The sequence below is a fragment of the Streptococcus sp. AS14 genome (assembly GCF_000286495.1).
In the GTDB taxonomy this organism is placed as follows: Bacteria; Bacillota; Bacilli; order Lactobacillales; family Streptococcaceae; genus Streptococcus; species Streptococcus sanguinis_P.
In genome coordinates, this window is record NZ_ALKI01000017.1 from 1 (window position 1) to 114,963 (window position 114,963).

A 114,963-nucleotide genomic window follows, 5' to 3' on the forward strand; every position below is an offset into this window, starting at 1 on the left:
GGAGGATTACCCAAGTCCGGCTGAAGGGAACGGTCTTGAAAACCGTCAGGCGTGTAAAAGCGTGCGTGGGTTCGAATCCCACATCCTCCTTAGGGACGAATAGTATTGACGCGGGATGGAGCAGCTAGGTAGCTCGTCGGGCTCATAACCCGAAGGTCGTAGGTTCAAATCCTGCTCCCGCAATAGTTGGCTCGGTAGCTCAGTTGGTAGAGCAATGGATTGAAGCTCCATGTGTCGGCGGTTCGATTCCGTCTCGCGCCATACATCATCGTATTGGAAATGCGGGTGTAGTTTAGTGGTAAAACTACAGCCTTCCAAGCTGTTGTCGCGAGTTCGATTCTCGTCACCCGCTTTGAACGAAAGTTCATACCAAGTTTTCGAACTTGGGCGCGTAGCTCAGGTGGTTAGAGCGCACGCCTGATAAGCGTGAGGTCGGTGGTTCGAGTCCACTCGTGCCCATTAAATATTGGAGAATTACTCAAGAGGCTGAAGAGGACGGTTTGCTAAATCGTTAGGTCGGGTAACCGGCGCGGGGGTTCGAATCCCCCATTCTCCGTATAATGAGGAGTTTAGCGTTTGCTATCTCCTTTTCTTATACTTTCTCGTCCTGTTTAGTGAGGTTTTTCTGATGAATCGATTTAAAAAGTCTAAGTTTCTGCTTTCTTTTTTTGTATTAGTTGTTGCAATGACGATACTTATCTTATCTACCTCTTCTAGTTGGTTTGTATCAACTACTTCAAATATTATTTCATTGCTAGATAGACTTGTTGGTTCTCCTTTTGCTTTTGTAGCTGATAAAAAAGAAGAAATGTCAGATTTGATGTCTACTTATAGAGAGAATCAGCAGCTCAAGAAAAATCTTTATAAGGTTGAGGAAAAGGCTGGGAAGGCAGATTCCTTAGAAGATGAAAATGAGCAGTTGCGAAAACTTCTGGAATTTAAAGAGGCTGATAAAAATCAAATACAAATTGCCAGCGAAGTGATTGCCCGTACGCCAGCATCCTGGAAAAATGAGCTGACTATTGACAAGGGGACATCTGATAATGTGACAGATGCTATGCTAGTAGTCGCTAATGGTGGTCTGGTCGGAAGTGTTTCTGAAACCAGTAGTCAGTCTAGCTTGGTTTCTTTATTGACTAACGAGGAAAACTCAACTAAAATTTCTGTTAGAATTCAAACGAAGTCTGGTCCAGTTTATGGGATTATTACGGGTTATGATGCAAAAAACTCTGCTTATATCATCAGTCAGTTAAATAGTGCTGAAGATATAAAAGAGGGAGATGAGGTGGCAACCAGTGGCTTGGGTGCTTATAATGCAGAAAATATTCCTGTCGGTAAGGTGCTTTCTGTATCTGAGGCTAAGGATCAGTTAAACAAGATTGTTCTGGTTAAGCCGGCTGCTGATTTGTCGGATATCCGTGCTGTAATGTTGGTAGGGAACTGATATGAGAGATATTAAAGAACATCTTTTGACTCCTATTATTTTATTTTTTGTTTTATTGATCGACGGGCAGATTTCGACTTTTCTGGCTAATATTCTGCCTTTGCAATGGCACCTTGTCAGTCATTTTATCTTTATTTTCATGCTTTTTGTTTCCATCAACCTCTCTAGAAACTACAATATTCTCTTATTTTGCTGTTTGGGGTTGATTTATGATGTTTACTATTTTCATACCATCGGTATTGCTCTTATTCTTTTTCCTCTTTTAAGTCTCTTGGTTTGTCAGTCTAGTTCGACTATGCTTTTAAATAAATTTACTCGCTTTTTATCTGTTCTGATTCTTGTATTTTTATTTGAATTAACCAGCTTTGCTTTTGCAGTATTTTTGAATCTTTCTAGTCTGAATTTACAGGATTTTGTCCTTAGCAGTTTAGTACCGACTATCCTTCTCAATAGCTTGATATTCCTCATTTTTCAGCCTATTTTCGAAAAAATATATTTATGATAAACAAGAAATAAAAATGTAATAAAGGCGTAACATATGATACAGCATTTTCTGGTATACTAGTTAATGTCTTATAAGAAGGAGTGTATTATTTTTATGAAGAAAAAACTACTCACATCAATTTTATTGAGTACAGTTATCCTTTCACAAGGAGCTGCACTTGTGAGCGTTAAAGCGGAGACAACTGATGAAAAGATTGCTGCACAAGACAGCAAGATTAACAGTTTGACAGAGCAACAACAATCAGCTCAGGCACAAGTTAACGAGATTCAAGGACAAGTATCTGCTATTCAAAAGCAACAAGAAGAGCTTAAAGCAGAAAATGAAAAATTGTCTGCTGAATCTGCAAAACTTTCTGCAGAGATTGACGAGCTGTCTAAAAATATTGTTGCTCGTAATGAGTCACTTGCAAATCAAGCACGCAGTACTCAAACAAATGGAACTGCTACTAGCTACATCAATACAGTTGTAAATTCTAGCTCTATCACAGAAGCTATTTCTCGTGTAGCAGCTATGAGCGAAATTGTTTCAGCAAATAATAAAATGCTGGAACAACAAAAGAAAGATAAAGAAGTAATTGCTGAAAAGCAAGTTGCGAATAATGAAGCTATCAATACTGTAATTGCTAACCAAGAGAAGTTAGCTGATGATGAGCAAGCTTTGGCAACAAAACAAGCTGAACTGAAAGCAGCTCAGGCAAGTCTTGCAGCTGAAAAAGCGACTGCTGAAAACGAAAAGAATTCTCTTCTTGAAGAAAAAGCAGCAGCTGAAAAAGCAGCAGCAGAAGCAGCGGCTCGTGAAGCAGCTTATAAAGCAGAGCAAGAATCAAAACGCCAAGCAATTGAAGCTTCAGGAAATACTACCCTGCAAGCTCAGGTTCAAGCAGTTGTTAATTCAGCTCCAGCAGCTGAAGCAGCGGCTCCAGCAGCACCTGCAGTAACTCAATCTGTTGCCCGTGCGAATAGACCAGTTTATAGCTCATCTGCATCTTCTTATCCAGTAGGTCAATGTACTTGGGGTGCTAAGACATTAGCTCCTTGGGCTGGCGATTACTGGGGTAATGGTGGACAATGGTCTGCAAGTGCAGCAGCAGCAGGCTTCCGTGTTGGTTCACAGCCAGAAGTTGGAGCGATTGCATGTTGGACTGATGGTGGATACGGACACGTTGCAGTAGTAACAGCTGTTCAATCTACTACAAGCATCCAAGTATCAGAAGCAAACTACCTTGGACAACAATCAATCGGTAACTACCGTGGATGGTTTAACCCAACAACTGCACAAGGTACAGTTTCATATATTTATCCGAACTAATCAGTAAAAAGCGCCTCTGGCGTTTTTTATTTTTAATTGAAAAATCAACTGAAAAAAGTTACAATGGTAGTTGGGAAAAGTTGTAATTGGACAATGAAAGACGATTTAGAATCTGGAGGGAATCATGTCTTTTTCTGATTTAAAACTCTTTGCTCTTTCTTCTAATCAAGAATTAGCGCAGCGTGTTGCTCAAGAGATTGGATTGCCACTTGGAAAATCAACTGTCCGTCAGTTCTCTGATGGTGAGATTCAAGTGAATATTGAAGAATCTATTCGCGGGAAACACGTCTTTATTTTGCAGTCTACCAGCTCGCCAGTCAATGATAATTTGATGGAAATCTTGATTATGGTAGATGCTTTGAAACGAGCTAGTGCTGAATCCATCAACGTTGTCATGCCTTACTATGGCTATGCTCGGCAGGATCGCAAGGCTAGAGCTCGTGAGCCAATTACATCTAAATTAGTTGCTAATATGTTGGAAATTGCTGGTGTGGATCGGATGCTAACTATTGACTTGCACGCAGCGCAAATCCAGGGCTTCTTTGACATTCCAGTAGATCATTTGATGGGTGCACCTTTGATTGCTGATTACTTTGAGCGCCGTAATATGACAGGGGGCGACTATGTGGTAGTCAGTCCTGACCATGGTGGTGTGAGTCGGGCCCGTAAGTTAGCAGAGTTTCTGAAAACACCGATTGCCATTATTGATAAGCGACGCAGTGTGGACAAGATGAACAGCAGTGAAGTCATGAATATCATTGGTAAGGTGGAAGGAAAAACTTGTATCCTAATTGATGATATGATTGATACAGCGGGAACTATCTGCCATGCAGCTGATGCTCTCGCTGAAGCAGGGGCTGTAGAAGTCTATGCTAGCTGCACTCATCCAGTCTTGTCTGGTCCTGCTATGGATAATATTCAAAAATCGGCGATTAAAAAATTGGTTGTGCTGGATACGATTTATCTACCCCAAGAGCGCTTAATTGATAAGATTGAGCAGATTTCAATTGCGCATCTTTTAGGGGAAGCCATTGTCCGTATTCATGAAAAACGGCCACTGTCACCCTTGTTTGAAATAGGTAAAAAATAATCTGAGATATATGGCTGGGATGCTTGATTTCTGGCCTCTTTTTTATTCTATTCCTACTATCTTTTTTAAAAAAAGTCCAACATTCACTTTAAAAGAAAACTCAAATTACTTGATGTTTCAAATATAAATAAATGACCATTTAAATAGTTGGTAAATTGACAATTTGTCTCATCCCTTGGTATTATTTGGTTTTAAAAATTTTTATGTAGTAAAATTCTTGACTTTTTTTAGAGTTCGAACTATACTTATTAGTAGGTAATATTAGGTAACGGGGAGTTACAATTATTTTTGAAAAGTAACGAGGAGATGAGATAATGAAAAAGGTTTTGCTTTCAAGTGCTGTGGCCCTTTCACTTTTCGCGGCTGCTGCACCAGTATTTGCTGAGGGTACAGCCAGTCTTTGGGTTAATGACATTGATAATAATGAAGTTCCCCAAGGCAGTACGGACTCAGAATCTAATAAAGTTATGGATGAATTGCAGGCCTATAGAGATGCACAATCAGCTCTGGATCAGCAAGTTGCTGAAGCTAAGAAAGCTCCGGTTGGCAAAAGTGCTGTGATGGAGGATCAGGCTGGTAACAAAGTTCTTGTTATTGGTGAGGGAGAGTCGGCCAATGCTGATCAGCCTTCAGCGGCACCATCTACTACAGATCCATCTACACCGGCTTATTCGGCAGCACCTTACTCCACAGCCTCTTCATCAGTTCCGACTTTTCCAGCACCGTCTCAATCTTCGGCGGCGTCCTCTTCAGCAACAGGTAAAAAGAAGGCTAAAAAATCAGAAAATAAAGCAAAAAAAGCTCCGGAAGCAAAAGAAGAGAACAAGGAAAATGAGGAGAATTCTGAAGAAAAGTCACTTCCTAAGACAAGTGCAGTCAAATAATTTTGTCTTTAATTTGTGCTAACGCCTAAATATCACTGAGCCTTCGTTCGGTGATATTTTTTGTAAAAAATGAAAAATAAAGGATTTTTAGATTATGCAAGAAAAAGATAGGAGTCAAGCTTCGAATAAGAAACTGCTCCTTGTTGTTGGAATTTGCCTCCTACTGATTGTTCTGGTTATTTTTTCTGTTTTTTATTCTTTCCGTTCATCAGCATCAGGCAGCAAGCTTCGAGTTTCGCATCCTAGCAGGATTGAAACGTCAAGCTCATCTGCATCTTCAAGTCAGACAGAAAAGGAATATTTAGCAGAGCGTTTTGCTAAACTGAAAGCTGTGAATTCAGAAACGATAGGCTATGTCTATGCTCCTGGTACACAGTTGGATGAGCCAGTGGTGCAAACGAAAGATAATGCGACTTATCTGCTGAAGACTTTTGAAGGAAAGCAAGAGCCCTATATGGGAGCGGTCTTTATGGATAAGGACAATCATAGAGATTTCAGTGATCGTCTGACTTGGCTTTTCGGGCATGCTCGGGGCAGCAAGGCAGGAGATCATCGCATGTTTAATGATGTCAACTACTATGATCGTCAGGATTATTTTGACAAACATAGGTATGTCGTGATTGAGACTCCTGAGCGTAAGTATTATTATCAAGCTATGGGACTGGTCATCGTGCCGGAAGAGACAGCTTTTTATCGGACGGAGTTTAAGGATGACGAGGACTTTACGACTCAGCTTAGAAATATCTATGAGGCTGCTCGTACTAAGGATCCTAAGATACAGATTAAGGCGAGTGACCGGTATTTGGTTCTCTCAACCTGCCGTGAGGAAGATGATACGATTCGTTCTAACCTTTATTTGCGGCAGATTCCTGATTCAGAACTGCCAGATTTTCTGGCCAAGCATGGCAAGGAATTGACCTATACTCCGACTCGTTGATTGGCCAGTCACGTGAGATGTGGCTATATCCATTATTTGGCAGTAAAGAATTTTAAGGCAAGGAAAAAGGGACTGAGTGCAAGCTTAGTCCTTTTTCTGCATAAGAAATTATGTAATAGCTTTTGCTATGCTTCTGCATTTATAGTATAATAGTTCTATTGAGCGGCTGGAGGTATGTATGGATTTAAGTAAGAAATTTAATAAAAACTTAGAAAAAATAGAAATTTCGCTGATTCGTCAGTTCGACCAATCAATTTCTGCAATTCCGGGAGTTCTTCGGCTAACCTTAGGGGAGCCGGACTTTACAACACCGGATCATATCAAAGAAGCAGCAAAGGCAGCTATTGATGCTAATCAAAGTCACTACACTGGTATGAGCGGTCTCTTGGAGATGCGTCAGGCGGCCAGCAGCTTTGTGAAAGAAAAGTACAATCTGCACTATCGACCAGAAGATGAGGTCTTGGTCACGATTGGGGCAACAGAGGCCTTGTCGGCTACACTGACAGCCATTCTAGAAGAAGGAGACAAGGTCTTGCTGCCAGCTCCTGCTTATCCAGGCTATGAGCCCATTGTCAATTTAGTAGGGGCGGAGATTGTCGAGATTGACACAACGGCCAATAACTTTGTCCTCACTCCAGAGATGCTGGAAGCAGCTATTTTAGAGCAGGGTGAGCAGCTAAAAGCGGTCATTCTCAATTATCCAGCCAATCCGACCGGCGTGACTTATTCGCGGGAGCAGATCAAAGCTCTGGCGGATGTCCTAGGAAAATACCAAGTCTTTGTGGTCTGCGATGAGGTCTATTCTGAGCTGACCTATACAGAGCAGGGGCATGTCTCCATCGCGGAGTATCTGCCAGACCAAACTATCGTCATCAACGGCTTGTCTAAGTCTCATGCCATGACTGGCTGGCGGTTGGGCTTTATCTTTGCTCCAGCAGTTTTCACTGCTCAGCTGATTAAGAGCCATCAGTATCTCGTAACAGCAGCCAATACCATGGCTCAGTTTGCAGGCATTGAAGCGCTGACAGTTGGGAAAGATGATGCGGAGCCAATGAAGGCTGAGTATATTCAGCGTCGCGATTATATCATAGAGAAAATGGCTGAGCTAGGCTTTAAGATTATCAAACCAGATGGGGCTTTTTATATTTTTGCTAAGATACCAGACGGTTATAATCAAGATTCTTTCGCCTTTCTGCAGGATTTTGCAGAGAAGAAGGCCGTGGCCTTTATCCCGGGAGCAGCTTTTGGTCAATACGGGGAAGGCTATATCCGTCTGTCCTATGCGGCTAGTATGGAGACGATTCAAGAAGCTCTGAAACGCCTCAAGGACTACATGGAGGACTATGCTTAAATCTCTAACAAGTCAAGGTCTGGTTCTCTATAACCGCAATTTCCGTGAGGATGATAAGCTGGTCAAGATCTTTACGGAACAGGCTGGTAAGCGTATGTTTTTCGTCAAGCATGCTGGTAAATCCAAGCTAGCACCCGTCATTCAGCCCTTGACTGCGGCGAACTTGCTGATGAAAATCAATGATGATGGTCTTAGCTATATTGAGGATTATCAGGATGTGGTTACCTACCATCGCATCAATGAGGACTTATTCATCATGGCCTATGCCAGCTATGTTGCAGCCTTGGCAGATGCCAGTCTTCAGGACAATCAGCCGGATCCGGCGCTCTTTGCCTTTCTGCAGAAAACCCTGGAGCTGATGAATAATGGTCTGGACTATGAAGTGCTGACTAATATCTTTGAGATTCAGATTTTGTCACGTTTTGGAGTTTCGCTGAACTTCCATGATTGTGCTTTTTGTCATCGGACGGGTCTGCCTTTTGACTTCTCTTTCAAATATAGCGGAGTCCTTTGCCCTGATCATTACCATCAGGATGAACGGCGCTGTTATCTAAATCCTAATCTTCCTTTTCTGCTGGACCAATTTCAGGCGGTTCGCTTTAGCGAATTGGAGACCATTTCTTTGAAGCCAGATATAAAAAAGCAGCTACGGGATTTTATTGACCTGCTCTATGATGAATATGTCGGCATCCATCTCAAATCCAAAAAATTTATAGATTCTCTGGGGGACTGGGGAAGCATTTTAAAAGATAAGAACGAGGAATAAATCGAATGAAAAAAATAGCTGTTGATGCTATGGGAGGGGACAATGCCCCTCAGGCTTTGGTGGAAGGAGTCAATCGAGCGGTACAGGAGTTTTCGGATATTGAAATTCTCCTTTATGGCGATGAGGCGAAAATTAAGCCTTATCTGACTGCTGGTGAGCGGGTCCGCATCATCCACACGGAGGAAAAGATTGACTCGGACGACGAGCCGACAAAGGCCATTCGTCAGAAGAAAGAGGCTAGTATGGTTCTGGCAGCCAAGGCTGTGAAGGCAGGGGAAGCAGATGCTATGCTGTCTGCTGGAAATACTGGAGCGCTTTTAGCCGCCGGTTTCTTTATCGTAGGGCGTATCAAGAATATTGACCGACCTGGGCTCTTATCTACTATGCCAACGGTTGGCGGTCAGGGATTTGATATGCTGGATTTGGGAGCCAATGCTGAAAACACAGCCCATCATTTACACCAGTATGCGACTTTGGGTTCTTTCTATGCTGAAAATGTCCGAGGAATCAAGAAGCCGAGGGTGGGTCTCTTGAATAACGGAACGGAAAGCAGCAAGGGCGACCCTCTGCGTAAGGAAGCCTATGAGCTTTTGTCGGGGGATTCAACACTTAACTTTATCGGCAATGTAGAAGCGCGTGATTTGATGGATGATGTGGCGGATGTTGTCGTTGCAGATGGCTTTACTGGTAATGCTGTTCTGAAATCAATCGAAGGAACTGCTATCAGTATCATGGGTCAGCTGAAGAAGTCTATTTTAGGCGGTGGTTTCAAGGCTAAATTGGGAGCTTGGCTGCTCAAGGACAGCCTGCGAGGGCTCAAAAATAGTCTGGACTATTCTAGTGCAGGCGGTGCAGTTCTATTCGGTTTGAAAGCGCCTGTTGTCAAAACGCATGGCTCTAGCGATGCTAAGGCTGTTTATAGTACGATTCGTCAAATTCGGACCATGCTGGAAACAGATGTTGTTGGTAAATCGGTCATTGAATTTTCAGATGCAAAGGAGTAACCATGAGCGAAAAAGAAATTTATGCAAAAATTGTCGAAATCATTCAAGAACATGACAGCAGCAAGCTGCATATCACTCCAGAGTTGAATTTGAAAGAAGAACTGGGAGTGGACTCTGTTGATTTGATGGAATTTATCATCAATTTGGAAGAAGCTTTTGATATTGAGATTCCTGATGAGGATATGGATAACTTCAAAACAATTTCCGATGTGGTGGCTTATATCCATGAGAAACTGAAGAAGCAACATTAAAAATCAAAGATCGGTATCTTCCGGTCTTTTTTTGTATCTTGGAAAGGAAACGATTTCTTTAACTGGGTATATGGTATATAAAGTTTATACGGAATTTCTTGTAAAATATATTCAAAGATGATAAAATGAGGGTATAAAACCACGAAAGGCGAATATTAAAATGTCTAATAAGTTATTATATTCGGGAAAAGCTAAGGATATTTTCTCTACAGATGATGAGCAAGTCATTCTGGCACGCTACAAGGACCAAGCAACGGCTTTTAATGGAGTCAAGAAGGAGCAGATTGCTGGTAAAGGAGTGCTCAACAACCAGATTTCATCTTTTATTTTTGAGAAACTCAATGCAGCTGGTGTGGCGACGCATTTTATTGGGAAGGTTTCGGATACGGACCAGCTAAATAAAAAAGTAGAGATTATTCCTTTGGAAGTGGTGCTGCGCAACTACACAGCGGGTTCTTTTTCCAAACGTTTTGGAGTAGAAGAGGGTATCGCGCTTGAAACTCCAATTGTGGAATTTTATTACAAAAATGATGATTTGGACGATCCTTTCATCAATGACGAGCATGTGAAATTCTTGAAGATTGCTAGCGATCAAGAAATTGCCTTTTTGAAAGAGGAGACTCGTCGAATCAACAAGCTCTTGTCAGACTGGTTCCGCCAAATCGGACTGAAATTGATTGATTTCAAGTTAGAGTTCGGCTTTGACAAAGATGGCAAGATTATTCTGGCGGATGAATTTTCACCAGACAATTGCCGCCTCTGGGATGCGGAAGGCCATCACATGGACAAGGATGTTTTCCGACGTGGCCTTGGTGAACTGACAGATGTCTATCAGGTTGTTTGGGAAAAATTGCAGGCGATTAAGTAAGGACAGGGTGTGAAAAATCATGGACAAGCGTATTTTTGTAGAGAAGAAGAGCAACTTCGGTGTGAAGTCACAGAGCTTGGTGAGAGAGCTGACGCATAATCTTCAGTTGAAAACATTGTCAGATCTTCGGATGATTCAAGTTTATGATGTCTTTCATCTGGCAGAAGATTTGGTCGCTCGGGCTGAAAAGCATATTTTCTCTGAGCAGGTGACTGATAGATTGCTGACGGAGGAGGAAGTAGAGGATGCACTTGCAGAGACAACGTTTTTTGCCATCGAAGCGTTGCCGGGTCAGTTTGACCAGCGGGCAGCCAGCTCTCAGGAGGCTCTCTTTTTGCTCGGTGCTGGGACCGATGTTCTGGTGAGGACAGCTCAGCTTTATTTGGTCAATAAAGACATCTCAGACAGCGAGTTGGAAGCAATCAAGAAATACTTGCTGAATCCAGTTGATTCACGCTTTAAAGATATTGAGCAGCCGATCCAGCTGGAGCAATTCTCTGAGTCGGATAAGACCATTCCGGTTCTGGACTTCTTTAAGGACTATACGGAAGCGGACTTTAAAGCCTACAAGCAGGAGCATGGTCTGGCTATGGAAGTAGCAGATTTGCTCTTTATTCAGGACTATTTCAAGTCGATTGGCCGTTTCCCTACGGAGACCGAGCTCAAGGTTCTGGATACTTACTGGTCTGACCACTGTCGACATACGACCTTTGAGACGGAGTTGAAGAAGATTGATTTTTCTGCTTCTAAGTTTGAAAAGCAGCTGCAGTCTACTTATGATAAATACTTGGCTATGCGCGATGAGCTGGGACGTGGGGACAAACCGCAGACTCTCATGGATATGGCGACTATTTTTGGGCGCTATGAGCGAGCTAATGGCCGTCTGGATGACATGGAAGTGTCTGATGAGATTAATGCCTGTTCAGTAGAGATTGAAGTGGATGTGGATGGTGTCAAGGAGCCTTGGCTGCTGATGTTTAAAAATGAAACTCACAACCACCCAACAGAAATTGAGCCTTTTGGTGGGGCTGCGACTTGTATCGGCGGAGCCATTCGTGATCCGCTTTCTGGCCGTTCTTATGTTTATCAGGCTATGCGGATTTCTGGTGCGGGCGATATTACCCAGCCGATTGCTGAAACGCGGGCTGGCAAGCTCCCTCAGCAGGTCATTTCAAAAACTGCAGCGCATGGCTATTCTTCTTACGGGAATCAAATTGGTCTAGCAACGACCTATGTCCGTGAATATTTCCATCCAGGCTTTGTAGCTAAGCGGATGGAACTTGGGGCAGTTGTTGGAGCAGCTCCTAAGGAAAATGTTGTCCGTGAAAAACCAGTAGCAGGTGATGTGGTTATCTTGCTGGGAGGCAAGACGGGTCGTGATGGTGTCGGCGGTGCCACTGGCTCATCCAAGGTGCAGACAGCTGCGTCTGTGGAGACGGCTGGTGCGGAAGTCCAAAAAGGAAATGCTATTGAGGAGCGCAAGATTCAGCGCCTTTTCCGCGATGGCAATGTAACTCGCCTCATTAAGAAATCCAATGACTTTGGAGCTGGCGGTGTCTGCGTAGCTATTGGCGAATTGGCAGACGGGCTGGAAATTGACCTTGACAAGGTCCCGCTCAAATACCAAGGACTTAACGGTACAGAAATCGCGATTTCTGAATCACAGGAGCGGATGGCAGTGGTGGTCCGCCCAGAAGATGTGGAACAATTTATCGCTGCAGCAGCTAAGGAAAATCTACTGGCAGTCGTTGTGGCTAAAGTGACGGAAAAGCCAAATCTAGTCATGCACTGGAACGGGGAAACCATCGTCGATATTGAGCGGAGTTTTCTGGACACCAATGGTGTGCGTGTGGTTGTGGACGCCAAGGTTGTGGATGCCCAAGCAACATTGTCAGGGCAGGCTGTGACTTCTGAAGCGACTTTGGAGCAGGACCTCAAGAGCTTGCTCAGCGACCTCAATCATACCAGTCAAAAGGGTCTGCAGACAATCTTTGACAGCTCTGTTGGTCGCTCTACTGTCAATCATCCTATCGGCGGGCGCTACCAAATCACGCCGACTGAGGCTTCTGTGCAGAAACTGCCAGTGGAGCATGGCAAGACTGAGACGGTCTCTGTGATGGCGCAGGGTTATAATCCCTATGTAGCAGCTTGGTCACCTTATCATGGAGCAGCTTATGCAGTGATTGAAGCGACAGCTCGCTTGGTTGCTGCTGGTTCGGACTGGTCCAAGGCTCGCTTCTCTTATCAGGAATACTTTGAGCGGATGGACAAGCAGGCTGAGCGTTTTGGACAGCCGGTCTCTGCTCTGCTTGGTTCAATTGAAGCTCAGATTCAGCTCGGTTTGCCGTCTATTGGTGGCAAGGATTCCATGAGCGGAACCTTTGAAGAATTGACAGTACCGCCAACCTTAGTAGCTTTTGGAGTGACTACTTCAACTGCTGGGCGCATCCTGTCTCCAGAGTTTAAGGCGGCAGGAGAGTCTATCTACTATCTGCCAGGGCAGGTCCTGTCTCAGGATATTGACTTTGACTTAATCAAGAAAAACTTTGAAAATTTTGCAGGCATTCAGGCCAAGTATCAGATTACAGCCGCTGCTGCTGTCAAATACGGTGGTCTAGCCGAGAGTCTGGCCTTGATGAGCTTTGGTAATCGTATCGGTGTCCAAGTGGATGTTGCTGACTTGCCTTCCGTTTTGCAAGCGCAACTGGGCGGATTTGTCTTTACCAGTCCTGAGCAGGATATTCCAGGTGCAGTGAAGATTGGTCAGACCAAGCCAGACTTTACACTAATTGTCAATGGTGTCCAGCTTGAGGGAGCAGAGCTTTTGGCAAGCTTTGAAGGTCGACTAGAGCCTATCTACCCGACAGAATTTAAACAGGAAACAGTTATTGAGGAAGTGCCAGCTCTTGTCGCTGATACAGTTATCAAAGCCAAAGAGACAGTAGCGGAGCCGTTGGTTTATATCCCAGTCTTCCCTGGAACTAACTCAGAATATGATTCAGCCAAAGCCTTTGAAGCAGCAGGAGCCAAGGTCAATCTAGTTCCCTTTGTCACTTTGGATGAAGCAGCCATTGTCAAGTCCGTTGACACCATGGTTGACAACATTGACAAGTCAAATATCATCTTCTTTGCAGGTGGCTTCTCTGCTGCAGATGAGCCAGATGGCTCCGCTAAGTTTATCGTCAACATCCTTCTCAACGAGAAGGTTAAGAAAGCCATTGATACTTTCATTGCTCGCGGTGGTCTCATCATTGGTATCTGTAATGGATTCCAGGCTCTGGTAAAATCCGGTCTTCTTCCTTACGGAAACTTTGAAGAAGCAGGTGCCAGCAGTCCAACTCTCTTTTACAATGATGCCAACCAGCACGTGGCTAAGATGGTTGAAACCCGCATTGCCAATACCAACTCGCCTTGGCTAGCTGGTGTGCAAGTAGGAGATATCCATGCTATTCCGGTTTCACATGGTGAAGGGAAATTTGTCGTGACGGCTGAGGAATTTGCTGAGCTGCGTGACAATGGTCAGATTTGGAGTCAGTACGTAGACTTCGATGGTCAGCCAAGCATGGACAGCAAGTATAATCCAAACGGCTCTCTCTACGCTATCGAAGGAATTATGAGCAAGAACGGCCAAATCATCGGGAAGATGGGGCACTCAGAACGTTATGAAGACGGCCTTTTCCAAAATATTCCAGGTCAGAAAGACCAGAAATTGTTTGAAAGCGCCGTTCGTTATTTCCAAGCGAGTCACGAATAAAGCTGGCTTGCAAGAGCAAGCAATCAAAGAAGGAGTCTGCTTGGCCTGTTAGGCCAGGTTTTCTCCCTTTTACAAGACAAAAGAATTTAGGTAAAACAATGACATACGAAGTAAAGTCACTGAATGAAGAGTGCGGTATTTTTGGAATCTGGGGTCATCCACAGGCGGCTCAGGTCACCTATTTCGGGCTTCATAGCCTGCAGCACCGCGGTCAGGAAGGAGCAGGCATCCTGTCAAACGACCATGGAAAGCTCAAACGCCACCGCGATTTGGGATTGGTTGCAGAGGTCTTTAAAAACCCAGCAGATTTGGATAATCTGACAGGAGAAGCAGCCATCGGCCATGTCCGCTATGCAACGTCTGGTGGGGCCTCCATCAACAATGTCCAGCCTTTCTTCTTCAGTTTCTATGATATGCAGATGGGCTTGGCGCATAATGGTAATCTGACAAATGCCCATTCACTGAGACGGGAGTTGGAAAAGAAAGGTTCCATCTTTGCCAGTTCGTCTGATACGGAAATTCTCATGCACTTGATTCGCCATAGCGAGCAGGAAAATTTCTTAGACAAACTCAAGGAATCCTTGAGACGAGTTCAGGGCGGCTTTGCCTACCTCATCATGAGAGAGGACAAGCTCTACGCTGCGCTGGATCCTAACGGTTTTCGTCCTCTGTCCATCGGCCGTATGAAAAATGGGGCCTGGGTCGTTTCCAGTGAAACCTGTGCTTTTGAAGTGGTGGGTGCCGAATGGGTTCGTGACCTTGAGCCAGGGGAAATCGTGATTATCGATGATGAAGGCGTGACCTACGATAGCTATACGACAGATACCCAGTTGGCTATTTGCTCAATGGAATATGTCTATTTTGCTCGGCCGGACAGCGTCATTCACGGGGTCAATGTCCATGCAGCCCGCAAGCGGATGGGCCGCAGACTGGCTCAGGAATTCCAGCATGAGGCAGATATCGTTGTCGGCGTACCGAATTCCTCCTTGTCAGCGGCCTCTGGCTTTTCCGAAGAGTCTGGCCTGCCAAATGAAATGGGTCTGATTAAAAATCAATACATCCAACGGACCTTTATCCAACCGACGCAGGAGTTGCGAGAGCAAGGAGTTCGTATGAAATTATCTGCTGTTTCCAGCATTGTCAAGGGCAAGCGCGTGGTCATGGTGGATGACTCCATCGTACGAGGAACAACCAGCCGACGCATCGTCCAGCTCCTACGAGATGCAGGAGCTGCTGAAGTCCATGTGGCTATCGGCAGTCCAGAACTAAAATATCCATGTTTTTACGGCATTGATATTCAGAATCGACGCGAGCTCATCTCGGCCAATCATACGGTTGATGAGGTTTGTGAAATTATCGGAGCTGACAGCCTGACCTACCTGTCGCTGGAAGGATTGATTGAATCAGTTGGTATTGAGACGGACGCTCCGAATGGCGGACTTTGTGTGGCTTACTTTGACGGTCAGTATCCAACTCCGCTCTATGACTATGAAGAGCGCTATCTGGAAAGCCTGAAGGAAAAGACAAGTTTTTATTAAAACAAGGTCAGCGGTAGTTGTCGCAATCTTTTTCAAAAATAAGAGTAAGGAAGAAAATTATGACAAATAAAAATGCATACGCTCAATCCGGTGTGGATGTTGAAGCAGGTTATGAAGTTGTTGAGCGAATCAAAAAGCATGTGGCGCGTACAGAGCGGGCTGGCGTCATGGGGGCGCTGGGTGGCTTTGGCGGAATGTTCGACCTATCTCAGACTGGGGTCAAGGAGCCGGTGCTGATTTCTGGTACGGATGGCGTCGGAACCAAGCTCATGCTGGCCATTCAGTATGACAAGCACGATACCATTGGGCAGGACTGTGTGGCTATGTGTGTCAATGACATCATTGCTGCAGGGGCTGAGCCCCTTTACTTCCTGGACTATATTGCCACTGGGAAAAATGAACCAGCAAAGCTAGAGCAAGTTGTTGCTGGTGTGGCTGAAGGCTGCGTCCAGTCTGGAGCTGCCTTGATTGGCGGGGAAACCGCTGAAATGCCTGGGATGTACGGTGAAGATGATTATGATTTGGCTGGCTTTGCTGTCGGGGTTGCTGAGAAGTCAGAGATTATTGACGGTTCTAAAGTCGCTGAGGGTGATGTGCTACTGGGGCTGGCTTCCAGCGGTATTCACTCTAACGGTTATTCCCTTGTTCGCCGTGTTTTTGCGGACTATACGGGTGAGGAAGAACTGTCAGAATTGGAAGGTAAAAAACTCAAGGAAGTGTTGCTTGAGCCGACTCGTATCTATGTCAAGGCTTTGCTGCCGCTGATTAAGGAAAAGTTGGTTCATGGGATTGCCCATATTACTGGTGGCGGTTTTATCGAAAATGTGCCTCGCATGTTTGCCGATGACTTGGCTGCTGAGATTGAAGAAGACAAGATTCCAGTCTTGCCGATTTTTAAGGCCTTAGAAAAATATGGTCACATCAAGCACCAAGAAATGTTTGAAATCTTCAATATGGGACTGGGGATGATTTTGGCCGTAGCTCCTGAAAATGTGGATCGTGTCAAAGAACTTCTTGACGAGCCTGTTTATGAAGTTGGGCGGATTGTCAAAAAAGAAAGTGAAAGTGTCCTTATCAAATGAAAAAAATTGCCGTTTTTGCTTCGGGCAATGGATCAAATTTCCAAGTGATTGCTGAGCAGTTTCCTGTTGAATTTGTCTTTTCAGACCATCGAGATGCCTATGTGCTCGAGCGGGCGGATAAGCTAGGTGTCAAAAACTATGCCTTTGAGCTTAGAGAGTTTGACAGTAAGGCGGCTTACGAGCAAGCCATTGTAGACCTGCTAGAAGAGTACCAGATTGACTTAGTTTGCCTAGCAGGCTATATGAAAATCGTTGGGCCAACCTTGCTTGGCGCTTATGAAGGCCACATTATCAATATCCACCCAGCCTACTTGCCAGAATTTCCAGGAGCTCATGGGATTGAGGATGCTTGGAATGCTGGTGTTGCTGAGAGTGGTGTTACCATTCACTGGGTGGACTCCGGTGTGGATACTGGTAAGATTATCCAGCAAGTGCGCGTGGCGCGTTTAGCCGAAGACACGCTGAAAAGTTTTGAAGAACGCATCCATACCGCCGAGTATCAACTCTATCCACAAGTGCTGGAGAGTTTAGGGGTAGGGAGAAGGTAAGAAGTAAATCAAGTTTTGATTGTGCAATATTGCTAGGAGAAAAAATGATTGAGCTGAAATTAGTAGATGAGAGCAGCTTTCAGGCAGTGCTGGATTTGAAAATATCTGAAGCTGATAAACGAGCACGTTTCGTGGCTCCAAATGTGCGCTCTTTAGCTGACGCATGGCTCTACCGGAAAAATGAAGATGTGTTTCCGATGGCAATCTATTGGGATAAGCAAGTGGTTGGCTTTTTCCTACTGGAAATAGACAAGGATGAAGCGGAATACTTTATCTGGCGGATAATGATTGGTCAGCAGTACCAAGGAAGAGGCTATGGTCGAAAAGCCTTGGAAGTTCTGATCAAAAAGGCTCAGATGGATAGAGCTTGCAGTCATATTATCGCAGATTATGTGGTTGGAAATGAAAAAATGAAGCGCCTGCTGACTAGTCTGGGTTTTCAGGAAACAGGATTTATAGAAGAGAATAACGAAGTCGCTATGCGCTTGGATCTAAAGAAAGAGGAATAGAATGACGAAAAAAGCCCTAATCAGTGTCTCAGACAAGACAGGTATTGTAGAATTTGCGAAAGAGCTGAAAGCTCTGGGCTGGGATATCATCTCAACAGGTGGTACCAAAGTAGCCCTTGATAGTGCTGGAGTGGGCACCATTGCCATTGATGATGTGACTGGTTTTCCAGAGATGATGGATGGCCGTGTCAAGACCCTCCACCCAAATATTCACGGCGGCCTTTTGGCTCGTCGGGACTTGGATAGCCACCTGCAAGCGGCCAAGGACAATCAGATTGAACTCATTGACTTGGTCGTGGTGAACCTTTATCCTTTTAAAGAAACCATTCTCAAGCCAGGTGTGGAGTATGCGGACGCGGTGGAAAATATTGACATAGGCGGGCCCTCTATGCTGCGCTCTGCGGCTAAAAATCATGCCAGCGTGACGGTTGTTGTAGATCCGGCTGATTATGCTCTTGTTCTGGAAGAGTTGGCAGCAAATGGCCAAACGACCTATGAAACGCGTCAACGTTTGGCAGCCAAGGTTTTCCGTCACACAGCGGCTTACGATGCCTTGATTGCAGAGTATTTTACAGCTCAGGTGGGCGAAAGTAAGCCTGAAAAGCTGACCTTGACCTATGAACTCAAGCAGCCCATGCGCTACGGGGAAAATCCCCAGCAGGAAGCTGATTTCTATCAGACTGCTTTGCCACTGGACTATTCCATCGCTTCTGCTAAGCAGCTGAATGGGAAAGAGTTGTCCTTCAACAACATTCGCGATGCGGATGCGGCCATTCGGATTATTCGAGATTTCAAGGATCGACCAACTGTTGTGGCGCTAAAACACATGAATCCTTGTGGCATTGGTCAGGCGGATGATATCGAGACAGCTTGGGACTATGCCTATGAGTCTGATCCAGTTTCTATTTTTGGTGGGATTGTCGTTCTCAACCGTGAGGTGGACGCTGCGACAGCTGAGAAGATGCACGGTATTTTCCTGGAAATCATCATCGCACCGAGCTACACGGCAGAAGCGCTAGCAATTTTGACCAATAAAAAGAAAAATCTGCGGATTTTGGAGTTGGCTTTTGATGCGCAGGCAGCCTCTGGAGCAGAGAAGGAAGTGACCGGTGTCCTGGGTGGTCTCCTCGTGCAAAACCAAGATGTTATCGAGGAAAATCCAGCTGATTGGCAGGTCGTGACCAAGCGCCAGCCGAACGAGCAGGAGCGTGTGGCTTTGGAATTTGCCTGGAAGTCCGTCAAATATGTCAAATCCAACGGTATCATCATCACCAATGATTGTCAGGTGCTGGGAGTCGGTCCCGGTCAAACTAACCGCGTGGCTTCTGTCAAGATTGCTATTGAGCAAGCCAAAGATCGCCTTGACGGTGCCGCTCTGGCTTCTGACGCCTTCTTCCCTTTTGCGGACAATATTGAAGAAATCGCAGCCGCTGGTATCAAAGCTATCATCCAGCCTGGTGGATCCGTCCGTGATGAGGAATCTATTATCGCGGCTGACAAGCATGGCTTGACTATGATATTCACTGGCGTACGGCATTTTAGGCATTAAGAAATATAAAAAATCCTCGGTTCGTTATGAGCCGAGGATTTTTTAGTAGTCTTATACTCAATGAAAATCATGAACAAACTAAGCAGGAGCAGTCTGCTTAAAGTGGTTTTGAGGAGTGCGAAAGCGACTTATTTAGGGTAGATATAGGTCAGGCGGCCCCAGTAGGAAGCAGTTGGGTCAAACCAGCCACGGAAGTTGCTGATGTACTGCTTGCCGAGGTAGTTAGACTCTTGAATCTGGATGCGGGTATTGGATTCGACATGAGTCACGACACCGACGTGGCCGTAGCCGCCGTCATCCCAGCAGGCGATGGCGCCAACCTCAGGTGTACTGCCAGTACGGAATCCAGCTCTTCTGGCACTAGCCGCCCATTGACCGCCGTTGCCCCAGTAATTTCCTGCCCAAGGAGCTAGAGCCTTGGCTCCCCAAGTGCATTGGCCGACAGGATAAGTTGTCGCATTAGCAGCGGCATAGTTAGGCTGAATATTAGCTGATTGAACGATTGATTTCTCAACCTGATAGCTAGTTCCAGTCAGACCAGTCAGTTGTCCCGCTTTTCTACGATAGACATGGGTGTTAAATAGACCGCTCCCCTTGTGATTCTGAGTATCTACGGTGAATTTGTAGATTCCATTGCCAACCTTATTTGCAGTATACCATTTGATATCATCTTGCCCATTGACTTCTGACCAAGTTGGCAGAATAATATCGCCATCTCCGTAGGCGTCTGTCACTGTCACCTCATAGCGATTAGCCTCAGTTTTCTTGACTGCAACCTTGGCTTGGATTTGGTCAGTAGACATTGAGACAGAATCTGCTGCGTAACTACGCTCACTGCCGTCCTTATAGGTGACATACACATGGTTGTTATAGGTTCCAGACAAAGCCTGATGATTACGGATATCAAAGGTTGCGCTGAAGGTCCCGTCTCCGTTAGGAGTGGCTGTATACCATTTAAGATTGCTCTGATTGCTAGTGCTCCAAATTGGCACCCGAACAGATTGAATCGGTTTGGATAAGCTAGTTTCGGTAGTTTTCACGGTGTAGGTCCCTTGTTTGGGGTTGATATTTTCCACCGTAAAAAGAGGTTTCTGTTCCTCGTCCGAAGGTAATTTTCCGCTGTCAACTTGAACTGTCGTTCCTGCTATACCAGTTGATTCCGGTTGAACATAGCTTTGGCCGTAAAGGTGGATATTGTAAATCCCAGTGTCGTAGTTATGCTTTCTGAGTTCCACCAGAGCGCTGTAGCTACCATCCGGATTTTTGCTTGCTTCGTACCATTGTAAATCATCTTGTCCATTTTTCTCAGACCAAGTTGGAAGAACAATTCGATGCATGGTGTCAGGTACGTTTTTGACAGTAATGTCCATGATACCTGTTTGAGGGAAGCTGGTTTCGATTATCGGTTTGGGATTTTCAAGATGGAACGTAGTGCCAGATTGGAAAATCATTTTTCCGTTTACATTTTCATAAGTGTCAACGAAGTATCGTCCATAACCACGATGTTTGGATAGATTAAACTCAGTTAATTCTTCTCCTGCGTCATACCACTGAAGGTCGTCGCTGCCTTTTTCCTCTGACCAGACAGCATGGACAATCTTTGAGTGAGCTTGGTCTTTGTTGCGGGAAAAACTAATGCGCCCTGTACCTCCTGAAACGGATGCATTCGTTTTACTAGCTGGTTTATCTACATGAAAGGTAGTGGCATTTAGAGCTACTAAGCGCTCTCCTATCCGTATGTATGTATGAACATGAAACGTACCATATCCTGGATGGTTGCTTAAGTCAATGTCAGTGATGGGTGTTTGTGGTGTATCATACCATTTCAAATCATCTTGTCCGTTTTCTTCAGACCAAACAGCATGAGCAATAAGATAAGGTTCTTGAGCTTGGGAACGGGTATAACTAATAGAGGCTGTACGATCGTTCACAGTCACATCGACATTGCTGGCACGATCAGTAGGGTATAGAATTTTGACTTCAGATTCAGGCGTTTCGGTCGCATGAACTGTTGAGTGGCTCGCAAAGAGACCTAGGACAGCTCCGGATAATAAAAACAGTTTTTGATATTTCTTCATAAAACTCCTTTGTGAGAATGTTTTTGGATGGGCCCACCTGTATTATTCGGAAAACTTATTTGAAAATGATAGTAAATTTGACAAGCCCTGAATATCTTTTGTCTATAATGGGTACAATCCACTCAAAAAGGAAAAGGCTGAAGCCAACAATAATTATGGCGATTATGATTATATAGAAGAGATATTCTTTTTCTCATTAGAATGGAATGAAACGAACGATTGTGTTATAATTTAGATAAATAATTCGTAAAAATGGCAATGATTTTTACGTGATGTGTTAGTTTGGTGCGTAAGCGCCTGTGATATTGGATATTGAGGTATCTTGGCTATGAAGCTTTTAGTTGTTGGTTCAGGCGGTCGTGAGCATGCGATTGCCAAGAAGTTATTGGAATCTCAGGGTGTGGAGCAGGTGTTTGTCGCTCCTGGAAATGATGGCATGACCTTGGATGGGTTGGATTTAGTAAACATTGGAATTTCCGAACATTCCAAACTAATCGAATTTGTCAAGGAGAATGATATTGCTTGGTCTTTTATCGGTCCGGATGATGCCCTGGCAGCTGGAATTGTAGATGATTTTAACCAAGCTGGGCTCAAGGCTTTCGGTCCATCTCGTTTAGCAGCGGAGCTGGAGTGGTCCAAGGATTTTGCCAAGGAAATCATGGTCAAATACGGTGTTCCGACAGCAGCCTATGGCACATTTTCCGACTTTGAGGAAGCTAAAGCTTACATCGAAAAGCAGGGAGCACCTATCGTGGTCAAGGCGGACGGCCTAGCTCTGGGCAAGGGCGTAGTCGTCGCAGAGACAGTGGAGCAAGCGGTCGATGCCGCGCAGGAGATGCTCTTGGACAATAAGTTCGGCGACTCGGGTGCGCGTGTGGTTATCGAGGAGTTCCTGGATGGCGAGGAGTTCTCCCTCTTTGCCTTTGTCAATGGCGACAAGTTTTACATCATGCCAACGGCCCAGGATCATAAGCGGGCCTATGATGGCGACAAGGGACCCAATACAGGTGGTATGGGAGCTTATGCGCCAGTGCCTCACCTGCCACAAATCGTGGTGGAACAGTCGGTTGAGACCATTATCAAGCCAGTTCTCGAAGGCATGATAGCTGAGGGACGACCTTATCTGGGCGTGCTCTATGCTGGGCTGATTCTGACAGCAGATGGTCCTAAGGTCATTGAGTTCAACTCGCGCTTCGGTGACCCAGAGACCCAGATTATCCTGCCGCGCCTGACGTCTGACTTTGCGCAGAACATCACGGACATTTTGGACAAGAAGGAGCCGGCTATCACTTGGCTGGATGAGGGCGTGACCCTTGGCGTGGTTGTCGCTTCAGAGGGCTACCCGCTGGACTATGAGAAAGGCCTGCCTCTGCCGGACAAAACAGACGGCGACATCATCACCTACTATGCTGGGGCTAAGTTTGCGGAAAATAGCGGAGCACTGCTGTCGAATGGCGGCCGAGTTTACATGCTGGTCACCACAGCAGATACCGTATCAGCTGCGCAGGAAAAAATCTACGACCAACTAAAAAAACAAGACACTACAGGTCTCTTTTACCGAACGGATATCGGAAGCAAGGCGGTTAAATAAAACTCTTCGAAAATCTACGATTGACTGTGTTAAAGCTCCTTGAAGAACATTAGTTCGAACTTTATCGCTTTGCCCGGTCATTGTGAGAATTTCTTCAAGCATTTGCAATACTAGCGCTAGCTTAGGCGACGCAGTCGCCAAATATGATAATGGTCACCGTGGTGAAAAGACCAGAACAGTGTATGTTCTGGTTTAGGGAACATTTGGGACTTCGGGCTCAAATTTTAGGAATGAAACCGAAGGTTTGCTTCCGACGCACCACCTAAGACCATTATCAAAAAAGAAAAAGGATATTAACAATGAAACCAATTATTTCCATCATCATGGGCTCCAAATCCGACTGGGCAACCATGCAAAAAACCGCCGAAGTCTTAGACCGCTTTGGTGTAGCCTACGAAAAGAAAGTTGTCTCTGCCCACCGTACACCAGACCTCATGTTTAGACATGCCGAGGAAGCACGGAGTCGCGGTATCAAGGTCATTATTGCAGGTGCTGGAGGCGCAGCCCATTTACCAGGTATGGTCGCAGCAAAAACCACTCTGCCTGTCATTGGTGTACCAGTCAAATCACGCGCTCTCAGCGGTCTGGACTCCCTTTACTCTATCGTGCAGATGCCGGGTGGTGTGCCTGTGGCAACTATGGCTATTGGGGAAGCGGGAGCGACAAACGCTGCCCTGACTGCCCTTCGGATCTTGGCCATTGAAGATCAAGACCTAGCAGCAGCGCTAGCAGATTTTGCAGAAGAACAAGGAAAAATCGCAGAGGAGTCGTCAAATGAGCTCATCTAAAACAATCGGAATCATTGGTGGCGGTCAGCTGGGTCAGATGATGGCCATTTCTGCTATCTACATGGGGCACAAGGTCATCGCGCTCGATCCTGCGGCGGACTGTCCAGCCTCTCGCGTGGCTGAGGTTATCGTAGCGCCTTATAATGATGTGGATGCTCTGCGTCAGCTGGCTGAGCGATGCGATGTCCTGACCTATGAGTTTGAAAATGTTGATGCTGACGGTTTGGATGCTGTCATTAAGGATGGTCAGCTACCTCAAGGGACTGACCTGCTCCGCATTTCTCAAAATCGGATCTTTGAAAAGGACTTTCTCGCAAACAAGGCCCAAGTCACCGTGGCACCCTACAAGGCCGTGACTTCCAGCCAAGACTTGGCAGATATCGACCTATCGAAAAACTATGTCCTCAAGACTGCGACTGGTGGCTATGATGGCCATGGGCAAAAGGTTATTCGCTCGGAAGAAGATTTGGAAGAAGCCTATGCGCTAGCCGATTCAGCAGCCTGTGTCTTGGAAGAATTTGTCAACTTTGACCTTGAAATTTCCGTCATCGTGTCCGGAAATGGCAAGGATGTGACAGTTTTCCCAGTTCAGGAAAATATTCACCGCAACAATATCTTGTCTAAGACTATTGTCCCAGCCCGCATATCGGCTATTCTAGCTGAGAAAGCTAAATCTATGGCAATGCGAATCGCAGACCAGCTTAACTTGTCTGGAACCCTTTGTGTGGAAATGTTTGCGACGGCTGATGACATCATCGTCAATGAGATTGCCCCGCGCCCACACAACTCTGGGCACTACTCTATCGAAGCTTGCGACTTCTCGCAATTCAATACTCATATTCTCGGCGTTCTCGGAGCACCATTGCCAGCTATCCACCTGCATGCGCCTGCCGTCATGCTCAATGTACTCGGCCAGCATGTTGAGGCCGCTGAAAAATATGTCACAGAAAATCCAAGCGCCCACCTCCACCTGTATGGTAAAATAGAAGCGAAGCACAACCGCAAGATGGGACATGTGACCTTGTTTAGTGATGCGCCGGATAGCGTGGTTGAGTTTGGGGGGGATTGATTTTTGATACATTCTAAATTTAATTTTACTAAGTATGAGCGTGATATTTCAGAGAGTTTTGATGTCACTTATCCTTTTGTAGAGGAAGGTTTGCCGCTGCCTATATTTTATGGGGAATTGTATAATCGTGAGCAGGATATGGATTTTGATATGCAGAAGGAGTTTTATTTAGTTAAAACGAAAATCAAAAACAATGTTTTTATTTCAGAAGTCAACCAAAGTGATGGAAAAAATAAATTTGATTTTACAAATGAGAGTGAATTTTATAAATTAAGGCAATTAATAGCTCAATGCCAAAACAAACTTCGTCGATTTGTGAAGGATTCGACTAAGAGAATATGTTATATTGGAATCCCTAGCTCAGAATCAGAAATTCATAATTTACCTCAGTATATTGCAAAAAAATTAAACATAAATAATGAAGTTCTTTTGGTAAGAACAGATTCAAAACAAAAAACTCATGTAGAATCTACAGGTAAAAGACAGCATTTGTATCACGAGTTAACAGAAGGATTGGCCTTGGAGAATTGTGATTGGGGAACATATGATTATATAGTTCTGATGGATGATGTAACAACGAGTGGTAGTTCTTTTCGTATGGTGGATAAATTTCTAATCTCTCACGGAGTACCTAGAAATAAGATAGTCAACTATGCATTTTATAAATATCAAACCGTTGAAAAATGGGAAAAAATAAAATCGTTATATCAAGAAGCTTCAGTAAATTTTGAATCTAAATTTTCAATTGATGGGGTCATTTGGGATTTCGATGAGACTATTGTAAATTCTAGGGATAGAAAAGTAGAAGTTGAACAAAATCTGTTCAACGGTAAAGGATTCAATTATAATTTTTATAATAAAGAAGTTGTCTATGAAATGTATAAAGATTTAGAAGATATTTTTGATATCCTTGCAAATAAATCTATACCATATACGGTAGTTTCTAATCGCTATAGTTTGATGATTAAGTTATTTAAGCAGAAGCTTCTTCGAGAAAAAGTTTTTCCTTTTGAGCAGAAAAATGGAATTACTTTTTACTATAAAGAGGAGAATGAAAAAGGTTACAGAGACTACACACATTCTGACTGGCTAATTAAGCCGAGAGCAAAATCATTTTATGGCTATCATACTAAGCCTGCGTATCTTAGTGTAACTGATTCTATAAAACAGATTAAGCAATACTCATCAGGAAATAGAATTATTGGAATAGGAAATACTAAAAATGATATTATTGCATATAAAGCGGCTGGACTTGAAACAGTATTAGTTACATGGGGGATCCACTATAGATTTAATCGGGACTATGGTGCGGATCATGTGTTTCATGATCCAAGACAATTGTTGGATTTTCTGAAAAAGAATACTTCAGGAATGTACTCGTCAAAGGATTTTGACGATATTATTTCTTTAGTTGCAGAACCTCAAGTTAATTTCGATGACAACTAATTTTAAAAAAGCAGAAAAATATGATAGAGAATTATAGCTTAAGTACTAAAATTATTGCCCTTAGTAGACTTAAAGGGATGGGAAGAAAAAGAATTGCTGATTTTCTAGAAGATGTTTTTTCTAAAAAAGGAAATTATGACTTCACTTTTGAGGATATTTATGGTAGTAAGATAAGTCAGTTAAAAAATTTAATTGAAACTGATTTGACTAAGTCAAGTTGGAATTTTCAATGTAATAAAGCGAAAGAAATTATTGATAATAGTTTAGAAAAACAAATAGTCACGATTAATTTTAGTGATGTTGAGTATCCTAAAGAGCTAGCTGTTTTATCTAAGAAACCACTAGTATTATTTGTTAAAGGGAATATAAAATTACTCACAGATACAAAAAAAGTAGCAGTAATTGGCACTAGGGAACCAAGTGTTTTTGCCCAAAAGATGACTTCAAAGATTACTGAGCAGTTATCTAATTTAGATTACACAGTGGTCAGTGGACTAGCTGTAGGGTGTGACTCCTTGGCTCATGAAATGGCGAGTATTACAAATGGTAAAACTATAGCTATTTTAGCTCATGGCTTAGATGTTCCAATATATCCTAAAGTAAATCGTACACTAGCTGATGATATTTTACGTAATGGCGGGACTTTGGTATCTGAATATCCTATTGGAACAACATTAAGGCCTAGTTATTTGGTTGAACGTGATGAATGGCAAAGTGGTATGAGTTTAGGAACAATTACTATCGAATCGTCAAATAGTGGTGGAAGTAGATATGCAACCTATAAAGCATTAGAACAAGATAGAGCATTAGCCGTTCTTGATCATACTCTCTTTAAGAATGGCAAGGGGCAGCAAGTATATTTTTCAAATGATTCCGCTATTTCTTTAAATCAACAATTGTTAGCGGAAAAAAAAGCTTTTCCTCTTTACTCGTTAGATAGCATATTTGAATTTGATAAAAAAATGCAAGTAATAAAAGAAAAAGTAAATAAAAAATATAGTCAGATTGCAATCAATAATATTATTGCAAAAACCGATAAGCAAGGTAACACTATTCAGACATCTCTTTTTTAAGTTGAGCTTTTATAGATTTTTAACAGAATATTGATTTCTTTTTACATTTTACAAAGACTTTATAACTAGCAATATAGGATACTGAGTTTATCTAAATTTAACTGGAACTATTAATTACTAATACTATTAAAAACCAGAAGGGAATGGGAACGGGTTCCCTTAATTTGAACCCAAACATCTAATCTTTGATAGAATAAAATAAACAAAAAGAAAGGAACATGGACCGTCGTATTTGCTTAACTGAATACGGACTTGGTCAATTACTATGATTCAAATCATCGTCAATGCTTTTGTGGAAGAAGGAAAAGAAACTGCTGTTGTAGAAGTGCTCTTTGCCAGTGCTGACCATGAAAAAGTAAAAGCTAAATATCAGGAATTAAAGATTCAATATCCAAACAATTATCTGGCTATCTATGATTTGCCATTGGATACAGATCTAAGTAGCTTGCCGCACTACCCGTCGGTGGCTATAAGCAAGGAGGAGTTTAATTAGTCTATGAAAATTATCGGTCTGATTGGCGGTATGAGTTGGGAAAGTACCACCTCTTACTACCAAATCATTAACGAAACCATCAAAAAAGAGCTGGGTGGCTTGCATTCTGCTAAGATTCTACTTTATAGTGTTGACTTTGCAGAGGTTGAGCATTATCAAGCAGTCGGAGACTGGGAGAAAAGCGGTCAACTTTTGGCAGATATTGCTCAGCGCTTGGAGCAAGCTGGTGCGGATTTCATTGTTATTTGCACCAACACTATGCACAAGGTTGCTCCGCAGATACAAGAACAGATTACGATTCCAATCTTGCATATTGCACAAGCAACTGCGCAGGCCTTGTTGACTGACGGTATTCAAAAAGTCGGCCTCCTAGGAACCAAGTACACCATGACCCAAGATTTTTACAAGGAGAAATTAATAGAGTCTGGGTTAGAAGTGCTGATTCCAGACCAAGCTGGTATTACAGAGGTTAATCGAATTATTTATGACGAACTTTGCCTAGGGAACATCAAAGAAAGCTCAAAGCAGACTTATCTTGCCGTTATAGATGATTTGAAAAAAGCAGGCGCAGAAGCTGTTATCTTGGGTTGTACCGAGATTGGTCTCCTCGTCAAGCAATCCGACACTGACCTGCCTCTCTACGACACAACAGTGATCCATGCACAGAAAGCAGCGGAGTGGGCGGTAAATAAATGATTATAGAAGACAAGCACAACAGTAAGGTAGGGCATGTGACAGTGTTGAGTTTTGGGAAAGGGATTGATTTTTAAAATGATAGAAGAATTCGATGATGTATTTGAAGATGATATTACTACTCTAACATTTACTTATGCGGATGATGTAGTCATTCCAGAAATTCCGGATGCAGAAGGTATTCATATTGTAGAGATAACAAATAATCAGTTAGTTATAGAGCATACGCGCGATGATGATGAGGTCTATGATTATATAAAGAGTTTTGGATTAACAAGTCGCCCTATAAAACTTTCGATTGAATTTTGTGTTTACGAAGATTCTAAGGAAGAAGAAAATTTTTAGAATTTAATGGAGAAAAGAATTAAAACTTCAGTTAGCTGAGTATCAAGACAAACTTTCAGAATTAGAAGAAATTGAAGAAGATATAGATTATCGTGAAGGTCATGCTACGGCTGGATATGTTTATGTTATTTCTAATATTGGCTCTTTCGGAGAAAATGTTTATAAAATTGGTGTTACTCGCCGTTTGGAACCTATAGAGCGTATTAGGGAATTGAGCAGTGCATCGGTACCGTTCCAATTTGACATACATGCTTTGATTTTTAGTGAAGAGGCATTTGCTTTAGAAACAGAATTACATAACCAGCTTTCTCAATATAAAGTTAACAAAGTAAATGGTCGCAAAGAATATTTCAAAGTTCCTTTTGCAATCATTAAAGATATTTTAGATACTCACAAAGAGCTAACAGTAGAGCTGACAGAAAATGCAGAAGCATTTGAATATAGACAAACTAAAGCTATTGAAGAACAACGCTAGGATTGGAACTCAAGTTTCCTTAATGTTTATTCTAGCTAAGTGAAACCTCAAACGAAAGGAAAATAAAACATGATTGAAAGATATAGCCGCCCTGAAATGGCGAATATTTGGACTGAGGAAAATAAGTACAAGGCTTGGCTGGAGGTAGAGATTCTGGCTGATGAGGCTTGGGCTGAGTTGGGTGAGATTCCCAAGGAAGATGTGGCCTTGATTCGTGAAAAGGCTGGCTTTGACATCGACCGCATCTTGGAGATTGAGCAGGAGACGCGCCACGATGTGGTGGCTTTCACGCGGGCGGTTTCTGAGACACTGGGCGAAGAGCGCAAGTGGGTGCACTATGGCCTGACCTCGACTGATGTGGTAGATACTGCCTACGGTTACCTCTACAAGCAGGCCAATGACATCATCCGTGAGGATCTGCGTCGCTTCACGGACATCATTGCGGAGCGGGCGCGGGAGCACAAGTTCACCATCATGATGGGACGGACACACGGGGTGCATGCGGAGCCGACGACTTTCGGCCTTAAGCTCGCGACTTGGTACAGCGAAATGAAGCGCAACATTGAGCGTTTCGAGATTGCGGCTGCAGGTGTGGAAGCTGGGAAAATCTCTGGTGCGGTTGGGAACTTTGCCAACATTCCGCCATTTGTGGAAAGCTATGTCTGTGAGAAATTAGGCATCCGTCCGCAAGAGATTTCGACTCAAGTCCTGCCACGTGACCTCCACGCTGAATACTTCTCAGCTCTAGCCTTGATTGCGACGTCTATCGAGCGCATGGCAACTGAAATCCGTGGTCTGCAAAAGTCTGAGCAGCGCGAAGTGGAAGAGTTCTTTGCCAAGGGTCAAAAGGGCAGCTCTGCCATGCCGCACAAGCGCAATCCAATCGGCTCTGAAAATATGACCGGTCTGGCGCGTGTCATTCGGGGCCACATGGTGACAGCCTTTGAGAATGTCTCTCTCTGGCATGAGCGCGACATTTCCCACTCATCAGCTGAGCGGATTATCGCACCGGACACGACCATTCTCATCGACTACATGCTCAACCGCTTTGGTAATATCGTCAAGAACCTGACTGTCTTCCCTGAAAATATGAAGCGGAACATGAACTCGACCTTTGGTCTTATCTTTAGCCAGCGGGCCATGTTGACCCTGATTGAAAAAGGCATGACGCGAGAGCAAGCTTATGATCTGGTGCAGCCAAAGACTGCCCAGTCTTGGGACAATCAAGTGGACTTCAAGCCTCTGCTCGAAGCGGATCCAGAAGTCACTTCCCGCCTGACTCAGGAAGAGATTGATGAAATCTTCAACCCAGTTTACTACACCAAGCGCGTAGATGAAATCTTTGAGCGCATTGGATTGTGAGAGTAGATAATGAATGTAGATAATATATTAAACTGGTTGAGCAATGTGATAAAAACCATACCGGATGGTATAATTCAATCATTAATTTTAGGTATTTGTATATTAATTTTCAGGAAAATATTCGCTAAACTACCGAAGATAGGCCCAAGGTTTTCTGAATGGAGTAATAAACTATCAAACTTTTTTAATAAGAACTCACTAGAAATTTCAGAAAATACAATAATAATTCCAACGCCTAGATATAAACCAGGATTGGATTTTAAATTTATAAGAAAGAAACCTAAGCAAGATCAAACTAATAAAAATATGAGTGATGATGATTTTTGGGGAATTATTATTTTATCGTTAATTGGTATTGTTGGAATAGTTTCTATGTTTATAAAGTATAAAAATGAAATTTCACTAGTTTTAAAATGGTATGGTTTAGTTCCTCTAATTTCCTCAATAGTAATTTTATTCATTGTTGCGATTAGTGGCCGTATCCAAAAATCTACATTAGTTTATCTTTTTTATTCAATACCTATCTCTATGCTAACTATTTATTATGGAGTTAACCTATTAACAATCTCTGAAGGGATGTCAGCAGCTTTGACAAATAGCGAGTTTATTCAAAGTGCGTATAAAATAATTGGTTTATTAATTGCGATTGTCCAACAATTCCTGGCATATGCTATGATGTTTAGAAACTTGTTAATTCATTTTGCAAGAAAAATAAAAGTTCCTGAATTTATAAAAAGAGTTATACATAATACAGCATTTTTGGAATCGCAAATTGTTCTATTTACTATGATTATTTTATTTTCTTTGTTTTCATACTTGATGACTTCGGGTATACTAATCTCGTGGATCCAGGATTTTTCAAAATAATATAGCATACATATTATAAAGCTTTAAAAATCATCAATAAGCAAATTTGCTATGCCACAAAAGCGCGTAGATGAAATCTTCAAACGCGTAGGCTTAGATTAAATATAGAAATAGGCGCTTCTTACGAAGTGCCTATTTGCTTGTTCTTAAATTTGACTGGCCAGCTGCCCGATTTTCTTGAGCATTTCTTGGCGTTGTTGGTCTGTCTTGCGTTCTACTCCGTTGAGCTCTGTCAGTTTGACGGGAGAAATACCGCAAAGTTTCAGGACTTGATTTTTAAGCACCTTGCCGTAGTCTTGGACAAAAGGCAGGGCAAAGCCTGGTGTATTGTGGCTGACGATAATCCAGCCGGACTTGCCTTGCAGGTGACCTTGCATGCCGACTTTCTTATAAGAGTAGGCAAAGTCAGCCGCAAAGACGCGGTCGATAAAGCCTTTGAGAATGGCCGGCATACCGCTCCACCAGATCGGGAAAATGAAAATTAGATGGTCTGCCCAAGTGATTAAATCTCGGTATTTGGCCATTTCAGGGTCTTTGTGCAGGTCACGGCGTCTATGTTCTTGGTCAAAGCGCAAAATCGGGTCAAAATTTTCAGCATACAAGTCCAAGGTTTTCACCTCATGCTTCTTAGAAAGGTTGCTTTGAACTTCTTTGAGAATAGCAGCATTGAAGCCAGTTGGGCTTGGGTGGGTATAAATAATCAAGGTTTTCATGATCGTTCTCCTTTGATATAAATGTCAAGCATGTGCTCGATCGTGCTTTGGATGGCTTGAGGATCAAGGTCTTGTCCGATAGGACTGTTGGTCAGAACGGCCAGACCTGTGATAAAGCTCCAAAAGTGAAAAAGGCTTTCTGCTTCGCTATTGTTAAACTTTTCCTCCTTGCGAAGCTTTAAAACGAGCTCCTTAAATTTATCAAATCCAGGCAGGTCAGACTCCAAGAGTATGGTGTCCTGGGTCACTTTCATATATTTAAAAGGAAATTTGATAAAGAGAGCTTCGAAAAAATGAGGGTAGGTCTTAGCAAAAATAATGAAATTAAGACCAAGCTGGGTCAGCTGACCACGCGCAGAACCTGTCGCATCAATCTTTTCATTGATTTCCTGGTTGAGAAAGAGCGAAAGCCTGGCCAAAACCACCTTGAGGTAGCCTTCCTTGCTCTCAAAATGGCGGTATGGAGTGCCGTGAGTTACACCGCAGGCCTTGGCAACAGTCCTGAGCGAGAGCTGTTCAATTCCATGTTTTCCGATTTCTTCAATCCCTGTTTGAATGAGCTGTTCTTTCAGCTGGGCAGTATTGCGTTTCATTCATTTTCTCCTAAAGTATACACCGTCTACTTATCTATCTTTAGTATACACTGTCTACTTTTTCTTGTCAACTAATTTGATGCTTTCTTCTATTCTAGGATGTGGCAGAATTTGCTTTCAGTAAGATAAAATGTTAAAATAATATCAAAATGATAGCGCTTTCTTTTTAGGGCGAATTGCTCATCGTAAAGAAACGCTGAGAAACGGAGGACACCTATGAAGAAAATTATCAACGATCCAACAGCGGTTGTGGACGAGATGCTGGAAGGATTGGCCTATATTCACAGCGATTTGGTTTATCGGGTGGAGGGCTTTGATATCATTGCCCGCAAGAGTGAGAAGACTGGCAAGGTTGGCTTGATTTCTGGCGGTGGCAGTGGTCATGAGCCTTCCCACGCGGGCTTTGTTGGGGAGGGCATGCTGTCGGCCGCTATCTGCGGAGCGGTCTTTACTTCGCCAACACCTGATCAGGTCTTGCAGGCTATCAAGGAAGCAGATGAGGGTGCTGGGGTCTTCATGGTGATTAAGAATTATTCCGGTGACATTATGAACTTTGAAATGGCTCAGGAAATGGCTGAGATGGAAGGGATTGAGGTGGCTAGTGTCGTCGTAGATGACGATATCGCAGTGGAAGACAGCCTCTATACGCAAGGTCGTCGCGGAGTGGCTGGTACCATTCTTGTCCATAAGATTCTAGGGGATGCGGCGCGTGCAGGCAAATCTCTGACTGAAATCAAGGCTCTGGCTGACGAGCTGGTCAAACATATTCACACAGTTGGCTTGGCTCTGAGCGGGGCAACCGTACCTGAAGTCGGCAAGCCTGGTTTTGTTTTGGCTGATGATGAGATAGAGTTCGGTATTGGCATCCACGGTGAGCCCGGCTATCGCAAGGAAAAGATGCAACCGTCTAAGGACTTAGCTAAAGAATTAGTCGAAAAGCTCAGTCAGTCTGTTGAGCTCAAATCTGGCAAGAAGATTGGTATTCTCATCAATGGTATGGGTGCAACACCGCTCATGGAGCAGTATGTCTTTGCGGCCGATGTAGCAAATCTTCTGGCAGAAGCTGGAGTCGAAGTTGTCTATAAAAAGCTGGGCAATTACATGACCTCCATTGATATGGCTGGGATTTCTCTGACCTTTATCCAGCTAGACCAGCCAGACTGGCTGACAGCTCTCAACAGTCTTGTCACGACAGCCGCTTGGTAAGGAGGTGCTTATGGACGCAGCAAGAGCAAAAAAATGGATGCAGTTGTTCAACGAGAAGATCCAGGACCAGAAAGCCTATCTGTCTGATCTTGATACTCCTATCGGCGACGGCGATCATGGCGCCAATATGGCTAGGGGGATGGCAGCAGCAGTAGAGAGTCTAGCTGCTAAGGACTTTGCCAGTGCGGCTGAGGTTTTTCAGGCTGTTTCCATGCAGCTGATTAGCAAGGTCGGCGGTGCTTCAGGCCCTCTTTATGGCTCGGCCTTCATGGGCATGGGCAAAGCTGAGAAAGACGGCAAGGACTTGTCAGAAGTTATCCAAGCTGGGCTGGACATGATTCAGAAGCGGGGCAAGGCTGTGCCTGGTGAGAAGACCATGGTGGATGTCTGGTCGGAGCTTCCTGTTTCTTTGCAGTCTGGAGACTTGACGCGTGAAAAGATTGGTTCTCTAGTGGAAGCGACCAAAGATCTGAAAGCGACCAAGGGGCGGGCTTCCTATGTCGGTGAGCGCTCTATCGGCCATATTGATCCCGGTTCGGCTTCATCTGGTCTCCTCTTTGAGGCTCTTCTAGAAACGGAGGCAGGCTGATGGCAGATACTGGCATTCTTATCGTTTCCCATTCCAAAAACCTGGTCCAAGGCTTGTTTGAGCTCATTTTGCAGGTGGCGGCAGATGTGGCCATCAGCTATGTAGGCGGGTTGGACGACGGTAGCATCGGGACCAGCTTTGAAGGGATTCAGGCAGCTTTAGATGCCAATGACAAGGACACTATTTTGGCCTTTTTTGATCTGGGTTCGGCTCGGATGAATCTAGAAATGGTCGCAGACTTTTCTGACAAGGAAATCATTATCAATAATGTTCCTTTGGTAGAGGGCGCTTATACGGCTGCTGCCCTTCTTCAGGCTGGGGCAGATTTGCCTAATGTTTTGCTTCAGGTCCGTGAATTAGAAATAAAGAAATAGCAGGTTTTATAGAGACTTAATAAACGACTTCATTTGAAAAATAAAGAACATTTTATATCAAAAAGCTGGGATGTGAATCTCAGCTTTTTTGCTTTATCGCTGTACCAATTTTCAGGGGAAGAGCCTGTGTTTCTTATTTTTTCTTCTTTAAATTGATTAAAAATAGGACGAAATCATAAGTTTCGTTTACTTTTTGACAGAATTCACTTTTTAATGAACAAAAGTTTTTAGAATGGATTGCAAATTGGTATAGATAGACTTATAATAGATATAAGTACACAAGATGAAATAAAAAACGACAGCCGATTAGAAGCCATCGTTTTCAATCTTAGTGGTCCCGATTGCAGGAAATGAACTTAATCTTGAAGAAGTCACCGCGTTTGTAAGTTTCGCTGTACTCTAAGATTTGTCCAGTGCTTTCCAGCTGGGTAATCTTCACCTGATGAACAGTCGGGAAGTTGGTATCAACTTCCAGCACTTTCGCAACATCTTTTGGTGTTGGGAAGACAATTTCATTGGTCTCTTCAAAATGTTCATCATTCATGTGAATGTGGTAGTCAGTTTTGAAGCGGTTGTAAATGGAGCTGTAGTAGTCCATATCTGGATAGTTAGGATTGATGTATTGCTCAGGGATATAGGTTTGGTGATAGATATAGACTTTATCGCCAGTCCGTCTGATTCGGTCAATCTTATAGTAGAACTGCGTTGGTGCTAGTTCTAGCTTATCCAAGATTTTCAGGTCATTTCCGCGTTTAATGGAAAGAACAGTCACCTTATCTTTTTGGATAGGGAAGGTCTCAACGTCAGAAAATTCCACCAGCTTGTGCTTTCTTGCACGTGAAACGAAGGTCCCCTTGCCTTGTTGGCGGATGATGTAACCATCATTAGCCAGTTCATTCAAAGCGCGGACAACAGTAATGGAGCTGACATTAAACATCTGAATCAGCTCAGCCTCTGTGTAAAACTTATCGCCATTTTCAAATTTGCCAGAAATGATTTGCTGCTTGAGCTCATCTTTGATTTGTTGGTATTTTGGAATAGCCATTTTGTTCACCTCTCTTTTTTTACTTTTCTTACTTAAGATTTTAACATATTTTTAAAAAAAATGTTGACATTTATGCAAAAATTTATTATATTAATATTAATAAGAGATGAAAGCGGTTTTATAACTGGGGGAACATCAGATGGCAAGATTCAAAATTGGTCATTCCTTCTGTTTGGATGATCGGGAGTTTAAGATTTTATCGGGAGCCATTCACTATTTTCGGGTACAGCCTGAGGATTGGTATCATTCCCTTTATAATCTCAAAGCTCTGGGCTTTAATACAGTGGAGACCTATCTTCCCTGGAATATGCACGAACCTCAAAAAGGTGTCTTTAACTTCCAAGGGATTTTAGATATTGAGGCATTTTTACAGACGGCTCAGGATTTGGGACTTTATGCCATTATCCGCCCTTCGCCTTTTATCTGCGCGGAGTGGGAGTTCGGTGGTCTGCCGGCCTGGCTGCTCAATGAAAATATGCGCATCCGCTCATCAGACGAGGCCTTTCTGCGGGCTGTAGCCAGTTATTATGACGAGCTGCTGCCGCGACTGACTCCAAGGCTACTGGACAATGCGGGAAATATCCTCATGATGCAGGTGGAAAATGAGTACGGTTCTTATGGGGAAGACAAGGCCTACTTAAGAGCAATCAGACAGCTCATGGAAGAACGAGGTGTAACCTGTCCGCTCTTTACTTCAGACGGGCCTTGGCGGGCTACGCTTCGAGCTGGTACTCTGATTGATGACGATGTCTTTGTGACAGGAAATTTCGGCTCTAAGGCAGATTACAATTTTGCCCAGATGCAGGAATTCTTTGACGAGCATGGTAAAAAGTGGCCGCTCATGTGTATGGAGTTCTGGGACGGCTGGTTCAATCGCTGGAAAGAACCTATCATCAAGCGAGATCCAGACGAGTTGGCTCAAGCTGTCCACGAAGTGCTCCAGCAGGGCTCAATCAATCTCTATATGTTTCATGGCGGTACCAATTTTGGCTTTATGAACGGCTGTTCGGCCAGAGGAGTCATTGACCTGCCACAGGTAACATCCTATGACTACGATGCTCTACTCGATGAGCGTGGCAATCCGACGGACAAGTACTATGCAGTCCAGAGGATGCTGAAAAAGTATTATCCAGAGTATCCACAGATGGAGCCCTTAGTGAAAGAGTCTTTTGAACTCAGGAATATTCCGCTCAGTCAGAAGGTCAGTCTCTTTGAGACACTGCCTGACTTGGCAGAGCCTATCGAAAGTCTCTATCCGATGAAGATGGAAGAGCTGGGGCAAAATGTCGGCTACCTGCTCTATCGGACTTGGGCTAGTTGGGATGCTGATCAGGAAAGGATCCGTGTCATTGACGGGCGCGACCGTATGCAGCTCTATGTGGACGGTCAGCACATAGCAACCCAGTACCAGACAGAAATCGGTCAGGATATCATGGTGGACGGCCAGAAAAAGGCGGAGCACCAGCTTGACATTCTGATGGAAAATATGGGTCGGGTCAATTATGGGCACAAGCTACTGGCAGATACCCAGCAGAAGGGGATTCGTACGGGTGTCTGCAAGGATCTCCACTTCCTGCTTGACTGGCAGCATTATCCGCTTCCGCTGGACCATCCAGAAAAGATTGACTTTTCAAAAGGGTGGCAGGAAAAGCAACCAGCTTTCTACGCTTTTGACTTTAAAATGAAAGCGCTTAAAGATACTTATCTGGATCTGTCCGACTTTGGCAAGGGCGTCGTCTTTGTCAACGGTGTCAGCATTGGCCGTTTCTGGAATGTCGGACCGACCTTATCGCTCTATATCCCGCACAGCCTGCTCAGAGAGGGAGACAATCGCATCATTATCTTTGAGACAGAAGGGATCTACAGCGAAACCATTCACTTAGTTAACCAACCTACATTTAAAACAATAAAGGGGGAAAATCTATGACAATAGTAGGTGCACGTATCGATGGACGTTTGATCCATGGACAGGTAGCCAATCTTTGGACTACCAAGCTCAATATTTCACGCATTATGGTGATTGACGATGAGGTAGCTGAAAATGCTATCGAAAAGAGCGGACTCAAGCTCGCAACGCCAGCTGGTGTGAAACTTAGTGTCTTGCCAATTGCTAAGGCAGCAGAAAATATCTTGGCCGGCAAGTATGATTCACAGCGACTCTTGATTGTTGCTCGTAAGCCAGACCGTTTCCTGCGGTTGGTCGAAGCTGGTGTTCCGCTGGAAACGCTGAACGTTGGCAATATGTCTCAGTCAGACGAAACTCGCTCCATTACCCGATCTATCAACGTGGTAGATGCAGATGTTGAAGCCTTTCACAAGCTTCATGAAAAAGGAGTAAAACTGACAGCGCAAATGGTTCCCAACGATCCGGTTGAGGACTTCATGAAGTTATTAAAATAAGAAAAAATTTTAGGAGGACATTGTTATGATACAATGGTGGCAAATTTTACTACTCACTTTGTACTCAGCTTATCAAATCTGTGATGAGTTGACCATCGTTTCGTCAGCAGGATCCCCTGTATTTGCTGGGTTCATTACTGGCTTGATTATGGGGAAACCAGTGACCGGTTTGTTTATTGGTGGTAGCCTGCAATTGTTCGTTCTTGGTGTAGGGACATTTGGTGGAGCTTCTCGTATTGATGCGACATCAGGTGCCGTTCTTGCGACAGCCTTTTCCGTAGCACAAGGCATTAAGCCAGAGTTGGCTATCGCGACAATCGCAGTACCGGTAGCAACTTTGCTGACTTACTTCGATATCTTGGGCCGTATGACAACGACTTATTTCGCGCACCGTGTGGATGCAGCAATTGAGCGCTTCGACTATAAAGGTATTGAACGCAACTATCTCTTAGGTGCCCTTCCTTGGGCTCTGTCTCGTGCCCTCCCAGTCTTTCTGGCTCTGGCATTTGGTGGAACATTTGTTCAAGCGATAGTAGATGGTGTTGCTGGTGTGAAATGGTTGGCTGCAGGTTTGACGCTGGCTGGTCGTATGCTTCCAGGACTCGGGTTTGCTATCTTGCTTCGTTACCTTCCAGTTAAACGTAATCTTCATTACTTAGCTCTTGGTTTTGGCTTGACGGCTATGCTGACTGTGCTTTATTCAAACATTCAAACTTTGGGTGGGGCTGTATCTAGTATTGTTGGAACTCTTCCAAAAGATGCTGCAATCACATTTGCCAACAACTTCAAAAGCTTGTCTATGATTGGTGTAGCTATCTTTGGTATCTTCCTTGCAGTACAGCATTTCAAATACAGCCAAAGAACAGTAGTTGCTGCTCCAGCTGCTAGCACAAAATCAGAAAGCGAGGAAATTGAAGATGACGAACTCTAATTATAAATTAACAAAAGAAGATTTTAAACAAATCAATAAACGCAGCTTGTTCACTTTCCAATTAGGCTGGAACTACGAGCGGATGCAAGGTTCTGGTTACCTCTACATGCTCTTGCCTCAGTTGCGTAAAATGTATGGTGATGGCACTCCAGAATTGAAAGAAATGATGAAATTGCATACGCAATTCTTCAATACATCACCTTTCTTCCACACCATTATTGCAGGTTTTGACCTAGCTATGGAAGAAAAAGACGGTGTTAAATCAAAAGATGCGGTCAATGGTATCAAGACAGGTCTTATGGGACCATTTGCTCCTCTTGGAGACTCTATCTTTGGCTCTCTTGTGCCAGCCATCATGGGATCTATCGCTGCTACTATGGCTATTGCAGGCCAGCCTTGGGGAATTTTCCTTTGGATTGCTGTAGCAGTTGCTTATGACATTTTCCGTTGGAAACAGTTAGAATTTGCCTACAAAGAAGGGGTCAATCTCATCACCAATATGCAAAGTACTTTGACAGCTCTTGTTGAAGCGGCTTCTGTATTGGGTATCTTTATGGTGGGTGGTTTGATTGCTACTATGATCAACTTTGAAGTATCCTGGGTATGGAACATCGGTAAAAAAGCTATTGATTTCCAAGACATGATGAATCTGATTTTCCCACGTTTGATTCCAGCAGTCTTTACAGGCTTTATCTTCTGGCTCTTGGGCAAGAAAGGAATGAACTCTACTAAGGCTATCTTCATTATCATTATCATGGCAGTAAGCTTCTCCGCTATCGGCTATTTCCTGCTGGGACAAGTACCAGAGTAATGGAGTGATTTATGAGTAAGAAATTAGTTTTAGTCAGCCATGGTCGCTTTTGTGAAGAGCTGAAAACCACTACGGAAATGATTATGGGGCCTCAGGAAGACATCCATGCAGTAGCCCTGCTTCCGGAGGAAGGCCCAGAAGATTTCGCAGCTAAATTCTTAGAAACGGTCAAAGACTTTGAGGATTACTTGGTTTTTGCGGATCTCTTGGGGGGCACTCCTTGTAATGTAGTCAGCCGCTTCATTATGGAGGGACAGGATATTGAGCTTTATGCGGGGGTCAATCTGCCCATGGTCATTGAGTTTATTAATGCATCTTTGACAGGAGCAGAAGTTAGCTATCCATCCAAAGCAGCAGAGAATATTGTTAAGGTTAATGATGTTCTAGCTGGCCTAATGGATGATGAAGATGAATAAAAGCTTGAACAGCCACTTCTAGTTAGGTCAAGTCCTTGCGCTGTCAGCAGATGGGAGACTGCTGATAGATAAGGCCAAGCCACAGTGGTTGATTCAAGCATACTGGTCTAAGAGGAATTTGGGAGATGCCTCTTGGCCTAGGGAAATGGATGGTTCAGCATTGCAAAATGCAGTCGCTGTCTGGTTTGAAAAAGCTTGTTAAAAGCATATTTCAAGTCTAGCCATCGTTGCGGGGGTGGGACAGCGAGCCGAAAATCTTGGATTTTCTGGATTTCTGTCCCACTCCCCCTTTTTCAAATGATGGAAAGGAATGAGAAAGAGAATGTTAGATTATTCACAGGAAGAATTGCAGCGTCTGGGGGCTGACATCACAACGAGAGAAATCTATCAGCAGCCTGAGGTCTGGCAGGAAGCCTTTGAACATTACAAGGCTCAAGCCGCAGCCATCGCTGCTTTTCTGAAAAAAATCGAGGACAAACATGACTACATCAAGGTCATTTTTGCCGGAGCCGGCTCATCAGCCTATGTCGGAGATACTTTGACGCCTTATTTCAGGCAGATTTATGATGATCGCAAATGGAATTTCAACGCTATTGCGACAACAGATATCGTGGCCAATCCCTTAGTGCATCTGAAGAGAGAAGTACCGACAGTGCTGGTTTCCTTTGCCCGTAGCGGTAATTCTCCAGAAAGTGTAGCGACTGTGGACTTGGCTAAGCAGCTGGTGGATGACTTGTACCAGATTACCATTACCTGTGCTGCCCAAGGCAAGCTAGCCCAGCAGGCCCAAGGCGATGAAAAGAATCTTTTGCTCCTGCAGCCAGAAGCGTCTAATGATGCTGGCTTTGCCATGACTTCTAGCTTCAGCTCTATGATGCTGACAGCCCTTTTGGTCTTTGACCGGGCTGAACTAGACCAGAAGGAAGCTAAGGTTGCGGCTTTGATTCAGCTCAGTCAAGATGTTTTAGAACGCGTTGCAGATGTGCAGCAGCTGGTTGATTTGGATTTCAGTCGGGTCATTTATCTGGGAGCAGGGCCTTTCTTTGGTTTGGCGCATGAAGCACAGCTTAAGATTTTAGAGCTGACAGCCGGCCAAATTGCGACCATGTACGAAAGCCCAGTCGGTTTCCGGCATGGACCTAAGTCGCTGATTAACCAAGACACGGTCGTTCTGGTCTTTGGCTCAACAGATGCCTATACCCAGGCTTATGATTTGGACTTGGTGCGGGAAGTGGCTGGTGACGGGATTATCCGCAGACTGGTCTTGCTGACTGACCGAGAGGAGCAGTTGGAAGGAGTCGAGCAAGTAGTGCTAAGTACCCAAGAGCCTCTGGGAGATAGCTATCGCATCTTCCCTTACATCGTTTACGCTCAGCTCTTTGCTCTCCTGTCCTCGCTCAAGGTCAAGAACCGTCCAGATACACCGTCTCCGACAGGAACGGTCAATCGTGTAGTACAGGGAGTTATCATTCACCCTCTTGGGCAGTAAGAAAAGGAAAAGTTATGGAGAAATTACAAATCAGCCACAAAAAAGTGAGACATCTGAAAAAACTATCAGACGAGCAGGGGATTATCGGGGCTTTGGCTATTGACCAGCGTGGCTCGCTCAAGAAAATGCTGGCCAGCGGAGAAGATGCGTCATCTGGTGACCAAGCTCTGGTTCAGTTTAAAGAATTAATCTCTAGTCAGCTGACGCCCTATGCCAGCTCTATCCTGCTGGATCCGGAGTTCGGTCTGCCGGCAGCTGAGCTGCGGGATGCGTCCTGCGGGCTGATAGTAGCCTATGAAAAGACTGGCTATGATGTGTCAGCCGAGGGCCGCCTGCCGGACTTGCTGCCTAACTGGTCAGCTAGTCGCATCCGAGACATGGGCGCAGATGCCGTCAAGGTCTTGATTTACTATGATGTGGACGACAAACCAGAAATCAACGACATCAAGCAAGCCTGGGTTGAGCGCGTGGGCAGCGAATGCTTAGCTGAGGACATTCCTTATTTTCTGGAGATTCTGACCTATGATGCTAAGAGTGACAGTGTCTTGGACGCTAACTATGCCAAGCTTAAGCCACACAAGGTTAACGAAGCAGTCAAGCACTTTTCAGATTCCCGTTACCATGTAGATGTTTTAAAGGTTGAAGTGCCAGTCAATATGAACTTTATCGAGGGCTTCACCAAAGAAGGCGTTGAGCCAGTCTACAGCGTGACGGAAGCCCAAGCTTTCTTTAAAGAACAGTCAGATGCGACACACTTGCCTTTCATCTTCCTCAGCGCTGGTGTCAGTGCCGAACTTTTCCAAGAAACGCTGCGGCTAGCCCATGAAGCGGGCTCACAGTTTAACGGTGTTCTGTGCGGACGGGCTACCTGGAAGGATGCAGTCTCAGTCTTCGCCCAAGAGGGAGCTGCAGCAGCTCAAGAGTGGCTGGACGAGACAGGCCGTCAGAATATCGAGGATCTTAATCAAGTCTTGCGCCAAACAGCTGTGTCTTGGGTGGACAAGCTTGACCTGCCTTTTGAAGACAGGACTTGGCAAGTTCGTGATTTTTAATAGGATAGATAAAAGAGGTTTGGTATGAAATCTTACCGAGAATCCATTTTTGGAAAGCTGGGCGGTCAGGAGATTCTGGCTTATACTTTTGAAAACGATCGAGGCTATCGTCTGAAAGTCATGAACTATGGAGCGACCGTCGTCCAGTATGTTACCCCTGACAAAAATAATCACTTTGACAATATCGTCGTTGGTTTTGATCAGTTTGAGGATTATATTGGGAACAGTCCTAAGCATGGAGCCAGCATTGGTCCAGTTGCTGGACGTATTGCCGGAGCAACTTTTGAACTGAATGGTCAGACCTTTCAGCTAGAGGCGAATAATGGCCTAAACTGTAACCATAGTGGATCCAGCGGCTGGGATAGTGCGGTTTTTGAAGTGGAGGAAGTCAGCAATGATGGGCTTACCTTTTATACAGAGCGGAGTGACGGAACTGGTGGCTTTCCTGGCAATCTGAAAATCTGGGTTTCCTATACCCTGACAGAGAAGGACGAGCTGGAAATCTCCTATCAGGTCCAGACAGATCAGGATACCTTGGTCAATCCGACCAATCATAGCTATTTCAACCTGTCTGGTCGTTTCAATCAGTCCATTGATGACCATATCCTTCAGCTCAATACTGATGGTGTCTATCCTATCGCAGCTGACGGCCTTCCTGAAAAAAAGGCTGATGCAGAGCGTGACTTTGTTAAGAAACTGGCCAAGGGCGCTGCCCTTAAAGAAATTTTCGCTGCTCCTGACGAGCAAATCCAGCTGGTATCTGGCTTGGATCATCCTTTTGCGCTAAACCCAAGCCGAAACCAGGCAGGGACGCTCTATCATCCAGCATCGGGCCGCCGCCTGACTATTGAGACTCAGGCGCCCTGCCTAGTGATTTATTCAGCGAATTGCGTGGATGATTCGGTTCAATTTGACGAACAGCCTATGATTCAGCATAATGGCTTGGCTCTGGAAGCTCAAGCTTTGCCGGATGCCATTCACAGCAGCCAGCAGTCAGATGTCATTCTCAAGGCCGGTCAGATTTTCACCAGCAGGACAGTGTATTTTGCTGATGTACCAGCAACTTTATAAAGAAACAATCGCGAAAGAGCACAAAAAACGGCAGTACCTCCTTCTGCCGTTTTTCTTTATCCAGTTTTCAGCGACTATGTTTCCATAAGTAGCTAATTTTAAGCAAGAGAAAAGCCTCCACAATCAAAAGCAGAATCTTTTTTGCTAACTGAATTTTACTTTAAGTTTTTCTTAAGCTAAGGCTGCTATACTTATTTTTATCAAATGAAGCCCCCTAACTTTGTTTGATAATCCTAAACTTTTTCATAATAATCTCCCATAAAGGCCACCCAATTCGGTGGTCTTTTTTTGCTCAAATTTTAGAATAAGACAGGAAGTTTATCGGATTGTAACTCAAATGTTAAATTTTAAAGGATACGTTATACTAAGTTAAGGTTTCTTTAAGTTAGGGGCAGTATACTATGAGTATCAAATGAAGACCTCCTAACTTTATTTGATAGAAATCCTAAACTTTTTCATAATAATCTCCCATAAAGGCCACCCAATCCGGTGGTCTTTTTTTGTACTCAGACGTGGATTAGATTTGCTTCCTCTGCTTTATTTTCTGCTATAATAGTTCTATGAGTAGAATTTTAGATAATGAATTAATGGGTGATGAGGAATTGGTGGAGCGCACCTTGCGTCCCCAGTATTTACAAGAGTATATCGGTCAGGATAAGGTTAAGGACCAGCTGAAGATTTTTATTGAAGCGGCTAAGCTGAGGGATGAAGCGCTGGACCATACCCTGCTTTTTGGCCCTCCAGGTCTGGGGAAGACGACCATGGCTTTTGTCATTGCCAATGAACTAGGCGTTAATCTGAAGCAAACTTCAGGTCCGGTGATTGAGAAATCTGGTGATTTGGTTGCGATCTTAAATGACCTTGAGCCGGGCGATGTCCTCTTCATAGATGAGATTCACCGCTTGCCAATGGCGGTAGAGGAAGTGCTGTATAGCGCTATGGAAGACTTTTACATCGACATTATGATTGGCTCGGGTGAGACCAGTCGCAGCGTCCATCTGGATTTGCCGCCTTTTACTCTGATTGGGGCGACTACTCGGGCAGGCATGCTGTCCAATCCTCTGCGGGCTCGCTTTGGGATTACCGGTCACATGGAGTATTATGAAGCTGGCGACCTGACTGAAATCGTTGAGCGGACGGCAGAGATTTTTGAGATGGCTATTACCCACGAGGCTGCGAAGGAGCTGGCTCTGCGTAGCCGAGGCACGCCGCGGATTGCCAACCGTTTGCTCAAGCGGGTCCGGGACTACGCGCAGATTATGGGCAATGGCCTGATTGATGATAAGATAACCGACCAAGCTCTCTCTATGCTGGATGTGGATCAAGAGGGGCTGGACTATGTGGACCAGAAGATTTTGAAGACTATGATTGAGGTCTATGGTGGCGGTCCAGTAGGGCTTGGAACCCTCTCAGTCAATATTGCTGAGGAGCGTGAAACAGTGGAGGACATGTATGAGCCTTACCTGATTCAGAAAGGCTTTGTCATGCGAACTCGGACTGGGCGCGTGGCTACCCGTAAAGCTTATGAGCATTTAGGATATGAGTATATGAAGGAATGATGACAGAAAAGGAGATTTTAGACCAACTAGGTCAAGATCCAGACATCCTAGCGATTTTGGAAATCATTCGCAGTCTGAAGCTCAAGGATTCTTGGTTAGCGGCTGGATGTGTGAGGAATTTTATCTGGAATATGCTATCAGAGCGACCAGGTTTTGACTCAGAGACGGATGTAGATGTCATTTTCTTTGATCCGAGTTATGCTGAGGCAGAGACGGTAGATCTGGAAGTTAAGCTCAAGGCGGACTGGCCACAATATCGATGGGAGCTGAGAAATCAAGCCCATATGCACCGCCATAGTCCTGGAACAGCGCCTTATAAAAATGCTCGCGAAGCCATGAGTAAGTATCCTGAGCGCTGTACGGCTATTGGCCTGCGCTTACTGGAAAATGACAAACTGGAACTTTTTGCTCCCTATGGTTTGGAGGATATCTTAAACTTTCAGGTCAGACCGACTCCTCATTTTCTTGAAAACAAGGAGCGCCAGCGTGTCTATGCTGAGCGCTTGGCTAAGAAGAATTGGCAGAAACGCTGGCCGCAGTTGGAATATCACTATCCTGATAAATAGGTACAATCTAAGAGTAAAATGTTTAAGTTATTTTAAGGAAGTTTTAAGGAATGAATATTATACTATAACCAAGTTAAGAAATTAACTTAACTCCTAAAACTTTTTTCTTTTTAAAAAATAATCTCCCTACAAAAGCCACCAAACGGTGGTTTTTTGCTATTTTCAGGCATGAGAGGGGCAGGGCTTGCCAGTTTTCAACGAGAATCAGGAAACTGTAAACGATTCAGGGCTAGTTTTTGCCATTATTTTGTTATAATAGATAGCGAGGTATTCTATGAAGAAAATTGTATTTGTATGTTTGGGAAATATCTGCCGCAGTCCGATGGCAGAGTTTGTCATGAAGAGTTTAACAGACCAACTGAAAATCGAGAGCCGGGCAACCTCGAGCTGGGAGCACGGCAATCCCATTCATCGGGGAACACAGGCTATTTTTAAGAAATATGCTATTGCTTATGATAGGGACAAGACTTCTCAGCAGATTTCGCCAGCGGATTTTGCGGATTTTGACTACGTCATTGGTATGGATGAAAGCAATGTCCGAGATTTGAAGCGGATGGCGCCTGAGGATTTTCAGCATAAAATTTATCAGTTTGAAGAAGAAAGTGTGCCAGATCCTTGGTACACAGGAGATTTTGACCAAACCTATGATTTGGTCTTGGCTGGCTGCAAGAAGTGGCTAGAGCGTTTGGATGGATAGGAATATGGATAAAGTAAAAGAATTTTACGATAAATACAAGGTCTATCTGACCCGGCAGAATTTAGAACTCTTGGCTGTAACGGTCATTGTGCTGTCAGCTATTCTGGTCTTTACTTCGGGGATTCCTGGTAAGGGCGTTTTAACGCTGGATCAGGGGAAGATCAAGTATGACGGGACCTTGGTTCGCGGGAAGATGAACGGTCAGGGGACTATGACTTTTCAAAATGGGGATAGTTATACCGGTCAATTTCGCAATGGCATCTTTGACGGCAAAGGAACCTTTACCTCGCAAGCTGGTTGGAAATATGAAGGGGACTTCAGCAAGGGTCAGGCTGATGGACAAGGAAAGCTAACGACAGAAGGCAATGTCGTTTATGAAGGAACGTTTAAACAAGGGATTTATCAAAATGCGCATTAAATGGTTTTCGCTCGTCAGAATCACGGGGCTGCTTCTAGTTCTGCTTTATCATTACTTCCAGGGCGTTTTCCCTGGCGGTTTTATTGGCGTGGATATCTTCTTTACCTTTTCTGGCTTCTTGATTACCGCTCTGCTTATTGACGAGTTTGCCAAGAAGAAAGAAATCGATATCCAAGGCTTTTTCAAACGGCGTTTTTATCGGATTGTACCGCCTCTGGTCTTTATGATTTTGGTCGTTATGCCCTTTACTTTCTTAATCCGTAAGGATTTTGTGGCTGGAATTGGGACGCAGATTGCGGCTGCTTTGGGCTTTGTGACCAACTTTTATGAAATGCTCTCAGGCGGCAGTTATGAGAGTCAGTTTGTGCCGCACATCTTGATTCACACTTGGAGTCTGGCTTTAGAAGTGCACTATTATGTTCTGTGGGGCTTGGCTGCTTGGGGCTTGGGCAAGGTTACCAAGTCAACGGCCCGCTATCGCGGTATGATTGCGTTGGTTTCTGCAGGTCTCTTTTTGCTCAGCTTTGTATCAATGTTTGCTGGCGCTTTGACCACTAAGAATTATTCTGATATTTATTTTTCAAGTTTGACCCACGTCTTTCCTTTCTTTGCAGGAAGCATCTTAGCAACCTTGTCTGGTGTCGGCCATGTTAGCAATCGCTTTAAAATGCTGGAGCAAAAGCTGGCTCTCAAGCAAGTGCTAGGAATTATGGGGGGCAGCGCAGCTGTTTTGCTTTTGCTCAGCTTCCTACTCAAGTTTGACAATCTTTGGACCTACCTGGTAGGATTCTTGATTTCAACTATCTTGGCTTGTCTGATGATTTTGGCTGCTAGGATGTTGCATGACAAGCTCCCTGATGTGAAGGAGCCTAGCCTTATCAACTTTATCGCGGATACCAGCTATGGTGTTTATCTCTTCCACTGGCCATTCTATATAATCTTTACCCAGCTGATGAGTAACGGCTTGGCTGTTCTCTTGACTACGCTGTTATCTATTACTTTTGCAGCCTTGTCTTTCTATATCTTGGAGCCAACTCTTGCTGGTCGTCAGCCAGTTATCATGGGAACCAAGATGGACCTATCGTCTCTTACCAGACCAATCTTTTACAGTATGATTCCGCTGGCTTTGATCATGTTCTTTATCTCGGTGACAGCACCAAAGGTTGGAGCTTTTGAGGAAAGTTTGATTGTCAATGCTCTGAATCAAGCAGACACTAAGATGCAGACAACTCGCAGTCAGGTTGATCAGTCCAAGGCGACTGAGTACAATGTGGCGGACGGAATTACCATGATTGGTGACTCGGTTGCCCTGCGCTCAAGCGATCAATTGCAGCAGATCTTGCCAGGAATCGAGCTAGATACTGTCGTTAGCCGCAGTCTGAGCACAGGCTTAGAGGTCTACAAGACAGATATTGCTAATAGAGTGCTGAAGAAGCAGGTTGTCCTGGCTCTCGGGACCAATTCGTCTGGTTATTCGAATGAACTTTTGGATGAGTATGTTTCCAGCTTGCCTAAGGGGCATCAACTGATCCTCGTGACTCCTTATGACGGTCGCTCAGAGGGCGGTGTTTTAGCCCAGCAGCGGGAGTATGAGCTAGAATTAGCCAAAAAGTACGACTATGTCTTTGTGGCTGACTGGCATCAAACTGCTATCGAAAATCCGCAGATTTGGGAAGGGACAGACTATGTACACTTTGGCTCGAACTCAGAGTCCATCATTGAGGGGGGGACTCTCTATGCCAATACCATTAAGCAAGCCATAGATGAAGCAAATTCTGGCAATGTGAAACCATAAATAATCAGCTCGGTTCGTCCGAGCTTTTTATATTCGAATAAAGAAAGCGCTTTCACGCTTTATGTGAAAGTGAAAGTATGTGAAATCTTTAAAATGTAAAAAATTTTTTCACAATAACTAAAAGAATAGACTGTAAAATAAGCGAATTTGTTATGTATTTCACAAATTAATAGAGAAAAGTTTGTGAATGTTAAGTGAAAGTGTTTACAAAAATCATTAAATGGGTTATAATTGTATTGTGAAATAATTAACAAAGGTTAGTGTTCTTCGTCTAACCTAAGGCAAAACCATTGGAGGAATAGAATGGCTGAAAAGAAGAAAACGGTAGAACAAGAAGACAAGGCTTTGGCAGCGCAAAAGCATGTCGATGAATTGGTGCAAAAAGGTCTGGTTGCACTCGAGGAAATGAGAAAGCTGAATCAGGAACAGGTGGACTACATCGTAGCCAAGGCCTCTGTAGCAGCTTTGGATGCCCATGGTGAGTTGGCTCTGCATGCTTATGAAGAAACAGGCCGCGGAGTTTTTGAAGATAAGGCGACTAAAAACCTTTTCGCCTGTGAGCACGTTGTGAATAATATGCGCCATACGAAAACTGTCGGCGTTATTGAAGAAGATGATGTGACTGGATTGACCTTGATTGCAGAGCCAGTGGGTGTTGTCTGTGGAATTACTCCAACAACCAACCCGACTTCAACAGCGATTTTCAAATCTTTGATTTCCTTAAAAACACGTAATCCGATTATCTTTGCTTTCCACCCATCTGCTCAAGAATCATCTGCTCATGCAGCACAAATCGTGCGTGATGCAGCGATTGCAGCGGGTGCGCCTGAAAACTGTGTGCAATGGATTACACAACCATCAATGGAAGCAACTTCTGCGCTTATGAACCACGAAGGGATTGCGACTATCCTTGCGACAGGTGGTAATGCAATGGTGAAGGCAGCTTACTCATGTGGTAAGCCAGCTCTGGGGGTTGGTGCCGGAAACGTACCAGCTTATGTGGAAAAATCAGCGAATATCCGTCAAGCAGCGCACGATATCGTTATGTCTAAGTCCTTTGACAATGGTATGGTCTGTGCCTCTGAGCAAGCTGTTATCATTGACAAGGAAGTTTATGATGAATTTGTAGAAGAGTTCAAATCTTACCATACTTACTTTGTAAATAAGAAAGAAAAAGCTCTCTTGGAAGAATTCTGCTTCGGCGCTAAAGCAAACAGCAAAAACTGTGCTGGTGCTAAGCTCAATCCAGATATCGTTGGTAAGCCAGCTACTTGGATTGCAGAGCAAGCAGGCTTCAGCGTGCCAGAAGATACGAATATCTTGGCCGCAGAGTGTAAAGAAGTTGGTGAAAAAGAGCCATTGACACGTGAAAAACTGTCACCTGTCATCGCTGTTCTCAAGTCTGAATCCCGTGAAGACGGTGTTGAAAAAGCCCGTCAAATGGTAGAATTCCATGGTCTTGGTCACTCAGCTGCTATCCATACAGCGGACGAAGAGTTGACTAAGGAATTTGGTAAAGCTGTTCGTGCCATCCGTGTTATTTGCAACTCACCTTCTACTTTCGGCGGTATCGGGGATGTTTATAATGCCTTCCTGCCATCATTGACACTGGGCTGTGGATCTTATGGTCGCAACTCAGTTGGTGATAACGTTAGTGCTGTGAATCTCTTGAACATCAAAAAAGTAGGAAGACGTAGAAATAATATGCAATGGATGAAACTCCCTTCAAAAACTTACTTCGAGCGTGACTCTATCCAATACCTGCAAAAATGTCGTGATGTGGAACGTGTCATGATCGTTACAGACCATGCTATGGTAGAGCTTGGTTTCCTAGATCGTATCATCGAACAACTCGATCTTCGTCGTAATAAGGTTGTTTACCAAATCTTTGCAGACGTAGAACCAGATCCAGATATCACAACTGTTGAACGTGGTACAGAGATTATGCGTACCTTCAAACCTGATACAATCATCGCGCTGGGTGGTGGTTCGCCAATGGACGCAGCTAAAGTAATGTGGCTCTTCTATGAGCAACCAGAAGTGGACTTCCGTGACCTTGTTCAAAAATTCATGGATATCCGTAAACGTGCCTTCAAATTCCCATTGCTTGGTAAGAAGACTAAGTTTATTGCAATCCCTACAACATCTGGTACAGGTTCAGAAGTGACACCGTTTGCCGTTATCTCTGACAAGGCTAACAACCGTAAATACCCAATTGCTGACTACTCTCTGACTCCAACTGTAGCCATCGTAGACCCAGCTCTGGTACTGACTGTTCCAGGATTTGTCGCAGCAGACACTGGTATGGACGTGCTGACTCACGCAACAGAAGCTTATGTATCTCAGATGGCAAGCGACTTTACGGATGGTTTGGCTCTCCAAGCGATCAAACTAGTCTTTGAAAACCTGGAAAGCTCTGTTAAGAACGCAGACTTCCACTCTCGCGAAAAGATGCACAATGCCTCTACTATCGCTGGTATGGCCTTTGCCAATGCCTTCTTGGGAATTTCCCACTCTATGGCCCATAAGATTGGTGCTCAGTTCCACACAATCCACGGTCGTACCAATGCGATCTTGCTGCCATACGTAATCCGCTACAACGGTACACGTCCAGCTAAGACAGCGACATGGCCTAAGTACAACTACTACCGTGCGGATGAGAAATACCAAGACATCGCTCGCATACTCGGCTTGCCAGCATCTACTCCAGAAGAAGGTGTTGAATCATTTGCGAAAGCTGTTTATGAACTGGGAGAACGTGTCGGTATCGAAATGAACTTCAAGGCTCAAGGTATTGACGAAAAAGAATGGAAAGAACATTCACGCGAATTGGCCTTCCTTGCCTATGAAGACCAATGTTCTCCAGCCAACCCACGCCTTCCAATGGTTGACCACATGCAGGAAATCATCGAAGATGCTTACTATGGCTACAAGGAACGCCCAGGACGCCGCAAATAAGCGAGTAGCTTCCTTAATTAAAAATAAGACAGTCTGTCGGTCATCCCCTGCCCTTTGGTAGGGGATTTTTCTATGTGTCTTAGCGAGGCAAGACCGTCGGTCGAAGCCGAGCTTAGAGACATGGATGCTGAGGAGCGGAGCGACGTGAGCGCTAGGTTTCTTAACCGAAACGCATCCGTAGGACAAAGTTGAGTCATAGAGCAGTGGATGCAGTTTTGTCCGTTGGGACAAAAGCTGTACACCTTGAAGAAACACATAGCCAGGCAAGACCGTTGGTCGAAGCTGAGCTTAGAGACATTGATGCTGAGGAGTGGAGCGACGTGAGTGCTAGGTCTCTTAACGAAAGGAGCTTGCTGGGATAAAAAGACGTAAACCTTCTAACTACTTGTGGTTGAGTGAGCTTTTGTGCTAAGATAAGGGGACAATGGAAAAAAGGAGAGTAATGTGATTGTTTTATCTTTATGGGCTGGGCTGTTGAGTGGTCTTTGCTGGTTATTGGGGGATATTCTGCTGGTTGGCTTTGAGGTAGATAAGGAAAGTTATGCCTCCTTTACGGAGCAGAGTCGGATTGGCAATAAGAAGCTGGCTATGCTGATGCTGTCTGGCTCTGTCGGTCGGCTGCGTCTGGGCGCTCTGGTGGCTAACTTCTCAATCCCTCTTATGTTAGTCTCGCTTTATGCTCTCTTTGGTTTGACAAATAAGGGCTTGTGGGCCTATCTGTCAATAGCCTTGTTAGGAATTGGATTTGCCCTGTCGCCGGTGGCACATGTGGCCTTTTACTACGTTGGGATCATCAGCAAAAAGGCTTATAAACGAAGCGGCGGACAGGTCTGCTCAGACGAAGACAGTGGGCTTATCAATGAAGCAGTGCTCTTTCTAGATATAACCTGGCGGACAGCTATCGCCCTGACCGGTCTAGGCTGGCTCGTTTACTCACTGCTAATAGTTGCTGGTCAGACAATATTGCCTGCTTATCTGGGGCTGCTGACTCCTTTACCTCTAAGTCTGTTGACTATCTTACTGGTAGAAAAGCTGAGAATCGGACGTCCCTACCTTAACGGGGCTGGCTTAAACATAGGATTTAGTTTGTTCTATTTACTGCTTCTGCTTCATATAGTTTCTTAAGCGGTGGGTCCGTTAAATTTCAGAAAAAACAGAAAGTGTATATATTAACCTATTGAAAAATTCCTATTTCTGTGGTATGATGAAAGAGGTTTCAAGAATCGTTGGGAGGATAAGACATGAAAAACCCTACTTTACTTAAAGAAATGTTAGATTATCGCGGAAGAGATGAAATGCCCGACGATTTTGATACCTTTTGGAATAAACAAGTGGCGGAGGTTTGCTAATTGGCATTCTACTGATTTAAACTTCAAATTTGGGGTTTTAAATAAGCTAGTTGAGCTTAGTGTTTGTTAGCTTTGATTCCTTTAAGACTGGAAGTCTACAAAACTGCTTCCCCCTGGGACTAGGCATTTGCCTAGTTCTTTTTAGTTGTAGAAAAATGTTGGAACAGCCACGAAAAAAATAAATACTTTAGCTATATTCGTCTGTATAAGTTTCAAACTGAGATAAAAAGTAATACCTAAAAGGAAAGTACTTTCTAAAAGTAAAATCATATTGAAACTAATTGCAATAAATGTTAAGATAATAAATGTAAAGGCTTACAATAAATGAGTAAGGAGGATAGGAATCAAATGGAAGAGTTGAGACATAAGTTAATTGTGTCGTGTCAGGCTCTACCAAACGAACCATTACATAGCGACTTTATCATGGCTCGTATGGCAGTGGCGGCCAAAGAAGGAGGTGCTAGCGGAATTCGGGCTAACTCGGTTATAGACATCAAGGCTATTAAAGAAGCGGTGGATTTGCCAGTAATTGGGATTATCAAGAGAGATTATCCAGATGCCCAAGCTTTTATTACACCAACTATAGCGGAAGTGGATGAGCTGATGGAAGCCCATCCGGAGATTATCGCTTTAGATGCGACAAATTCCAGCAGACCTCAAGGAGAGAGTTTAAAAGCATTTTTCCAGAAAGTGAAAGAAAAATATCCTCAGCAGCTTTTGATGGCTGATTGTTCAACTCTTGACGAGATGCTGGAAGCTGATCGAATGGGATTTGATTTTATCGGAACAACCTTGGTGGGCTATACTAGTCAGAGCGAAGGAGATAAGATTGAAGCCAATGACTTTGAAATCATCCGAAAAGCTTTAGCTGAGATTCAGCACCCTCTGATTGCTGAGGGGAATATTGATAGTCCTGAAAAGGTGAAAAGAGTTCTAGAGCTGGGAGCCTTTAGTGTGGTAGTAGGATCTGCCATTACACGGCCGCAGCTGATTACAAGGAAGTTTGCAGACGCAACGAAAGAATAGAAAAGAGGAAGAATATGTCAAAATTAGAAAAATATGAAGGTGTCATTCCGGCTTTTTATGCTTGTTATGATGAAGCAGGAGAAGTAAGCCCAGAACGTGTTCGTGCTTTGACTCAGTACTTTATTGATAAGGGAGTTAAGGGTGTCTATGTTAATGGTTCTTCTGGTGAGTGTATTTACCTCAGTGTAGCAGACCGGAAATTAATTTTGGAAAATGTCATGGAAGTGGCTAAGGGCAAGCTGACAGTTATCGCTCATGTAGCCTGCAACAACACGAAGGACAGTGTGGAACTGGCTAAGCATGCTGAAAGTTTGGGTGTTGATGCCATCGCTGCTATTCCTCCTATTTACTTCCGTTTGCCCGACTATTCTATCGCTAAGTACTGGAACGATATGAGTGCAGCGGCTCCGAATACTGACTTTGTCATCTACAATATTCCGCAGCTGTCTGGAACGACCCTGACACCAGCACTCTATGCGGAAATGCGTAAAAATCCACGAGTTATTGGGGTTAAAAACTCTTCTATGCCGACTCAAGACATTCAAATCTTTGTTGCAGAAGGTGGGGAAGATCATATTGTCTTTAATGGTCCAGACGAACAGTTTATCAGCGGTCGAGTTATTGGTGCTAAGGCCGGAATTGGCGGAACCTATGCTGTGATGCCTGACCTATTCCTGAAGCTCAACCAACTCATCATTGACAAAGATCTGGGTCGTGCTAAAGAACTGCAACATGCGATTAATAGTGTGATTTACAAGATGGTCAGCGGTCGAGCAAATCTCTATGCTGTTATGAAAGAAATTCTTCGTCTCAATGAGGACTTGGATATTGGTTCTGTTCGAGCACCGTTAGAGCCTCTATCTGAGGGAGACTATGCAATTGCCAAAGAAGCGGCTGCTATGATTAAGCAAGTAAGAGAAGATTTCTTGTAAAATCAAGAGTGTGACGCCAGAGTTCAGGGCAGGCTTAGACTGCCCACCCCACGCTCTGGATATGAATAATATGGAGAAATTCTATGGGAAATGTTGGTTTTACCACAATCGATATGATTATTCTGATTGTGTATTTACTAGTTGTTCTGGTAGCAGGTTTGCTCTTCTCGAAAAAGGAGATGCAGGGTAAAGAGTTCTTCAAAGGTGATGGAACGGTACCTTGGTATGTAACATCTGTTTCCATTTTTGCTACATTGCTAAGTCCGATTTCCTTTATGACACTGGCGGGGAACTCTTATGCAGGGACTTGGCTGCTCTGGTTTGCCCAGCTGGGTATGATTTTTGCCATTCCAGTGGCTATCCGTTTCTTCTTGCCGATTTATGCACGTCTGGATATTGATACAGCCTATGACTACCTGCAAAAACGTTTTGGTTCTAAGGCCTTGCGAGCTTTGTCAGCTGTCTTCTTCATCATCTATCAAATCGGCCGCATGTCCATCATTATGTATCTACCTTCAGTGGCTCTGGCTACTCTGACCAAGATTGATGTCAATATCTTGATTATCGCGATGGGTGCGATTGCCATTGTTTACTCCTATACCGGTGGTGTCAAGTCAGTTCTGTGGACAGACTTTATCCAAGGTTCAGTACTCTTGATTGGTACAGTTATAGGGCTTTTCTTCCTGATTGCTAATCTCAAGGGTGGCTTTGGCGATATTGCTAGTGAGCTGGCCAGCGGTAAATTTATCTCAGGAAATGAAACTATTTTCAATCCTAACTTGCTGAAAGATTCTATTTTCCTGATTATCTTGGGATCTGGTATCAACACCCTGTCCTCTTATGTATCTTCGCAAGATATCGTTCAGCGCTTTACGACAACTCAGAATGTGAAGAAGCTCAATAAAATGATGTTTACGAATGGAGTTTTGTCAATCTTTATCGCCTCTGTCTTTTATCTGATTGGTACAGGTTTATACGTCTATTATCAAGTACAGCATCCAGGCAGTGAGGGCAGTTCTATTCCTCAAGACCAGATCTTCACTTACTTTATCGCCTATGGTCTTCCAGTTGGAGTGACCGGTGTTCTGATTGCGGCAATTTATGCAGCAGCTCAGTCTACTATTTCTACAGGTCTTAATTCTGTAGCGACTTCTTGGACTTTGGATATTCAAGATGTTGTATCTAGCAATCTGGACGACAAGAAACGGACTAAAATTGCTCAATATGTTTCTCTAGGTGTAGGAGTCTTCTCCACAGTAGTTTCAATCGTGATGGCTCATACAGGTATTACATCGGCTTATGTTTGGTTTAATGGCTTTATGGGCTTGGTGCTAGGTGTCTTGGGAGGAATCTTTATTCTGGGAATCTTCACCAAGCGTGCCAATCTCAAGGGAGCTTATGCGGCTATGATTGCTTCTAGTATTGTCCTGCTAGTCATCAAGTACGCTCTGCCAGCAGAAGCCGTTAGTATCTGGGCTTATTCCTTGATTTCAATTGTTGTTTCCTTGATTGTAGGCTATGTGGTTTCCGTCTTAACTGGCGGCAAGGCTGCACCAGAGAATACAACAGTTTACGATATTGCAAGCATTCATGCAGATAAATCCTGGGAGGTACGGCACTAATGGAATTAGTTCAATATAAAGGAGCAGCTGTTGAGAGAGACATTCAGCATCCTGCCTTAAAAAAAGTCTTAGAATTTTTACAGACACATGATGTCAGCCAAGATGAAAAGGGCAACCACCCTGTGTCTGATGATTTCTTTTACAATGTCATTGAAATGACGACTACGACCGACGATGAACGGGTCTGGGAAAGTCATAGGGAATTTTACGATGTGCATCTGATTTTTGAAGGAAAGGAGCGCATCCACTATAACTTTTTGTCCAATATGGAAGAAGGGGATTATGATGCGGAAGGAGACTGGCAGCAGATGTCCGGTCAAGCTTTGTTTGACCTGATATTCACTCCTGGCAGCCTGCTCTTGCTGGATTCTAATGACGCCCATAAGACTGGACTGATAGCTGAAGAAGCCGGCCCCATCCGTAAGGTTGTCTTTAAAGTAAAAATTGTATAAAAGGCTGCGGGCGGGATGAGAAAGACGGATTGTTCTTAACATGCTGCCCCAGCTTTTTTAGTCAGTTTTGAACTTTATTTTCTGCTGGAGAATTCTAGCAAGGAAGGGTTGGAATTACTTTTGAGAAAGTGGTAGAATAAAGAAAATAGTTGCAGGAGGAAAATGTCTGATGGTTTCTTTGGAAAAAAACATTTTGCCAGTGATTGAGTCTGTATATGGTAGTCTGACACACCTGGAAAAGAAGATTGCAGATTATTTTCTGTCTGCAGAGGCCCTGACAGCTGATCTATCGGCTCAGGCGGTGTCTCAGAAGCTCTATGTCTCTGTGCCTTCTCTGACTCGCTTCGCCAAAAAATGTGGCTTTTCAGGCTACCGGCAGTTTATCTTTGAATTTCAGGAATCCAGCTCAGAAAGTAAAAATGTCAGTAGGGATTTGACGAGAAATGTCTTGTCTGATTATGGCGAATTGCTCAATAAGACTTTTTCCTTGATTGACGAAGAACAGTTCCTGCGCGTGGGGGATATGCTCAACAATGCTGGGCGAGTCTATATCTACGGGCAGGGGAGTTCAGGCTTAGTGGCTCGGGAAATGGAGTTTCGCTTCATGCGGTTGGGAATGGTTTGTAAGGCCATCACGGATGACCATATGATTCGGGTGAATAGAGTCATGCTGGATTCGGACTGTCTGGTTATTGGCATTTCCATATCTGGCGAGACTAAAATTATCACGCAGGCTATTCAGAATGCCAAAAAAGTCGGAGCCAAGACTGTGCTGGTAACTTCCAATAACAGCGACGACTTGAGGCAGCAGTGTGATGAACTGGTCCTAGTAGCTGTCAAGAAGCACTTGGCACAGGGCAATAATATCTCTCCTCAGTTTCCGGTTTTAGTTGTGATGGACATTTTCTATGCCTATTATATGGATTTAGACCGAGATCATCGCAGCCAAATCTTTACAAATACACTTTCAGCTTTAGAAGAAAATCAAGAAGAGAAGGAGCATGAATCGTGAATATTGTTGGAATAGATATCGGTGGGACAACGATTAAAGCAGATCTCTATCAGTCTGATGGACATAGTCTAAATCAATTTCGGGAAGTTGCCACTGAGATCGACTTTGAAAAGAAAACGAATCAGATTTTAGAGCAGGTTTGCCAGTTAATAGCATTTTATAAGGAGAAGTTTGAGCTAGATGGAGTAGCGATTTCATCTGCTGGTGTAGTTGACAGCCAGGCTGGGAAAATCAGTTACGCCGGTTATACCATTCCAGGCTATATTGGAACGGATTTCCGTAGTCGGATTTTAAAAGAATTTGGTTTACCGATTGCGATTGAAAATGATGTTAATTGCGCTGCTCTAGGTGAGGCTTGGCTAGGCGCTGCCAAAGGTCATGCTTCTGCAGTTATGATTACTGTCGGTACAGGCATTGGCGGCGGCATTATCAATGATGGAAAGATTGTCAATGGATCCACTTATACTGCTGGTGAGGTAGGCTATCTGCCCATGGAAGATGGACAGGACTGGCAATCCCTGGCCTCAACAACTGCCTTGTTGGCATTATACAGCCAAAAGACAGGCGAGCAGGGCCATACTGGGCGTAGTTTTTTTGCGGCGGTAGACCAAGGAGATAAGCTGGCGCAGGAAACACTTGATATATTCTTGGGTCGCCTAGCTAAAGGTCTTTTAACCCTGTCCTATATTCTAAATCCAGAGGTGTTGATTGTCGGTGGCGGGATATTAGCTAGATCTGAGCTTATTCTGCCACGTCTTGAAAATTTGATGAAGCAGCAAGTAGTAGATCAGCGCTTTTTGCCTAGAGAGTTGGCGGCAGCAGCCCTAGGGAATGAAGCCGGACGATTAGGCGCTGTTCGACATTTTCTGAATCAGGAGAAAAACTCTGTTTGAAAAAGATGTTTTCAGAAAGAATATGTTATAATTTATGCAAGTACGAAGCTGTATTCCTGAAGATGACTGTACCAGATGCGGGACAGTCAGCCAGGAATGCAGATTTTAAAATCCGTTTTCAAAGGTTTTTGAAAACGAGGGGGTGAATAGATGGCCAATGAAACACTTGAAAAAATGCAGGAAATTGAAACTGCTGCAGAAGAAGTTTTGATGGGCTACAGGACGCAGGCTCAGGAGCTGCGACAGCAAGTAGATGAAAATCTCAGGCAACTGGGGCTGAAGTATGACGATGAAACGCAGAAACTGGCAGAGGAATTAACCGCGACTTCCCAGCAAAAGTTGGTGCTCCTGCAGCAAGACTTGGAGCAGACAACCCAGCAAAATGAGGACAAGGTTGCAGCTGCGCTGACAGACAAAAAAGCAGACTTGGCGCGAGTCATTGTAGAGAAGGTGGTAGAAGCCTATGGCCATTAGTCAAATGCGGCAGCTGTCTCTGCTTCTGCCCAAGGAACTGCTGGACCAGCTTCTCTTTTACCTACAGGGTTTAGAGTCGGTTCAGATTCATGACTTGCGGCAGGAAGAGGACTGGCAGGCAGCCTTTGAGCAGGCTTTAGTCGGCCAGCCAGATCGGCAGCTATCTCAGCAGGATTTGCTCAGTCGTCAGGAAAAACTGGAGAGGCTAATTGCAGAGCTGGAGCCTTTTATGCCGAAAAAGAAACTGCTGGAATCCTTAAAAGACGAGCCTTTGGAGCTGTCCTTTGCTGCTTTGGAGCAGGCAGGGAAGGCCCGAGATGAGGAGGCGCTGCTGGAAGGAATCAGTAAGCAGCTTAAGGTCTTGCAAGAAGCCAAAGCTCAGATAGAAGCTGACCGCTTGGAAGTGGCTGCGCTGGAGAAGTGGGAACCACTGGAACTAACACCGCAAGCAGCTGCGACTTTCAGTCATCTGGGAGCTTTGATTGGGACGATTCCCAATACAGACGACGATGCTCTGCGCCTGACTCTGGGAGCACATACTGACCTGAAGTTTCAGGAAGTCTTTACTGACGATACCGAGCATGGGGTGCTTATTTTTTATAAGACAGGCTCTCTGGAAGAAGTTCGCAAAATCTTGAAAGAGTATGGCTTTAAGCCTTTTGAGTATGACCATGAGGAACTACCTGCTGAGCGGATAGCCCAGCTTAAGGCCGATATTCGACAGCAGGAGGCTGTGGCAGATGCTATGACCAAGAGTCTGGCAGCTTCCAAGAATGAACTGGATCAGCTCAAGGTTCAGCTGGACTATCTCTGCAATCTCTCCTCCCGTCAAGAAAGTAAGAATCAGTTAGCCAGCACGCAAAATCTGGCAGCCTTGGAAGGCTGGATCGAAAGCAATCAAGTTCAAGCTCTTGAGGCTTGCTTGACAGAGCAGTTTGGTCAGAGCATTCTCATCCAGACCAGAGAGATTCGACAGGATGAGGAAGATAAGGTTCCGACCAAGCTTAAAAACAATGTCTTGGTGGAGCCCTTCGAGCTAGTGACGGAGATGTATTCCCTGCCTAAGTATGGTGATAAGGATCCAACCCCTGTCGTTTCGCTCTTTTACTTTGTATTCTTTGGCATGATGGTTGCCGACATTGGCTACGGCCTCTTGCTCTTTGTAGGCACCAGTCTGGCACTGCACTTCTTTCATGTCAAGCCGGGATTGGCTAAGAATCTGCGATTCTTCCGCCTACTGGGTGTGGCAGTCATCATCTGGGGACTGGTTTATGGCTCTTTCTTTGGCTTTGAACTGCCCTTCGCTCTGATTAGTACCAGCTCTGATGCCATGACGATTCTGGTTATTTCTGTCGTCTTTGGCTTTGTTACAGTGCTGGCGGGCCTCTTCCTCAGCGGTCTGAAAAATATGCGTCTCAAGGATTATGCAGAAGCTTATAATGCAGGCTTTGCTTGGGTACTGATTTTGCTGGGGCTGCTACTCTTGGCCCTGGGAAATTTCTTCCCATCCTTGGCCTTTGCTGCAACGATTGGTCAGTGGCTGGCCATCATCAATGCTCTGGGTATACTGGCAGTATCCATTGTCAGTGCTAAGAGCTTGGCAGGATTGGGCTCAGGTCTCTTTAATCTCTACAATGTCAGTGGTTATGTAGGGGACCTTGTCAGCTTTACGCGGCTGATGGCTCTGGGGCTTTCGGGAGCCAGCATTGGCTCGGCTTTTAACCTGATTGTCAGCCTCTTTCCACCTGTCGCTCGCTTTAGCATTGGCATTCTGCTCTTTATTGCCCTGCATTTGGTCAATATGTTTCTATCTTTTCTGTCCGGTTATGTACACGGAGCGCGTTTGATTTTCGTGGAATTCTTCGGGAAATTCTATGACGGAGGCGGTAAGCCTTTCACTCCGCTCAAGCCTAGTGAGAAATACGTTCAGCAAAGTAAGAAATAAAGATTAGACACTATGGTAATAGATGAGAAGCTCATCTTTAGAAAAACACTTTCTAAAACATCAAAACAAGTATCATTCATTTAACTAGCTGTTGGTTTTACGACAATTACAGCATTTTCATAGGAGTAAATCATGGAACATTTAGCATCATATTTTGGAACTTACGGCGGCGCCTTTTTTGCAGGTCTGGGAGTAGCTTTAGCGGTTTTTCTCAGCGGAATGGGCTCAGCTCTGGGTGTTGGAAGCACGGGTCAGGCAGCGGCAGCCCTCTTGAAAGAGCAACCAGAAAAATTCGCTCAAGCTCTGATTTTACAGCTTTTGCCAGGTACCCAAGGTCTCTACGGCTTTGTTATCGGGATTACCGTCTTCTTTAATATCAAGCCAGAATTGGCTCTGCAATCAGGCGTAGCTTATTTCCTGGCTGCTTTGCCAGTTGCCATTGTTGGTTACTTTTCAGCCAAGCATCAAGGACGAGTGGCGACCGCTGGTATTCAGATTTTGGCCAAGCGTCCGGAAGAGGTCATGAAAGGGGTTATCCTGGCGGCCATGGTTGAAACCTACGCCATCTTGGCCTTCGTTGTATCCTTCATCATGGTTCTGAATGTGAAGTAAGGAGGCTTTTATGTCTGACATATCAGATCTCAAAGCTTCTGTCTTGGAGCAGGCTCACGAGAAGGGGCGTTTGCTCTTAGCCGAGGCTACTGAGAAAATAGAGCAGGAAGCCAAGGAACGTGAGGCCCAGCTGGTTCGGCAAAAGCTTGGACAGCGGGAGCAGCAGCTCAAAGAAATCAGCCGTCGCAGTCAGCGCGATATTCAGCAGTTAGAAAATCAAAAGCGCCAGTCTACTCTGGTCATCAAGCAGCGGGTTCTCAGAGAGCTTTTTGAAGAGGCTTATGCTCAGATGGCAGCTTGGTCACAGATTGAGGAAGAGCATTTTCTGAAGAATGTCCTGGCTAAATACCAAGAGGAAGAGATGACACTGGTTTTCGGTGCTCTATCAGATGAGAAATTCAGCTCCAGTCAGTTAGAAGGGTTGAAAAAGGCCTTTCCGCGAGTGCATTTTTCAGACCAGTCCATAGCCGGTCAGGCAGGCTTTGTACTAAGCCAAGGACGAGTGGATGATAGTTATCTCTATCGTGACTTGCTGGATTCTGTCTGGCAGGAGGAAAGCTACCGTCTGGCTCAGGATATTTTCAAAGACCAGGCAGAATAGGAGGCGGACCATGAGTGAAACAAGCTTCTCTCAAGTCAATACAGCCATTAGTGTGCAGGAGGCTTCCTTTTTGACGCCCCAGCAATATGAACAGTTGCTGCAGGCTGACGATCCTGCCAGCCGTTCGGCTCTTCTGCAGGGAACGGTCTATGCCATGGATGCTGAAGCGATTAAGGATCTCAATGCCATTGAGCAAGTACTGATGAAGCATTTGTATTCCGTTTATAATTGGGCGCTTGAGATCAGTCCAAGTAAGGAGTTAGTGGAGATTTTCACGCTCCGCTATACCTACCACAATCTCAAGGTTTTTCTCAAGAGTCGGGCGACAGGTCAGTCCTTAAAGCATTTGCTGATGCCGGTGGGGACCTATTCGCTGGAGGTTTTAGAGCACCTAGTTATGGCCTTTTCGGCTGAGTATTGTCCAGATTTCATGCTGGACGAGGTGCTTGCGACCTGGCAGGAATACCAGGATTATCAGGATGTGCGCGTGCTGGAGATTGGCATGGACATGGCTTATTTCCAGCATCTTAAGCGTCTGACACAGGAGTTGGAAGATGAGAGCTTGCTGCAGCTGGTGAATCTGACTATTGATTTTTACAATGCCATCACCGTCAAGCGGGCTGTTGGCTTGGTAAAACCGCGCAGCTTTATGAGGCAGCTCTTGTCTGATGAGGGAAGTCTTTCTGCTACCAACTGGATTGCCATGGCAGAGCAGGGAGATTTCTTGACTTGGTTTAGCCAGATCAATCCCTGTGGTTACGATCTGGAACTGCGCTCCTATGAGGAGAAAATGCGGAACCAGACCTTGACGACAGTAGAGCTAGAATATCTAGCGGACCTCTTGCAGGCTAAGTTGCTTGCGGCTGGTCAGTTTGAGACAGATGGACCGCTCCCTCTGGCCCGCTATCTGTTGGGTAAGGAGCTGGAAGTCAAGAATCTGCGGCTGATTTTGACCGGAATGGACAATCAGTTGCCAGTAGAGCTTATCAGAGAAAGGATGCGACCGATTTATGGACAAGACTAGCTACAAGATTGCTGTCGTGGGAAATCGCGATACCATTCTCCCATTTAAGCTGATTGGTTTTCAGACCTTTCCGGTTAAGGAAGCTCAGGAGACGGTCAATACCCTGCGTCGGCTTGCCCGTGAAGATTTCGGCATTATCTATCTGACGGAGGATATGGCTGCTGATATTCCAGAAACCCTGGCTTACTATGACCAGCTGGAGATTCCTGCTCTTGTGCTCATTCCTACCCATAAGGGGAGCACGGGACTGGCTCTTTCGCGGATCCATGAAAATGTCGAGAAGGCTGTCGGACAGGATATATTGTGAGGTTTTTATGCGAATCAATGAACTAGGCCAACCCATTGGGGATGCTCTGCCGGATTTTCAGCCGGGGGGCTTGCCCAACCTGGAGCGAATCGAAGGCCAGTATGTTATTATTGAGCGTTTGTCCAAGGATAAGCATGGAGCAGATTTATATGAAGTGTATGGACCGGATTCTCCTGCGGATATGTGGACCTATCTCTTTCAAAATCCTGCCCAAAATCAGGAAGAATGGTCTCTGCTGCTAGATCAGATGCTGGCAGCAAAGGATCGTTTTCACTATGCGATTGTGGACAAGGAGAGCGGAAAGGCTCTCGGAACTTTTGCCTTGATGAGGATTGACCGGGGCAACCGCGTTATCGAAGTGGGAGCTGTGACCTATTCGCCCAAGCTGAAGCGCACTAGGCTGGCTACAGAAGCCCAGTATTTACTGGCACGCTATGTCTTTGAAGAGTTGGAGTATCGCCGCTATGAATGGAAATGCGATGCCCTCAATCAGCCGTCAAGGCGGGCAGCAGAGCGGCTTGGTTTCACCTATGAAGGCAGGTTTCGTCAGGCTCTTGTATATAAGGGGCGCAACCGAGATACTGACTGGCTGTCCATGATTGACAAGGATTGGCCGGCCGTCAAGAGTCGTCTAGAAAAATGGCTAAGCCCAGACAATTTCGACGAAAAGGGCTGGCAAATAAAAGCTTTATCTGATTTTTAAAATAAAAAGAAACAATCCTTGCCCTAGAGTTAGCTAAGAAAGATTTTAAACTCGCGGCAAGAATCAAAAAAATACTCTTTGAAAATGAAATTCAAACTAGGTCCGTATCTAACTTAGTTTGAGCTTTGATTTTTATGGAGAAACAAGAAAAATCTCCCAAGAATGGAGGAAGATTGTGAGTCAAGGAAAGATTATCAAAGTTTCTGGTCCTCTGGTGCTGGCATCAGGGATGCAGGAAGCGAATATTCAGGATATCTGCCGGGTTGGCGATTTGGGGCTGATCGGTGAAATTATCGAAATGCGGCGGGACCAAGCCTCTATTCAGGTTTATGAAGAAACTTCTGGCTTGGGTCCGGGAGAGCCGGTCATCACGACTGGAAGCCCTCTGTCCGTTGAGCTGGGACCAGGTCTGATTTCTCAGATGTTTGATGGGATTCAGCGGCCTTTGGAGCGTTTCCAGAACATCACGAAGAGTGACTTTCTCGTCCGTGGTGTCCAACTGCCAAATCTAGACCGGAAGACTAAGTGGGATTTTGTTCCAAGTCTGTCTGTCGGAGATACGGTTGAGGCTGGCGATATTCTGGGAACGGTGCAGGAGACCAATCTGGTGGAGCACCGCATCATGGTGCCGGTCGGTGTCAGTGGACGTTTGACCAATATCTCGGCTGGCAGTTTCACTGTTGAAGAAACTGTTTACGAGATTGAGCAAGCGGATGGGTCTGTCTTTAAAGGGGCTCTGATGCAAAAATGGCCGGTCCGTCGTGGGCGTCCTTTTGCTCAGAGGCTGATTCCGGTTGAGCCTTTGGTGACAGGTCAGCGGGTCATTGATACCTTCTTCCCAGTGACCAAGGGCGGAGCAGCAGCCGTACCAGGACCTTTCGGGGCTGGTAAGACTGTCGTTCAGCACCAGGTGGCTAAGTTTGCCAATGTTGACATCGTTATCTATGTCGGCTGCGGCGAGCGTGGCAATGAGATGACCGACGTACTCAATGAATTTCCAGAACTGATTGACCCATCAACTGGCCAGTCCATCATGCAGCGGACGGTGCTGATTGCCAACACATCCAATATGCCGGTAGCGGCTCGGGAAGCGTCGATTTACACAGGGATTACGATTGCAGAATACTTCCGTGACATGGGTTATTCCGTGGCCATCATGGCGGATTCTACTTCGCGTTGGGCAGAAGCCCTGCGGGAAATGTCTGGCCGTCTGGAAGAAATGCCAGGTGACGAAGGCTATCCAGCCTATCTTGGCAGCCGGATTGCGGAGTATTATGAGCGGGCTGGCCGGGTCAAGACGCTCGGTTCGACTGCGCGTGAAGGCTCTATTACTGCTATCGGAGCCGTATCACCTCCGGGTGGAGATATTTCTGAGCCGGTGACGCAAAATACCCTGCGGATTGTCAAGGTCTTCTGGGGCTTGGATGCTCAGCTTGCTCAACGCCGGCATTTCCCAGCTATCAACTGGCTAAGCTCCTATTCGCTCTACCTAGACGAAGTGGGGGCCTATATCGACCAGCATGAGAAGATTGCTTGGGCTGAGAAAGTCACCAAGGCCATGAATATCTTGCAAAAGGAAAGCGAACTGCAGGAAATCGTGCGTTTGGTGGGCTTGGATTCCTTGTCTGAGAAGGACAGGCTGACCATGAATGCGGCCAAGATGATCCGCGAGGACTATCTGCAGCAGAATGCCTTTGATGATGTGGACACCTATACTTCTTTCAAAAAGCAGGTGGCTTTATTGAGCAATATCCTGACCTTTGATGCGGAGGCCAATCGTGCCTTGGAGCTGGGGGCTTATTTCCGAGAAATCATGGAGGGAACGGTGGAGCTGCGTGACCGAATTGCCCGCAGTAAGTTTATCCACGAAGACCAGCTGGAAAAAATTCGGGCTCTCAGTCAGACTATTGAGGAAACCCTGCACCAGATTCTTGCCCAAGGAGGACTAGACAATGAGCGTCATTAAAGAATACCGCACCGTCAGTGAAGTTGTCGGCCCTCTGATGATTGTCGACCAAGTCGCTGGTGTGCATTTCAATGAATTGGTAGAAATCCAGCTGCATGACGGCAGCAAGCGTCAGGGCCAGGTTCTGGAAGTCCAAGAAGACAAGGCTATGGTCCAGCTTTTTGAGGGATCTAGCGGAATCAATCTGGAAAAAGCCAAGGTCCGCTTTACCGGCCGTCCGTTAGAGCTGCCAGTGTCAGAAGACATGGTGGGACGGATTTTCAATGGAATGGGTAAGCCGATTGACGGCGGCCCAGCTATCTTGCCAGAAAAATATCTGGATATTGACGGTCAAGCTATCAATCCAGTAGCTCGCGACTATCCGGATGAGTTTATTCAGACTGGAATTTCGGCCATCGACCACCTCAATACCTTGGTTCGGGGACAAAAACTGCCAGTATTTTCTGGCTCTGGTCTGCCCCACAAGGAATTGGCCGCTCAAATCGCCCGTCAGGCAACCGTGCTCAACTCTGATGAAAACTTTGCCGTGGTCTTTGCGGCCATGGGTATTACCTTTGAAGAAGCCGAGTTCTTCATGAATGACCTCCGGGAGACAGGAGCCATTGACCGCTCGGTGCTCTTTATCAATCTGGCTAATGATCCGGCTATCGAGCGGATTGCAACACCGCGGATTGCACTGACAGCAGCCGAGTACCTAGCTTATGAAAAGGACATGCACGTTCTCGTTATCATGACCGACATGACCAACTACTGTGAGGCCCTGCGGGAAGTTTCCGCAGCTCGTCGCGAGGTGCCGGGCCGCCGTGGGTATCCGGGTTACCTCTATACTAACCTGTCCACCCTTTATGAGCGGGCTGGACGTCTGGTAGGAAAGAAAGGCTCAGTGACGCAGATTCCGATCCTGTCCATGCCAGAGGATGACATTACCCATCCGATTCCAGACTTGACAGGTTATATTACAGAGGGGCAGATTATCCTTTCACGCGACCTTTACAACAGCGGCTATCGTCCGCCCATCAATGTCCTGCCATCTCTGTCTCGTCTCAAGGACAAGGGTTCAGGTGAGGGCAAGACCAGAGGAGACCATGCCGCAACTATGAACCAATTATTTGCTGCCTATGCGCAAGGCAAGCAGGCCAAGGAGTTGGCTGTCGTTCTGGGAGAATCCGCCCTGTCCGAAACGGACAAGCTCTATGTGCGCTTTACTGACCGCTTCGAGCAGGAATACATCAATCAAGGCTTCCAGACCAATCGAACCATTGTGGAAAGCTTGGATCTGGGCTGGGAACTCTTATCTATCTTACCAAGAACAGAGCTTAAGCGGATCAAGGACGATATGATTGACCAATACCTGCCGCAGACCAAGGAGGAAGAAAGATGACGCGACTCAATGTCAAGCCGACTCGGATGGAGCTGAATAACTTAAAAGCCCGTCTCAAAACGGCTGTCCGTGGGCATAAACTGCTCAAGGACAAGCGGGATGAGCTGATGCGGCGCTTCATTGAGTCTGTCCGTGAGAATAATCAGCTCCGCCAAAAGGTCGAATCCGCTCTGGTTGGCCACCTACAGGATTTTGTCATGGCCAAGGCGCTGGAGAGCGACCTCATGGTCGAGGAGATTTTTGCCGTCCCCACGCGGGAGGTCAATCTGCATGTGGAGACTGAGAATATCATGAGTGTGCGCGTGCCCAAGATGTACGCCCATATTGACAATCCGCATACTGATGACGAGGGAGACGTGGTTTATAGCTATGTGGCGTCTAATAGCCAGATGGATGAAACCATTGAAAGCATGAGCGATCTGCTTCCTGACCTGCTGCGACTGGCAGAGATTGAGAAAAGCTGCCAGCTCATGGCGGATGAAATCGAGAAAACCCGCCGCCGGGTCAACGGACTAGAGTATGCTACCATCCCTGACCTCAAAGAAACCATCTACTACATCGAAATGAAACTGGAAGAAGCCGAACGAGCCAGCCTCGTCCGAATGATGAAGGTGAAATAAGATACCAAGACCGTTAAGAGTTCACAGCAAAAATAGGAAAATAGACGAAGAGGCGTTAGCCTCTAGGAGATTTTATCTTTTTTGCCAAGAGCTTAGGTCGGGTTCAATTTAGCAGAATATAAAAAAATCAAAGAAAACTGATAAAAAATAGGAACTGGACTATGGATTCGATGAATCCGAGTTCAGTTCTTTTTTCACTCTCTTTATCACTCTATCTCTTGTATGGTATAATGGGACAAGATTAATGCTGTTAGCTTCAATAAATATACTGATGGCCGGCGGGACTATAAAATGGTAGAATGATGAGGGAAGCGATGAAGAATAAGAAAACGTTGGTGTGGGGCGCTGGGCTCCTCCTTGTGTTAGCTTTGGGCTTGTTTAGTTTTTTCTATTTCAATGGAAGCGCCCATAAAGATAAAAAAACTTATCGTACATTTGATGCAATAACCTCTCGTGATATTATTGTATTTGGAGAAAATAAGCAATTTGTGGCTATAACAAGAGGATGGTCTGCAGGGAAACGTTATACTATTAGCCAGGAGGGACGCATTCTTGATAAAGTAGATGGAGAATATATACCCTATCATCCTCAACGAAAAGAAGAGCACTGGAATGTGGTTATCTTTGACTTGGATCAGGAAGGATATCCGTCCCAAAAGGTGGACCTCTATCAGGCTGTTCGGTCATATAATCCATCTTATTTTCCAATCATGTCAAACCATCTTATCCATTATCAAGAAGTGGACTATCTTACTGTGACGATTCGTCCTAAAGGGGAAAAGGATTCGGACAAGGATAAGAAAGTGTTTCTGAATTTAGAGACGCATGAAATCAGTGACATCCCAGAAGACTATAAAAAGATTAATCCAAAACATCACTGGGCTGATCCTTCCAATCCCACTTTATCAAGTGATGTTAATGCGACAACGTTGCGTAACATTGCTCGAGAAAATGGCTACCTCCTGTTAGATCACTTGGAAAAGGATGGCTCTATAAAGGATGCCCCTAAAAAAGGCAGCAGGATTAATTTAACAAGCGAAAATCCTCAGGTTAAAAAGATCTTAGACAGAGGAGGCACAGTGTATGGTCGTCAGGGTGTCGTAACGTCAGAGGACTGGTTTAACCATATGCTTCATTGGCTGGCGCCAGAAGGAGAAGAGGTATTGACAGTTTATCTTGTTGAGAATAGATATAACAAGAATAGCCAGCCCTTAACAGACTATCCTATACAAAGCTATCAGGACTACCTCAACTGGAAAGATCAACAAGAGAAAAAGGAGTAACTTAGTCAAGTTCCAGAAATACAAAAGAAATATCAATATAGAACCTCTCTAAATGGGGTTCTTTTGCTTATTGCAAATATTTATATGTTACAAACAAATCTCCATATTACAGGGGGCAGACAGTTCTGTTAAATAGGTCGAAAAAGGCTTTTTTCTTAGAAAATTTATGGTAAGATGGATTTCGTATCATGAATGATTAGGAAGGTGCATTTTGCATATGAAAATGAATAAGAAATTACTTTTGGCTTCAACTGTTGCTTTGTCAGCATTGCCTTTGTTTACAACAAAAGCTGAGGAGCAGCCACAAAACTGGACTGCCAGAACAGTTGAGCAAATTAAAGCGGATATTACGAGCAATGAAAACCAACAAACATACACTGTTCAATATGGTGATACTTTAGGAAATATCGCTCAAGCGATGAATATTGACCTTGTTGAATTGGCTAAAATCAATCAAATTGCCAATGCGGACTTGATTTTCCCAGGTACTGTTTTGACCGTTACAACAAATGGACAAAATGAAATTGCCTCTGTAGAAATCCAAAGCTACCAAGCAAGAAATAACGCAGGATATGTAACAGAAAGTTATACAGCTGACGAGATTTTTGGTACTGAACAAGCCGCTCCAGCGGCACCGGCTCAAGCAGCAGAGACTCCAGCTCCGGCTGTTGAGAAAACTGTTGCGGCTCCAGCAGACCAAGCACCAGCACCTACTGAAGAAGCTCCTGCCCCAGTAGCAGAAGTTGCAAGTGAAACAGCGCCAGCTGCGGAAGAAAATGCAGCAGCTCCACAACCAGTAGTTGCTGCAAGTCCAGAAGCACCAGCTGAAGCAGCCCCAGCAGCAGCTGAATTAGGCCAAGACCAAGTCAGTCAAGCAACTGCTGCAGTTGAACCTACAACTTACAACGCTCCAGCTGTAACAGACGCTGCTAGCGTGACAACTAACAATCCTGCTAATGAAGGTCTTCAGCCACAGACTGCTGCTCTGAAAGAAGAAATAGCAGCTAAATATGGCATTACAGAATTTAGTCTCTACCGCCCAGGTGATAGTGGTGACCATGGTAAGGGCTTGGCAGCTGACTTTATCGTTGGTGAGAATACTGAATTAGGAAACCGGGTCGCAGCCGATGTTACTTCTAACATGACTGAAAGAGGAATCTCTTACGTTATCTGGCAGCAACAGTTCTATGCACCATTTGAAAGCATTTATGGACCAGCTAATACTTGGAACCAAATGCCAGACCGTGGTAGCGTAACTGAAAACCACTATGACCACGTTCACGTATCTATGAATGAATAAGATGAAAACAAGCCCAGAAATGGGCTTTTTCTGATATTCTCTGTGAAAAAGCGAGAATTTTCTGATAAATTTTGGTATAATAAAGCGAACTACAGATAAAGGATGAGTGAGAATGACCTTAGTTTATCAATCAACACGCGACGAAAAGAATAGAGTAACAGCTAGTCAGGCGATTCTGCAAGGATTGGCGACAGATGGTGGGCTCTTTACGCCCATTACCTATCCGCAGGTCGATTTGGACTTTGCCAAGCTCAAAGATGCTTCTTATCAGGAAGTAGCCAAGCTGGTTTTGTCTGCTTTCTTGGATGATTTTTCTGAAGCGGAGCTGGACCACTGTATCAACCATGCCTATGACAGCAAGTTTGATGATGCAGCCATTGCTCCCTTGGTCAAGCTGGATGGTCAGTACAATCTAGAGCTTTTCCACGGAGCGACCATTGCCTTCAAGGATATGGCTTTGTCTATCCTGCCTCACTTGATGACAACTGCAGCTAAAAAGCACGGTTTGGAAAACAAAATTGTCATTTTGACGGCGACTTCTGGCGACACAGGAAAGGCTGCTATGGCAGGCTTTGCGGATGTTCCAGGAACTGAAATCATCGTCTTTTATCCGAAAGATGGTGTCAGCAAGGTCCAAGAGATGCAAATGACGACACAGACAGGTGCCAATACGCATGTTGTTGCCATTGACGGCAACTTTGACGATGCCCAGACCAATGTTAAGCACATGTTCAATGACACAGACCTACGGGCTCGTCTTCTGGAGCATAAGCTGCAGTTTTCATCTGCTAATTCCATGAATATCGGCCGTTTGGTGCCTCAGATTGTCTACTATGTCTATGCCTATGCTCAGCTGGTGAAGACGGGAGAAATCACAGCAGGAGACAAGGTCAACTTTACCGTTCCGACAGGGAACTTTGGTAATATTTTGGCGGCCTACTATGCCAAGCAAATCGGTCTGCCAGTTGGCAAGCTGATCTGTGCATCTAATGAAAACAATGTCCTGACTGACTTCTTCAAGACCCACGTTTATGACAAGAAGCGGAGCTTCAAGGTGACGTCTAGTCCGTCCATGGATATTTTGGTCTCCTCTAACTTGGAGCGTTTGATTTTCCATCTGTCTGGTAACAGCTCTGAGAAAACAGCTGCCCTGATGGCGGCTCTGAATGAGCATGGACAGTATGAATTGACGGACTTTGATGCTGAGATTTTGGAACTATTTGCAGCTGAGTATGCGACAGAGCAAGAAACAGCAGCTGAAATCAAGCGGGTCTATCAAGCATCTGACTACATCGAAGACCCTCATACTGCCGTTGCGTCTGCTGTCTATCAAAAATATCTTGCAGAGACTGGCGATCAGCGCAAGACGGTTATCGCATCTACCGCTAGTCCATATAAATTCCCAGTCGTGGCTGTTGAGGCTGTGACTGGCCAAACAGGACTCAGTGACTTCGAGGCTTTGACTCAACTGCACGAACTTTCTGGCGTAGCCCTGCCACCAGCTGTGGACGGCTTAGAAACAGCCCCAGTATATCACACAACGACGGTCGCTGCAGACCAAATGCAGGCAGCAGTCGAGGATTACTTGGGATTGTAAAAAATAAAAACATCAGCTTATTCATTGGCTGATGTTTTATAATCTATTTCAACACAATCAATTGCTTGCCAGCTAGGCTGTAACTGTCAGCTAGTGGTGCGATAGGCTTTTGGGCATCAATGGCTGGATACTTGAGATGTAATCTTTGCTTGTTTTTGTTTTCATAGACAGCCTCTTGGTTGCCAAAGTTGATGACGATTGTCATACTTTCTTTGCTGTCTTGAATCTTGTACTCCAATAAACTGTCTGTCAGCCAATTGACCTGACAGGCTTGCTTGATGGCGGCGCTAGTCTTTAGATGCAGCAGCGGATGTGCTCTGCGAAAAGCAATCAGCTGTTTAACAAAAGCAATATCCTCTGTGTAATGCAGGGAGCGTAGCCAGTCTAGTTTATTGATTTCGTCAGGCATATTGTAGGTGTTGTCAATCAGATTTTTAGTCCGGAAAAATTCCTGACCGCTGTGGATAAAGGGAACACCTTGAGCCAGCAGGACGAGATGGAGAGCCAACCGCGAATTGGCCAGCCGATCCCGCAGGGTGATAGCAGGGTTGACGATGTCAAAGTAATCAAAAACCGTTGCATTGTCATGGCACTCGACATAATTAATAGCCTGCTGGGGCGCAGTGAAGTGGGTCTCGCCTTTTAGTCCGACATTGGCTGTCAGGACATTTTCAAGCTGACTGGCAGGAGTCTTGCTCTCGATTTGCCGACCTTGGGCGATGGTCTGCTTTAGGCTGTCTCGGAAATGGTCACTGAAAAATCCATAATCTGGCAGTTGGGCAGCATTGTACTGATGGGCCAATCGCTCACTTGCCAGTCCAGTATCCATCTGCCAGCCTTCACCATAGAGATAGATGTTAGGGTAGAGCGCCTTGAGTTCGTCAGCTATCTGCTGCATGGTTTGGATATCTAAAATCCCCATTAGATCAAAGCGGAAACCGTCAAAGCCATAGAGACTGACCCATTGCTTGACCGATTGCTTGATATAACGGCGGGCCATGGCCTTCTCACTGGCTACATCATTGCCGCAGAAAGTCCCGTTGGTCCGGTAGCCCATGTCATTGAGTCGGAAAAAATAGCCGGGCACAATTTTTTCAAAAGCATAGCTGTTGGCATCATAGACATGATTGTAGACCACGTCCATGATGACGCTGATATCAGCATTGTGGAAGGCAGTAATGGCCGCCTGCAGCTCTATGATACGGGCATAGGGGTCTCGTGGGTCGCTGGCAAAACTGCCGTCTGGGACATTGTACTGGACAGGATCGTAGCCCCAGTTGTAGACGAGTTCAGGATGCTTTTCATCAACGCTGCCAAAATCGTAGACAGGCAGAAGCTGCACGTGGCTGATACCTAGCTCTTTCAGATAGTCCAGACCGAACTTCTGGCCGTGGACGACTGGAGATTCGCTCAGCGAGGCAAACTTCCCAGGATAGGAGAAACCAGCTTCTTTCTGCATAGAGAAATCGCGGACGCTCATTTCATAAATGACGGCTTCTGTCGGATTCAGCTGTGTTTTTGCTCGTTTGATAGGCTTTTTAATCTTGTCTAGATCGATGACATAGCTGTTTCCCGAATTGACATCTGAGGATAGGGCGTAGGGATCATGGACTTCAATCCACTTGCCATTGATCTTATGGAGATAAGAATAGGAGGCTCCCTCTAAATCTCCTTCAATCCGAGTATGCCAGACTCCCCTATCCAGACGTTTGAGATGGTGAACCTGGTCTTTCAGATGCAGGAGGACTTTTTCGGAAATAGGAGCCCAGAGTTTGAAATCGGTGGCTTGGGGACTGTATTGAGCTCCTAAATCGTCGCCTGCATAGTCAAAAATCTCATCGAAAATAGGCTTTTTCACGATATGGCGGTACTGCAGGTCGGTATGGTTGCGGTCTTGGTCATAGACCTTGTAGGACTGCGTCAGGTCAATGGGCTCATTAGCCGACACGGTATAGATAATCCGCTCTTCCTGATTGTTGATATTTTTGATAGTTAAAGGGCTGGAGCTGTGCTTGTCTTCCAGTGTAAAGTGGATGGAATAGGCATCAAAGCTCTTTTCCAGTTCGATGGTGATGATGTTTTCGTCATCTAAATAGGCTTGAAAAATACGAAAGGCCATGTTTTTCCTCTTTCTTTGTCGGTTTCTCTTCGGGTAATTGCTTTTAGTTCAGGCTCTGCCCTGGGTTGGGACAAGGCCGCTCAGTGTATACTTGATAAATGAGCAAAAGCACTCGGATTAGTGAGTGCTGATGCTATGCGGAATCAGCTGGCGATAGCAGATTTGCTTGTCTTCTTTATTGTCCTTGATGATTTGGAAGAGGGTCCGGAAGGACTCTTTCCCAAGCTCGAGGGCATTGATATCAATATAGGCATCCACATCGATGCGCGGTTTGATAGAGTCAAAGGTGATAATGGGAATCTGGTAGTCCTGATCTTTGAGATAGTGCAGGGCTCCTTCTGCTACCAAGGTATCAGAGGTTACAATAGCTTCAATCTCATCCAGCGGTAACTCCTCCATAATCTTGTAACTGTTGTCTTCCAGAAGGAAACCGAAAGCAAATTTGATAATGCGATCATCCAAAGGCCGGTCTGCTTCATTCAGAGCTTGCTTGTAGCCTGTGTAACGATCTTGAGAAACGACCAACTCCTTATTCCCGGCCAGAAAGGCGATTTTTCGATAGCCCTTGTCTAAGAAATATCTGGTCGCGTCATAGCCAGCCTTGATATTGTCATTGTCCACCAGAGAGATGAAAGGTGAGACAGCTTTTCCTAGGATAAGGAAGGGGAAGTTGTTTCTGACTGCAAAGTCGACCAAAGGATCGTCCTGCTTAGAATAAAGAAAAATCAGTCCATCTACTCGTTTTCCTAAAATCATTTGCTTCAGATTTTCCAAGCGATGTTCTTCGTCTTGCCCCGTGCTGATCTGGATGGCATAGTCATAGTCAGAAGCAATCTGAGAAATCCCCCGTAATACAGTTGGGAAAAAAGGGTTTTGATAGAAGACATCTGAGTCGTCCGGCAGGACCAAGCCGATGACCTGGCTGGACTGGCTGACCAGACTTCTGGCATTGAGGTTGGGATGATAGTCCAGCTCTTTCATAGCGGCACGGACCCGTTTTTTGGTTTCTTCACTGATGGTTGATTTGTTTTGCACGACGCGGGTCACAGTAGAGGGCGACACGCCTGCTAGTTTTGCGACTTCTTTGATAGTAACTCGCATAAAAACCTCCTAAAGGCCTGCATTTGCTGAAAATCCTTTCTATAACATCAACTATTTTAAATCTAGTAGTAGAAGCACTTGCTTTCTATGAGTCATGCAAACCTATGCCCAAAATGGCTATTATAACCAGTGATATTGCCTAACTATTATGGTTGAAGAGACAAGTATAAAGCAGTTTCTCAGTAAACGCAAACGTTTTCTGTTTGTAAGAACATTTTAACACAAAAAGAGAACGCTTGCAAGAAGAGAAAAACGGCAAATAATTGGGGCTGTAAGAGAGTCCTAAAAGAGCATTATATCCTTTAACCAATAAATTGAAAAAAATCTCAAAAACCCCTTGCACTAAAAAAAAAAATAGGTTATAATCAAGTCGACGCAAACGTTTGCATTAAGTAAAAATGAAAAGGCGTAGAGGAAAAATAACGAGGTGACAAAATGAAAAAACGTCAAAGCGGTGTGCTCATGCACATTTCATCCCTTCCGGGCAAGTACGGTATCGGATCTTTTGGCCAAAGTGCTTATGATTTTGTAGACTTCTTGGTTCGCACCAAGCAGCGCTATTGGCAGATTTTGCCACTGGGAACGACCAGTTATGGTGATTCTCCTTATCAGTCTTTCTCTGCTTTTGCGGGGAATACCTACTTTATCGATTTTGATATTCTGATAGAAGAAGGTTTGCTGAACGAGGCAGATGTTAAGGGAGCTGATTTTGGAGATGATCCTAGAAAAGTGGATTATGCAAAGATTTTTGATGCTCGCCGTCCAATCATGGAAAAAGCAGTAGCTCGTTTCTTGAAAGCAGATGATCTGTCTGACTATGAGAGCTTTGTAGAGCAAAATGCAGCTTGGCTGGAAGTTTTCGCTGAGTACATGGCTATCAAGGAGCATTTTGATAATCTAGCTTGGACAGAGTGGCCGGATGAAGCGATCCGTCGCCGTGACGCTGCTAGTCTCGCTTCTTATCGTGAGAAGCTGGCTGACAAGCTGACCTACCATCGTGTAACTCAGTATCTCTTCTTTAAGCAGTGGTTAAGATTAAAAGCCTATGCTAATGAACATCACATCGAAATTGTCGGTGATATGCCAATCTATGTGGCAGCTGATAGTGCTGATGTGTGGGCACAGCCACACTTCTTTAAGACAGATGCTGTTGGCAAGCCGACCTGTGTGGCAGGCTGTCCGCCAGATGAATTTTCAGAAACTGGCCAGCTTTGGGGCAATCCTATCTATGACTGGGAAGCTATGGACAAAGATGGCTATGCCTGGTGGATTGAGCGTCTGCGTGAAAGCTTCAAGATTTACGACATTGTTCGTATCGACCACTTCCGCGGCTTTGAGTCTTACTGGGAAGTACCTGCTGGCTCAGAAACATCTGCTTCTGGTAAGTGGGTCAAAGGTCCTGACTACAAGCTCTTTGCAGCGGTTAAGGAAGCCTTGGGGGATTTGAATATCATCGCAGAAGACCTAGGCTTTATGACGGACGAAGTGATCGAGCTGCGCGAGCGCACTGGTTTCCCAGGAATGAAGATCTTGCAATTTGCCTTCAATCCTGATGATGAAAGCATCGACAGCCCGCATCTGGCACCAAACAACTCAGTTATGTATACCGGAACCCATGATAACAATACTGTTCTGGGCTGGTACAAGGATGAGATTGACGACGCTACTCGCCAGTACATGGCACAGTACACCAACCGTAAGGAGTACGAAACAGTACCTCATGCAATGCTGCGCACAATCTTTGCTTCAGTCAGCTTTATGGCCATTGCGACCATGCAAGACCTACTGGAATTAGACAGTGCAGCACGGATGAACTATCCATCCACAATTGGTGGCAACTGGACTTGGCGGATGACAGCTGAAGAGCTGAATCCAATCGTCGAAGGTGAGCTTTACAGCTTGACCAAGACTTACCGTCGTATGAATACCGATTTAATTAACAAATAAAGAACAGCTAATTAGACTTGAAGGGAGTAATCATGTCAAACTTACAAACTTATATCAAAAATACTTATTCAAAAAATCTTGCTGATTGCAGCAACGAAGAACTCTACCTGGCTCTTTTGAACTACACTAAATTAGCCAGCGCTCAAAAGCCAGTCAACACTGGTAAGAAAAAACTCTACTACATCTCAGCTGAATTCCTGATTGGTAAACTCTTGTCTAACAACTTGATCAACCTTGGACTTTACGATGATGTGAAGCAAGAACTGGCAGATGCTGGTAAAGACTTGATCGAGGTAGAAGAAGTTGAGTTGGAGCCGTCTCTGGGTAACGGAGGCTTGGGCCGTCTGGCTGCCTGCTTCTTGGACTCTATTGCGACCTTGGGTCTCAATGGTGATGGTGTAGGACTGAACTACCACTTTGGTCTCTTCCAACAGGTTTTGAAAAACAACGAACAGACAACTATTCCTAACTTCTGGCTGACTGAGCAAAACTGGTTGGTTCGCTCTAGCCGCAGCTACCAAGTGCCATTTGCTCACTTCACCCTGACATCTACTCTTTATGATATTGATGTGCCTGGTTACAAGACAGAAACTAAGAACCGTCTTCGTCTCTTTGATTTGGACTCAGTGGATGCAGATATCATCACAGACGGTATTGACTTCGATAAGACAGATATCGCTCGCAACTTGACCCTCTTCCTCTATCCAGACGATAGTGACAAGCAAGGGGAATTGCTCCGTATCTTCCAGCAGTACTTCATGGTTTCAAATGGTGCTCAGCTGATTATTGACGAAGCGATTGAAAAAGGCAGCAACCTGCATGATTTGGCAGACTACGCTGTCATCCAAATCAATGATACCCACCCATCTCTGGTTATCCCAGAAATGATTCGTCTCTTGACTGAGCGTGGTTTGGATCTGGATGAAGCAATTGCCATCGTACAGAAGATGACTGCTTATACGAACCACACGATTCTAGCTGAAGCTCTTGAAAAATGGCCTCTGGAATTCTTGAAAGAAGTAGTACCGCATCTGGTACCAATCATCAAAGAGCTTGACAAGCGCGTGAAAGCTAAATACGCAGATCCAGCAGTGCAAATCATTGATGAGGACGATCGTGTGCACATGGCTCACATGGATATCCACTACGGATACAGTGTCAATGGTGTTGCTGCTCTGCATACAGAAATCCTGAAAAACTCTGAGCTTAAAGCCTTCTACGATATCTACCCTGAAAAATTCAATAACAAGACCAACGGTATTACTTTCCGCCGCTGGCTCATGCATGCCAACCCACGCCTGTCTCATTATCTGGATGAGTTGCTGGGCCGCGACTGGCACCATGATGCAACTAAGCTCGAAGGCTTGTTGGAATTCACTGGCGCTGCAAATGTTAAAGAAAAATTGGAAGGCATTAAGGCTCACAACAAGCGTAAATTGGCTCGTCACTTGAAGGAAGCACAAGGTGTGGAAATCAATCCAAACTCTATCTTTGATATCCAAATCAAGCGTCTGCATGAGTACAAGCGCCAACAAATGAACGCTCTGTACGTTATCCACAAGTATCTGGACATCAAGGCTGGTAACATCCCTGCTCGTCCAATCACTGTCTTCTTCGGTGGTAAGGCTGCTCCTGCTTACACAATTGCTCAGGACATCATCCACCTCATCCTTTGCTTGTCAGAAGTGATTGCTAATGACCCTCAAGTGGCTCCGCATCTGCAAGTAGTTATGGTAGAAAACTACAACGTTACAGCGTCTAGCTTCTTGATTGCAGCTGGTGACATTTCTGAGCAGATTTCCCTGGCTTCTAAGGAAGCATCTGGTACTGGTAACATGAAGTTCATGCTTAACGGTGCTTTGACTCTTGGTACTATGGACGGAGCGAACGTTGAGATTGCAGAGCTGGTCGGCGAAGACAACATCTACATCTTCGGTGAAGATTCTGAGACTGTTATTGACCTCTACGCAAAATCTGCTTACAAGTCTAGTGAATACTATGCGCGCGAAGCTATCAAGCCATTGGTTGACTTTATCGTCAGCGATGAAGTATTGGCAGTCGGTAAAGCTGAACGCTTGGAACGTCTTTACAATGAGCTGATTAGCAAAGACTGGTTCATGACCTTGCTGGATCTGGAAGACTATATCCAAGTGAAAGAGCGCATGCTGGCAGACTACGAAGACCGCGATGCTTGGATGGACAAAGTCATCGTCAATATCGCCAAAGCTGGCTTCTTCTCATCTGACCGTACTATCGCTCAATACGAAGAAGAAGTATGGCACTTGAACAGCTAATATTCTTTGAATCATTAAAGCCGAGACAGCAGTGTTTCGGCTTTGATTTTTGAATAAAAGATTTAGCTATTGTGTGGGCCTCTGAAAAGGTGTAAGCTTCTTGGTCTTGTCAGCTTTTTCTTTTCGGTGTATAATAAGTGAAAATATTTCTTTACAGGAGGCGTTCATGAAAAAGAAACCAATTTATCTTTATGTTTTGCTGGTCTTGTCAGCAATCGGAACTTTACTGGGAGTATGGAGCCGTTTTTTCTCAAAGTTTTCTAAGGTAGATTATACACAAATCGGTTTCTCAAAAGAGTTGAGTGATCAGACAAATCAGTTTAATAAACTTTATTTTGAATTTCTTCGCAATGGAATGAATATGCTGATTTTTTTCGTTATGACGGCTCTGTTAATAGCATCTATCGTCTTTTTGGTTAGAAAAAATCTGCAGATGGCTAATATTAGCTATATCATTTATATACTAGTCAGTTTGTTATCTCAAGTTTACGTCTATATTTCATCGAAAGGAATTGTTGGCAAGGTATTTACAAGCCCTGAGAACATTGCAACGCATTCAAACAGTCTTCTTTTAGGAACAGTGCTGGGCTTTGTTATCAGTTTAATTTATCTTTCCATCGTCGTCTTTAAGCTAATCCAGCAGCAAAAAGAGGCTGAAAAAGCGGAACTAGCTGCAAACGAATAAAATTTGACAAATAACAGATAAGTGCTTACAATTTTAAGAAGCAATATCTGTTATTTTTTAGAATGGAGAATAAAATGACAAAGGTTTCCTTGGTTTATATCAGCCTGAGCGGCAATACAGAGAGTTTCGTCCGTCGGCTGACAGACTATTTGCTGGAGCAGCATCCAAGCCTAGAAGTAGAGAAGATTAATATCAAAGACCTGGTAAAGGAAGGGCAGCCCTTTTTTGAAATGGACAATCCTTTTATCGCTTTTCTGCCGACTTATCTGGAGGGTGGCAATGGTGTGGATAATGGCGATGTAGAAATTCTGACAACTGATGTGGGGGACTTTATCGCCTACGGTCAGAATGCCAGCAAGTGTCTGGGTGTCATTGGCAGCGGCAATCGTAACTTTAACAACCAATACTGTCTGACCGCCAAGCAATATTCAGAGCGCTTCGGATTTCCGGTTTTGGCCGATTTTGAAATGCGTGGCATGTTGGGAGACATTAAGAAAGTTGCGAGGATTATTGAGGAGCTCTATCATATTGAAAAAAACGAAAACCAGTGAGGTTTTCGTTTTTTGATGTTTCTAAATCAAGCTTACATCTTTTCTGGCGCTTCTACTCCCAGCAGACGCAAAGCTTCTTTGAGGACAACAGCTGTTGAGTAGCTGAGAGCCAGACGACTGTCGCGCTCAGGGCTTTCATCCAGAATCCGTGTGTGCGCATAGTATTTGTTAAAGGCTTGAGCTAAGCTGGTAGCGTATTTGGCAATCAGAGATGGCTCATAGTTATCAGCAGCACGCTTGACAACGCGACCGAAGTCTTGGAGCAGCTTGATAATTTCCCAGCTTTCTGGATCGTTTAGGCTGTACGTAGCCTCTGCATCTGGCTGGAAGTTCGCCTTGCGCAGGATAGACTGGATACGAGCATAGGCATACTGGATGTAAGGACCTGTTTCTCCCTCGAAAGAAACCATAGCTTCCAGATCAAAATCGTAACCATTGCGGCGGTCGGTTTTGAGGTCGTAGAACTTAACTGCTCCAACCCCAACTGCACGAGCAACAGCTTCCTTGTTTTCTAAATCTGGGTTTTTAGCTTCAATTTGGCTCTTAGCCCGGCTGATAGCTTCCAGCAGAGTTGGTTCGAGAAGGATGATGTTTCCTTTACGTGTAGACAGTTTTTGACGGTTTTTAGTCACCAGACCAAAGTCAACGTGAATCATGTCATCGCTCCAGTCAAAGCCCATCTTTTTCAAAACGGCCTTGAGCTGTCTGAAGTGGTTGGCCTGCTCTTGACCTACAACATAGACATTTTTGACAAAGTTGTATGTGCGAGCCCGGTAGATGGCTGTTGCAATATCACGTGTGATGTAGAGGGTAGCACCGTCTGATTTTTTAATCATAGCAGGCGGAAGGTTGAAGTCTTCCAGGTCTACAATGCTAGCTCCTTTTGACTCCTGTAAAAGCCCTTTTTCTTCGAGGATTTGAATCCCTTCGTCCATCTTGTCATTGTAGAAAGCTTCACCGTTTAGACTGTCAAATTCGACACCTAGGAGTTCGTAGATACGGTTGAACTCTGTCAGACTTTCATCGCGGAACCATTGCCAGAGCTCAGTTGCTTCTGGGTCGCCATCTTCCAGCTTCTTGAACCAAAGGCGGCCTTCTTCATCCAGAGATGGGTCGTTTTCAATCTCGGCATTGATACGCACGTAAAGTTTGAGGAGCTCGTCGATAGGGTTAGCTTCAACAGCTTCCTGGCTTCCCCACTTCTTATAAGCTACCATCAAGAGACCAAACTGTTTGCCCCAGTCTCCCAAGTGGTTGATTTTGATGGTGTTGTAGCCAATCTTGCGGAAGATGTTGGAAAGAGCATCACCGATAACAGTAGAGCGCAAGTGGCCGACTGAGAAAGGCTTGGCAATGTTTGGACTGGACAGGTCAATGGTGATATTCTGATTATTTCCTTCGTTCTGCTGGCCGTAGTCAGCTCCGTCTTTGATGACTTCTTTGATGACTTGACCAGAAATTTCAGCCTTGCTGAGGAAAAAGTTGACATAAGGACCAGTCGCAACGACTTTGTCAAAATGCGCTGTATCAATCTTTTCAGCGATATCAGCAGCGATGATTTGAGGAGCTTTGCGCTCAGTCTTTGCCAGAGAAAAGGCTGGGAAGGCGATATCGCCAAGTTCAGAGCTCTTTGGCTGCTCCAATAAATTTAAAATAGCGTCTTGATCAAGGCTGTCAATAACCTTGGCCAATTCGCCGGCAATCAACTGTTTGTTATCCATATTTGCTCCTTTGTGTCTTTTGTTATTATTTTATCACATTTTTCAAGGAATCTTCAATTTTTTTGGGAATAATTTTTGGGCTAATAGGAATTTTTCTGATATAATAAGAGGGATAAGAACCTGTATTTATAGATGAGTTTTCCATCTAAATGCTTCCTTCTCTGTTACTCTTCGTTAAAGTTTTTTGTTTATTCTCAGTATTCCTGCAAATCTTTGCCTAGATTGATGGAGAAGCAGTTTTTCATCGGATGGAGTATTCTTCATGAATGCAGCTTCTAAATATTCAATAATGAGGTAAAAATGAGAAAGAATGACCGTCATCAGTTAGTCAAAACGATGATTAAGGAGGAAAAGCTAGGAACGCAAAAGGAGATTCAGGATCGTCTGGAAGCGCAAGGGATTTATGTGACGCAGACTACCCTGTCGCGTGACCTCCGTGAAATCGGCCTGACCAAGGTTAAGAAGAAGGGGCTGACTTATTATGTTTTGGCGCATGAGACTGAAGAGATTGATTTTATAGAGTTTTTAGCCAAGCATGTGGAGAGTGTGGCCAGGGCAGAGTTTAGTCTGGTTCTTCGTACGGGCCTGGGAGAGGCAACAGTGCTGGCCAATGTCGTGGATAACTCGTTTGATAGCCGTATTCTGGGAACCGTTGCAGGTGCTAATACTCTTTTAGTAGTTTGCCGGGATCAGGCAGCGGCTCAGGAGATTGAGGAGCAAATACAGGAAGTGATGTAAGAATCACAGTTTTTTCAGGAAAAATGGAGAGGTTTGAGACGGAAGTCCTGACCTCGTTTGTTTTTAGAAAGGATAGAGATGGCAGTAGAAAAGTTATCGCCAGGCATGCAGCAGTATTTGGATATCAAAAAGGACTATCCAGATGCTTTCTTGCTCTTTCGGATGGGGGATTTCTATGAGTTGTTTTATGATGATGCGGTCAATGCCGCCCAGATTTTAGAGATTTCTCTCACTAGCCGAAATAAAAATGCAGAAAATCCCATTCCCATGGCTGGAGTTCCCTATCATTCGGCTCAGCAGTATATTGATGTTTTGGTCGAATCAGGCTATAAGGTAGCGATTGCGGAGCAGATGGAAGATCCCAAGGAAGCCAAGGGCGTTGTTAAGCGGGAGGTCGTTCAGGTTATCACGCCGGGGACGGTGGTGGACTCCAGTAAGCCGGACTCTGCTAATAACTTTCTGGTAGCTCTGGATTACTCAGAGGGCCTCTATGGTCTGGCTTATATGGACTTGGTGACCGGTGAGTTTCAGGTGACTAGTTTAGAGGACTTTGCCTTGGTCTGCGGGGAAATCCGCAATTTGAAGGCTAGGGAAGTGGTGCTGGGCTATGCCTTGCCAGAAGCTGAGGAGCAGGTCTTGGCTGGGCAGATGAACCTTTTGCTGTCCTATGTACAGACAGCCTTGGATGATGTTCAGCTGTTGGGCGAGGAGCTGTCTCCTATGGAACGTCAGGCTGCGGGGAAATTGCTGGAGTATGTGCACCGGACCCAGATGAGGGAGCTCAGCCATTTAAAGAAGGCTCAGCATTATGAAATCAAGGACTTCCTGCAAATGGACTATGCCACCAAGGCGAGTCTGGATTTGACAGAAAATGCTCGCTCGGGCAAGAAGCACGGCAGTCTTTATTGGCTGATGGACGAGACGAAGACGGCCATGGGAGGCCGCATGCTGCGCTCTTGGATCCAGCGTCCGCTGATTGATGAAGCGCGAATCATCCAGCGGCAGAATGTCGTCGAGGTTTTTCTGGATCATTTCTTTGAGCGAAGTGATTTGACAGAAAGCCTCAAGGGAGTCTATGATATCGAGCGGTTGGCCAGTCGAGTGTCTTTTGGCAAGACCAATCCCAAGGATCTGCTGCAGCTGGCAGCTACCCTGGGCAATGTGCCTCAGATTAAGGCTATCCTGCAAGGAATTGGCAGCCCGCATCTAGCTCGTTTGATTGAGGGATTGGATCCTATTTCAGAGTTGGCAGGCTTGATTAGCTCAGCTATTTCGCCGGATGCACCTCATATCATCACTGAGGGCAATATCATTCAGACCGGTTTTGATGAAACCTTGGATCAGTATCGGCTTGTGCTGAGGGAGGGGACTGGATGGATTGCGGAGCTGGAAGTCAAAGAACGTGCTAACAGTGGCATCAGCAACCTGAAGATTGATTATAATAAAAAAGATGGTTACTATTTCCATGTGACCAATTCTCAGTTGGCTCATGTGCCTAGTCATTTCTTCCGCAAGGCGACCCTGAAAAATTCTGAGCGTTTCGGAACGGAGGAGTTGGCCCGGATTGAGGGAGAGATGTTGGAGGCGCGTGAAAAATCTGCTAATCTGGAATACGAGATTTTCATGCGGATTCGCGAGGAAGCTGGCAAATACATCCAGCGCTTGCAGGCCTTGGCACAAACGCTGGCAGCTGTAGATGTCCTGCAGAGTTTTGCTGCGGTGGCAGAGCAACAGCATCTAGTGCGCCCAGTCTTTACTGCAGAGCGCCGTCTGCAGATTGAAAAAGGTCGGCATGCTGTTGTGGAAAAGGTCATGGGTGCCCAAAGCTACATTCCAAATAGTATTCTGCTGGACCAGGAAACGGACATCCAGCTGATTACTGGCCCTAATATGAGCGGGAAATCGACTTATATGCGCCAGCTGGCTATTATCGTCATTATGGCACAGATGGGCTCTTATGTGCCTGCTCAGTCTGCCAGTCTGCCGCTATTCGATGCGATTTTCACTCGCATCGGCGCGGCGGATGATCTGGTATCTGGCCAGTCCACTTTTATGGTGGAGATGATGGAGGCCAATCGGGCCATTCGGCAGGCCAGCGAGCGTTCGCTCATTCTCTTTGATGAGCTGGGACGTGGAACGGCTACTTATGATGGGATGGCGCTGGCTCAGGCTATTATCGAGCACATTCATCACTATACTGGGGCCAAAACCCTCTTTGCCACCCACTATCACGAGCTGACAACCTTAGAGGACAGCTTGGAGCATTTGGAAAATGTCCATGTGGCAACCTTGGAAAAGGATGGGCAGGTGACTTTCCTGCATAAGATTGAGCCGGGTCCGGCTGACAAGTCCTACGGGATTCACGTGGCGAAAATTGCCGGTCTTCCTGAGAAATTACTGGAGCGGGCGGATAACATTTTGAGTCATTTGGAGAGTCAGGATACAGGACTAGGCTCAGAGCTTCCTACCGAATCCAGACAAAAACGGTCACAAGTGGCGGAGCAGATGTCTCTTTTCGCAGAAGGAACGGAAAATCCAATCCTGACTGAACTCCGAGACTTGGACATCTACAATATGACTCCCCTGGAAGTCATGGCAGCAGTGGCCGAGCTCAAGAAGAAGTTGTAAAAACCAAGAACAGACTTGTGAAATTAACAAGTCTGCTCTTTTTATTTCTCACGATTTTCTAGACAAACCGCTATTGATTTTTTGAATGTTGCGGTAAGTGCGGTAGTAGATGGCACCTGAAATGATTAGATAGATGAGGGTGAATTCCCCGACGGCAGTCAGTGTCAGGCTGAGTATTTTTTCTCTTGGGAAAAATCCAGCTAGATTAGCCAAAAGTGCAAAGGTTAGAATCATCACGCCAAAGTGGCTGACGATGGAGCGCAGGATGCTCCAGTCTCTTTGGAAGAAGCTTCCACTCCATCTGAAAATAGCTCCCATGATAAACCAGATAAGTATGCAGTAGAGCATGATGAGGGAAACATGGACATGCTGGCTCAAAAAGAAGTGACCGATAGGTGAGCGAGGATGAAGCGGTAGATAAGCTGGATTGTAAAAAAAAGAAATAATCATGGAGAAGAAGAGACCGATGAAAATCCCTCCAATTCCTCCGAAAAAGAGTTCTTTAAGACGAGTTTTCATAATTGCAACCTTTCTTTAATGGATTTGAGATAACGGCGGGACGAGTAAGTCTGCTCGCCGTTTTTCAGAAATATTTGAATCAGACCATTTGGAGTCAGTTTGAGGTGGCTGATTTGTTGGCTATTGACAATCTCCGACTGAGAAATCTGCAGGAAATATTCCGGTAGGACCTGCAGCAACTGATAAAGAGCTTGTTGAGCTCGATAGCCGTCTTTTGCTGTTCGAACCTGAACCTGGCGATTTTCTGTATAGATTCGGTGGATTTCCTTAGCATCCAGCAGATAGATTTCATCTTCTTTTTTGACATGAATCTTGTCTTTTTTGCCTAGATGTTGAGCAAAGTGGACCAATTCCTGAATACTTTCTGTCATGAGGCGAGCCTCAATGCTGACGGAGTCCTCGGTGACTTGAGAATCGATTCTTAGCTTAACTTTCATAACTTCCTCCTTTCACCTTTATTAAACCGCAACTTGGCAGCGAAAACAAGCCCTTTTGTCTATGTGGCAGCTATTTGTGTCTATCTGGTTTGTCTTGTGAGCAGAGTGGTTGAGAAAAGGCTGCCTTCTGATAGAAAGAGCCCAATGTGTTATAATATATAGCAGAATAAATACGGAGAAAAAGATGTCAAAAATTATCGAACTTCCAGAAATTCTAGCCAATCAGATTGCGGCAGGTGAAGTCATTGAGCGGCCTAGCAGCGTGGTCAAGGAGCTAGTGGAAAATTCAATTGATGCGGGTGCTAGTCAGATTACCATCGAAATCGAGGAGGCTGGACTCAAGAGCATTCAGGTAACGGATAATGGCGAAGGCATAGATCACGAAGATGTCCCTCTGGCCCTTCGCCGCCATGCTACCAGTAAAATCAAGAAGCAGGCGGATCTCTTTCGGATTCGGACATTGGGTTTTCGTGGCGAGGCCATTCCTTCCATTGCTTCTGTCTCGCGTTTTACTATTGAGACAGCGACGGAAGCCGGCCAGCACGGGACTCTGCTGGTTGCCCAGGGTGGCGAGATCGAAGAGCATGAGCCTACCAGTAGTCCGGTGGGAACGAAAATCAAGATAGAAGATCTCTTCTTCAATACTCCCGCCCGGCTCAAGTATATGAAGAGCCAGCAGGCTGAACTTTCCCATATCGTTGATGTGATTAATCGGCTTAGTCTGGCCCATCCGGAAGTGGCTTTCACCCTTATCAGCGACGGCCGCGAAATGACACGGACTGCCGGCAGTGGTAATCTGCGTCAGGCTATTGCAGGAATCTATGGTTTGGCAACAGCTAAGAAAATGGTGGAAATCTCTGCTTCAGATTTGGACTTTGAAGTGAGCGGCTATGTCAGTCTGCCTGAGTTGACTCGTGCGAATCGTAATTATATTACGATTCTCATCAACGGCCGCTATATCAAGAATTTCCTGCTCAATCGTGCTATTTTGGACGGCTACGGCAGCAAGCTGATGGTAGGCCGCTTTCCACTCGCGGTCATCAATATTCAGATTGACCCCTATCTGGCCGATGTCAATGTCCATCCGACCAAGCAAGAGGTGCGGATTTCTAAAGAGCGCGAACTCATGGCCTTGATTTCGCAAGCCATTGCGACCAGTCTCAAGGAGCAAGACCTTATCCCAGATGCTTTGGAAAATCTTGCCAAATCAACTGTTAAGCGCGCGGCTAAGCCTGAACAGACTAGCCTCCCGCTGAAAGAAAATCGCCTCTACTACGATAAGGAGCAGAATGACTTTTTCCTCAAGCCACAGGTGGCCGAGCAGCAGTTATCCTTCGAAGAATCAGCGGAGCCTATTCATGAAGCGACAGATGAAAAAGCAGAACCGCCACAATCAACTTCGGTCAAATTTGCAGAGAGAAAGCCAGTTAGTTATGATCAGCTAGACCATCCAGAGCTAGACCAGGCCAGTCTGGAGCGGGCTGTGGATAAGTTGGAACAGGAAGAGAAGTCAAGCTTCCCAGAGTTAGAATATTTTGGCCAGATGCATGGCACTTATCTCTTTGCTCAGGGCAAGGGCGGTCTTTACATTATTGACCAGCATGCTGCCCAAGAGCGGGTCAAGTATGAGTATTATCGAGAGAAGATTGGGGATGTGGACAATAGCCAGCAACAGCTCTTGGTGCCCTATATCTTTGAATTTCCAGCGGACGATATGCTGCGAATCAAGCAGCGGATGGAGCTGTTAGAAGATGCTGGCATCTTTTTAGAAGAGTACGGAGCCAACCAGTTTATCCTCCGTGAGCATCCTATTTGGTTCAAGGAAGAGGAGATCGAGGCTGGCATCTATGAGATGTGTGATATGCTTCTCCTGACCAAGGAAGTTTCTATTAAGAAATATCGAGCAGAGCTAGCCATTATGATGAGCTGCAAACGCTCCATCAAGGCCAATCACAGTCTGGATGACTACTCTGCGCGTGACTTGCTCTTTCAGCTGTCCCAGTGTGACAATCCTTACAACTGCCCACACGGCCGACCGGTCTTAGTCAACTTTACCAAGTCGGATATGGAAAAAATGTTCCGCCGCATTCAGGAAAATCATACTAGCCTGCGGGAGTTGGGGAAATACTAAACTCTATAGAAGATCAAACAGCCCTAGTCATAGAACTAGAGCTGTTTTGAATTTTTGAGCTGAACTTGTGTTCCAGCAAGTAAATCAGCTGGATGGCGTTTGTCCTTGCGAAGCAGTCCCATCAGCAGAAAGATCAAGAAGAGAATCCCTGCTGAAGTTGACAAGAAAATTGACAGGGCATCTGCTTGATAAGCACTACGGATAGCTCCCATATGTCCCAGCTGCCAAGGGAAAAACTTGATAGCAGAGCGCAAAAGGCTGTGGGAAAGGTTCCTGTGCTTGTAAACCAACTGTAAACCTGCCCAACGCTTGCCAAAACTTCCTTTTCTATAGTCTAGCCAAGCAAAGATGATAGTTAGAGGCAGGACGGAGCTAGAAAAAGCCAGAAGCTGGCTCTGAGCTTCAGTGAATGTAGGAATATCTCCTAGAACTAGATTGTAAAAGCCCATAGCTAGTAAAAAAAGAACAATGAGGTAGCCCGAAATGAAGAGCCAGTCTCCAATCAGCTCTTTCAGACGAGTTTTGACAGGTATGGGATTGTCAGTTTTTAGTTTCATCTTTAGCACCTTCTTTTTTAGAATCCTCATCAAGGCCTATAACCTTGTCCAGATACTTTTTCTTGATCTTTAGCGCCTTGTTAATAGCCATTGCTGATGCGATTAAGAGGAAAAAGCTCAACCAGACCAGGGCAGTAAATTTTGCTGGAAAGCTGGAACCTGCGAAAAAGAGAAAGATAGCCAGAGCTGATACAAAAATATACAGAACCTGCCAGAAGCTATAAGATTTCACTTCCTTATAGTAGCGATCTTTTTCGTCTTCTGAGAGGACGGGGTTTATTTCCGGCTTATCGCTGTCTTCTATAAGCAGATAATCTGTCGTCACTTGGAAAATCTTGCTCAGTTCTACAATTTTTTCCAGCTCTGGCAGCGCTTGGCCAGACTCCCACTTAGAAATGCTTTGGCGAGAGACATTGATTTGTTCAGCCAGTTTTTCTTGTGACCAGCCTTTTTCTTTTCTTAGTTCAAATAATTTATAAGCGAGTTTCATCATCACAGCCTCCTTTTTTTCTATCTCTATCCTAACAGCTTTTATTTATCTTGAGAATACAGCTTCCTGTACATTTTGTCAACCGCTGGTTGCACTTCTATTTGCAGTTTCCAGACAGAAAATATGATATACTAGATAGGCAAAATGATACAAAAAGAAGGAAGATTATGTACGAATATTTTAAAGGAATCATCAGTAAAATTACAGCCAAGTACATCGTATTGGAAGTCAACTCTATCGGCTATATTCTTCATGTGGCCAACCCCTATGCATACTCAGGGCGTCTTCATCAGGAAGCTAAGGTCTATGTGCACCAGGTGGTGAGGGAAGACGCGGAGCTCCTGTACGGTTTTGCGACTGAGGAGGAGAAGCAACTCTTTCTCAGCTTGATTTCAGTCTCAGGTATCGGCCCAGTGTCTGCCCTGGCAATTATTGCGGCGGATGATAATGCTGGCTTAGTGCAAGCCATTGAGCAGAAAAATATCACCTACCTGACCAAGTTTCCTAAAATTGGCAAGAAAACAGCCCAGCAGATGGTGCTGGACTTGGAAGGCAAGGTAGTGGCGGCGGATGGTCTGGCAGAAAGCAAGGCACCTGTCCAGACTGTGGATAATCAGGAGCTGGAAGAAGCCATGGAAGCCATGCTGGCTCTGGGCTACAAAGCTGCTGAGCTCAAGAAAATCAAGAAATTCTTTGAAGGAACGACGGATACAGCAGAAAACTATATCAAGTCAGCCCTTAAGATGTTGGTGAAATAGGAGAAAGTTATGACCAAACGATGCGGCTGGGTAAAAATGAACAACTCCTTGTATGTAGCCTATCATGATGAGGAGTGGGGCAAACCCCTCCATGATAATCAGAAATTATTTGAATTGCTCTGCATGGAGACCTATCAGGCTGGACTTTCTTGGGAGACCATTCTGAATAAACGTCAGGCTTTTCGGGAAGCTTTTCATTTCTATGATGCCCAGAAAATTGCTCAGATGACAGATGCAGATCTGGATGGTTTGTTGGATAATCCCGACATCATCCGTAACAAGATGAAGATTTATGCAACTAGGGCTAATGCCCAAGCTTTTTTGGCTGTTCAAAAGCAGTTTGGCTCTTTTAATGACTTTGTCTGGTCCTTTGTAGATTTCAAAACGATTGACAATCAAATTACGAACTACAAGGAAGCGCCAGCTAAGACAGAGCTGTCAGAAAGCATGTCCAAGGCGCTGAAAAAGCAAGGCTTCAAATTTGTCGGTCCCGTTTGTGTCTATTCATTCCTAGAAGCCGCTGGCCTTATCAATGATCATGAAAATGATTGTGATTGGAAGTAGAACAATGAAAACAAGAAAATTTCTCCTTATTTTTATCACCCTCTATACGATCTTATTCCTAGCTAGAGGCTTGCAGTTGATTGGGATAAATTGGTTGATTTACCCAGTTTATTTCCTTTTATTTATCTTGGGAATCTTAGCTTATCGTGAAGAATTAAAGGAGCAGCTGGCCTTGATTCTGACTAAAAAGAAGGAATTTCTAAAAACGATCTCCTTGTATATGTTCTTTGTTTTCCTCCTGTCCATTGCCTGCAACCTGCTTTCGGGTGTCATTAAACAGGTACTAGGACTGCCCCTACAGGGGCAGAATGATGCCAGTATTCAAGGTGCCTTGTTGAAAAATCCCTTTCTAATCTTGGTTATCGGTTGCTTTATCGGGCCAATCGTTGAAGAGTTTTTCTTCCGTCGCTTTTTCCTAGGCACTTTCTTGGCAAAATTCTCTGACGGGCTCGGTATTGTCTTAACAACCTTTCTATTTGCCACCCTTCATATGCACAGCTGGGACTTATCAGAGTGGGTGACAGCTATTTCCTATATTGCCGGAGGTCTTCTTCTCTCGCTCCTGTATCTGAGAAAGGACAAGAATATCTGGTATCCAATTGCCCTTCATTGCTGCAACAATATTATTGCTTTTATTATTTCATTTATTTTAAGATAGAAAGATGAAAGTAATGTATAATCAGCTAATTTATCTTTAGAGAGTAGGGAGCATGTAAATCATTTAAAATAGTGATTCCTTTTGTTTAATAAGAGACTATAAAAGTATTTTGACACCTTGTCAAAGATTTCAATTTGTCGGTCCCGTTTGTGTCTATTCATTCCTAGAAGCAGCTGGCCTTATCAACGATCATGAAAATGATTGTGATTTTAATCCACGTAAAAATACCGTTTGAGAAAGATTCTCAACGGTATTTTTCAATTTCTTCTTTTAGAGATTTTACTAGCTCTTTTTCATCGGCAAGTTGTAGTAGAGCAATCCCTTTTTTTATTAATTCGTTATCATTTTTGCAAATTCCAAGTCGAATCTGTGAAAGCCCGAGGGAATCATAACGTTTTTCTTTTTTTGACAAATCGTAAATGTACGTAGTAATTTCAGCGCATTCTCTCTTTAATCCATTATAAAGATAGATGGTAGAAAGGTTGACTAAGAGTCCGATTTGTAGATTATTCCCATTGCGAAATGATTGGTATTTTTTTATGCTATTTAAAATCTTTTGGGTAAATTGTTTGATATTTTCTAAAGGGAAGAAATAAAGGATGGTAGAAAGCAGTCGAAAATCACTTTCATACCAAGTGTCCTGTTTTTCTAAATACGCCCAAATTTTATTGGTAGTAGCATTAATTTCTTTTGTCTCAGAAATTCCATTTTGTCTCAGATGAATAGTAATATTGATGCTATCTAAAGCATGTTTAATCGGAATATCGGAATGTTTATATAGATATGCCTCGCATTCTCTCTTCAATTGTAACAAGCTTTTCGTCCCTACAATAGACTCACCTTGGTTATACAGAGAATTTAAAATTTTCTGCCGTTGACTAGGTTGATAATAATCACAAATATATTTAAATTCTTCTAGTGTCATATCTATCTGGCGAAGTAAAAAAATCATGGTATCGAACTTTGGCACGACTTGCCCGCTTTCAATTCGTGCCAAAGTTGAGCGAGCTAAAAAATCTCCACAAATTTCTTCTTGAGTCAACCCTTTTGATTTCCTAATTTTTTTATAGATTTTTCCATAATCCCAGCGCATAAGAACTCCTTTTTAAAATGTTACTAAAAGCTACATTTTGAAAAAATATTTTAAAATAGTATATCATGAAATAAAAAGGAGGGCAAAAATGAAGAAAGTGAAATACAATTCTATTTTATTGGCAATGACGCTAATAATGCTTGTAAATGCACTCCCATGGTGGTGGCCGTGGAGATAAGGTGGATAGGATAGAAGTGGAGTGAGTTCAATGTTCTAAATATTTCAAAAAAGTAGGCAAAGATTAAATATATATATATTTAAAAATTAGAATCTATAAAATTTAAGAATTAAAAATAAAACATTAGCTTTATTAGCTACAGTTTCTTTAGGTTTTGGGCTAACTACTATGACTAGTATCGTTAGTGCAGAAGTAGCATATCCAGCCCCATATCCGATTATTGATGAATGGAATTATGGTGTGAATGATAACTATGGTTATTCTAATTACTATGTTAAATCTCCGAATAATATTGGTTCAAAATCTTCGATAACTAATCTTTGGGGAACTGTTAAGTCATCTGATTCTCAAAAATATGGATGGGCAATGTCAAGTTCAACAAAAAGTTGGAATGATGTTCGATTAAATGCACATTGGAACTACTTTAAATTTTAACAATAGTTTATGAAAGTTGGAAGAACCAATAATATTATAGGGTCTTTTATAATATAGGTAGGAGCTTATGAAATTAAAATTAGGTGTTATAGGACTCTTTTTTTGCTTAATTGCTGCCATTGGTCTGGTTAGTATTAGTGATACTCAAAAACCAATACCTTTACCAATTGATGGTGCCTTCTCCATTCAAGGGAAAAGCAATCTTTCTAATGAAGAAATATATCAAATGATTAGTGGCCTATCAGAAGAGAAAAAAGTTAAAATATACAAGCCGGTGGTTCAGAATTCAGGACAGTTGACTTATATAAATCTTGATGATGCCAGCCATGAACAATTAAAGTCTATACCGATAACAGGGATGTACTATACTCTAGGGGAAATAGATTCAAATGGTTTAAAAAAACTTACGTCTACAGGTCTGCAAGTAGTATATATGGCTTACCCTTGGTATATGGGAGGAATGATACAATTTACTGGCTCTTTAAGATTTTTGTTAATGATTTCAATTTACTTAACCTTATTAGTTGTTTTATTTGTTGTTAGAGCGAGAAAGATTAAAGAAGGGATGATAAGACGTTCTTTAGGATTGCCTGTGTATAACCTAAAAAAGGATTATTTAATTTCTGTTACTTTTGAGCTGATTTTAGTTGCTTTATTGATGGTTTTCTATGGCTCTTTTCTGGGGAGTGGTCTCTTCACCTATAGTTCCAAGTTATTCTTCTCTCTACTTCTAACCAATTTTATAATTTTTCAAATCATTGATCTCATCACCTTTGTTTTATTTTGGCTGACGATTCAGGTTGAAAAGCCTATTGAAATTATAAAAAATAAGGCCAAAAACAGCCTCATTTTTATCGTATGGCTTGCGGTTATTTCTAGCATAATAGTTGTTTCAGGAGTCTTTTTACGGGAAACAAAGGCTAGTCAATCAAAGATAAATATACAGATAAAGCATTTAGAACCATGGAGTGCAGTAAAAGATTGGAAAAGACTAGAGTTTTTGGGTATTGAAAATGAATCTGTTACTAATGGAGAAGAAGCAAATGACTCAGGAGCTAAGTATATAGAGATTGCTAAAGCCTTAAAAAAACTGGATTTTATATATATCAAATCATCTTCAGCCTATGTTCCAGATTTTATGAAAACTTCTCATGTTACAGAAGATTTTTCTAAGCAATTAAAAAGTGATGGGATAACGAATCCAGAGGTTAATAAAGAGCTGGTTTATATCAATCAAACAGGTGCTAAGGTACAAAATAAAGTTAATGGAACAAACTATCGTATTTTAGATAATAAAATAGCAACCATCTATATTCCTAATAAATTTAAAGAGAATAAGGCATCAATCGAGAATACGGTTGTAGCAGAACAATTTACTGGTACAAACTATACAAAAGATGATCTTACGGTGCAAGTCATTCCTGATGGGCAAGAATTTTTCTATTTCAATGAAAATGGCAGTAGTGTCCCTGAAAATAAAGATAATCTACCTTTGGAAAGTGTGACAAATAGTAAGAGTAATATAGTGGTTATATTAGATACTGATAAAATGGTAGAAACTAACGATTTTATTTTGGCAAGCAATATCATATATAACTCACTTTTTAGTCCAGAAGCAATTAAGGACATCAACGATTTGAGTGCTAGTTTGAATTTTTCAATCAATCCAGTCGAGGTTTACCAAACTGTGAAACTTAATATTCAATCTTTAGAGCACCAAATTCTCCTTTCAAAAATACTGCAAATAATTATTTGTGGAATTGTATTTCTACTCATTTATCAATATGCTCAAATGTTTGTTGCCTTAAAACAGAATGACTATGTCAAAAAAATCATTTTAGGCCTATCGAAAACAGGTATGGCCATTTCAAGTCTAAAATATTTTATGATAACGATTATAATGGTTATCTTATTGACATTTATCATGACAGGACAAATAGAGTTATTGTATATTGGTCTTGCTTCTTTAACGGTTTTAATGATGTCAATGATAATAAGTTTCAGAAAATTATCTGATAGATACACTCAAATTCTAAAAGGGGATGACTAATGACAATTGAAATTGTGAATGTTACAAAAAAATATGGCTCAAAAGAAATATTTACAGATTTAAATTTAACCTTTGAAGCTGGAAAAAGCTACGCCTTGATTGGCGGTTCGGGTTCAGGTAAAACTACCTTGCTAAACATTATAGGAAGGCTAGAAAAAATTGACAGTGGAAAAGTGTTAGTTGATAAACAGGATATTTGGAAAACAAAAGAAAGAACCTATTTTAAAAATACTATTGGGTATGTATTCCAAAATTATTCTTTGATAGAAAACAAAACAGTATATGATAATTTAAAACTCCTCAATAAAGACAAAAAAATTATATCTGAGATACTTGAAAAAGTAGGCCTTTCTAGGGACTATTTAAAACATAAAATATATGAATTGTCTGGGGGACAGGCTCAGCGTGTAGCTATTGCAAGAATGTTAATGAAACCGCGTAAAATTATTTTAGCGGATGAACCTACAGGAGCCTTGGATAGTGAGATTGGGAATGAAATCATCAACTTATTATTGAGTGAAGCAACCAAGGATAATTATGTTATTATAGCAACGCATGATCCAGCTGTATATAGTAAAGTTGATGTTATCATTGATATAAAAGATATAGGAAGTCAGGCATGAAAAAGAAAATTTATATTAGTTTGCTACTAGTCATTGGAATACTCGCAATCGTCTTAATTGGCAAACAAGTGATTAAAAAAGAAAATTCCAATAAACCTTCGGTGGATTTAACAGTCTATACAATCTCTTCGAATGATACCGAAAGATGGGATAAGGTAAGGCAAGTAGAAACAGAAGATGCTGTCTATCTAATATCTGTCAAAGAAGTAGCATCTTCAGAAGAAGTGTTTTCAAATATTATTGCAGATGGCACTGCTATGGGATTTGGAGTTAGTGAAGAAGAAGTTAAACAATTTAACAATAATTTAGGAACTACTGTAGTAGATGCTAAAAATAATAAATTGATTGGGATAGAATTCTTCACTTTTTCTGATGATGGCAAGGGATTTTCAGTAGCGAATTTTGATTACGGCAAAAAAGAGTTTAATAATCAAAAAAAAGAAAAGAAAGAGTTCTATAAAAAACTATACGAAGCGTTTAAAAAATAATTTATGATGACACGACAAACGCATAAAGACAAAAGTTCCAATAAATTTTTGAAATACAAATCTTGATTCAGCTCATTTGTCAAAGGTAGCTGCAGTTTTACTTTCCTCTTTTTTCTTTGCTTGTCTGTTCTCTTTCATAATAGTGCGACTATATTCCTTGTTTCATAGAAAAAATTCCTTGGTTTTCTAACATCCAAGGAATTTCGTTTAGTTATCCTTCTGCATCCAAATCTTTTCCTTGATAAAGATGCGTAGTTCATAGAAGAGCATAAAGAGGGTGGAGATGAGGAAGCCAGCCATAAAGATATGGTGCAAGTAAGCAAAGACACCAATATAAACCAAGATGGAAAAAAGGTAGAGGATGACTAAATAATGCCATTTCTTGGCCTTACTGTCTTCGATGACTTTTTTCTCCAAGCGCTCATCCTCCTTGATGAGTGTGTCCAGACTGATATCGAACTCCCGACTGATAGCGATGAGATTTCCAATATCAGGGATCCCTTTTTCACTTTCCCAGCGGGCAATGGCGGAGCGGGAAACCTTGAGTCTTTCCGCCAAAGCCTCCTGAGTGAGTTGATTTTGTTGACGAATATCTTTGAGAACTTGTGAAATTTTCATGATGATCTCCTTTCTTCAAATAAAATTATTTAGATGATTTTATTTTTTCATCTTTATTATAAAAATAATGAAACCATTTGCCAATAGCATTTCCCTAACAATCTAGTTATTCTGCATAACACCAGTCCTTTTTAAAAGTTTTTCACAGCATGTTGACAAGTTTGTCAAGGAGCTTGACAGCTCTTTTTATTTCTTGAAATGAAAATCAACTTTTTTAAGATTTTTTGTGATAAAATAAAGCCAATTCCGAATAGTAAGATAGGAGGTTCTATGAAAGCAGAAATTATTGCTGTGGGCACCGAGATTCTGACAGGTCAGATTGTCAATACCAATGCCCAATTTTTATCTGAAAAACTGGCGAGTCTAGGGATTGATGTTTATTTTCAAACAGCAGTGGGGGACAATGAAAATCGTCTCCTCTCTGTTTTGGAAATTGCTCAAGGGCGTAGTAATCTGATTATCCTAACAGGAGGCTTGGGGCCAACAGAGGATGATTTGACCAAGCAGACCTTGGCTAAGTTCTTAGGACGTGAGCTCAATTTTGACTCACAGGCTGTGGAAAAGCTGGATTGCTTTTTTGCCAGCCGGCCAGATTATGCTCGAACTCCCAATAATGAGCGTCAGGCCCAGCTGGTTGAAGGCTCGGCTCCTTTACCAAATGCGACTGGTTTAGCTGTCGGAGGATTGTTAGAAGCAGACGGAGTGACCTATGTAGTCCTGCCTGGCCCGCCTAGTGAGCTCAAGCCCATGGTCAATAACGAGCTGGTTCCCCTCTTATCCACAGGCCAGAAATTGTATTCACGGGTGCTGCGCTTCTTTGGTATCGGCGAGAGTCAGCTAGTGACTATTTTGTCAGAGATGATTGAGCAGCAGAGTGACCCCACCATTGCTCCTTATGCAAAGACAGGAGAAGTTACCCTACGACTGTCTACCAAGGCTCTGAGTCAGGCAGAAGCCGACACTAAGTTTGAGGCTGTGGAAAAGGAAATTTTGTCCCATAAGACTTTTGAGGGACAGTCACTGTCAGAGATTTTCTATGGTTACGGGGATGACAATTCCTTGGCACAGGTGGCTTTTGATTTGCTCAAGAGTCAAGGAAAGACGATTTCGGCGGCGGAGAGTCTGACAGCAGGGCTCTTTCAGGCGACCTTGGCTGATTTTGCTGGAGCCTCTTCCATTTTTTCAGGTGGCTTTGTCACCTACAGCATGGAGGAAAAGAGCCGGATGCTGGATATTCCGTTGGGAGACCTGGAGAAGCACGGTGTCGTTTCCGCTTTTACGGCTGGGAAAATGGCAGAGCAGGCTAGAAAGCTGACCGAAAGTGACCTAGCTGTCAGTCTGACAGGTGTGGCTGGTCCAGATTCACTGGAAGGCCATCCAGCAGGGACCGTTTTTATCGGCTTAGCAAGTGCTTCAGGAACAGAAACTATTAAGGTCAATATTGCTGGACGAAGTCGGCGTGATGTGCGGAAAATTGCTGTTCTGCACGCCTTCAACCTAGTACGAAAAACTTTATTAAATAGCTGATTTTTGGTATAATGACCAAGATGGCCAAAAGACATTTTAGAAAAAACAGGAGAAATAAATGGCAAAGAAACAAAAAAAATTAGACGAAATCTCAAAGAAATTCGGCGATGAGCGCCAAAAAGCCTTGGATAATGCTCTTAAAAACATTGAAAAGGACTTTGGTAAGGGAGCTATTATGCGTCTTGGCGAGCGGGCAGAGCAAAAGGTTCAAGTTATGAGTTCTGGCTCTTTGGCCTTGGATATTGCCCTTGGTGCTGGTGGTTACCCTAAGGGACGGATTATTGAAATCTATGGTCCGGAGTCTTCTGGTAAGACAACCGTTGCGCTTCACGCTGTTGCTCAAGCGCAAAAAGAAGGTGGTATCGCAGCCTTTATCGATGCTGAGCATGCTTTGGATCCGTCATACGCGGCTGCTCTAGGTGTTAATATTGATGAGTTGCTGCTGTCTCAACCTGACTCTGGGGAACAGGGATTGGAAATTGCCGGCAAGCTGATTGACTCAGGTGCGGTGGACTTGGTGGTTGTAGACTCAGTTGCAGCCCTGGTACCACGTGCAGAAATCGATGGCGATATCGGTGACAGCCATGTCGGCTTGCAGGCTCGGATGATGAGCCAGGCTATGCGTAAACTGTCTGCTTCTATCAACAAAACGAAGACGATTGCGATTTTCATTAACCAGCTGCGCGAAAAAGTTGGCGTTATGTTTGGTAATCCTGAAACAACACCAGGTGGCCGTGCACTGAAGTTCTATGCTTCTGTCCGTCTGGATGTCCGTGGTAATACTCAAATCAAGGGAACTGGTGATGAGAAGGATACCAATGTTGGTAAAGAAACCAAGATTAAGGTTGTTAAAAATAAGGTAGCTCCGCCATTCAAAGAAGCCTTCGTGGAAATCATGTACGGCGAAGGTATTTCCAAGACAGGTGAGCTGATTAAGATTGCGACTGATTTAGACATCATCAAAAAAGCTGGTGCTTGGTACTCCTACAATGATGAAAAAATCGGTCAAGGTTCTGAAAATGCTAAGAAGTACTTGGCTGATCATCCAGAAGTCTTTGACGAAATTGACCGCCAGGTTCGTGTACGTTATGGTTTGATTGAAGGCGATGACTTGGCAGAAGCGGTTGGCAACAAGGCTGACAGCCCTGTGGAAACGATGGAAGAAGTGACTCTGGATTTGGACGATGCCATCGAAATTGAAGAGTAATTTTGCAAAATAGGTCGCAAGACCGATGGTTTTTGTGATATAATAGACTACGATATTAGTATCGTGTAGCGAAAGGAGTACTTACATGATCACAATCTATACTGTCTCAAGTTGTACTAGTTGTAAAAAAGCAAAAACCTGGCTAAACGCTCATCAATTAACTTATAAAGAACAAAATTTAGGCAAAGAAGGCATCACCAAAGAGGAACTTCTGGATATTTTAACCAAAACAGAAAATGGTATCGCGAGCATTGTTTCATCAAAAAACCGCTATGCTAAAGGTTTGGGTGTTGACATTGAGGAATTAAGTGTCAACGAAGTTCTTGACATCATCATGGAGACCCCACGTATTTTGAAAAGTCCCATTTTAGTGGATGATAAACGTCTCCAAGTTGGTTACAAAGAAGATGATATCCGTGCTTTTCTGCCACGTTCTGTTCGCAATGTTGAAAATGCAGAAGCTCGTCTGCGAGCAGCTCTTTAAACTTTGAATATAACTGAAAGAGTCGGGAAGAGAATCTCGGCTCTTCTTTTTGTTCAGGTTGATAGCAGTCTTTGGCGACTGGATGGATTGACAAGGAGCAGAACTGTGATACAATATCTCTGAGGAGGATGGAAGATGAAGAAAATTTTAGTAGGACTGGGATTGAGTGTGGCACTGTTAGCAGGCTGTGGACATAAAAAGACAGAGACGAATTCGAATGCGGCTGACAAGAAAGAAATCAGCAATAATCTGCCTATCATTGATAATGCCAAGCAGCAGGAAGTGATTACTCGGACGCTTGTTTTTCCAAAGGATGAACGAGGAAACCAGCAGAGTCAGACAGTAACTTATCAGGGAGAGCATTTTAAACGCTTGGTTATTGAAAGGCTGACTGCGACTGATGATGAGATGAAAGAAGCCATCAAGCAGATGGGGCTGGAGGAAGCGCAGAAGTCGCTCAATGAGTCACTGGAGCAGGATGCAGACTATGTGCAGGCTCGTGGACTTCAAGGTTTTAGCGGCTCAGTGACAATTTTGAATGAGAACGAGCTGAAAATGACTTCTACCTATGACTTTGAGAGTTTGGATATCGAAAAAGCAGCGGCTATGCCTTATTTTCAAAATCTCAAGTTCAAAGAAATGATTAAGCTGACGCCAGAAGAATACATCAACAATCTCCTGATGAATGGAGCAGAAGAGCAGAAATAAGCTGCTCTTTTTTATTACATTTTAATGACAGAGTGACAATCAGTTTGACAGCGCCGTTTTTATAATGATATGATAAAATCAGCTCAATATTGAAGGAGATAAGACATGAGAAAATTAATTGTCTTTTTGCTGACAGCTTTGGCAATCTTAACGGCTTGCAGTCAGCAGTCAAATAGCAGTTCATCCTCACAGGGAGGGGCTGGAAAAGGAGATATTGTCACTAAGTCCTATAAAACTGAGAAGCAATTAGAACATGGAAAAGAAACTAGGATCTTAACCGTCAGCTACAGCGGACAGAAGTATGATAAGGTTATCCTGCATGTCAGCAAGGCTATTCCTGACAATATCAAGGAAGCTCTGTCAAAACAGGATGTTTCCACCGTAAAGAAAGAAATGCTGTCTTTGATCGAGGAAGCGCTTGGTCTGAAAGAAGCAGTGAATATAACCGGTCTTGACTTGAAAACAGATATGACAGCGGAAGAGATTTCTCTGGAGATGACTATCGATCCTGAGAATCTAGACTACGAAGCAGCCAAAAAGCTTCCAAACTACGCGCAGCTGTTTGAGCAAATCGAGACCCTGAGTCCGGAAGAATTGCTTAACAAGTTTAAGGGAAGCGACGGTGTGGAAGTGCCGTCTTCAAATTAGGAAGTTTCCATCCAGTTCTCTAAAGAGAGCTGGATTTTTGCTGGATTTTAGAGCCAGGCTTCGGATAAATATTAGCTAAAGCTTATTGAAAAATTAGGAGAATTCAGGTGAATTAAATTTGTGAAAAGCCTATAATTATGCTATAATAGGGATATTCTAAAGAAAGAGGGTGTAATTGTGGGATTTACAGATGAAACAGTACGTTTTAATCTCGATGATTCAAATAAAAAGGAAATTAGCGAGACTTTGACCGATGTCTACAAGTCGCTCAATGAAAAAGGATACAATCCAATCAATCAAATCGTGGGATACGTACTCAGTGGCGATCCTGCGTACGTACCTCGCTATAACAACGCCCGCAATCAAATCCGCAAATACGAGCGCGATGAGATTGTTGAGGAGTTGGTTCGTTATTATTTGAAAGGACAAGGCGTCGATCTCTAATGAGAATTATGGGATTAGATGTGGGCTCGAAAACGGTTGGGGTTGCCATTAGTGATCCTCTTGGTTTTACAGCTCAAGGACTGGAGATTATTCCGATTCATGAAGAAAAGGGCGAATTCGGCTTAGAGCGCTTGGGCGAGCTGGTGAAAGAGTACAAGGTTGATAAGTTTGTTATTGGCCTGCCTAAGAACATGAACAATACCAGCGGGCCTCGAGTGGAGGCCAGTCAGGCTTATGGCCAGCGCGTTTCTGAGCTGTTTGGTCTGCCGGTTGACTATCAGGATGAGCGTCTGACGACGGTGGCTGCTGAGCGCATGCTGGTGGAGCAGGCGGACATTAGCCGCAGCAAGCGTAAGAAAGTTATTGATAAGCTGGCGGCGCAGCTGATTTTGCAGAATTATCTGGATCGAAATTTTTAGAAAAGAAATGAAGGAGACACTAGTATGACACATGATCATAACCATGACCACGAGCATGAAGAGCGTGAATTAATCACCTTGGTTGACGAGCAAGGAAACGAAACTTTATTTGAAATTCTTTTGACCATTGATGGCAAGGAAGAGTTTGGCAAGAATTATGTTCTTTTGATTCCGGCCAATGCGGAAGAAGATGAGAATGGTGAAGTAGAGATTCAAGCTTATTCCTTTACTGAAAATGAAGATGGCACAGAAGGCGACCTGCAGCCAATCCCAGAAGACTCAGATGCTGAATGGGATATGATTGAAGAAGTCTTCAACAGCTTTATGGAAGAGTAAGATTGGCCTAGCATCGTTTCTAAAAAAGACAAGCGCAGGCGAGATGCTAGCTAAACTTGACAGAGGAAGGAAGTAGCCAAGGCTCGGTTATTTTCCATCTCATATCATAAACATTAGAAAGAGGAGCGAGTTGCAATTCAGATTTGAATTCTGCTTCGCTGCTCTTTTTTAGGTAAGAAAATGAATGAAATTGAAGAATGGCTGAACAGCCGAATTGGTCTAAACTTTCGTTCGGGTCTAGGGCGGATGCAGCGGGCTGTAGCTCTTTTGGGAAATCCTGAGCAGAGCTACCCAACGATTCATGTAACTGGTACAAATGGCAAAGGCTCTACTATTGCTTTCATGCGTCGGCTGTTTGCGGGGCATGGTCGCAAGACAGGAAGTTTTACTTCGCCTCACATGATTAGTATTCACGATCGGATTTGTATCAACGGCCAACCGATTGCTCCAGCTGATTTTATCCGTCTGGGTCAGCAGGTGCAAAAGATGGAGCAAGAACTGCTCAAAAGTCATGACCAGCTGTCCTATTTTGAAATTCTGACCTTGATTGCCTTTCTCTATTTTAAGGAGCAGGAAGTGGACATAGCCCTGATTGAGGTGGGGATCGGCGGACTCTTGGACACGACTAATGTTATTACGGGAGATATTGCGGCCATCAGCTCCGTGGGCTTGGACCATCAGGAGACTCTGGGAAGGAGCTTGACGATGATTGCGGAGCAAAAGGCTGGGATTTTCAAGCCGGGGCGGCCAGCTGTCATCGGGCCGCTGCCAGAAGAGGCACGATTGGTTTGTGAGCAGAGAGCTGAGGAGTTGGGAATAGAACTCTATCAGTATGGTCGCGATTTTTCTTTTGCAAATCAGACTTTTTCCAATTCGACTAGGACCCTATCCAATCTTGAGCTGGGCCTCAAGGGAGGTTATCAGGAGGAAAATGCGGCGCTGGCCCTGCAGGTTTTCCTGCTCTTCATGCAGCAGCAGGGGTGGGAAATAGATTCTGCTAGGATTCGGACAGCCTTGCAGGAGACTCGCTGGGCAGGGCGATTGGAAGAAGCTAGTCCAGGTATTTATCTTGATGGGGCCCATAATCTTCCTGCACTGGAGAGGTTAGTGGAGTTTATCCAGAGCCAGAAAGATAAAGAGTGCTTGCTTCTTTTTGGTGCTCTCAAGCGTAAGGACTACAGCACTATGCTGGCTTATCTGCGAGAGGCTCTGCCAGATGTTCAGTTGACGGTTACTTCCTTTTCTGATGGAGATTCCCTTGGTCAAGCTGAAGCGGAAGGCTTCTTCTACATAGAGGATTATCGGCAGCTTATTCAGAATTTTCAGGAGAGGCAAAACGCTAATCAGCTGCTTTTCATTACGGGTTCTCTTTATTTTATTGCAGAAGTCAGAGCTTATTTGACAAGTTTATAAATTTACCGCCGGAGTCCTGCTTTGGTACAATAAAGACAGAAGAAAAAGGAGAACACTATGGCAATTTCTAAAAAGTTAATGATTTCAGGTTTAACTGCTGCGGCTGTTTTAGCCTTGGCAGCTTGCGGTTCTAATCAGAACCAGACGGCACCTTCCTCTCAGTCTCAGTCAGTCGCTTCCAGCAAGCCAGCAGAGTCTTCGTCAGTAGCTAGCACGTCTAGTGCGGCCAATAGCAGCTCATCTGCTTCTGCATCCTCTTCCGAGCAAGTAGCCAATGGCGAGCTGGATGGCAGCTATCAGACAAGCCATGAAGGCGATCAGCTGACCTTGCAGATTTCAGGAACTACTGGCCAGCTGACCAAGGTCGAGTCGGATGGTGAGCAGGAAATTGAACAGGTTCAGATTGATGCTACCAACCAGACCATGATCATCGGAGATGATGTCAAGCGCTATCGCATTGAGGGCAATCAGCTGACAATTGAGGATCTTTCCCAAGAACCTTATGATGATGACACACTGGTCTTTACGAAACAATGATGAAAGAGCCCTGTCTTGAATAGGGCTTTTCCTTTTATCAGTTGTAATCTTGCAGTGCGACTTAGAGGATAGTAGTATTCAAAAGCTGTACTTAGATTTTTATCAATCAGAAATACAGTTTGCATTGATATAAACGTTGTTTTAAGGCAGTTTTACTGATATACTAGAATATATGCAATGAGATAGGAGAGTGTATGACTTTCAGGAAATTCCGCTTATTAATGTCAAAATACGGTTTCAGCATCATTATTATGCTGCTGGAGCTAGCCTTTGTCTTTGTTGCATTCTTCTATTTTAATGAGATTGCACCCAACTGGCTGTCAGTGGCGATGATTGTTTTCCTGTATATTGGGACTATTTTAGCGATTGTCAACCGCAATATGCCACCGGAGAGCAAGGTGACTTGGCTTTTGATTGCCGTGGTGCCGGTCTTTGGCTTCCTGCTCTATCTGATGTTTGGTGAGCGACGGTTGTCTAAAAAGGAAATGATTCAGCTGGAAAATATGGACTCTATGAAATTTCGAGAGGACAATAGCTATGAACTCCGTGTCCAGCTGAAAAAGGAAAACAAGTCGGCCTATGGTATTATCAAATCACTGCTGAGTATGGACAATAATGCAGATGTCTATGACGGTACAGCTTCTCGCTATTTTCCTATCGGTGAGGAGATATTTGAGGCCATGCTGGCTGATCTGCGGGCTGCTGAGAAATTTATTTTTCTGGAGTTTTATATCATCGATGAAGGGCTGATGTGGGACAGTGTTCTGGAAATCTTGGTCGAAAAAGCTGCGCAGGGCGTTGAAGTCAAACTGCTCTATGATGATATTGGCTGCATGGCCACTTTGCCTGGTGATTATACGCGTAAGCTGCGCAAGATGGGCATCGAGGCTTATAAGTTTAACAAGGTGATTCCGCGGATGACGGTATCCTACAACAATCGTGATCACCGCAAGATTTTGGTCATTGACGGTCAGGTTGGCTATACTGGCGGTATCAATCTGGCTGACGAGTATATCAATCATATCGTCCGTTTTGGCCACTGGAAAGATGGCGGTGTCCGCTTGGAAGGTCGGGCAGTCAAGGCTCTGACGCGGCTCTTTCTCATGAACTGGTATATCAATCGTGGGGAAATTACAGACTTTGACAAGTACCATCTGGAAAATAAAGCTGTCGAAGGCAAAGGGCTTTACGTTCCCTATGGCAGCGGGCCTAAGCCTATTTATAAGGTTCAGGTTGGCAAAACGGTCTATCAAAATATCATCAGTCAGGCTACGGACTATGTCTACATTACCACGCCTTATCTGATTATTGACTATGACCTGACGGAGGATATTAAGAATGCTGCTATGCGGGGAGTGGATGTCCGCATCGTGACTCCTTTCATTCCGGACAAGAAGCTGATTCAGATTGTTACCCGTGGAGCCTATCCGGATCTGATGGAAGCAGGTGTTAAGATCTTTGAGTACACGCCAGGGTTTATCCATAGTAAGAACGTGGTGGCCGATGATGAATTTGCTGTGGTAGGGACGATTAACTTTGACTACCGCAGTCTGGTGCACCATTATGAAAATGCAGTCCTGATGTACCATACGGAGAGTATCCCAGCTATCAAGGAAGATTTTGAAGCCATTTTTGAGGCTTCCGAGGAAATTCTTCCTGAAAATCTCGATAGCAGCTGGTATCGTCGCCTTATCAAAGAAATCATGCAGCTCTTTGCACCTATGCTCTAATGCCAGAGGTGGGCAAGTTCTGCAGCAAATATACAGAAAGTCTGAGGCGGAAGTCTCAGACTTTTTTGCATGTGCTTTTGCTAATAGTGTTGAGAGATTTTCTTGTCATTTTTGATTTTATAGGGGGATGGATTTTTGCTCTGTTTTTACGAATGTAAAAAATAAAGGAATTTTTTAAGATGATAATGGAGAAAATTTCCAGTCAGCCGCTTGCTTATGAAACGAGAGAATATCGCTGTTTTCGGGAATTGGAGGAGCTGGCTAGAAGCTATAATGCTCAGAAGAAGGGTCAAGAGAAAGCTGACAGGAGGACAGGAATTTGATATACTAGATGGGACTGATATCAAGGAGAATATTTTATATGCATGATACAACGGAAGAAAAAGTTTTAGAGGTTTCAGAGGAGCAGCTAACTAGGGCTGAAAGGTCTGAGCAAAAAATTACCAAGCCAGAGCCGACGCCCTATTTTTTGACGCTCTGGTGCAGTTTGGCTATCAGCCTGCTGAGTGTGGTCAATCCTTTTTTGACCAATCTAGCAACGAATTTACAAAGCCAGAACCTCTATGCCGGCTGGGCCATGACTCAGGGGCAGGTGCCTTATTCGCAAATATATGGGACTAGTGGCCTGCTTTACTATCTGATGGCTTGGACCAGCAGCCTGGCTTTTGGCCAGCTTTTGTGGATGGTCTTTCAGACGCTGGCTCTGTGGCTGGCTGGACTTTTCCTGCACAAGACCTTGGTGCTCTTACAGCCTAAACAGGATTTATCACGCAGCCTCCTGCTGCTCTTTTACCTGCTAGTCTTTGCTCTTGGATTTGGCGGTCTTTACTCTAGTATTTTTGTTCTGCCCTTTATTTTTTGGAATCTATCTTTTTTGGTGCGCTATCTGCAGGATTCAATCAAGGATGAAAAGTTCATTATCTATGGAGCTTTTGGAGCTCTTGCTTTTATGATTGATCCGGTTTCCAGCCTAGTCTTCTATTCTTTGACTGCTCTGGTGCTTTTGGTCTACAATATCGCAGCCAAGCGTGTGGCTCGAGGCTTCTATCAGCTTTTAGCTGGTCTCTTTGGCTTCTCAGTGATTTTTTATCCTATCGGCTACTTTACTGTTGCCAATCAAACCTTTGGTCAGGCTATCAGTCAGGTGACCTATGCTTGGGACTCCATCAGCTTGATTGGCAGTCACAGTATTTCTAATTTGATTTATTATGGCTTGCTGACGGTTTGTCTAGGTTTCATTTCTGCTTTGGGTACCAATCTCTTTTCAAGAGAAAAGGGGCAAGCAACCAGCCTGCGCGTCTTGCGCTTTATCGGTCTGCTAGGGCTCTTCATTACTGTCTTTGCGGTTTTTATCCTGCCAGATCAGGGAAGCTATCAACTGCTTCCTGCTCTGCCTTTTGCCATGATTCTTTTTGCTTTGTGGTTCAATAAAGGCAAGCAGCAAGCACCAGGGCGTCATCGCAGGGATCGCCGTCGCCCTACCATGTGGACTTCTTATCTTTCAGGCCAGTTCTTTCTGCCACTCTTAGCGATGTTTTATCTGATTGGCTATCCTTTGGTCAATGAGTATATCCTTTCCAGCGGTGTCTCTGCTGAAAGAAGTGAGGCGGCTCAGTATATTAAGGAAAAGACCAAGGATGGGGACACCATCTATGCCTGGGACACCTCGGCTAGTCTGTATCAGAAGAGCAGCCGCTTATCTGCTGTCTCTCTCTTGACTCCAACTTTGTATGTGGGAACGGCTGAAAATCGTTTGGGTCTTCAGAAGGGACTTGAAAACAGCCAGCCCAAGTATATTTTGGTTAACAATGATGTCAAATTGCTATCAGATGTGAAGCAGCTAATTTCCCAAAATTACAAGGAAGCTGACCTCAAACTCGACCATTTCAAGCTTTATCAACTTAAGTAGTAAAAAATCAATATGTTGTGTATAAAAAGAAAAAATAACTTTTTTGCCACAACATATTGATTTTTAATTTTAACGTGCTATAATGAGTCTTGTATCGACTTATTTAAAAAATACTGTTTTTTGGATGAACAACTGTCGGAGATTTCTTGGAAATTTCTTAGCAAGCGATAGGTTTAAAGAGGCTTGATTTGTCCTAAGGGCAGAGAAAAGGAAGTGTTCGTGATGATTTTAAGGGAAGAGAAGTTTGAAACTGCTCCAGCGATTTATGTGGAGAAGCGGGACGGCCGCAGAGTGGCTTTTGATGTGTCAAAGATCTATAAGGCTATGGTGCGGGCAGCTCAAGAAGTTGGTCCGTTGAATCCAATGCTGGAAGCCAAGCTGGAAGCTATCACAGACCGTATTGTGGCAGAAATCAGCAGTCGCTTCGCTAAGTACGTCAAAATCTATGAGATTCAGAACATCGTTGAGCATGAGCTTTTGAATGCCAAGGAATATGCCATTGCGGAGAACTACATCACTTACCGCACCCAAAGGGATTTTGAACGCTCAAAAGCGACTGACATCAACTTTACCATTGACAAGCTCCTCAACAAAGATCGTACGGTAGTTAACGAGAATGCCAATAAGGATAGTGATGTTTTCAATACACAACGGGATTTGACGGCTGGGATTGTCGGCAAATCCATCGGCCTTAAGATGTTGCCGCCTCATGTGGCCAATGCCCACCAGAAGGGGGACATCCACTACCATGATTTGGACTACAGCCCTTATACACCGATGACGAACTGCTGTTTGATTGACTTTGACGGCATGCTGAAAAATGGCTTCAAGATTGGGAATGCAGAAGTAGAGAGTCCCAAGTCTATCCAGACTGCGACAGCGCAAATATCGCAAATCATTGCCAATGTAGCTTCCAGTCAGTACGGCGGTTGTTCGGCCGACCGAATTGACGAAGTCTTGGCGCCGTATGCTGAGCTTAATTATCAAAAGCATCTCAAGGATGCAGAGCAGTGGGTTTTGCCGGATAAGCAGGAAGAATATGCTTGGGCAAAGACCAAGAAGGACATCTACGATGCCATGCAGTCGCTGGAGTATGAGATTAATACCCTCTTTACCTCAAACGGTCAGACTCCCTTTACCTCACTGGGCTTTGGTCTGGGGACTAATCGTTTTGAGCGGGAAATTCAAAAGGCCATTCTCAATATCCGTATCAAGGGACTGGGAAGCGAGCACCGCACAGCGATTTTCCCTAAGCTGATTTTCACCCTTAAGCGAGGGCTCAATCTCGAGCCAGGGACGCCTAATTACGACATCAAAGAACTGGCTCTGGAGTGTGCCACTAAGCGCATGTATCCCGATGTGCTTTCCTATGACAAGATTATCGACTTGACTGGATCGTTCAAGGTACCGATGGGCTGCCGTTCTTTCCTGCAAGGCTGGAAGGATGAAAATGGTCAGGAAGTTAATTCCGGCCGTATGAATCTAGGTGTCGTTACTGTCAATCTACCGCGGATTGCGCTTGAATCTGAGGGGGATTTGGATAAATTCTGGGAACTTTTTAACGAGCGGATGAACATCGCTGAGGATGCTTTGGTCTACCGAGTGGAGCGGACCAAGGAAGCCAGTCCAGCCAATGCACCGATTCTCTATCAGTATGGGGCTTTTGGCCAACGTCTGGGCAAGTATGATCAGGTAGACCAGCTCTTTACTCACCGTCGTGCAACGGTTTCCCTGGGCTATATCGGTCTGTATGAAGTGGCAGCAGTCTTTTACGGTGGCGACTGGGAAACTAATCCAGAAGCCAAGGACTTTACGGTTGCTATTGTCAAAGATATGAAGCGCCGGGTGGAAGAGTGGTCCGAGCAGTATGACTATCATTTCTCTGTTTACTCGACACCATCTGAAAGCCTAACTGACCGTTTCTGCCGTTTGGATACAGAGAAGTTTGGCGTCGTTCCGGATATTACTGACAAGGAATACTATACTAACTCTTTCCACTACGATGTGCGTAAGAATCCAACGCCTTTTGAAAAGCTGGACTTTGAGAAGATTTATCCTGAAGTGGGGGCTTCAGGTGGCTTTATCCACTACTGTGAATATCCTGTGCTGCAGCAAAATCCAAAAGCACTGGAGGCTGTCTGGGACTATGCCTATGATCGGGTCGGCTATCTGGGAACCAATACGCCGATTGATCGCTGTTACAAGTGTAACTTTGAGGGAGATTTCACGCCAACCGAGCGGGGCTTCACCTGTCCAAACTGTGGCAACAGCGATCCCAAGACGGTCGATGTGGTCAAGCGGACCTGCGGTTACCTAGGCAATCCGCAAGCCCGCCCAATGGTCAATGGCCGTCACAAGGAAATATCAGCTCGGGTCAAGCACATGAATGGATCGACTATTAAGTACGAAGGAAATTAAGATGGGAAAGTATCAATTGGACGACAAAGGAAAGGCTCAGGTGCAGCGTTTCCATGAAAAACATTCGCAGGGTGGCAGCGGTAAGAAAGAGCGATTAGCCAAACTGCGTCAGCAATTTTTAGAAAAAAACAAGAAGCAATAGAAGTCAGAGTGGGGCGCAAGGCGGTCTCACTCTCTTCGTATCAGGAGGCACTATGGAGCTGAGACGACCAGAACTAGAAGACAAGGAAAAAATTTTAGAGATGCTAGCTGACTTTGAAGCGGCTGGCAGCCGACAGGACGGCTTCTTTGGTGGAGCGGATTTTGTCTACGAGGATTGGCTGGAGACTATTCAGCTAGCTGAGGCAGGTCTAGGCTTGCCGCAAGGTTTTGTGCCTTACATCCAACTAATCTCTTTTGCTGCGGATGGTCAGGCTGTGGGCTTTCTCAATCTGCGCTTGCGGCTCAATGACTATTTGCTCCAAGAAGGAGGGCATATCGGCTATAGTATCCGTCCCTCTGCGCGTGGGCAAGGATTTGCCAAAGAGCAACTACGACGAGGCTTGCAAGTAGCCAAAAGCAAAAATATAAAACGAGTCCTAGTGACTTGCGATTGTGATAATGCTGCCAGTCGAGCAGTAATTTTGGCTAATGGCGGAGCTTTAGAGGATATTCGAAGCGGGAAAGAACGTTACTGGATTGATGTCGATTAAGGAGGGAGCATGGAGCTAAGACGACCAACTTTGGAGGATAAAGACGCAATTTTAGAGATGATTGCAGAGTTCGATGCTGCAAAATCCTACATGCACGGTGGAATGGGCTCCACTTGGAAGCGAGCAAAGGATTATGAGGATTGGTTGAAAATTGTAGAACGGCAGGAAGATGTGGCAAACTTGCCAGCAGGTTGGGTTCCTGCCATTCAATTTTTATCCTTTGATGAGACCGGCTTGCCTCTGGGCTTTTTAGCTCTGCGCTTGTCTTTGAATGACAAATTATTTGTGGAGGGTGGGCATATTGGCTATTCTATCCGGCCCAGTCAACGCAGGAAGGGCTTGGCTAAGTTGCAGCTAGAGTTAGGGCTGGCAGAGGCCCGAAAGCAACAAGGATTGGAACGAGTGCTAATTACCTGCGATGAAGACAATGAAGCCAGCCGCCGCACCATTCTCTCTGCTGGCGGTGTTTACGAAAATACAATCGACAGAAGTCAGCGCTACTGGATTGATGTCAATTAAGGAGGGAGCATGGAGCTAAGAAGACCAACTTTGGAAGATAAAGATGCGATTTTAGAGATGATTGCGGAGTTCGATGCTGCAAAATCCTATATGAACGGTGGCATGGGCTCCACTTGGAAGCGAGCAAAGGATTATGAGGATTGGTTGAAAATTGTAGAACGGCAGGAAGATGTGGCAAACTTGCCAGCAGGTTGGGTTCCTGCCATTCAATTTTTATCCTTTGATGAGACTGGCTTTCCTTTGGGATTTTTAGCCCTGCGCCTATCCTTGAATGACAAATTATTTGTAGAGGGTGGGCATATTGGCTATTCTATCCGGCCCAGTCAACCCAGAAAGGGCTTGGCTAAGTTGCAGCTAGAGCTAGGACTAGCGGAGGCTCGAAAGCAAGGATTGGAACGAGTGCTGATTACCTGCGATGAAGACAATGAAGCCAGTCGCCGCACCATTCTCTCTGCTGGCGGTGTTTATGAAAATACAATCGACAGAAGTCAGCGTTACTGGATTGATATAGATTGAGGAGAGTTTATGGAATTACGACGACCAACTTTGGAAGATAAAGATGCAATTTTAGAGATGATTGCGGAGTTCAATGCTGCAAAATCCTATATGCACGGTGGCATGGGCTCCACTTGGAAGCGAGCAAAGGATTATGAGGATTGGTTGAAAATTGTAGAACAGAAGGAAGATGTGGCAAACTTGCCAGCAGGTTGGGTTCCTGCCATCCAATTTTTGTCCTTTGATGAGACTGGCTTGCCTCTGGGTTTTTTAGCCCTGCGCTTGTCCTTAAATGACAAATTATTTGTGGAGGGCGGCCATATAGGCTATTCTATCCGGCCCAGTCAGCGCAGGAAGGGCTTGGCTAAGTTGCAGCTAGAGCTAGGACTAGCAGAGGCTCGAAAGCAAGGATTAGAACGAGTGCTGATTACCTGCGATGAAGACAATGAAGCTAGTCGCCGCACGATTCTCTCTGCTGGCGGTGTTTACGAAAATACAATCGACAGAAGCCAGCGCTACTGGATTGATTTGGAGGATGAAGATGAACAATCCCAAACCTCAAGAATGGAAAAGTGAGGAGCTGAGCAAGGGGCGAATCATTGACTATAAGGCCTTTAACTTTGTAGATGGCGAAGGCGTCCGCA

Annotated in this window: 112 protein-coding genes, 6 tRNA genes and 4 pseudogenes (1 of these 122 only partly in view); 109 read left to right on the plus strand and 13 right to left on the minus strand. The window is 44.3% G+C overall.

Features of this window, described 5'->3' with window-relative positions:
- The 23 genes from HMPREF1150_RS02950 to purH all read left to right on the plus strand — a co-directional run bounded on the left by HMPREF1150_RS02950 (position 1) and on the right by purH (position 19,388).
- A tRNA-Ser gene (locus HMPREF1150_RS02950) sits at positions 1-90 on the plus strand.
- Between the two features lie 19 nt (positions 91-109).
- Positions 110-183 (plus strand) — tRNA-Met (locus tag HMPREF1150_RS02945).
- A gap of 5 nt (positions 184-188) precedes the next feature.
- Positions 189-261: transfer RNA gene (locus HMPREF1150_RS02940), tRNA-Phe, on the plus strand.
- A 20-nt stretch (positions 262-281) separates the two neighbouring features.
- Positions 282-352 (plus strand) — tRNA-Gly (locus HMPREF1150_RS02935).
- A 33-nt stretch (positions 353-385) separates the two neighbouring features.
- Positions 386-459, plus strand: a tRNA-Ile gene (locus HMPREF1150_RS02930).
- A 9-nt stretch (positions 460-468) separates the two neighbouring features.
- Positions 469-556: transfer RNA gene (locus HMPREF1150_RS02925), tRNA-Ser, on the plus strand.
- A 72-nt stretch (positions 557-628) separates the two neighbouring features.
- Positions 629-1,444: a rod shape-determining protein MreC gene (gene mreC / locus HMPREF1150_RS02920; RefSeq protein ID WP_009660164.1), complete on the plus strand. Its 816-nt coding sequence runs from the start codon at positions 629-631 to the stop codon at positions 1,442-1,444.
- 1 nt (position 1,445) lies between these two features.
- Positions 1,446-1,946 carry a rod shape-determining protein MreD gene (mreD, locus tag HMPREF1150_RS02915; protein WP_002928636.1) on the plus strand — a complete coding sequence of 167 codons (501 nt, stop codon included), beginning with the start codon at positions 1,446-1,448 and terminating at the stop codon, positions 1,944-1,946.
- A 96-nt stretch (positions 1,947-2,042) separates the two neighbouring features.
- Complete coding sequence (gene pcsB / locus HMPREF1150_RS02910) at positions 2,043-3,257, plus strand: peptidoglycan hydrolase PcsB (RefSeq protein ID WP_009660204.1); 1,215 nt, start codon at positions 2,043-2,045, stop codon at positions 3,255-3,257.
- 124 nt (positions 3,258-3,381) lie between these two features.
- Positions 3,382-4,347 (plus strand): ribose-phosphate diphosphokinase, encoded by a 966-nt coding sequence (locus tag HMPREF1150_RS02905; protein WP_002894321.1) that lies wholly within the window; start codon positions 3,382-3,384, stop codon positions 4,345-4,347.
- 314 nt (positions 4,348-4,661) lie between these two features.
- Complete coding sequence (locus tag HMPREF1150_RS02900) at positions 4,662-5,231, plus strand: LPKTxAVK-anchored surface protein (protein ID WP_002894322.1); 570 nt, start codon at positions 4,662-4,664, stop codon at positions 5,229-5,231.
- A 94-nt stretch (positions 5,232-5,325) separates the two neighbouring features.
- Positions 5,326-6,168, plus strand: coding sequence for a class B sortase, LPKTxAVK-specific (gene srtB / locus HMPREF1150_RS02895; protein WP_002894323.1), 843 nt, complete (start codon positions 5,326-5,328; stop codon positions 6,166-6,168).
- Between the two features lie 178 nt (positions 6,169-6,346).
- On the plus strand, positions 6,347-7,519 hold the full coding sequence (locus HMPREF1150_RS02890) for a pyridoxal phosphate-dependent aminotransferase (protein ID WP_009660152.1): 1,173 nt from the start codon (positions 6,347-6,349) through the stop codon (positions 7,517-7,519).
- Positions 7,512-8,285, plus strand: a complete 774-nt coding sequence (gene recO / locus HMPREF1150_RS02885) for a DNA repair protein RecO (RefSeq protein WP_002894325.1) — start codon at positions 7,512-7,514, stop codon at positions 8,283-8,285. The genes HMPREF1150_RS02890 and recO overlap by 8 nt, the downstream gene beginning before the upstream one ends.
- Positions 8,286-8,290: 5 nt before the next feature.
- On the plus strand, positions 8,291-9,289 hold the full coding sequence (plsX, locus tag HMPREF1150_RS02880; protein ID WP_009660229.1) for a phosphate acyltransferase PlsX: 999 nt from the start codon (positions 8,291-8,293) through the stop codon (positions 9,287-9,289).
- Between the two features lie 2 nt (positions 9,290-9,291).
- Positions 9,292-9,540 carry an acyl carrier protein gene (locus tag HMPREF1150_RS02875; protein WP_009660211.1) on the plus strand — a complete coding sequence of 83 codons (249 nt, stop codon included), beginning with the start codon at positions 9,292-9,294 and terminating at the stop codon, positions 9,538-9,540.
- Between the two features lie 160 nt (positions 9,541-9,700).
- The gene (gene purC / locus HMPREF1150_RS02870) at positions 9,701-10,408 is read left to right on the plus strand and encodes a phosphoribosylaminoimidazolesuccinocarboxamide synthase (protein ID WP_002894328.1); all 708 of its coding nucleotides are present in this window, start codon (positions 9,701-9,703) and stop codon (positions 10,406-10,408) included.
- A gap of 19 nt (positions 10,409-10,427) precedes the next feature.
- Positions 10,428-14,162, plus strand: coding sequence for a phosphoribosylformylglycinamidine synthase (locus HMPREF1150_RS02865; RefSeq protein WP_009660202.1), 3,735 nt, complete (start codon positions 10,428-10,430; stop codon positions 14,160-14,162).
- 98 nt (positions 14,163-14,260) lie between these two features.
- Positions 14,261-15,700, plus strand: a complete 1,440-nt coding sequence (purF, locus tag HMPREF1150_RS02860; protein WP_002907653.1) for an amidophosphoribosyltransferase — start codon at positions 14,261-14,263, stop codon at positions 15,698-15,700.
- Positions 15,701-15,759: 59 nt separating this feature from the next.
- Entirely contained in the window at positions 15,760-16,782 is a 1,023-nt protein-coding gene (gene purM, locus HMPREF1150_RS02855) for a phosphoribosylformylglycinamidine cyclo-ligase (RefSeq protein ID WP_002901946.1), read from the plus strand.
- A complete protein-coding gene (gene purN / locus HMPREF1150_RS02850) occupies positions 16,779-17,330 on the plus strand; it encodes a phosphoribosylglycinamide formyltransferase (protein WP_009660128.1) in 552 nt (183 codons plus the stop codon). The genes purM and purN overlap by 4 nt, the downstream gene beginning before the upstream one ends.
- 44 nt (positions 17,331-17,374) lie before the next feature.
- A complete protein-coding gene (locus HMPREF1150_RS02845) occupies positions 17,375-17,839 on the plus strand; it encodes a GNAT family N-acetyltransferase (RefSeq protein WP_009660260.1) in 465 nt (154 codons plus the stop codon).
- Position 17,840: 1 nt separating this feature from the next.
- Complete coding sequence (purH, locus tag HMPREF1150_RS02840; protein ID WP_009660222.1) at positions 17,841-19,388, plus strand: bifunctional phosphoribosylaminoimidazolecarboxamide formyltransferase/IMP cyclohydrolase; 1,548 nt, start codon at positions 17,841-17,843, stop codon at positions 19,386-19,388.
- Between the two features lie 128 nt (positions 19,389-19,516).
- On the opposite strand, the gene lytF is transcribed toward purH, so the two are convergent.
- Positions 19,517-21,466, minus strand: coding sequence for a murein hydrolase LytF (lytF, locus tag HMPREF1150_RS02835; protein ID WP_009660123.1), 1,950 nt, complete (start codon positions 21,464-21,466; stop codon positions 19,517-19,519).
- 328 nt (positions 21,467-21,794) lie between these two features.
- Between lytF and purD the strand changes: the two genes are divergently transcribed.
- From purD to HMPREF1150_RS02785, 11 genes and pseudogenes are all read left to right on the plus strand, one after another.
- Complete coding sequence (purD, locus tag HMPREF1150_RS02830) at positions 21,795-23,057, plus strand: phosphoribosylamine--glycine ligase (protein ID WP_009660198.1); 1,263 nt, start codon at positions 21,795-21,797, stop codon at positions 23,055-23,057.
- A gap of 299 nt (positions 23,058-23,356) precedes the next feature.
- Positions 23,357-23,845 (plus strand): 5-(carboxyamino)imidazole ribonucleotide mutase, encoded by a 489-nt coding sequence (purE, locus tag HMPREF1150_RS02825; protein WP_009660156.1) that lies wholly within the window; start codon positions 23,357-23,359, stop codon positions 23,843-23,845.
- Entirely contained in the window at positions 23,832-24,914 is a 1,083-nt protein-coding gene (gene purK / locus HMPREF1150_RS02820) for a 5-(carboxyamino)imidazole ribonucleotide synthase (protein WP_009660220.1), read from the plus strand. Before purE ends, purK begins: the two co-directional genes overlap by 14 nt.
- A 3-nt stretch (positions 24,915-24,917) precedes the next feature.
- Complete coding sequence (locus HMPREF1150_RS02815) at positions 24,918-26,360, plus strand: HAD family hydrolase (RefSeq protein ID WP_009660197.1); 1,443 nt, start codon at positions 24,918-24,920, stop codon at positions 26,358-26,360.
- Positions 26,361-26,380: 20 nt separating this feature from the next.
- The gene (locus tag HMPREF1150_RS02810) at positions 26,381-27,433 is read left to right on the plus strand and encodes a DNA-processing protein DprA (protein WP_009660253.1); all 1,053 of its coding nucleotides are present in this window, start codon (positions 26,381-26,383) and stop codon (positions 27,431-27,433) included.
- A 265-nt stretch (positions 27,434-27,698) separates the two neighbouring features.
- Positions 27,699-27,926, plus strand: coding sequence for a hypothetical protein (locus HMPREF1150_RS02805; protein ID WP_002928687.1), 228 nt, complete (start codon positions 27,699-27,701; stop codon positions 27,924-27,926).
- A 3-nt stretch (positions 27,927-27,929) separates the two neighbouring features.
- Positions 27,930-28,622, plus strand: coding sequence for an aspartate/glutamate racemase family protein (locus HMPREF1150_RS02800; protein WP_009660135.1), 693 nt, complete (start codon positions 27,930-27,932; stop codon positions 28,620-28,622).
- Positions 28,623-28,697: 75 nt separating this feature from the next.
- Positions 28,698-28,964, plus strand: a complete 267-nt coding sequence (locus tag HMPREF1150_RS02795; RefSeq protein WP_124765095.1) for a hypothetical protein — start codon at positions 28,698-28,700, stop codon at positions 28,962-28,964.
- Positions 28,965-28,977: 13 nt separating this feature from the next.
- Positions 28,978-29,439, plus strand: a pseudogene (locus tag HMPREF1150_RS0111300) (GIY-YIG nuclease family protein); the annotation flags it as partial.
- A gap of 69 nt (positions 29,440-29,508) precedes the next feature.
- On the plus strand, positions 29,509-30,801 hold the full coding sequence (gene purB / locus HMPREF1150_RS02790; RefSeq protein ID WP_009660239.1) for an adenylosuccinate lyase: 1,293 nt from the start codon (positions 29,509-29,511) through the stop codon (positions 30,799-30,801).
- Between the two features lie 9 nt (positions 30,802-30,810).
- Positions 30,811-31,668: a hypothetical protein gene (locus HMPREF1150_RS02785; protein ID WP_009660176.1), complete on the plus strand. Its 858-nt coding sequence runs from the start codon at positions 30,811-30,813 to the stop codon at positions 31,666-31,668.
- 146 nt (positions 31,669-31,814) lie between these two features.
- Here the strand turns inward: HMPREF1150_RS02785 and HMPREF1150_RS02780 are convergent, their stop codons facing one another.
- Positions 31,815-32,381, minus strand: coding sequence for an NAD(P)H-dependent oxidoreductase (locus HMPREF1150_RS02780; protein ID WP_009660257.1), 567 nt, complete (start codon positions 32,379-32,381; stop codon positions 31,815-31,817).
- The gene (locus HMPREF1150_RS02775) at positions 32,378-32,974 is read right to left on the minus strand and encodes a TetR/AcrR family transcriptional regulator (RefSeq protein WP_009660180.1); all 597 of its coding nucleotides are present in this window, start codon (positions 32,972-32,974) and stop codon (positions 32,378-32,380) included. The genes HMPREF1150_RS02780 and HMPREF1150_RS02775 overlap by 4 nt, the downstream gene beginning before the upstream one ends.
- Positions 32,975-33,190: 216 nt before the next feature.
- Here HMPREF1150_RS02775 and dhaK point away from each other — a divergent pair, with 216 nt between their 5' ends.
- Genes dhaK through dhaM form a run of 3 tightly spaced genes read left to right on the plus strand, consistent with a single transcriptional unit; the run spans position 33,191 to position 35,143 of the window.
- Positions 33,191-34,180, plus strand: a complete 990-nt coding sequence (gene dhaK / locus HMPREF1150_RS02770) for a dihydroxyacetone kinase subunit DhaK (protein ID WP_009660256.1) — start codon at positions 33,191-33,193, stop codon at positions 34,178-34,180.
- Between the two features lie 10 nt (positions 34,181-34,190).
- The gene (dhaL, locus tag HMPREF1150_RS02765) at positions 34,191-34,769 is read left to right on the plus strand and encodes a dihydroxyacetone kinase subunit DhaL (protein WP_009660187.1); all 579 of its coding nucleotides are present in this window, start codon (positions 34,191-34,193) and stop codon (positions 34,767-34,769) included.
- Complete coding sequence (gene dhaM / locus HMPREF1150_RS02760) at positions 34,769-35,143, plus strand: dihydroxyacetone kinase phosphoryl donor subunit DhaM (RefSeq protein ID WP_009660143.1); 375 nt, start codon at positions 34,769-34,771, stop codon at positions 35,141-35,143. Before dhaL ends, dhaM begins: the two co-directional genes overlap by 1 nt.
- Before the next feature lie 328 nt (positions 35,144-35,471).
- On the opposite strand, the gene HMPREF1150_RS02755 is transcribed toward dhaM, so the two are convergent.
- On the minus strand, positions 35,472-36,188 hold the full coding sequence (locus HMPREF1150_RS02755) for a GntR family transcriptional regulator (protein ID WP_002907683.1): 717 nt from the start codon (positions 36,186-36,188) through the stop codon (positions 35,472-35,474).
- A 139-nt stretch (positions 36,189-36,327) separates the two neighbouring features.
- Here HMPREF1150_RS02755 and HMPREF1150_RS02750 point away from each other — a divergent pair, with 139 nt between their 5' ends.
- From HMPREF1150_RS02750 to thrC, 37 genes and pseudogenes are all read left to right on the plus strand, one after another.
- Positions 36,328-38,115, plus strand: a complete 1,788-nt coding sequence (locus HMPREF1150_RS02750; RefSeq protein WP_009660227.1) for a beta-galactosidase family protein — start codon at positions 36,328-36,330, stop codon at positions 38,113-38,115.
- Complete coding sequence (locus tag HMPREF1150_RS02745) at positions 38,112-38,588, plus strand: PTS system mannose/fructose/N-acetylgalactosamine-transporter subunit IIB (RefSeq protein WP_002898809.1); 477 nt, start codon at positions 38,112-38,114, stop codon at positions 38,586-38,588. Before HMPREF1150_RS02750 ends, HMPREF1150_RS02745 begins: the two co-directional genes overlap by 4 nt.
- A 25-nt stretch (positions 38,589-38,613) precedes the next feature.
- Positions 38,614-39,519, plus strand: coding sequence for a PTS mannose/fructose/sorbose/N-acetylgalactosamine transporter subunit IIC (locus HMPREF1150_RS02740; protein WP_002908421.1), 906 nt, complete (start codon positions 38,614-38,616; stop codon positions 39,517-39,519).
- A complete protein-coding gene (locus HMPREF1150_RS02735) occupies positions 39,506-40,330 on the plus strand; it encodes a PTS system mannose/fructose/sorbose family transporter subunit IID (protein ID WP_002907685.1) in 825 nt (274 codons plus the stop codon). The genes HMPREF1150_RS02740 and HMPREF1150_RS02735 overlap by 14 nt, the downstream gene beginning before the upstream one ends.
- An 11-nt stretch (positions 40,331-40,341) precedes the next feature.
- Entirely contained in the window at positions 40,342-40,746 is a 405-nt protein-coding gene (locus HMPREF1150_RS02730) for a PTS sugar transporter subunit IIA (protein ID WP_002894390.1), read from the plus strand.
- A gap of 310 nt (positions 40,747-41,056) precedes the next feature.
- Positions 41,057-42,235, plus strand: a complete 1,179-nt coding sequence (locus tag HMPREF1150_RS02725; protein ID WP_083842672.1) for an SIS domain-containing protein — start codon at positions 41,057-41,059, stop codon at positions 42,233-42,235.
- Positions 42,236-42,249: 14 nt separating this feature from the next.
- On the plus strand, positions 42,250-43,287 hold the full coding sequence (gene lacD / locus HMPREF1150_RS02720) for a tagatose-bisphosphate aldolase (RefSeq protein ID WP_009660181.1): 1,038 nt from the start codon (positions 42,250-42,252) through the stop codon (positions 43,285-43,287).
- 24 nt (positions 43,288-43,311) lie between these two features.
- Positions 43,312-44,358, plus strand: a complete 1,047-nt coding sequence (locus HMPREF1150_RS02715) for an aldose epimerase family protein (protein WP_009660232.1) — start codon at positions 43,312-43,314, stop codon at positions 44,356-44,358.
- 560 nt (positions 44,359-44,918) lie between these two features.
- On the plus strand, positions 44,919-45,917 hold the full coding sequence (ruvB, locus tag HMPREF1150_RS02710; protein ID WP_002908428.1) for a Holliday junction branch migration DNA helicase RuvB: 999 nt from the start codon (positions 44,919-44,921) through the stop codon (positions 45,915-45,917).
- Positions 45,914-46,483, plus strand: coding sequence for a nucleotidyltransferase family protein (locus HMPREF1150_RS02705; protein WP_009660185.1), 570 nt, complete (start codon positions 45,914-45,916; stop codon positions 46,481-46,483). The genes ruvB and HMPREF1150_RS02705 overlap by 4 nt, the downstream gene beginning before the upstream one ends.
- A 274-nt stretch (positions 46,484-46,757) precedes the next feature.
- The gene (locus tag HMPREF1150_RS02700; protein ID WP_009660134.1) at positions 46,758-47,180 is read left to right on the plus strand and encodes a low molecular weight protein-tyrosine-phosphatase; all 423 of its coding nucleotides are present in this window, start codon (positions 46,758-46,760) and stop codon (positions 47,178-47,180) included.
- Complete coding sequence (locus HMPREF1150_RS02695) at positions 47,173-47,598, plus strand: MORN repeat-containing protein (RefSeq protein ID WP_002908432.1); 426 nt, start codon at positions 47,173-47,175, stop codon at positions 47,596-47,598. The genes HMPREF1150_RS02700 and HMPREF1150_RS02695 overlap by 8 nt, the downstream gene beginning before the upstream one ends.
- Complete coding sequence (locus HMPREF1150_RS02690; protein WP_032905719.1) at positions 47,588-49,393, plus strand: acyltransferase family protein; 1,806 nt, start codon at positions 47,588-47,590, stop codon at positions 49,391-49,393. The genes HMPREF1150_RS02695 and HMPREF1150_RS02690 overlap by 11 nt, the downstream gene beginning before the upstream one ends.
- A 303-nt stretch (positions 49,394-49,696) precedes the next feature.
- Positions 49,697-52,351 carry a bifunctional acetaldehyde-CoA/alcohol dehydrogenase gene (gene adhE, locus HMPREF1150_RS02685; RefSeq protein ID WP_009660177.1) on the plus strand — a complete coding sequence of 885 codons (2,655 nt, stop codon included), beginning with the start codon at positions 49,697-49,699 and terminating at the stop codon, positions 52,349-52,351.
- Between the two features lie 81 nt (positions 52,352-52,432).
- Positions 52,433-52,543: pseudogene (locus HMPREF1150_RS12250) on the plus strand (shikimate dehydrogenase); the annotation flags it as partial.
- An 11-nt stretch (positions 52,544-52,554) separates the two neighbouring features.
- Positions 52,555-52,713 (plus strand): shikimate dehydrogenase, encoded by a 159-nt coding sequence (locus HMPREF1150_RS12255; protein ID WP_083842680.1) that lies wholly within the window; start codon positions 52,555-52,557, stop codon positions 52,711-52,713.
- Positions 52,714-52,795: 82 nt separating this feature from the next.
- Positions 52,796-53,476 carry a DUF6796 family protein gene (locus tag HMPREF1150_RS02680; protein ID WP_009660235.1) on the plus strand — a complete coding sequence of 227 codons (681 nt, stop codon included), beginning with the start codon at positions 52,796-52,798 and terminating at the stop codon, positions 53,474-53,476.
- 116 nt (positions 53,477-53,592) lie between these two features.
- A pseudogene (locus HMPREF1150_RS12070) lies at positions 53,593-53,694 on the plus strand (acetylxylan esterase); the annotation flags it as partial.
- Between the two features lie 330 nt (positions 53,695-54,024).
- Complete coding sequence (locus tag HMPREF1150_RS02675; protein WP_002901987.1) at positions 54,025-54,726, plus strand: N-acetylmannosamine-6-phosphate 2-epimerase; 702 nt, start codon at positions 54,025-54,027, stop codon at positions 54,724-54,726.
- Between the two features lie 14 nt (positions 54,727-54,740).
- On the plus strand, positions 54,741-55,658 hold the full coding sequence (locus HMPREF1150_RS02670; protein ID WP_009660133.1) for a dihydrodipicolinate synthase family protein: 918 nt from the start codon (positions 54,741-54,743) through the stop codon (positions 55,656-55,658).
- A gap of 83 nt (positions 55,659-55,741) precedes the next feature.
- Positions 55,742-57,280, plus strand: coding sequence for a sodium:solute symporter (locus HMPREF1150_RS02665; RefSeq protein WP_009660195.1), 1,539 nt, complete (start codon positions 55,742-55,744; stop codon positions 57,278-57,280).
- Positions 57,280-57,732: a YhcH/YjgK/YiaL family protein gene (locus HMPREF1150_RS02660; RefSeq protein WP_009660223.1), complete on the plus strand. Its 453-nt coding sequence runs from the start codon at positions 57,280-57,282 to the stop codon at positions 57,730-57,732. Before HMPREF1150_RS02665 ends, HMPREF1150_RS02660 begins: the two co-directional genes overlap by 1 nt.
- Before the next feature lie 169 nt (positions 57,733-57,901).
- Positions 57,902-58,744, plus strand: a complete 843-nt coding sequence (locus HMPREF1150_RS02655) for a MurR/RpiR family transcriptional regulator (protein WP_009660179.1) — start codon at positions 57,902-57,904, stop codon at positions 58,742-58,744.
- Positions 58,741-59,637: an ROK family protein gene (locus tag HMPREF1150_RS02650; protein ID WP_009660138.1), complete on the plus strand. Its 897-nt coding sequence runs from the start codon at positions 58,741-58,743 to the stop codon at positions 59,635-59,637. The genes HMPREF1150_RS02655 and HMPREF1150_RS02650 overlap by 4 nt, the downstream gene beginning before the upstream one ends.
- 150 nt (positions 59,638-59,787) lie before the next feature.
- Positions 59,788-60,111: a hypothetical protein gene (locus tag HMPREF1150_RS02645; protein ID WP_009660189.1), complete on the plus strand. Its 324-nt coding sequence runs from the start codon at positions 59,788-59,790 to the stop codon at positions 60,109-60,111.
- Positions 60,101-62,056: a V-type ATP synthase subunit I gene (locus tag HMPREF1150_RS02640; RefSeq protein ID WP_009660154.1), complete on the plus strand. Its 1,956-nt coding sequence runs from the start codon at positions 60,101-60,103 to the stop codon at positions 62,054-62,056. Before HMPREF1150_RS02645 ends, HMPREF1150_RS02640 begins: the two co-directional genes overlap by 11 nt.
- Positions 62,057-62,188: 132 nt before the next feature.
- Positions 62,189-62,668: a V-type ATP synthase subunit K gene (locus HMPREF1150_RS02635; RefSeq protein WP_002898768.1), complete on the plus strand. Its 480-nt coding sequence runs from the start codon at positions 62,189-62,191 to the stop codon at positions 62,666-62,668.
- A 10-nt stretch (positions 62,669-62,678) separates the two neighbouring features.
- Positions 62,679-63,269, plus strand: a complete 591-nt coding sequence (locus HMPREF1150_RS02630; RefSeq protein ID WP_009660145.1) for a hypothetical protein — start codon at positions 62,679-62,681, stop codon at positions 63,267-63,269.
- Positions 63,270-63,279: 10 nt separating this feature from the next.
- Positions 63,280-64,293: a V-type ATPase subunit gene (locus tag HMPREF1150_RS02625; protein ID WP_009660201.1), complete on the plus strand. Its 1,014-nt coding sequence runs from the start codon at positions 63,280-63,282 to the stop codon at positions 64,291-64,293.
- Positions 64,280-64,600 carry a V-type ATP synthase subunit F gene (locus tag HMPREF1150_RS02620; protein WP_002894448.1) on the plus strand — a complete coding sequence of 107 codons (321 nt, stop codon included), beginning with the start codon at positions 64,280-64,282 and terminating at the stop codon, positions 64,598-64,600. The genes HMPREF1150_RS02625 and HMPREF1150_RS02620 overlap by 14 nt, the downstream gene beginning before the upstream one ends.
- 7 nt (positions 64,601-64,607) lie before the next feature.
- Positions 64,608-65,303, plus strand: coding sequence for a GNAT family N-acetyltransferase (locus HMPREF1150_RS02615; protein ID WP_009660200.1), 696 nt, complete (start codon positions 64,608-64,610; stop codon positions 65,301-65,303).
- Between the two features lie 175 nt (positions 65,304-65,478).
- Positions 65,479-67,269, plus strand: coding sequence for a V-type ATP synthase subunit A (locus tag HMPREF1150_RS02610; protein WP_009660205.1), 1,791 nt, complete (start codon positions 65,479-65,481; stop codon positions 67,267-67,269).
- Positions 67,256-68,650, plus strand: a complete 1,395-nt coding sequence (locus HMPREF1150_RS02605) for a V-type ATP synthase subunit B (protein WP_009660199.1) — start codon at positions 67,256-67,258, stop codon at positions 68,648-68,650. Before HMPREF1150_RS02610 ends, HMPREF1150_RS02605 begins: the two co-directional genes overlap by 14 nt.
- On the plus strand, positions 68,647-69,270 hold the full coding sequence (locus HMPREF1150_RS02600; protein ID WP_002902008.1) for a V-type ATP synthase subunit D: 624 nt from the start codon (positions 68,647-68,649) through the stop codon (positions 69,268-69,270). Before HMPREF1150_RS02605 ends, HMPREF1150_RS02600 begins: the two co-directional genes overlap by 4 nt.
- A gap of 314 nt (positions 69,271-69,584) precedes the next feature.
- Positions 69,585-70,553, plus strand: coding sequence for a hypothetical protein (locus tag HMPREF1150_RS02595; RefSeq protein WP_009660127.1), 969 nt, complete (start codon positions 69,585-69,587; stop codon positions 70,551-70,553).
- Positions 70,554-70,770: 217 nt separating this feature from the next.
- Entirely contained in the window at positions 70,771-71,853 is a 1,083-nt protein-coding gene (locus HMPREF1150_RS02590) for a LysM domain-containing protein (RefSeq protein WP_032905680.1), read from the plus strand.
- Positions 71,854-71,965: 112 nt separating this feature from the next.
- Positions 71,966-73,450: a threonine synthase gene (thrC, locus tag HMPREF1150_RS02585; protein WP_009660252.1), complete on the plus strand. Its 1,485-nt coding sequence runs from the start codon at positions 71,966-71,968 to the stop codon at positions 73,448-73,450.
- 43 nt (positions 73,451-73,493) lie between these two features.
- Here thrC and pulA read toward each other — a convergent pair whose 3' ends face one another.
- Positions 73,494-75,569, minus strand: coding sequence for a type I pullulanase (gene pulA, locus HMPREF1150_RS02580; RefSeq protein WP_009660159.1), 2,076 nt, complete (start codon positions 75,567-75,569; stop codon positions 73,494-73,496).
- Positions 75,570-75,686: 117 nt separating this feature from the next.
- On the minus strand, positions 75,687-76,670 hold the full coding sequence (locus tag HMPREF1150_RS02575) for a LacI family DNA-binding transcriptional regulator (RefSeq protein ID WP_009660250.1): 984 nt from the start codon (positions 76,668-76,670) through the stop codon (positions 75,687-75,689).
- A 435-nt stretch (positions 76,671-77,105) separates the two neighbouring features.
- Between HMPREF1150_RS02575 and malQ the strand changes: the two genes are divergently transcribed.
- From malQ to nrdI, 4 genes are all read left to right on the plus strand, one after another.
- Positions 77,106-78,617 (plus strand): 4-alpha-glucanotransferase, encoded by a 1,512-nt coding sequence (malQ, locus tag HMPREF1150_RS02570; RefSeq protein WP_009660155.1) that lies wholly within the window; start codon positions 77,106-77,108, stop codon positions 78,615-78,617.
- Between the two features lie 32 nt (positions 78,618-78,649).
- Complete coding sequence (gene glgP, locus HMPREF1150_RS02565) at positions 78,650-80,911, plus strand: glycogen/starch/alpha-glucan family phosphorylase (RefSeq protein WP_009660234.1); 2,262 nt, start codon at positions 78,650-78,652, stop codon at positions 80,909-80,911.
- A gap of 166 nt (positions 80,912-81,077) precedes the next feature.
- Complete coding sequence (locus HMPREF1150_RS02560) at positions 81,078-81,596, plus strand: hypothetical protein (protein ID WP_009660255.1); 519 nt, start codon at positions 81,078-81,080, stop codon at positions 81,594-81,596.
- Positions 81,597-81,658: 62 nt separating this feature from the next.
- Positions 81,659-82,147, plus strand: coding sequence for a class Ib ribonucleoside-diphosphate reductase assembly flavoprotein NrdI (gene nrdI / locus HMPREF1150_RS02555; RefSeq protein ID WP_032905683.1), 489 nt, complete (start codon positions 81,659-81,661; stop codon positions 82,145-82,147).
- Between the two features lie 32 nt (positions 82,148-82,179).
- Here nrdI and argS read toward each other — a convergent pair whose 3' ends face one another.
- The gene (argS, locus tag HMPREF1150_RS02550; RefSeq protein WP_009660157.1) at positions 82,180-83,868 is read right to left on the minus strand and encodes an arginine--tRNA ligase; all 1,689 of its coding nucleotides are present in this window, start codon (positions 83,866-83,868) and stop codon (positions 82,180-82,182) included.
- Between the two features lie 300 nt (positions 83,869-84,168).
- Here argS and argR point away from each other — a divergent pair, with 300 nt between their 5' ends.
- Both argR and mutS read left to right on the plus strand, forming a co-directional pair.
- Entirely contained in the window at positions 84,169-84,606 is a 438-nt protein-coding gene (gene argR / locus HMPREF1150_RS02545) for an arginine repressor (RefSeq protein ID WP_002894105.1), read from the plus strand.
- 78 nt (positions 84,607-84,684) lie between these two features.
- Complete coding sequence (gene mutS / locus HMPREF1150_RS02540; protein WP_009660140.1) at positions 84,685-87,234, plus strand: DNA mismatch repair protein MutS; 2,550 nt, start codon at positions 84,685-84,687, stop codon at positions 87,232-87,234.
- A 48-nt stretch (positions 87,235-87,282) separates the two neighbouring features.
- On the opposite strand, the gene HMPREF1150_RS02535 is transcribed toward mutS, so the two are convergent.
- Positions 87,283-87,753: a DUF3021 family protein gene (locus HMPREF1150_RS02535; RefSeq protein WP_009660240.1), complete on the minus strand. Its 471-nt coding sequence runs from the start codon at positions 87,751-87,753 to the stop codon at positions 87,283-87,285.
- Complete coding sequence (locus tag HMPREF1150_RS02530) at positions 87,750-88,190, minus strand: LytTR family DNA-binding domain-containing protein (RefSeq protein ID WP_009660161.1); 441 nt, start codon at positions 88,188-88,190, stop codon at positions 87,750-87,752. The genes HMPREF1150_RS02535 and HMPREF1150_RS02530 overlap by 4 nt, the downstream gene beginning before the upstream one ends.
- A gap of 184 nt (positions 88,191-88,374) precedes the next feature.
- Between HMPREF1150_RS02530 and mutL the strand changes: the two genes are divergently transcribed.
- Complete coding sequence (mutL, locus tag HMPREF1150_RS02525; protein ID WP_009660228.1) at positions 88,375-90,321, plus strand: DNA mismatch repair endonuclease MutL; 1,947 nt, start codon at positions 88,375-88,377, stop codon at positions 90,319-90,321.
- A gap of 35 nt (positions 90,322-90,356) precedes the next feature.
- Here mutL and HMPREF1150_RS02520 read toward each other — a convergent pair whose 3' ends face one another.
- Together HMPREF1150_RS02520 and HMPREF1150_RS02515 are read right to left on the minus strand one after the other, a co-directional pair.
- A complete protein-coding gene (locus HMPREF1150_RS02520; protein ID WP_009660158.1) occupies positions 90,357-90,878 on the minus strand; it encodes an RDD family protein in 522 nt (173 codons plus the stop codon).
- Complete coding sequence (locus HMPREF1150_RS02515) at positions 90,862-91,368, minus strand: helix-turn-helix domain-containing protein (RefSeq protein ID WP_032905724.1); 507 nt, start codon at positions 91,366-91,368, stop codon at positions 90,862-90,864. Before HMPREF1150_RS02515 ends, HMPREF1150_RS02520 begins: the two co-directional genes overlap by 17 nt.
- Before the next feature lie 167 nt (positions 91,369-91,535).
- Between HMPREF1150_RS02515 and ruvA the strand changes: the two genes are divergently transcribed.
- The 4 genes and pseudogenes from ruvA to HMPREF1150_RS11865 all read left to right on the plus strand — a co-directional run.
- Positions 91,536-92,126, plus strand: a complete 591-nt coding sequence (gene ruvA / locus HMPREF1150_RS02510; RefSeq protein WP_009660167.1) for a Holliday junction branch migration protein RuvA — start codon at positions 91,536-91,538, stop codon at positions 92,124-92,126.
- 9 nt (positions 92,127-92,135) lie between these two features.
- Positions 92,136-92,690, plus strand: coding sequence for a DNA-3-methyladenine glycosylase I (locus HMPREF1150_RS02505; protein WP_009660172.1), 555 nt, complete (start codon positions 92,136-92,138; stop codon positions 92,688-92,690).
- Positions 92,691-92,694: 4 nt separating this feature from the next.
- Positions 92,695-93,348: a CPBP family glutamic-type intramembrane protease gene (locus HMPREF1150_RS02500; protein ID WP_009660214.1), complete on the plus strand. Its 654-nt coding sequence runs from the start codon at positions 92,695-92,697 to the stop codon at positions 93,346-93,348.
- Between the two features lie 121 nt (positions 93,349-93,469).
- Positions 93,470-93,583, plus strand: a pseudogene (locus HMPREF1150_RS11865) (DNA-3-methyladenine glycosylase I); the annotation flags it as partial.
- 9 nt (positions 93,584-93,592) lie between these two features.
- On the opposite strand, the gene HMPREF1150_RS02495 reads toward HMPREF1150_RS11865, so the two are convergent.
- Entirely contained in the window at positions 93,593-94,441 is an 849-nt protein-coding gene (locus HMPREF1150_RS02495; protein WP_009660126.1) for a helix-turn-helix domain-containing protein, read from the minus strand.
- Positions 94,442-94,787: 346 nt separating this feature from the next.
- Here HMPREF1150_RS02495 and HMPREF1150_RS11870 point away from each other — a divergent pair, with 346 nt between their 5' ends.
- The 4 genes from HMPREF1150_RS11870 (at position 94,788) to HMPREF1150_RS02480 (ending at position 98,215) form a co-directional block, all read left to right on the plus strand.
- Complete coding sequence (locus HMPREF1150_RS11870; RefSeq protein ID WP_176693608.1) at positions 94,788-95,054, plus strand: hypothetical protein; 267 nt, start codon at positions 94,788-94,790, stop codon at positions 95,052-95,054.
- Positions 95,055-95,121: 67 nt separating this feature from the next.
- The gene (locus tag HMPREF1150_RS02490) at positions 95,122-97,104 is read left to right on the plus strand and encodes an ABC transporter permease (RefSeq protein ID WP_009660147.1); all 1,983 of its coding nucleotides are present in this window, start codon (positions 95,122-95,124) and stop codon (positions 97,102-97,104) included.
- Complete coding sequence (locus HMPREF1150_RS02485; RefSeq protein ID WP_009660224.1) at positions 97,104-97,727, plus strand: ATP-binding cassette domain-containing protein; 624 nt, start codon at positions 97,104-97,106, stop codon at positions 97,725-97,727. The genes HMPREF1150_RS02490 and HMPREF1150_RS02485 overlap by 1 nt, the downstream gene beginning before the upstream one ends.
- Entirely contained in the window at positions 97,724-98,215 is a 492-nt protein-coding gene (locus HMPREF1150_RS02480; protein WP_002894087.1) for a hypothetical protein, read from the plus strand. Before HMPREF1150_RS02485 ends, HMPREF1150_RS02480 begins: the two co-directional genes overlap by 4 nt.
- Positions 98,216-98,422: 207 nt before the next feature.
- Here HMPREF1150_RS02480 and HMPREF1150_RS02475 read toward each other — a convergent pair whose 3' ends face one another.
- The gene (locus HMPREF1150_RS02475; RefSeq protein WP_009660243.1) at positions 98,423-98,833 is read right to left on the minus strand and encodes a helix-turn-helix domain-containing protein; all 411 of its coding nucleotides are present in this window, start codon (positions 98,831-98,833) and stop codon (positions 98,423-98,425) included.
- 270 nt (positions 98,834-99,103) lie between these two features.
- On the opposite strand from HMPREF1150_RS02475, the gene HMPREF1150_RS02470 reads away from it, so the two are divergent.
- The 20 genes from HMPREF1150_RS02470 to nrdG form a co-directional block, all read left to right on the plus strand.
- Entirely contained in the window at positions 99,104-100,360 is a 1,257-nt protein-coding gene (locus tag HMPREF1150_RS02470; RefSeq protein WP_009660174.1) for a competence/damage-inducible protein A, read from the plus strand.
- A 58-nt stretch (positions 100,361-100,418) separates the two neighbouring features.
- Positions 100,419-101,567, plus strand: a complete 1,149-nt coding sequence (recA, locus tag HMPREF1150_RS02465; protein ID WP_002902034.1) for a recombinase RecA — start codon at positions 100,419-100,421, stop codon at positions 101,565-101,567.
- An 85-nt stretch (positions 101,568-101,652) separates the two neighbouring features.
- A complete protein-coding gene (gene spx / locus HMPREF1150_RS02460; RefSeq protein WP_002894078.1) occupies positions 101,653-102,051 on the plus strand; it encodes a transcriptional regulator Spx in 399 nt (132 codons plus the stop codon).
- Positions 102,052-102,186: 135 nt separating this feature from the next.
- Positions 102,187-102,759 carry an SP0191 family lipoprotein gene (locus HMPREF1150_RS02455; protein ID WP_009660169.1) on the plus strand — a complete coding sequence of 191 codons (573 nt, stop codon included), beginning with the start codon at positions 102,187-102,189 and terminating at the stop codon, positions 102,757-102,759.
- A 105-nt stretch (positions 102,760-102,864) separates the two neighbouring features.
- Positions 102,865-103,407: a hypothetical protein gene (locus tag HMPREF1150_RS02450; RefSeq protein WP_009660238.1), complete on the plus strand. Its 543-nt coding sequence runs from the start codon at positions 102,865-102,867 to the stop codon at positions 103,405-103,407.
- A gap of 177 nt (positions 103,408-103,584) precedes the next feature.
- Complete coding sequence (locus HMPREF1150_RS02445; protein WP_002894075.1) at positions 103,585-103,851, plus strand: IreB family regulatory phosphoprotein; 267 nt, start codon at positions 103,585-103,587, stop codon at positions 103,849-103,851.
- Positions 103,851-104,270, plus strand: a complete 420-nt coding sequence (ruvX, locus tag HMPREF1150_RS02440; protein ID WP_002894074.1) for a Holliday junction resolvase RuvX — start codon at positions 103,851-103,853, stop codon at positions 104,268-104,270. Before HMPREF1150_RS02445 ends, ruvX begins: the two co-directional genes overlap by 1 nt.
- A 24-nt stretch (positions 104,271-104,294) precedes the next feature.
- Positions 104,295-104,606 carry a DUF1292 domain-containing protein gene (locus tag HMPREF1150_RS02435; RefSeq protein WP_002894073.1) on the plus strand — a complete coding sequence of 104 codons (312 nt, stop codon included), beginning with the start codon at positions 104,295-104,297 and terminating at the stop codon, positions 104,604-104,606.
- Between the two features lie 180 nt (positions 104,607-104,786).
- Positions 104,787-106,019, plus strand: coding sequence for a folylpolyglutamate synthase/dihydrofolate synthase family protein (locus HMPREF1150_RS02430; protein WP_009660248.1), 1,233 nt, complete (start codon positions 104,787-104,789; stop codon positions 106,017-106,019).
- A gap of 57 nt (positions 106,020-106,076) precedes the next feature.
- The gene (locus HMPREF1150_RS02425) at positions 106,077-106,556 is read left to right on the plus strand and encodes an SP_0198 family lipoprotein (RefSeq protein WP_009660193.1); all 480 of its coding nucleotides are present in this window, start codon (positions 106,077-106,079) and stop codon (positions 106,554-106,556) included.
- Between the two features lie 194 nt (positions 106,557-106,750).
- On the plus strand, positions 106,751-108,286 hold the full coding sequence (cls, locus tag HMPREF1150_RS02420; RefSeq protein WP_009660122.1) for a cardiolipin synthase: 1,536 nt from the start codon (positions 106,751-106,753) through the stop codon (positions 108,284-108,286).
- 179 nt (positions 108,287-108,465) lie between these two features.
- Positions 108,466-108,609 carry a hypothetical protein gene (locus HMPREF1150_RS11880; RefSeq protein ID WP_002905558.1) on the plus strand — a complete coding sequence of 48 codons (144 nt, stop codon included), beginning with the start codon at positions 108,466-108,468 and terminating at the stop codon, positions 108,607-108,609.
- A 38-nt stretch (positions 108,610-108,647) separates the two neighbouring features.
- Complete coding sequence (locus tag HMPREF1150_RS02415) at positions 108,648-110,195, plus strand: hypothetical protein (protein ID WP_009660125.1); 1,548 nt, start codon at positions 108,648-108,650, stop codon at positions 110,193-110,195.
- Positions 110,196-110,417: 222 nt separating this feature from the next.
- Positions 110,418-112,613: an anaerobic ribonucleoside-triphosphate reductase gene (gene nrdD / locus HMPREF1150_RS02410; protein ID WP_009660171.1), complete on the plus strand. Its 2,196-nt coding sequence runs from the start codon at positions 110,418-110,420 to the stop codon at positions 112,611-112,613.
- A 1-nt stretch (position 112,614) separates the two neighbouring features.
- Positions 112,615-112,755: a hypothetical protein gene (locus tag HMPREF1150_RS11885; RefSeq protein WP_002894059.1), complete on the plus strand. Its 141-nt coding sequence runs from the start codon at positions 112,615-112,617 to the stop codon at positions 112,753-112,755.
- A 52-nt stretch (positions 112,756-112,807) separates the two neighbouring features.
- Positions 112,808-113,305 (plus strand): GNAT family N-acetyltransferase, encoded by a 498-nt coding sequence (locus HMPREF1150_RS02405; protein ID WP_009660166.1) that lies wholly within the window; start codon positions 112,808-112,810, stop codon positions 113,303-113,305.
- A gap of 9 nt (positions 113,306-113,314) precedes the next feature.
- On the plus strand, positions 113,315-113,824 hold the full coding sequence (locus HMPREF1150_RS02400) for a GNAT family N-acetyltransferase (protein WP_009660259.1): 510 nt from the start codon (positions 113,315-113,317) through the stop codon (positions 113,822-113,824).
- 9 nt (positions 113,825-113,833) lie between these two features.
- Complete coding sequence (locus HMPREF1150_RS02395; protein WP_009660203.1) at positions 113,834-114,340, plus strand: GNAT family N-acetyltransferase; 507 nt, start codon at positions 113,834-113,836, stop codon at positions 114,338-114,340.
- 9 nt (positions 114,341-114,349) lie between these two features.
- Positions 114,350-114,895 carry a GNAT family N-acetyltransferase gene (locus tag HMPREF1150_RS02390; protein ID WP_009660182.1) on the plus strand — a complete coding sequence of 182 codons (546 nt, stop codon included), beginning with the start codon at positions 114,350-114,352 and terminating at the stop codon, positions 114,893-114,895.
- Positions 114,861-114,963, plus strand: the 5' end (the start) of a protein-coding gene (gene nrdG / locus HMPREF1150_RS02385; protein WP_009660213.1) for an anaerobic ribonucleoside-triphosphate reductase activating protein. It continues 497 nt past the right edge of the window; only the first 103 of its 600 coding nucleotides appear in the window; its start codon is at positions 114,861-114,863; the stop codon falls past the right edge of the window. Before HMPREF1150_RS02390 ends, nrdG begins: the two co-directional genes overlap by 35 nt.

Bases quoted from the DNA above. Each gene is read 5' to 3' on its own strand.
- mreC (WP_009660164.1), top strand. From the start codon at position 629: ATGAATCGATTTAAAAAGTCTAAGTTTCTGCTTTCTTTTTTTGTATTA.
- mreD (WP_002928636.1), top strand. From the start codon at position 1,446: ATGAGAGATATTAAAGAACATCTTTTGACTCCTATTATTTTATTTTTT.
- pcsB (WP_009660204.1), top strand. From the start codon at position 2,043: ATGAAGAAAAAACTACTCACATCAATTTTATTGAGTACAGTTATCCTT.
- HMPREF1150_RS02905 (WP_002894321.1), top strand. From the start codon at position 3,382: ATGTCTTTTTCTGATTTAAAACTCTTTGCTCTTTCTTCTAATCAAGAA.
- HMPREF1150_RS02900 (WP_002894322.1), top strand. From the start codon at position 4,662: ATGAAAAAGGTTTTGCTTTCAAGTGCTGTGGCCCTTTCACTTTTCGCG.
- srtB (WP_002894323.1), top strand. From the start codon at position 5,326: ATGCAAGAAAAAGATAGGAGTCAAGCTTCGAATAAGAAACTGCTCCTT.
- HMPREF1150_RS02890 (WP_009660152.1), top strand. From the start codon at position 6,347: ATGGATTTAAGTAAGAAATTTAATAAAAACTTAGAAAAAATAGAAATT.
- recO (WP_002894325.1), top strand. From the start codon at position 7,512: ATGCTTAAATCTCTAACAAGTCAAGGTCTGGTTCTCTATAACCGCAAT.
- plsX (WP_009660229.1), top strand. From the start codon at position 8,291: ATGAAAAAAATAGCTGTTGATGCTATGGGAGGGGACAATGCCCCTCAG.
- HMPREF1150_RS02875 (WP_009660211.1), top strand. From the start codon at position 9,292: ATGAGCGAAAAAGAAATTTATGCAAAAATTGTCGAAATCATTCAAGAA.
- purC (WP_002894328.1), top strand. From the start codon at position 9,701: ATGTCTAATAAGTTATTATATTCGGGAAAAGCTAAGGATATTTTCTCT.
- HMPREF1150_RS02865 (WP_009660202.1), top strand. From the start codon at position 10,428: ATGGACAAGCGTATTTTTGTAGAGAAGAAGAGCAACTTCGGTGTGAAG.
- purF (WP_002907653.1), top strand. From the start codon at position 14,261: ATGACATACGAAGTAAAGTCACTGAATGAAGAGTGCGGTATTTTTGGA.
- purM (WP_002901946.1), top strand. From the start codon at position 15,760: ATGACAAATAAAAATGCATACGCTCAATCCGGTGTGGATGTTGAAGCA.
- purN (WP_009660128.1), top strand. From the start codon at position 16,779: ATGAAAAAAATTGCCGTTTTTGCTTCGGGCAATGGATCAAATTTCCAA.
- HMPREF1150_RS02845 (WP_009660260.1), top strand. From the start codon at position 17,375: ATGATTGAGCTGAAATTAGTAGATGAGAGCAGCTTTCAGGCAGTGCTG.
- purH (WP_009660222.1), top strand. From the start codon at position 17,841: ATGACGAAAAAAGCCCTAATCAGTGTCTCAGACAAGACAGGTATTGTA.
- lytF (WP_009660123.1), bottom strand. From the start codon at position 21,466: ATGAAGAAATATCAAAAACTGTTTTTATTATCCGGAGCTGTCCTAGGT.
- purD (WP_009660198.1), top strand. From the start codon at position 21,795: ATGAAGCTTTTAGTTGTTGGTTCAGGCGGTCGTGAGCATGCGATTGCC.
- purE (WP_009660156.1), top strand. From the start codon at position 23,357: ATGAAACCAATTATTTCCATCATCATGGGCTCCAAATCCGACTGGGCA.
- purK (WP_009660220.1), top strand. From the start codon at position 23,832: ATGAGCTCATCTAAAACAATCGGAATCATTGGTGGCGGTCAGCTGGGT.
- HMPREF1150_RS02810 (WP_009660253.1), top strand. From the start codon at position 26,381: ATGATAGAGAATTATAGCTTAAGTACTAAAATTATTGCCCTTAGTAGA.
- HMPREF1150_RS02805 (WP_002928687.1), top strand. From the start codon at position 27,699: ATGATTCAAATCATCGTCAATGCTTTTGTGGAAGAAGGAAAAGAAACT.
- HMPREF1150_RS02800 (WP_009660135.1), top strand. From the start codon at position 27,930: ATGAAAATTATCGGTCTGATTGGCGGTATGAGTTGGGAAAGTACCACC.
- HMPREF1150_RS02795 (WP_124765095.1), top strand. From the start codon at position 28,698: ATGATAGAAGAATTCGATGATGTATTTGAAGATGATATTACTACTCTA.
- purB (WP_009660239.1), top strand. From the start codon at position 29,509: ATGATTGAAAGATATAGCCGCCCTGAAATGGCGAATATTTGGACTGAG.
- HMPREF1150_RS02785 (WP_009660176.1), top strand. From the start codon at position 30,811: ATGAATGTAGATAATATATTAAACTGGTTGAGCAATGTGATAAAAACC.
- HMPREF1150_RS02780 (WP_009660257.1), bottom strand. From the start codon at position 32,381: ATGAAAACCTTGATTATTTATACCCACCCAAGCCCAACTGGCTTCAAT.
- HMPREF1150_RS02775 (WP_009660180.1), bottom strand. From the start codon at position 32,974: ATGAAACGCAATACTGCCCAGCTGAAAGAACAGCTCATTCAAACAGGG.
- dhaK (WP_009660256.1), top strand. From the start codon at position 33,191: ATGAAGAAAATTATCAACGATCCAACAGCGGTTGTGGACGAGATGCTG.
- dhaL (WP_009660187.1), top strand. From the start codon at position 34,191: ATGGACGCAGCAAGAGCAAAAAAATGGATGCAGTTGTTCAACGAGAAG.
- dhaM (WP_009660143.1), top strand. From the start codon at position 34,769: ATGGCAGATACTGGCATTCTTATCGTTTCCCATTCCAAAAACCTGGTC.
- HMPREF1150_RS02755 (WP_002907683.1), bottom strand. From the start codon at position 36,188: ATGGCTATTCCAAAATACCAACAAATCAAAGATGAGCTCAAGCAGCAA.
- HMPREF1150_RS02750 (WP_009660227.1), top strand. From the start codon at position 36,328: ATGGCAAGATTCAAAATTGGTCATTCCTTCTGTTTGGATGATCGGGAG.
- HMPREF1150_RS02745 (WP_002898809.1), top strand. From the start codon at position 38,112: ATGACAATAGTAGGTGCACGTATCGATGGACGTTTGATCCATGGACAG.
- HMPREF1150_RS02740 (WP_002908421.1), top strand. From the start codon at position 38,614: ATGATACAATGGTGGCAAATTTTACTACTCACTTTGTACTCAGCTTAT.
- HMPREF1150_RS02735 (WP_002907685.1), top strand. From the start codon at position 39,506: ATGACGAACTCTAATTATAAATTAACAAAAGAAGATTTTAAACAAATC.
- HMPREF1150_RS02730 (WP_002894390.1), top strand. From the start codon at position 40,342: ATGAGTAAGAAATTAGTTTTAGTCAGCCATGGTCGCTTTTGTGAAGAG.
- HMPREF1150_RS02725 (WP_083842672.1), top strand. From the start codon at position 41,057: ATGAGAAAGAGAATGTTAGATTATTCACAGGAAGAATTGCAGCGTCTG.
- lacD (WP_009660181.1), top strand. From the start codon at position 42,250: ATGGAGAAATTACAAATCAGCCACAAAAAAGTGAGACATCTGAAAAAA.
- HMPREF1150_RS02715 (WP_009660232.1), top strand. From the start codon at position 43,312: ATGAAATCTTACCGAGAATCCATTTTTGGAAAGCTGGGCGGTCAGGAG.
- ruvB (WP_002908428.1), top strand. From the start codon at position 44,919: ATGAGTAGAATTTTAGATAATGAATTAATGGGTGATGAGGAATTGGTG.
- HMPREF1150_RS02705 (WP_009660185.1), top strand. From the start codon at position 45,914: ATGATGACAGAAAAGGAGATTTTAGACCAACTAGGTCAAGATCCAGAC.
- HMPREF1150_RS02700 (WP_009660134.1), top strand. From the start codon at position 46,758: ATGAAGAAAATTGTATTTGTATGTTTGGGAAATATCTGCCGCAGTCCG.
- HMPREF1150_RS02695 (WP_002908432.1), top strand. From the start codon at position 47,173: ATGGATAGGAATATGGATAAAGTAAAAGAATTTTACGATAAATACAAG.
- HMPREF1150_RS02690 (WP_032905719.1), top strand. From the start codon at position 47,588: ATGCGCATTAAATGGTTTTCGCTCGTCAGAATCACGGGGCTGCTTCTA.
- adhE (WP_009660177.1), top strand. From the start codon at position 49,697: ATGGCTGAAAAGAAGAAAACGGTAGAACAAGAAGACAAGGCTTTGGCA.
- HMPREF1150_RS02675 (WP_002901987.1), top strand. From the start codon at position 54,025: ATGAGTAAGGAGGATAGGAATCAAATGGAAGAGTTGAGACATAAGTTA.
- HMPREF1150_RS02670 (WP_009660133.1), top strand. From the start codon at position 54,741: ATGTCAAAATTAGAAAAATATGAAGGTGTCATTCCGGCTTTTTATGCT.
- HMPREF1150_RS02665 (WP_009660195.1), top strand. From the start codon at position 55,742: ATGGGAAATGTTGGTTTTACCACAATCGATATGATTATTCTGATTGTG.
- HMPREF1150_RS02660 (WP_009660223.1), top strand. From the start codon at position 57,280: ATGGAATTAGTTCAATATAAAGGAGCAGCTGTTGAGAGAGACATTCAG.
- HMPREF1150_RS02655 (WP_009660179.1), top strand. From the start codon at position 57,902: ATGGTTTCTTTGGAAAAAAACATTTTGCCAGTGATTGAGTCTGTATAT.
- HMPREF1150_RS02645 (WP_009660189.1), top strand. From the start codon at position 59,788: ATGGCCAATGAAACACTTGAAAAAATGCAGGAAATTGAAACTGCTGCA.
- HMPREF1150_RS02640 (WP_009660154.1), top strand. From the start codon at position 60,101: ATGGCCATTAGTCAAATGCGGCAGCTGTCTCTGCTTCTGCCCAAGGAA.
- HMPREF1150_RS02635 (WP_002898768.1), top strand. From the start codon at position 62,189: ATGGAACATTTAGCATCATATTTTGGAACTTACGGCGGCGCCTTTTTT.
- HMPREF1150_RS02630 (WP_009660145.1), top strand. From the start codon at position 62,679: ATGTCTGACATATCAGATCTCAAAGCTTCTGTCTTGGAGCAGGCTCAC.
- HMPREF1150_RS02625 (WP_009660201.1), top strand. From the start codon at position 63,280: ATGAGTGAAACAAGCTTCTCTCAAGTCAATACAGCCATTAGTGTGCAG.
- HMPREF1150_RS02620 (WP_002894448.1), top strand. From the start codon at position 64,280: ATGGACAAGACTAGCTACAAGATTGCTGTCGTGGGAAATCGCGATACC.
- HMPREF1150_RS02615 (WP_009660200.1), top strand. From the start codon at position 64,608: ATGCGAATCAATGAACTAGGCCAACCCATTGGGGATGCTCTGCCGGAT.
- HMPREF1150_RS02605 (WP_009660199.1), top strand. From the start codon at position 67,256: ATGAGCGTCATTAAAGAATACCGCACCGTCAGTGAAGTTGTCGGCCCT.
- HMPREF1150_RS02600 (WP_002902008.1), top strand. From the start codon at position 68,647: ATGACGCGACTCAATGTCAAGCCGACTCGGATGGAGCTGAATAACTTA.
- HMPREF1150_RS02595 (WP_009660127.1), top strand. From the start codon at position 69,585: ATGAAGAATAAGAAAACGTTGGTGTGGGGCGCTGGGCTCCTCCTTGTG.
- HMPREF1150_RS02590 (WP_032905680.1), top strand. From the start codon at position 70,771: ATGAAAATGAATAAGAAATTACTTTTGGCTTCAACTGTTGCTTTGTCA.
- thrC (WP_009660252.1), top strand. From the start codon at position 71,966: ATGACCTTAGTTTATCAATCAACACGCGACGAAAAGAATAGAGTAACA.
- pulA (WP_009660159.1), bottom strand. From the start codon at position 75,569: ATGGCCTTTCGTATTTTTCAAGCCTATTTAGATGACGAAAACATCATC.
- HMPREF1150_RS02575 (WP_009660250.1), bottom strand. From the start codon at position 76,670: ATGCGAGTTACTATCAAAGAAGTCGCAAAACTAGCAGGCGTGTCGCCC.
- malQ (WP_009660155.1), top strand. From the start codon at position 77,106: ATGAAAAAACGTCAAAGCGGTGTGCTCATGCACATTTCATCCCTTCCG.
- glgP (WP_009660234.1), top strand. From the start codon at position 78,650: ATGTCAAACTTACAAACTTATATCAAAAATACTTATTCAAAAAATCTT.
- HMPREF1150_RS02560 (WP_009660255.1), top strand. From the start codon at position 81,078: ATGAAAAAGAAACCAATTTATCTTTATGTTTTGCTGGTCTTGTCAGCA.
- nrdI (WP_032905683.1), top strand. From the start codon at position 81,659: ATGGAGAATAAAATGACAAAGGTTTCCTTGGTTTATATCAGCCTGAGC.
- argS (WP_009660157.1), bottom strand. From the start codon at position 83,868: ATGGATAACAAACAGTTGATTGCCGGCGAATTGGCCAAGGTTATTGAC.
- argR (WP_002894105.1), top strand. From the start codon at position 84,169: ATGAGAAAGAATGACCGTCATCAGTTAGTCAAAACGATGATTAAGGAG.
- mutS (WP_009660140.1), top strand. From the start codon at position 84,685: ATGGCAGTAGAAAAGTTATCGCCAGGCATGCAGCAGTATTTGGATATC.
- HMPREF1150_RS02535 (WP_009660240.1), bottom strand. From the start codon at position 87,753: ATGAAAACTCGTCTTAAAGAACTCTTTTTCGGAGGAATTGGAGGGATT.
- HMPREF1150_RS02530 (WP_009660161.1), bottom strand. From the start codon at position 88,190: ATGAAAGTTAAGCTAAGAATCGATTCTCAAGTCACCGAGGACTCCGTC.
- mutL (WP_009660228.1), top strand. From the start codon at position 88,375: ATGTCAAAAATTATCGAACTTCCAGAAATTCTAGCCAATCAGATTGCG.
- HMPREF1150_RS02520 (WP_009660158.1), bottom strand. From the start codon at position 90,878: ATGAAACTAAAAACTGACAATCCCATACCTGTCAAAACTCGTCTGAAA.
- HMPREF1150_RS02515 (WP_032905724.1), bottom strand. From the start codon at position 91,368: ATGAAACTCGCTTATAAATTATTTGAACTAAGAAAAGAAAAAGGCTGG.
- ruvA (WP_009660167.1), top strand. From the start codon at position 91,536: ATGTACGAATATTTTAAAGGAATCATCAGTAAAATTACAGCCAAGTAC.
- HMPREF1150_RS02505 (WP_009660172.1), top strand. From the start codon at position 92,136: ATGACCAAACGATGCGGCTGGGTAAAAATGAACAACTCCTTGTATGTA.
- HMPREF1150_RS02500 (WP_009660214.1), top strand. From the start codon at position 92,695: ATGAAAACAAGAAAATTTCTCCTTATTTTTATCACCCTCTATACGATC.
- HMPREF1150_RS02495 (WP_009660126.1), bottom strand. From the start codon at position 94,441: ATGCGCTGGGATTATGGAAAAATCTATAAAAAAATTAGGAAATCAAAA.
- HMPREF1150_RS11870 (WP_176693608.1), top strand. From the start codon at position 94,788: ATGACTAGTATCGTTAGTGCAGAAGTAGCATATCCAGCCCCATATCCG.
- HMPREF1150_RS02490 (WP_009660147.1), top strand. From the start codon at position 95,122: ATGAAATTAAAATTAGGTGTTATAGGACTCTTTTTTTGCTTAATTGCT.
- HMPREF1150_RS02485 (WP_009660224.1), top strand. From the start codon at position 97,104: ATGACAATTGAAATTGTGAATGTTACAAAAAAATATGGCTCAAAAGAA.
- HMPREF1150_RS02480 (WP_002894087.1), top strand. From the start codon at position 97,724: ATGAAAAAGAAAATTTATATTAGTTTGCTACTAGTCATTGGAATACTC.
- HMPREF1150_RS02475 (WP_009660243.1), bottom strand. From the start codon at position 98,833: ATGAAAATTTCACAAGTTCTCAAAGATATTCGTCAACAAAATCAACTC.
- HMPREF1150_RS02470 (WP_009660174.1), top strand. From the start codon at position 99,104: ATGAAAGCAGAAATTATTGCTGTGGGCACCGAGATTCTGACAGGTCAG.
- recA (WP_002902034.1), top strand. From the start codon at position 100,419: ATGGCAAAGAAACAAAAAAAATTAGACGAAATCTCAAAGAAATTCGGC.
- spx (WP_002894078.1), top strand. From the start codon at position 101,653: ATGATCACAATCTATACTGTCTCAAGTTGTACTAGTTGTAAAAAAGCA.
- HMPREF1150_RS02455 (WP_009660169.1), top strand. From the start codon at position 102,187: ATGAAGAAAATTTTAGTAGGACTGGGATTGAGTGTGGCACTGTTAGCA.
- HMPREF1150_RS02450 (WP_009660238.1), top strand. From the start codon at position 102,865: ATGAGAAAATTAATTGTCTTTTTGCTGACAGCTTTGGCAATCTTAACG.
- ruvX (WP_002894074.1), top strand. From the start codon at position 103,851: ATGAGAATTATGGGATTAGATGTGGGCTCGAAAACGGTTGGGGTTGCC.
- HMPREF1150_RS02435 (WP_002894073.1), top strand. From the start codon at position 104,295: ATGACACATGATCATAACCATGACCACGAGCATGAAGAGCGTGAATTA.
- HMPREF1150_RS02430 (WP_009660248.1), top strand. From the start codon at position 104,787: ATGAATGAAATTGAAGAATGGCTGAACAGCCGAATTGGTCTAAACTTT.
- HMPREF1150_RS02425 (WP_009660193.1), top strand. From the start codon at position 106,077: ATGGCAATTTCTAAAAAGTTAATGATTTCAGGTTTAACTGCTGCGGCT.
- cls (WP_009660122.1), top strand. From the start codon at position 106,751: ATGACTTTCAGGAAATTCCGCTTATTAATGTCAAAATACGGTTTCAGC.
- HMPREF1150_RS11880 (WP_002905558.1), top strand. From the start codon at position 108,466: ATGATAATGGAGAAAATTTCCAGTCAGCCGCTTGCTTATGAAACGAGA.
- HMPREF1150_RS02415 (WP_009660125.1), top strand. From the start codon at position 108,648: ATGCATGATACAACGGAAGAAAAAGTTTTAGAGGTTTCAGAGGAGCAG.
- nrdD (WP_009660171.1), top strand. From the start codon at position 110,418: ATGATTTTAAGGGAAGAGAAGTTTGAAACTGCTCCAGCGATTTATGTG.
- HMPREF1150_RS11885 (WP_002894059.1), top strand. From the start codon at position 112,615: ATGGGAAAGTATCAATTGGACGACAAAGGAAAGGCTCAGGTGCAGCGT.
- HMPREF1150_RS02405 (WP_009660166.1), top strand. From the start codon at position 112,808: ATGGAGCTGAGACGACCAGAACTAGAAGACAAGGAAAAAATTTTAGAG.
- HMPREF1150_RS02400 (WP_009660259.1), top strand. From the start codon at position 113,315: ATGGAGCTAAGACGACCAACTTTGGAGGATAAAGACGCAATTTTAGAG.
- HMPREF1150_RS02395 (WP_009660203.1), top strand. From the start codon at position 113,834: ATGGAGCTAAGAAGACCAACTTTGGAAGATAAAGATGCGATTTTAGAG.
- HMPREF1150_RS02390 (WP_009660182.1), top strand. From the start codon at position 114,350: ATGGAATTACGACGACCAACTTTGGAAGATAAAGATGCAATTTTAGAG.